This is a genomic window from Kitasatospora sp. NBC_01302 (assembly GCF_035976515.1).
In the GTDB taxonomy this organism is placed as follows: Bacteria; Actinomycetota; Actinomycetes; order Streptomycetales; family Streptomycetaceae; genus Kitasatospora.
In genome coordinates this window covers 735,021-850,363 of sequence record NZ_CP108404.1, presented here as the reverse complement: position 1 = coordinate 850,363, position 115,343 = coordinate 735,021, and the positions used below count along the sequence as shown (strand labels likewise).

Annotated in this window: 91 protein-coding genes and 1 pseudogene (2 of these 92 cut by a window edge); 54 read left to right on the top strand and 38 right to left on the bottom strand. The window is 73.5% G+C overall.

The features are described from left to right. Together OG294_RS03950 and OG294_RS03945 are read right to left on the bottom strand one after the other, a co-directional pair. Nucleotides 1–1,197, bottom strand: the 5' portion of a protein-coding gene (locus tag OG294_RS03950) for an arsenic transporter (RefSeq protein ID WP_327071441.1). 60 nt of this gene lie to the left of the window's left edge; only the first 1,197 of its 1,257 coding nucleotides appear in the window; it begins with the start codon at nucleotides 1,195–1,197; its stop codon lies off the left edge, out of view. A 123-nt stretch (nucleotides 1,198–1,320) separates the two neighbouring features. Continuing rightward, the gene (locus OG294_RS03945; protein WP_327064966.1) at nucleotides 1,321–1,929 is read right to left on the bottom strand and encodes a cation transporter; all 609 of its coding nucleotides are present in this window, start codon (nucleotides 1,927–1,929) and stop codon (nucleotides 1,321–1,323) included. A gap of 161 nt (nucleotides 1,930–2,090) precedes the next feature. On the opposite strand from OG294_RS03945, the gene OG294_RS03940 reads away from it, so the two are divergent. Both OG294_RS03940 and OG294_RS03935 read left to right on the top strand, forming a co-directional pair. After that, nucleotides 2,091–4,091: a heavy metal translocating P-type ATPase gene (locus OG294_RS03940; protein WP_327064965.1), complete on the top strand. Its 2,001-nt coding sequence runs from the start codon at nucleotides 2,091–2,093 to the stop codon at nucleotides 4,089–4,091. A 177-nt stretch (nucleotides 4,092–4,268) separates the two neighbouring features. Then, a complete protein-coding gene (locus OG294_RS03935) occupies nucleotides 4,269–5,558 on the top strand; it encodes a SulP family inorganic anion transporter (RefSeq protein WP_327064964.1) in 1,290 nt (429 codons plus the stop codon). A gap of 59 nt (nucleotides 5,559–5,617) precedes the next feature. Here the strand turns inward: OG294_RS03935 and OG294_RS03930 are convergent, their stop codons facing one another. Then, nucleotides 5,618–6,409 carry a DUF3050 domain-containing protein gene (locus tag OG294_RS03930; RefSeq protein ID WP_327064963.1) on the bottom strand — a complete coding sequence of 264 codons (792 nt, stop codon included), beginning with the start codon at nucleotides 6,407–6,409 and terminating at the stop codon, nucleotides 5,618–5,620. Nucleotides 6,410–6,743: 334 nt separating this feature from the next. Next, nucleotides 6,744–7,442: an SDR family NAD(P)-dependent oxidoreductase gene (locus OG294_RS03925; RefSeq protein ID WP_327064962.1), complete on the bottom strand. Its 699-nt coding sequence runs from the start codon at nucleotides 7,440–7,442 to the stop codon at nucleotides 6,744–6,746. Between the two features lie 93 nt (nucleotides 7,443–7,535). Here OG294_RS03925 and OG294_RS03920 point away from each other — a divergent pair, with 93 nt between their 5' ends. After that, a complete protein-coding gene (locus OG294_RS03920; protein ID WP_327064961.1) occupies nucleotides 7,536–8,168 on the top strand; it encodes a TetR/AcrR family transcriptional regulator in 633 nt (210 codons plus the stop codon). Here OG294_RS03920 and OG294_RS03915 read toward each other — a convergent pair. The 3 genes from OG294_RS03915 to OG294_RS03905 all read right to left on the bottom strand — a co-directional run bounded on the left by OG294_RS03915 (nucleotide 8,116) and on the right by OG294_RS03905 (nucleotide 10,840). Then, on the bottom strand, nucleotides 8,116–8,613 hold the full coding sequence (locus OG294_RS03915) for a hypothetical protein (protein WP_327064960.1): 498 nt from the start codon (nucleotides 8,611–8,613) through the stop codon (nucleotides 8,116–8,118). The genes OG294_RS03920 and OG294_RS03915 overlap by 53 nt on opposite strands. A gap of 119 nt (nucleotides 8,614–8,732) precedes the next feature. Then, nucleotides 8,733–9,755, bottom strand: a complete 1,023-nt coding sequence (locus tag OG294_RS03910) for a FecCD family ABC transporter permease (protein WP_442789104.1) — start codon at nucleotides 9,753–9,755, stop codon at nucleotides 8,733–8,735. Next, entirely contained in the window at nucleotides 9,752–10,840 is a 1,089-nt protein-coding gene (locus tag OG294_RS03905; RefSeq protein WP_442789103.1) for a FecCD family ABC transporter permease, read from the bottom strand. The genes OG294_RS03910 and OG294_RS03905 overlap by 4 nt, the downstream gene beginning before the upstream one ends. Nucleotides 10,841–11,031: 191 nt before the next feature. Between OG294_RS03905 and OG294_RS03900 the strand changes: the two genes are divergently transcribed. The 3 genes from OG294_RS03900 (at nucleotide 11,032) to OG294_RS03890 (ending at nucleotide 14,116) form a co-directional block, all read left to right on the top strand. Next, nucleotides 11,032–12,078, top strand: coding sequence for an ABC transporter substrate-binding protein (locus OG294_RS03900; protein ID WP_327064958.1), 1,047 nt, complete (start codon nucleotides 11,032–11,034; stop codon nucleotides 12,076–12,078). 50 nt (nucleotides 12,079–12,128) lie between these two features. Continuing rightward, entirely contained in the window at nucleotides 12,129–13,037 is a 909-nt protein-coding gene (locus OG294_RS03895) for a siderophore-interacting protein (protein ID WP_442789307.1), read from the top strand. Nucleotides 13,038–13,120: 83 nt separating this feature from the next. Next, complete coding sequence (locus tag OG294_RS03890; protein ID WP_327064957.1) at nucleotides 13,121–14,116, top strand: aldo/keto reductase; 996 nt, start codon at nucleotides 13,121–13,123, stop codon at nucleotides 14,114–14,116. 17 nt (nucleotides 14,117–14,133) lie between these two features. Here the strand turns inward: OG294_RS03890 and OG294_RS03885 are convergent, their stop codons facing one another. Beyond that, the gene (locus OG294_RS03885; RefSeq protein ID WP_327064956.1) at nucleotides 14,134–14,703 is read right to left on the bottom strand and encodes a hypothetical protein; all 570 of its coding nucleotides are present in this window, start codon (nucleotides 14,701–14,703) and stop codon (nucleotides 14,134–14,136) included. 174 nt (nucleotides 14,704–14,877) lie between these two features. Here OG294_RS03885 and OG294_RS03880 point away from each other — a divergent pair, with 174 nt between their 5' ends. Continuing rightward, on the top strand, nucleotides 14,878–15,303 hold the full coding sequence (locus OG294_RS03880) for a VOC family protein (RefSeq protein WP_327064954.1): 426 nt from the start codon (nucleotides 14,878–14,880) through the stop codon (nucleotides 15,301–15,303). Here OG294_RS03880 and helR read toward each other — a convergent pair. Then, on the bottom strand, nucleotides 15,290–17,470 hold the full coding sequence (helR, locus tag OG294_RS03875; RefSeq protein ID WP_327064953.1) for an RNA polymerase recycling motor ATPase HelR: 2,181 nt from the start codon (nucleotides 17,468–17,470) through the stop codon (nucleotides 15,290–15,292). The two genes, OG294_RS03880 and helR, sit on opposite strands and share 14 nt — an antisense overlap. A gap of 253 nt (nucleotides 17,471–17,723) precedes the next feature. Between helR and OG294_RS03870 the strand changes: the two genes are divergently transcribed. The 8 genes and pseudogenes from OG294_RS03870 (at nucleotide 17,724) to OG294_RS03835 (ending at nucleotide 26,159) form a co-directional block, all read left to right on the top strand. Further along, nucleotides 17,724–18,335 (top strand): TetR/AcrR family transcriptional regulator, encoded by a 612-nt coding sequence (locus tag OG294_RS03870; RefSeq protein ID WP_327064952.1) that lies wholly within the window; start codon nucleotides 17,724–17,726, stop codon nucleotides 18,333–18,335. Nucleotides 18,336–18,548: 213 nt separating this feature from the next. Beyond that, nucleotides 18,549–19,151, top strand: coding sequence for a methanogen output domain 1-containing protein (locus tag OG294_RS03865; protein WP_327064951.1), 603 nt, complete (start codon nucleotides 18,549–18,551; stop codon nucleotides 19,149–19,151). After that, the gene (locus OG294_RS03860) at nucleotides 19,148–21,856 is read left to right on the top strand and encodes a SpoIIE family protein phosphatase (RefSeq protein ID WP_327064950.1); all 2,709 of its coding nucleotides are present in this window, start codon (nucleotides 19,148–19,150) and stop codon (nucleotides 21,854–21,856) included. Before OG294_RS03865 ends, OG294_RS03860 begins: the two co-directional genes overlap by 4 nt. After that, nucleotides 21,853–22,800 (top strand): sensor histidine kinase, encoded by a 948-nt coding sequence (locus tag OG294_RS03855; RefSeq protein WP_327064949.1) that lies wholly within the window; start codon nucleotides 21,853–21,855, stop codon nucleotides 22,798–22,800. The genes OG294_RS03860 and OG294_RS03855 overlap by 4 nt, the downstream gene beginning before the upstream one ends. A gap of 130 nt (nucleotides 22,801–22,930) precedes the next feature. Beyond that, nucleotides 22,931–23,245: a YbhB/YbcL family Raf kinase inhibitor-like protein gene (locus OG294_RS03850; RefSeq protein ID WP_442789102.1), complete on the top strand. Its 315-nt coding sequence runs from the start codon at nucleotides 22,931–22,933 to the stop codon at nucleotides 23,243–23,245. Between the two features lie 28 nt (nucleotides 23,246–23,273). Continuing rightward, nucleotides 23,274–24,167 (top strand): acyl-CoA thioester hydrolase/BAAT C-terminal domain-containing protein, encoded by an 894-nt coding sequence (locus tag OG294_RS03845; RefSeq protein WP_327064947.1) that lies wholly within the window; start codon nucleotides 23,274–23,276, stop codon nucleotides 24,165–24,167. Between the two features lie 322 nt (nucleotides 24,168–24,489). Then, nucleotides 24,490–25,095, top strand: a pseudogene (locus OG294_RS03840) (BTAD domain-containing putative transcriptional regulator); the annotation flags it as partial. After that, nucleotides 25,044–26,159 carry an ATP-grasp domain-containing protein gene (locus tag OG294_RS03835; protein WP_327064946.1) on the top strand — a complete coding sequence of 372 codons (1,116 nt, stop codon included), beginning with the start codon at nucleotides 25,044–25,046 and terminating at the stop codon, nucleotides 26,157–26,159. The pseudogene OG294_RS03840 and the gene OG294_RS03835, both read left to right, overlap by 52 nt. Here OG294_RS03835 and OG294_RS03830 read toward each other — a convergent pair. The 4 genes from OG294_RS03830 to OG294_RS03815 all read right to left on the bottom strand — a co-directional run bounded on the left by OG294_RS03830 (nucleotide 26,072) and on the right by OG294_RS03815 (nucleotide 30,070). Continuing rightward, nucleotides 26,072–26,680, bottom strand: coding sequence for a hypothetical protein (locus tag OG294_RS03830; protein WP_327064945.1), 609 nt, complete (start codon nucleotides 26,678–26,680; stop codon nucleotides 26,072–26,074). The two genes, OG294_RS03835 and OG294_RS03830, sit on opposite strands and share 88 nt — an antisense overlap. Nucleotides 26,681–27,051: 371 nt before the next feature. After that, nucleotides 27,052–27,504: a hypothetical protein gene (locus tag OG294_RS03825; protein WP_327064944.1), complete on the bottom strand. Its 453-nt coding sequence runs from the start codon at nucleotides 27,502–27,504 to the stop codon at nucleotides 27,052–27,054. Between the two features lie 30 nt (nucleotides 27,505–27,534). Beyond that, entirely contained in the window at nucleotides 27,535–28,902 is a 1,368-nt protein-coding gene (locus OG294_RS03820; RefSeq protein ID WP_327071438.1) for an AAA family ATPase, read from the bottom strand. Nucleotides 28,903–28,909: 7 nt separating this feature from the next. Continuing rightward, on the bottom strand, nucleotides 28,910–30,070 hold the full coding sequence (locus tag OG294_RS03815) for a hypothetical protein (protein WP_327064943.1): 1,161 nt from the start codon (nucleotides 30,068–30,070) through the stop codon (nucleotides 28,910–28,912). 282 nt (nucleotides 30,071–30,352) lie between these two features. On the opposite strand from OG294_RS03815, the gene OG294_RS03810 reads away from it, so the two are divergent. The 3 genes from OG294_RS03810 (at nucleotide 30,353) to OG294_RS03800 (ending at nucleotide 42,823) form a co-directional block, all read left to right on the top strand. Continuing rightward, nucleotides 30,353–30,901: a hypothetical protein gene (locus OG294_RS03810; RefSeq protein ID WP_327064942.1), complete on the top strand. Its 549-nt coding sequence runs from the start codon at nucleotides 30,353–30,355 to the stop codon at nucleotides 30,899–30,901. Between the two features lie 205 nt (nucleotides 30,902–31,106). Further along, the gene (locus tag OG294_RS03805; protein ID WP_327064941.1) at nucleotides 31,107–42,134 is read left to right on the top strand and encodes a LamG-like jellyroll fold domain-containing protein; all 11,028 of its coding nucleotides are present in this window, start codon (nucleotides 31,107–31,109) and stop codon (nucleotides 42,132–42,134) included. Beyond that, a complete protein-coding gene (locus OG294_RS03800) occupies nucleotides 42,098–42,823 on the top strand; it encodes a hypothetical protein (protein ID WP_327064940.1) in 726 nt (241 codons plus the stop codon). Before OG294_RS03805 ends, OG294_RS03800 begins: the two co-directional genes overlap by 37 nt. A gap of 134 nt (nucleotides 42,824–42,957) precedes the next feature. Here OG294_RS03800 and OG294_RS03795 read toward each other — a convergent pair whose 3' ends face one another. Beyond that, nucleotides 42,958–43,911: a sensor histidine kinase gene (locus tag OG294_RS03795; RefSeq protein ID WP_327064939.1), complete on the bottom strand. Its 954-nt coding sequence runs from the start codon at nucleotides 43,909–43,911 to the stop codon at nucleotides 42,958–42,960. Between the two features lie 419 nt (nucleotides 43,912–44,330). Here OG294_RS03795 and OG294_RS03790 point away from each other — a divergent pair, with 419 nt between their 5' ends. Then, nucleotides 44,331–45,239 (top strand): SigB/SigF/SigG family RNA polymerase sigma factor, encoded by a 909-nt coding sequence (locus OG294_RS03790; protein ID WP_327064938.1) that lies wholly within the window; start codon nucleotides 44,331–44,333, stop codon nucleotides 45,237–45,239. 104 nt (nucleotides 45,240–45,343) lie between these two features. Beyond that, on the top strand, nucleotides 45,344–47,770 hold the full coding sequence (locus OG294_RS03785; RefSeq protein ID WP_327064937.1) for a SpoIIE family protein phosphatase: 2,427 nt from the start codon (nucleotides 45,344–45,346) through the stop codon (nucleotides 47,768–47,770). 29 nt (nucleotides 47,771–47,799) lie between these two features. Here OG294_RS03785 and OG294_RS03780 read toward each other — a convergent pair whose 3' ends face one another. Continuing rightward, the gene (locus OG294_RS03780) at nucleotides 47,800–50,097 is read right to left on the bottom strand and encodes a SpoIIE family protein phosphatase (RefSeq protein ID WP_327064936.1); all 2,298 of its coding nucleotides are present in this window, start codon (nucleotides 50,095–50,097) and stop codon (nucleotides 47,800–47,802) included. Between the two features lie 303 nt (nucleotides 50,098–50,400). On the opposite strand from OG294_RS03780, the gene OG294_RS03775 reads away from it, so the two are divergent. From OG294_RS03775 to OG294_RS03765, 3 genes are all read left to right on the top strand, one after another. Beyond that, nucleotides 50,401–51,459 (top strand): iron-containing redox enzyme family protein, encoded by a 1,059-nt coding sequence (locus OG294_RS03775; protein WP_327064935.1) that lies wholly within the window; start codon nucleotides 50,401–50,403, stop codon nucleotides 51,457–51,459. A gap of 122 nt (nucleotides 51,460–51,581) precedes the next feature. Continuing rightward, nucleotides 51,582–52,235: a HemK2/MTQ2 family protein methyltransferase gene (locus OG294_RS03770; RefSeq protein ID WP_327064934.1), complete on the top strand. Its 654-nt coding sequence runs from the start codon at nucleotides 51,582–51,584 to the stop codon at nucleotides 52,233–52,235. Then, nucleotides 52,219–52,488 carry a CDGSH iron-sulfur domain-containing protein gene (locus OG294_RS03765; protein WP_327064933.1) on the top strand — a complete coding sequence of 90 codons (270 nt, stop codon included), beginning with the start codon at nucleotides 52,219–52,221 and terminating at the stop codon, nucleotides 52,486–52,488. The genes OG294_RS03770 and OG294_RS03765 overlap by 17 nt, the downstream gene beginning before the upstream one ends. A gap of 45 nt (nucleotides 52,489–52,533) precedes the next feature. Here OG294_RS03765 and OG294_RS03760 read toward each other — a convergent pair whose 3' ends face one another. Together OG294_RS03760 and OG294_RS03755 are read right to left on the bottom strand one after the other, a co-directional pair. Then, entirely contained in the window at nucleotides 52,534–52,857 is a 324-nt protein-coding gene (locus OG294_RS03760; protein WP_327064932.1) for a plasmid stabilization protein, read from the bottom strand. A gap of 72 nt (nucleotides 52,858–52,929) precedes the next feature. Then, entirely contained in the window at nucleotides 52,930–53,097 is a 168-nt protein-coding gene (locus OG294_RS03755; protein WP_327064931.1) for a hydrophobic protein, read from the bottom strand. Nucleotides 53,098–53,299: 202 nt separating this feature from the next. Between OG294_RS03755 and OG294_RS03750 the strand changes: the two genes are divergently transcribed. Beyond that, nucleotides 53,300–54,244: a YihY/virulence factor BrkB family protein gene (locus tag OG294_RS03750; protein ID WP_327064930.1), complete on the top strand. Its 945-nt coding sequence runs from the start codon at nucleotides 53,300–53,302 to the stop codon at nucleotides 54,242–54,244. 49 nt (nucleotides 54,245–54,293) lie between these two features. Here the strand turns inward: OG294_RS03750 and OG294_RS03745 are convergent, their stop codons facing one another. The 3 genes from OG294_RS03745 to OG294_RS03735 all read right to left on the bottom strand — a co-directional run bounded on the left by OG294_RS03745 (nucleotide 54,294) and on the right by OG294_RS03735 (nucleotide 57,036). Further along, entirely contained in the window at nucleotides 54,294–55,004 is a 711-nt protein-coding gene (locus tag OG294_RS03745) for a TetR/AcrR family transcriptional regulator (protein WP_327064929.1), read from the bottom strand. 185 nt (nucleotides 55,005–55,189) lie between these two features. Further along, a complete protein-coding gene (locus OG294_RS03740) occupies nucleotides 55,190–55,873 on the bottom strand; it encodes a response regulator transcription factor (RefSeq protein ID WP_327064928.1) in 684 nt (227 codons plus the stop codon). Then, entirely contained in the window at nucleotides 55,870–57,036 is a 1,167-nt protein-coding gene (locus OG294_RS03735) for a sensor histidine kinase (protein WP_327071437.1), read from the bottom strand. The genes OG294_RS03740 and OG294_RS03735 overlap by 4 nt, the downstream gene beginning before the upstream one ends. A gap of 181 nt (nucleotides 57,037–57,217) precedes the next feature. On the opposite strand from OG294_RS03735, the gene OG294_RS03730 reads away from it, so the two are divergent. From OG294_RS03730 to OG294_RS03700, 7 genes are all read left to right on the top strand, one after another. Continuing rightward, nucleotides 57,218–57,964 (top strand): ABC transporter ATP-binding protein, encoded by a 747-nt coding sequence (locus OG294_RS03730; RefSeq protein ID WP_327064927.1) that lies wholly within the window; start codon nucleotides 57,218–57,220, stop codon nucleotides 57,962–57,964. 145 nt (nucleotides 57,965–58,109) lie between these two features. Beyond that, nucleotides 58,110–60,455, top strand: a complete 2,346-nt coding sequence (locus OG294_RS03725) for an FtsX-like permease family protein (RefSeq protein WP_327064926.1) — start codon at nucleotides 58,110–58,112, stop codon at nucleotides 60,453–60,455. Between the two features lie 152 nt (nucleotides 60,456–60,607). Continuing rightward, nucleotides 60,608–64,894: a hybrid sensor histidine kinase/response regulator gene (locus OG294_RS03720; RefSeq protein ID WP_327064925.1), complete on the top strand. Its 4,287-nt coding sequence runs from the start codon at nucleotides 60,608–60,610 to the stop codon at nucleotides 64,892–64,894. A 51-nt stretch (nucleotides 64,895–64,945) separates the two neighbouring features. Continuing rightward, nucleotides 64,946–67,441: a SpoIIE family protein phosphatase gene (locus OG294_RS03715; protein WP_327064923.1), complete on the top strand. Its 2,496-nt coding sequence runs from the start codon at nucleotides 64,946–64,948 to the stop codon at nucleotides 67,439–67,441. A gap of 114 nt (nucleotides 67,442–67,555) precedes the next feature. Next, entirely contained in the window at nucleotides 67,556–67,960 is a 405-nt protein-coding gene (locus OG294_RS03710) for an STAS domain-containing protein (RefSeq protein WP_327064922.1), read from the top strand. A 96-nt stretch (nucleotides 67,961–68,056) separates the two neighbouring features. After that, entirely contained in the window at nucleotides 68,057–68,509 is a 453-nt protein-coding gene (locus tag OG294_RS03705) for an ATP-binding protein (RefSeq protein WP_327064921.1), read from the top strand. A gap of 724 nt (nucleotides 68,510–69,233) precedes the next feature. Further along, the gene (locus OG294_RS03700; protein ID WP_327064920.1) at nucleotides 69,234–69,617 is read left to right on the top strand and encodes a hypothetical protein; all 384 of its coding nucleotides are present in this window, start codon (nucleotides 69,234–69,236) and stop codon (nucleotides 69,615–69,617) included. A gap of 59 nt (nucleotides 69,618–69,676) precedes the next feature. Here OG294_RS03700 and OG294_RS03695 read toward each other — a convergent pair whose 3' ends face one another. Next, nucleotides 69,677–69,910, bottom strand: coding sequence for a hypothetical protein (locus OG294_RS03695; RefSeq protein WP_327064919.1), 234 nt, complete (start codon nucleotides 69,908–69,910; stop codon nucleotides 69,677–69,679). Between the two features lie 237 nt (nucleotides 69,911–70,147). On the opposite strand from OG294_RS03695, the gene OG294_RS03690 reads away from it, so the two are divergent. After that, nucleotides 70,148–71,077 (top strand): Rieske (2Fe-2S) protein, encoded by a 930-nt coding sequence (locus OG294_RS03690; RefSeq protein ID WP_327064918.1) that lies wholly within the window; start codon nucleotides 70,148–70,150, stop codon nucleotides 71,075–71,077. Between the two features lie 97 nt (nucleotides 71,078–71,174). Beyond that, nucleotides 71,175–72,353 carry a PP2C family protein-serine/threonine phosphatase gene (locus OG294_RS03685; RefSeq protein ID WP_327064917.1) on the top strand — a complete coding sequence of 393 codons (1,179 nt, stop codon included), beginning with the start codon at nucleotides 71,175–71,177 and terminating at the stop codon, nucleotides 72,351–72,353. A 3-nt stretch (nucleotides 72,354–72,356) separates the two neighbouring features. Here OG294_RS03685 and OG294_RS03680 read toward each other — a convergent pair whose 3' ends face one another. Next, the gene (locus tag OG294_RS03680; protein WP_327064916.1) at nucleotides 72,357–72,887 is read right to left on the bottom strand and encodes a general stress protein; all 531 of its coding nucleotides are present in this window, start codon (nucleotides 72,885–72,887) and stop codon (nucleotides 72,357–72,359) included. A 234-nt stretch (nucleotides 72,888–73,121) separates the two neighbouring features. Here OG294_RS03680 and OG294_RS03675 point away from each other — a divergent pair, with 234 nt between their 5' ends. Together OG294_RS03675 and OG294_RS03670 are read left to right on the top strand one after the other, a co-directional pair. Then, complete coding sequence (locus OG294_RS03675; protein ID WP_327064915.1) at nucleotides 73,122–74,303, top strand: FAD-dependent oxidoreductase; 1,182 nt, start codon at nucleotides 73,122–73,124, stop codon at nucleotides 74,301–74,303. Between the two features lie 93 nt (nucleotides 74,304–74,396). After that, nucleotides 74,397–75,632, top strand: coding sequence for an agmatine deiminase family protein (locus OG294_RS03670; protein WP_327064914.1), 1,236 nt, complete (start codon nucleotides 74,397–74,399; stop codon nucleotides 75,630–75,632). 48 nt (nucleotides 75,633–75,680) lie between these two features. Here OG294_RS03670 and OG294_RS03665 read toward each other — a convergent pair whose 3' ends face one another. The 6 genes from OG294_RS03665 to OG294_RS03640 all read right to left on the bottom strand — a co-directional run bounded on the left by OG294_RS03665 (nucleotide 75,681) and on the right by OG294_RS03640 (nucleotide 82,051). Continuing rightward, the gene (locus tag OG294_RS03665) at nucleotides 75,681–77,390 is read right to left on the bottom strand and encodes an urease subunit alpha (RefSeq protein ID WP_327064913.1); all 1,710 of its coding nucleotides are present in this window, start codon (nucleotides 77,388–77,390) and stop codon (nucleotides 75,681–75,683) included. Further along, entirely contained in the window at nucleotides 77,387–78,136 is a 750-nt protein-coding gene (ureA, locus tag OG294_RS03660; protein WP_327064912.1) for an urease subunit gamma, read from the bottom strand. Before ureA ends, OG294_RS03665 begins: the two co-directional genes overlap by 4 nt. Nucleotides 78,137–78,140: 4 nt before the next feature. Continuing rightward, nucleotides 78,141–79,307 (bottom strand): agmatine deiminase family protein, encoded by a 1,167-nt coding sequence (locus OG294_RS03655; protein ID WP_327071436.1) that lies wholly within the window; start codon nucleotides 79,305–79,307, stop codon nucleotides 78,141–78,143. 77 nt (nucleotides 79,308–79,384) lie between these two features. Then, the gene (locus tag OG294_RS03650; protein WP_327064911.1) at nucleotides 79,385–80,551 is read right to left on the bottom strand and encodes an agmatine deiminase family protein; all 1,167 of its coding nucleotides are present in this window, start codon (nucleotides 80,549–80,551) and stop codon (nucleotides 79,385–79,387) included. A gap of 287 nt (nucleotides 80,552–80,838) precedes the next feature. Next, nucleotides 80,839–81,417, bottom strand: a complete 579-nt coding sequence (locus OG294_RS03645; RefSeq protein WP_327064910.1) for a TetR/AcrR family transcriptional regulator — start codon at nucleotides 81,415–81,417, stop codon at nucleotides 80,839–80,841. Nucleotides 81,418–81,478: 61 nt separating this feature from the next. Next, nucleotides 81,479–82,051: a TetR/AcrR family transcriptional regulator gene (locus OG294_RS03640; RefSeq protein WP_327064909.1), complete on the bottom strand. Its 573-nt coding sequence runs from the start codon at nucleotides 82,049–82,051 to the stop codon at nucleotides 81,479–81,481. A gap of 234 nt (nucleotides 82,052–82,285) precedes the next feature. On the opposite strand from OG294_RS03640, the gene OG294_RS03635 reads away from it, so the two are divergent. From OG294_RS03635 to OG294_RS03610, 6 genes are all read left to right on the top strand, one after another. Next, entirely contained in the window at nucleotides 82,286–83,296 is a 1,011-nt protein-coding gene (locus OG294_RS03635; protein WP_327064908.1) for an agmatine deiminase family protein, read from the top strand. A gap of 121 nt (nucleotides 83,297–83,417) precedes the next feature. Continuing rightward, complete coding sequence (locus tag OG294_RS03630; RefSeq protein WP_327064907.1) at nucleotides 83,418–85,088, top strand: ABC transporter substrate-binding protein; 1,671 nt, start codon at nucleotides 83,418–83,420, stop codon at nucleotides 85,086–85,088. Beyond that, nucleotides 85,085–86,044, top strand: a complete 960-nt coding sequence (locus OG294_RS03625) for an ABC transporter permease (protein WP_327064906.1) — start codon at nucleotides 85,085–85,087, stop codon at nucleotides 86,042–86,044. Before OG294_RS03630 ends, OG294_RS03625 begins: the two co-directional genes overlap by 4 nt. Next, complete coding sequence (locus tag OG294_RS03620; protein ID WP_327064905.1) at nucleotides 86,041–86,895, top strand: ABC transporter permease; 855 nt, start codon at nucleotides 86,041–86,043, stop codon at nucleotides 86,893–86,895. Before OG294_RS03625 ends, OG294_RS03620 begins: the two co-directional genes overlap by 4 nt. Before the next feature lie 142 nt (nucleotides 86,896–87,037). Next, entirely contained in the window at nucleotides 87,038–87,907 is an 870-nt protein-coding gene (locus OG294_RS03615) for an ABC transporter ATP-binding protein (protein ID WP_327064904.1), read from the top strand. Beyond that, nucleotides 87,900–88,700 (top strand): ABC transporter ATP-binding protein, encoded by an 801-nt coding sequence (locus OG294_RS03610; RefSeq protein ID WP_327064903.1) that lies wholly within the window; start codon nucleotides 87,900–87,902, stop codon nucleotides 88,698–88,700. The genes OG294_RS03615 and OG294_RS03610 overlap by 8 nt, the downstream gene beginning before the upstream one ends. Before the next feature lie 12 nt (nucleotides 88,701–88,712). Here the strand turns inward: OG294_RS03610 and OG294_RS03605 are convergent, their stop codons facing one another. Next, nucleotides 88,713–89,378 (bottom strand): TetR/AcrR family transcriptional regulator, encoded by a 666-nt coding sequence (locus OG294_RS03605; protein ID WP_327064902.1) that lies wholly within the window; start codon nucleotides 89,376–89,378, stop codon nucleotides 88,713–88,715. A gap of 151 nt (nucleotides 89,379–89,529) precedes the next feature. On the opposite strand from OG294_RS03605, the gene OG294_RS03600 reads away from it, so the two are divergent. Further along, nucleotides 89,530–90,714, top strand: a complete 1,185-nt coding sequence (locus OG294_RS03600; RefSeq protein ID WP_327064901.1) for an agmatine deiminase family protein — start codon at nucleotides 89,530–89,532, stop codon at nucleotides 90,712–90,714. A gap of 206 nt (nucleotides 90,715–90,920) precedes the next feature. After that, a complete protein-coding gene (locus OG294_RS03595; RefSeq protein WP_327064900.1) occupies nucleotides 90,921–91,163 on the top strand; it encodes a hypothetical protein in 243 nt (80 codons plus the stop codon). Nucleotides 91,164–91,202: 39 nt separating this feature from the next. Here OG294_RS03595 and OG294_RS03590 read toward each other — a convergent pair whose 3' ends face one another. After that, a complete protein-coding gene (locus OG294_RS03590) occupies nucleotides 91,203–92,417 on the bottom strand; it encodes a serine hydrolase domain-containing protein (RefSeq protein WP_327064899.1) in 1,215 nt (404 codons plus the stop codon). A gap of 249 nt (nucleotides 92,418–92,666) precedes the next feature. On the opposite strand from OG294_RS03590, the gene OG294_RS03585 reads away from it, so the two are divergent. The 3 genes from OG294_RS03585 to OG294_RS03575 all read left to right on the top strand — a co-directional run bounded on the left by OG294_RS03585 (nucleotide 92,667) and on the right by OG294_RS03575 (nucleotide 95,155). Continuing rightward, nucleotides 92,667–93,596, top strand: a complete 930-nt coding sequence (locus tag OG294_RS03585) for a DUF6891 domain-containing protein (RefSeq protein WP_327064898.1) — start codon at nucleotides 92,667–92,669, stop codon at nucleotides 93,594–93,596. Nucleotides 93,597–93,758: 162 nt separating this feature from the next. Beyond that, a complete protein-coding gene (locus OG294_RS03580; protein WP_327064897.1) occupies nucleotides 93,759–94,913 on the top strand; it encodes an inorganic phosphate transporter in 1,155 nt (384 codons plus the stop codon). Then, complete coding sequence (locus OG294_RS03575; protein WP_327064896.1) at nucleotides 94,910–95,155, top strand: hypothetical protein; 246 nt, start codon at nucleotides 94,910–94,912, stop codon at nucleotides 95,153–95,155. Before OG294_RS03580 ends, OG294_RS03575 begins: the two co-directional genes overlap by 4 nt. On the opposite strand, the gene OG294_RS03570 is transcribed toward OG294_RS03575, so the two are convergent. Further along, nucleotides 95,142–96,053 (bottom strand): LysR family transcriptional regulator, encoded by a 912-nt coding sequence (locus tag OG294_RS03570; protein ID WP_327064895.1) that lies wholly within the window; start codon nucleotides 96,051–96,053, stop codon nucleotides 95,142–95,144. The two genes, OG294_RS03575 and OG294_RS03570, sit on opposite strands and share 14 nt — an antisense overlap. Nucleotides 96,054–96,137: 84 nt before the next feature. Between OG294_RS03570 and OG294_RS03565 the strand changes: the two genes are divergently transcribed. Then, entirely contained in the window at nucleotides 96,138–97,154 is a 1,017-nt protein-coding gene (locus OG294_RS03565; protein ID WP_327064894.1) for an EamA family transporter, read from the top strand. A gap of 4 nt (nucleotides 97,155–97,158) precedes the next feature. Here OG294_RS03565 and OG294_RS03560 read toward each other — a convergent pair whose 3' ends face one another. Continuing rightward, nucleotides 97,159–97,890 (bottom strand): SDR family oxidoreductase, encoded by a 732-nt coding sequence (locus tag OG294_RS03560; protein WP_327071435.1) that lies wholly within the window; start codon nucleotides 97,888–97,890, stop codon nucleotides 97,159–97,161. A 177-nt stretch (nucleotides 97,891–98,067) separates the two neighbouring features. On the opposite strand from OG294_RS03560, the gene OG294_RS03555 reads away from it, so the two are divergent. The 3 genes from OG294_RS03555 (at nucleotide 98,068) to OG294_RS03545 (ending at nucleotide 102,440) form a co-directional block, all read left to right on the top strand. Then, entirely contained in the window at nucleotides 98,068–98,658 is a 591-nt protein-coding gene (locus OG294_RS03555; protein WP_327071434.1) for a TetR/AcrR family transcriptional regulator, read from the top strand. Between the two features lie 215 nt (nucleotides 98,659–98,873). Continuing rightward, entirely contained in the window at nucleotides 98,874–100,643 is a 1,770-nt protein-coding gene (locus OG294_RS03550) for a flavin monoamine oxidase family protein (protein WP_442789306.1), read from the top strand. Nucleotides 100,644–100,811: 168 nt separating this feature from the next. Beyond that, complete coding sequence (locus OG294_RS03545; protein WP_327064892.1) at nucleotides 100,812–102,440, top strand: FAD-dependent monooxygenase; 1,629 nt, start codon at nucleotides 100,812–100,814, stop codon at nucleotides 102,438–102,440. A 39-nt stretch (nucleotides 102,441–102,479) separates the two neighbouring features. On the opposite strand, the gene prpB is transcribed toward OG294_RS03545, so the two are convergent. From prpB to OG294_RS03530, 3 genes are all read right to left on the bottom strand, one after another. Further along, nucleotides 102,480–103,385, bottom strand: coding sequence for a methylisocitrate lyase (gene prpB / locus OG294_RS03540; RefSeq protein ID WP_327071433.1), 906 nt, complete (start codon nucleotides 103,383–103,385; stop codon nucleotides 102,480–102,482). Between the two features lie 42 nt (nucleotides 103,386–103,427). Then, a complete protein-coding gene (locus OG294_RS03535) occupies nucleotides 103,428–106,832 on the bottom strand; it encodes a WD40 repeat domain-containing serine/threonine protein kinase (RefSeq protein ID WP_327064891.1) in 3,405 nt (1,134 codons plus the stop codon). An 81-nt stretch (nucleotides 106,833–106,913) separates the two neighbouring features. Then, entirely contained in the window at nucleotides 106,914–107,411 is a 498-nt protein-coding gene (locus tag OG294_RS03530) for an ATP-binding protein (protein WP_327064890.1), read from the bottom strand. 267 nt (nucleotides 107,412–107,678) lie between these two features. Here OG294_RS03530 and OG294_RS03525 point away from each other — a divergent pair, with 267 nt between their 5' ends. From OG294_RS03525 to OG294_RS03510, 4 genes are all read left to right on the top strand, one after another. Continuing rightward, entirely contained in the window at nucleotides 107,679–108,041 is a 363-nt protein-coding gene (locus OG294_RS03525; protein WP_327064889.1) for an STAS domain-containing protein, read from the top strand. A gap of 233 nt (nucleotides 108,042–108,274) precedes the next feature. After that, nucleotides 108,275–109,390: a CAP domain-containing protein gene (locus tag OG294_RS03520; protein WP_327064888.1), complete on the top strand. Its 1,116-nt coding sequence runs from the start codon at nucleotides 108,275–108,277 to the stop codon at nucleotides 109,388–109,390. A gap of 201 nt (nucleotides 109,391–109,591) precedes the next feature. Next, a complete protein-coding gene (locus OG294_RS03515; RefSeq protein ID WP_327064887.1) occupies nucleotides 109,592–110,602 on the top strand; it encodes an Acg family FMN-binding oxidoreductase in 1,011 nt (336 codons plus the stop codon). Between the two features lie 103 nt (nucleotides 110,603–110,705). Then, entirely contained in the window at nucleotides 110,706–111,497 is a 792-nt protein-coding gene (locus tag OG294_RS03510) for an NAD-dependent epimerase/dehydratase family protein (protein ID WP_327071432.1), read from the top strand. A gap of 92 nt (nucleotides 111,498–111,589) precedes the next feature. Here the strand turns inward: OG294_RS03510 and OG294_RS03505 are convergent, their stop codons facing one another. From OG294_RS03505 to OG294_RS03495, 3 genes are all read right to left on the bottom strand, one after another. Then, nucleotides 111,590–113,272, bottom strand: coding sequence for an RICIN domain-containing protein (locus OG294_RS03505; protein ID WP_327064886.1), 1,683 nt, complete (start codon nucleotides 113,270–113,272; stop codon nucleotides 111,590–111,592). 383 nt (nucleotides 113,273–113,655) lie between these two features. Then, on the bottom strand, nucleotides 113,656–115,065 hold the full coding sequence (locus tag OG294_RS03500; protein ID WP_327064885.1) for a sensor histidine kinase: 1,410 nt from the start codon (nucleotides 115,063–115,065) through the stop codon (nucleotides 113,656–113,658). Beyond that, nucleotides 115,062–115,343, bottom strand: the final stretch of a protein-coding gene (locus OG294_RS03495) for a response regulator transcription factor (protein ID WP_327064884.1). It continues 447 nt past the right edge of the window; 282 of the gene's 729 nt are visible here — the last part of the coding sequence; its start codon lies off the right edge, out of view; it ends in the stop codon at nucleotides 115,062–115,064. The genes OG294_RS03500 and OG294_RS03495 overlap by 4 nt, the downstream gene beginning before the upstream one ends.

Sequence of the window (115,343 nt, the reverse complement as noted above, 5' to 3'; positions counted from 1 at the left end):
GGGCACGACGAGCAGACCCAGCCGGCTGAACTCGCCCAGGTTCACCTCGGTGTCGTGCTCGCGCACGATGCGCCGCCACAACAGGGTGGCCAGTGAGCCGGCGTAGGTGAGGTTCGGACCGATGTTCACCCCGAGCAGGACCGCCAGCACCGCACCGGGGCCCGACGCGGCGGCCAGCGGCAGCAGCACCAGGGTGGCGGGCAGGTTGTTGATGACGTTCGCCAGCACGGCCGACAGGACGGCGGTGCCCAGCAGCGCGGGCAGCGCGGTGCCGTGCGGCACGAGGTGCGCGAGCGCGCCGGCCAGCCCGTTGTCGACCACCGCCCGCACCACGATGCCGAGCGCCAGCACGAACGCCAGGAACGGCACGGCCGCGGAGCGGACGATCGCGCGCGGCGTGGTGCGGCGCTGGGCCAGGGCGCGGGCGGCGAGCACCAGGGCGCCGGCCAGCGCGGCCCAGGCGGGGTCGATGCCGAGCGCGGAGGTCAGCACGAAGCCGGCCAGCGTGCCGGCCACCGTGACCAGGGCGAACAGCGGCATCTGCGGTGCCGCGCCGGCGGTCGGGGCCTGGGCGCCGGCGTCGAGATCGGTGGCGAAGAACCGGCGCAGCACCACGTACTCGACCCCGATGGCGACCAGCCACGGCAGCACCATCAGCGCGGCGAAGCGGGTGAAGCTCAGCCCGCTGGCGGTGAAGGCGAGCAGGTTGGTGAGGTTGGAGACCGGCAGCAGCAGCGAGGCGGTGTTCGACAGGTGGGTGCAGGCGTAGACGTGCGGCTTGGGGCGGGCACCGAGCCGGGCGGCCGTGGCGAAGACCACCGGGGTCAGCAGCACCACGGTGGCGTCCAGGCTCAGCACCGCCGTGATCACCGAGGCGACCACGAACACTTGTACGAGCAGGCTGCGGGGCTGCCCCGCCGCGGTCCGGGCCATCCAGGCCCCGCAGGCCTGGAACAGCCCCTCGTCGTCGCAGAGCTGGGCCAGCACCAGGACGGCCGCCAGGAAACCGATCACCGGACCGAGCCGGGCGGCCTCGCTCGCCGCGTGCGCCGGGGAGATTGCGCCGGTCGCGACGACGATGCCCGCGGCGGGCACCGCGACCACCGCCTCCGGCAGGCCCCACGGGCGGATCACCGCAGCGGCCAGCAGCAGCGCCAGCAGGCCGACCGACAGGGCTTCGGCGAGCGACGTGTTCAGGATTTCCTCGTTTCCGGTGGATCGGACGTGCGGTGGACTGGACGTGCGGTGGACTGGACGTGCGGTGGGTCGGGCGTTGCGGTCGATCGGACGTGCGGTGGATCGGGCCCGGGCGTGGAGCGGTCAGTGCTCGCCGAGGAAGATCTCGTGTACCTCGCGGACCGCGTAGTACACCAGCACGTAGCCGGCCGCCGGGTCGGCCCACCACCAGCCCAGCGCACTGTTGAGGACCAGACCGAGCAGCACGGCCGCGGCCAGCAGGCCGTCGACCAGGGTGACCCTGCCCTCGGTCCGCAGCACCGGGTTGTCCAGCGCGCGGCCGGTCCGGGCCTTGCCCGCGGCCAGCGCGAACATCACGGCGGCGGTCACCGCGGTCCAGGCGATGCCGAGCGAGGAGTGGCGCGGGTGGAAGCCGGTGACCAGGACCAGCGTCGACTGCACCGTCAGGTAGAGCGCGAGCAGGCCGAAACCGGCGCCGATCAGCCGCAGCGCCCGCTTCTGGCGCGCCGCGCTGCTGCCCGACAGCTCCCAGACCACCACGGCGGAGGCGCCGATCTCGATCAGCGAGTCCAGGCCGAAACCGGCCAGCGCCACCGAGCGTGCGCCGATCGCCGCGACGGCGAGCACCACGATGCCGATCACGTTCCAGCTCAGGGTGGCCCATTCCAGCGCGAAGCCCCGGCGCACCAGCCGTGCGGTGTCCAGGGGCGCCGGGGGCGAGGTCGTGGTCATGCGCAGGATTCTTCCAGGGCCGGCCGACGGTCCGCGGGGGCGGGGCCGTGCGGCGGCCCGCGGGCGAGGCCCTTCCGTATGCATGCTTGAAGGAGTGTTCATATGTTCCTGTATGGTGAATGGGCCGCTCTGCCCTGCCCGCGCGAAGGAACACCACTGCCATGTCCTCCACCCTGATCGAGCGCCGCGCCCCCGAGCTGGGCGTCGCAGCCGCGAGTGCCGCCCCCCGGCGGCGCACTCGGGTGTTCGCGCTGCCCGAGGCGCGCTGGGCGGCCGCGGCCACCGTGCTCTTCCTGGCCGCGCTGCCGCTCCAGCTGACCGGCGCCCCCACCTGGGCCTGGGGCCCGCTGTACGCGCTGGCCTACGCCACCGGCGGCTGGGAGCCGGCCTGGGCCGGGCTGCAGGCGCTGAAGGAGAAGACGCTCGACGTCGACCTGCTGATGATCGTCGCGGCGATCGGCGCCGCCTCGATCGGCCAGCTGATGGACGGCGCGCTGCTGATCGTCATCTTCGCCACCTCCGGCGCGCTGGAGGCGCTGGCCACCGCCCGCACCGCCGACTCGGTGCGCGGGCTGCTCGACCTGGCCCCCGCAACGGCCACCCGGCTGTCGGCCGACGGCGGCGAGGAGAGCGTGGCCACCGCGGACCTCGCGGTCGGCGACACCATCCTGATCCGCCCGGGGGAGCGGGTCGGCGCCGACGGCCGGGTGCTGGAGGGGGGCAGTGAGGTCGACCAGGCCACCATCACCGGCGAGCCGCTGCCGGTGGCCAAGGAGCCCGGTGACGAGGTGTTCGCCGGCACCCTGAACGGCACCGGCGCCCTGCGGGTCCGGGTCGAGCGCGACGCCGCGGACTCGGTGATCGCCCGGATCGTGCGGCTGGTCGAGGAGGCCTCCGAGACCAAGGCCCCCACCCAGCTGTTCATCGAGAAGGTCGAGCAGCGCTACTCGCTCGGCATGGTCGCCGCCACCCTCGCCGTCTTCGCCGTCCCGCTGGCCCTCGGCGCGACCATGACCAGCGCCCTGCTGCGGGCGATGACCTTCATGATCGTCGCCTCGCCGTGCGCCGTGGTGCTGGCCACCATGCCGCCGCTGCTCTCCGCGATCGCCAACGCGGGGCGGCACGGCGTGCTGGTGAAGTCCGCGGTGGTGATGGAGCGCCTGGGGCAGGTCGACGCCGTCGCGCTCGACAAGACCGGCACGCTCACCGAGGGCACTCCGCGGGTGACCGCCGTGCGCCCGCTGGCCGGCTCGGGTCTGGCCGAGGCGGAGCTGCTGGCCCTGGCCGCCGCAGCCGAGCACCCGAGCGAGCACCCGCTCGCCCGCGCCGTGGTCGAGGCGGCCCGCGCCGGAGCCCCGGCGCTCGCCGCCGCCGAGGAGTTCAGCTCCACCCCCGGCGTCGGCGTGCGGGCGGTCGTCGGCGGCCGGGCGGTCGCGGTCGGCGCCCCCGCCCGGCTGCTGGCGGACGCCGCCCGACCGCTCGGTGGCGCCGCCGCCTCGGCCGCCGGGATCGCGGCGGAGCTGGAGGAGGGCGGATCGACCGCGGTGCTGGTGACGGTGGACGGCGTGCCGGTCGGGGTGCTGGGCATCGCCGACCGCCTGCGTCCGGACGCCGCCGCCACCGTCGGCGCGCTGACGGTCCTGACCGGGGCCGTGCCGATGCTGGTCACCGGCGACAACCCGCGGGCCGCCGCCCGGCTGGCGGCCGAGGTGGGCATCACCGACGTCCGGTCCGGGCTGCTGCCGCAGGACAAGGTCGCCGCCGTCCAGGAGCGGGAGCGGGCCGGCCGCCGGGTGCTGGTGATCGGCGACGGCGTCAACGACGCACCGGCGCTGGCCGCCGCCCACACCGGCATCGCGATGGGCCGGGCCGGCTCGGACCTCGCGCTGGAGACCGCCGACGCGGTGATCGTGCGCGACGAACTCGCCACCGTCCCCACCGTCGTCGCGCTCTCCCGACGAGCCCGCGCGCTCGTCGTGCAGAACCTGGTGATCGCCTCGGTCTTCATCACCGGCCTGGTCGTCTGGGACCTCGCGGGCCGACTGCCGCTGCCGCTCGGCGTCCTCGGCCACGAGGGCTCGACCGTCATCGTCGGTCTCAACGGCCTGCGCCTGCTGCGCGAGGCCGCCTGGACCAAGGCCCGCGCGCAGGGGCACGGGTAGCGCCGACCGGCGCAGCCGTACGGCATGCCGCTCGACGACACGCCGGGAACGCGGACGGTTCCACCCGGATGACCGACCTCCGGGTGCCGCCTGCGTGCTTCCCACCCCGGTCGGCCGTCACGCTGGCCTCCGGCCGCCGACCGCAGGGGCGCCGGACAGCACAGCTGGAGGTGCGCAGTGGAGCAGGGCGAACCGGAAGCCGAGCCGGAGCAGGACACCACCCGACCGGCTCCCCGCGACCTGCTGGCGGGCGGAATCACCGCGCTGTTCAGCGTGCCGGAGGGGATGGCGTACGCGGCGATCGCCGGGCTGGCTCCCGGCAGCGGGCTGAGCAGCGGTGTGCTGCCGGCCATGATGGGCTCGCTGCTGGGCCGCACCCCGCTGATGATCACCACCCTGACCAGCGCCATCGCCCTCACCTCGGGCAACGCGCTGCGCCGCGCGCACCTGGACCCGACGCTGCCCGCGAACGTGGCCGCACTCACGCTGCTGGTCGCCGCCGCGATGGCCCTGTTCGCGCTGCTGGGGCTCGGTGCGGTGCTGCGGGGGATCTCGCTCGGGGCGGTGACCGGGTTCTCACTGGGAACCGCGGTCCAGATCATCGCGGGTGCGCTGCGCGAGGCGACCGGCTACCGGGCCCGGCACCACAACCGCCTGCTGCGGCTGGCCTCCTGGCTCGCGCACCCGGGGGCCTGGTCGCACCGCATGACGGCGGTGGCGGTGGCCACCGTGCTGGTCTGGTCCCTGGCCCACGCCGTCAGCCGGCTGCGCGCACTGGCCGTGCTGGTGGCCCTGGTGGTCACCGGGGTGCTGGTGCACGTCGCGGGGATCACGGTCCCGCTGGCCGCCTCGCTGGGCACGGTGCCCGGCGGGCTCCCGCAGCTGACCGTGCCGAACTGGTGGGTGATGCCCCACCTGGTCGGCGGCGCCTGCTCGGTGGCGGCCGTGGCACTGGCCCAGGCCGCCGCGATCGCGCCCGGGAGCCCGGCGGGCGGTCCGGCGGCTGGCGAGCCGGTGGGCCGCCGGGCCGGGCGCCGGGACGTGCTCGCCCAGGCCGCCGCGAACGCGGTCGGAGCCTTCTGCCACGCCCTGCCGGTCGGCGGCTCGCCCTCGCGCACCGCGGTCGCGGTCGCCGCCGGGGCGCGCAGCCGCTGGGCCGGGGTCGCCTCCGGCGTGGTGCTGGCCCTGCTGCTCTGCTTCTTCGGCCGGGTGACCGGGTTCATCCCGCTGGCAGTGGTCGGCGCCCTGCTGATCCTGATCGGCGTCAAGCTGGTGCTCGCGCGCCTGCCCGAGATCGCGCTGGCCTGGCGGCGGGGCTGGCGCGAACGCTCGCTGCTGGTGGTGACCTTCCTGGCGGCCACCCAACTGCCGCTCCAGTACGCCCTGCTGCTCGGCGCACTGCTCTCGGGCGCGGCCCATGCGGTGGGGCTGCTGGTGGGCCACCGCAGGGTGGCGGCCACGGGGTGACCGCCACCGGCCGGTTCGTCGGCCCGCCGTCGGGCCGCCGTCCGCCCGCCGTCGGTCCGTCAGCCGCCGCAGTCGGCGAGGATCCCGTCCCACAGCGCGACCCGCGCCGAGAGCGCCCGGCGGACGGTCTCGGCGCACTGCGTCCAGCGTTCCGTGTCGTCGCCGCAGAGGTCGATCAGCATCTGCATCGCCATCGGGGTGTGCTGCTCGCCGTCCACCTCGATGTGGCGCGCGAGGTAGTCCTTGAAGACGGTCAGCCGGCCGTCCGCGTCCTCGATCCGGATCACCTGCTCGAACATCTCCGGGATCAGGTCCTCGCGGCCGAAGGCGAAGGCCGCGGCCTGACAGTGCACCGGTGTGCTCTGGATGATGTCCCAGGTGACCGCCACGAAGTCGGCGGCCGGGGACGGGATCCCGGCCGACTTCGCCGCCTCCGGCACGCCGGTCCCGGTGCCGATCAGCCGCAGGAAGCCGTCGATCGGCCGGGTGTCGGCCCCGCACCTGGCCATCCCCTCCAGGTAGAGCTCGAAGTGGCTGATGTAGCCGTCGCCGCGTTCGTCGCTCTCCTCGACCAGCACGATCTCGTTGATCAGCCGCCGGCTCGCGGTCGGCCCGCTCGGCACCCACGGGACCTGAACACAGGTCAGCCGCTGCTGCAGGCACTTGAGCAGCGACATGAAGTCCCAGACCGCGAAGACATGGCGCTCCTGGAACGTGCGGACCCGCTCCAGGGAGTCCAGCCTCCGGTAGAGCGGATGGCTGACCACTTCCTGGCGCACCGGCTCGATCGCCTCGCGCAGCGAGGTCAGGCCCGGGTGCGAGCGGTCCCAGTGATAGCGGTCGGAACTCATGGCGGCTCCTGAAGGGTGAGCGGCTCCGTGCGGACTGCCTGCCCGGCACGGAGGTTACGTGTCCGAACTTGCGCTCCAGGCTAAAGGACCACGCCTCGCGAATCCGGCACCACGGACTCCGGCATTCCGCGAAGTCGCCAACCGGGCTTGGTGGAAACGGCGTTGTCGCCGACGGGGGAATCGGCGATCCGCCATGTCCTGTCACTGTAAGTCGTTCATATGATCGACCCAATGACGCCGCGTCAGGCTCGAACTCCGTTGCCCTGAAAGCGCGGTGGCGCCCAGGCGCGGTGCCGCGGGATCATGCGCACCGCGCCGCGGGTGGGAGTGATTGCTACCACGGAACGGCCTCGCCGTGGCGGTCCAGGAACTGCAGCCCCGGGGCGCCGGCCTGGGCTTCGAGGACGTCGACGACGGCTGGGATGCTCTCCTCGGGGGCGAGCGGCGCGTCGGGTCCGCCGAGCTCGGTGCGGTTGTGGCCGGGGTCGATGAGCAGCTTGGTGTGTCCGTCGTCGGCGTGGCGGACGGCATAGCTGCGCATCAGCTGGTTGAGCGCGGACTTGCTGGCCCGGTAGAGCTCGTAGCCTCCCTCGGTGTTGAGCGAGATGCTGCCCTGCTCGGAGGACATCACCGCGACGGTTCCGCCGGGTGCGACGAGCGGGCGCAGGATCTCCAGGGCGCGCAGCGGGCTCAGCGCGTTGGTGACCATCACCTCGCTGAACATCTCGGTCGGGACCTCGGCGATCGGCAGGTCGCCCTGGTTGATCGCGGCGTTGACGAAGAGCAGGTCGATCCGGCGGCCCGCCAGGCGCTCGCGCAGGGCCGCCAGTTCCTCGGGGCTGGTCATCTCCAGTGGTTCGAGGCCCAGTCGGCCGTTCGAGGCGTCGGCCTGCGCCTGCAGCTCGCCGCCGGCCTGACGGGTGGTGGCGACGACCTGCCAGCCGCGCCGGGCGAGTTCGGTGACCAGGACGAGGCCTAATCCGCGTGAGGCGCCGATGACGAGGGCTTGGCGATGGGAGGACGGGGTGGACATGGGTGCTGCTCCTTCGCTGTGGTGTGACCCACAAACTAGACGCAACGTTGCGTCTAGGCAAACCTCGCAGGCCACGGCCGGTAGGGTGTCCGCATGCCTGCCGCCAGCTCCCCGTCACCCAGGCCGCGTTCCGGCAACCGGCGCGACGAGGCCGCCCGCCTGGCGGTGCTGCACGCCGCGGACGACCTGCTCGCCGAGCACGGTTTCGCGGCCCTGACCATCGAGGCGATCGCGCGGGAGGCCGGCGTCGCCAAGCAGACGATCTACCGCTGGTGGCCCTCGAAGGTCGAGATCCTGCTCGACACGCTCATCGCGGACAGCGACAAACTCCTGCCCGTGCCGACCGGGGTCCCGACGGCACAGACCGTCCGCGGCTACCTGGGCGACTTCGCCGACTTCCTCACCGGCGACGCCGCCGGCAAGGTGCTGCTCGCGCTCATCGCCCAGGCGCAGCACGACCCCGCGACGGCCAGGAGCTTCCACGAGCGCTACCTCGCGCCACGCCGCGGCCAGGAGCGCGAGCTGCTCGCACGCGGGATCGAGGCCGGCGAGTTCTCACCCGTGCTCGGGCCCGACGACCTGCTGGACGCGCTGCTCGGCCCGCTCGTCCACCGCGCCCTGATGGGATCGCGTGTCCCCCGCGATCTGGTGGACACCCTGGTCGAGGAGCTGCTCAGGCCCCGCGGCGACCGCCGGGCGGGTGGAGCAGCCCGATCACCCCGCTGAGCAGGCCGGCCAGCCCGAGCGCGATGGCCAGGGCCGGGAGTGCCCCGGCCACCCAGTGCAGCTGACTGGGGAACAGCACGTGCCCCGGGCGGCTGGTGTCGACCAGCACGAACTCCTGCTCGCCCGGCGAGAGGCGAGCGGGGGCGGTGATCGGGTCGTCGACCGTGTCGGTGACGTCCTGGCCGGCGACGAGCTGGTCGACGGTGATCCGGGTGGCGTTCTCCGCCCGCTTGGTGTAGTCGACGGAGTCGATGACGACGGCCACCCGCGGGGCGTTGTGGAAATGGGCCCAGGCGGCGGCGTACTCCCAGCCGTACCAGCCCCCGAGCGCGAGGAGGGCCAGGCCGACCAGGGCCCGTACCGCCTTCCCGGCCTGGTGCCTGCTCACCGGCGGCACGTGGTCGTCGTTCCACAGTTCCGCCGGCTCCGCGTCCCCCGCTGACACCGTGCCCTCCCTCGCCGTCGCCGCAGGCCGCCGCCGGTGGATCAGCCTCCGGCGGCGGTCCGGGTGAGACTACTCCTGCGGGTCGTGGGCGCCCTGACCAGGGGGGATGTGGGGCGCCGTCAGATCCGGCCCGCCCGGCGTTCGGCGGCCAGCAGCCAGACCAGGTAGCCGCCGCCGAGGACGCCGGTCACCACGCCGACCGGCAGCTGGTGGTCGGTGATCAGCTGCTGCGCCGTCCAGTCGGCGGTGACCAGCAGTGCGGCGCCGGTGCACATCGAGGCGAGCAGGTTGGGGCCCGGGGCCCGGGTCGTCCGCCGGGCCAGCTGGGGGGCGGTCAGTGCGACGAAGGAGACCGGCCCGGCGGCGGCCGCGGCCAGTGAGCAGAGCAGCACCGCGGCGGCCAGCAGCATCAGCCGCAGCGACTGGACCCGCACGCCGAGCGCGGCGGCCAGGTCGTCGCCCAGTTCGAGCAGCCGCAGCGCCCGGGCGCAGCCCACCAGGACCAGCGGGGCGAGGAGAGCGAGCGTGACCGCGAGCGGCAGCGCGTCGCCCCAGCCGCGGCCGTCCAGACTGCCGGTCAGCCAGAGCACCGCGCGGGCGGCGTCGGTCAGCCGGGTGCGGGTCAGCAGGTAGCCGTTGACCCCGGTGAGGATCGCGGCGGCGCCGATCCCGACCATCACCAGCTGGCCGCTGCGCAGGCCGCCGCGCCAGGAGAGCGCGCAGACGGCCGCGCCGGCCGCCACCCCGCCGGCCACTGCACCGCCGGCCAGCGCGAGGCTGCTGCCGCCGGCCACCACGACGAGCAGCGCCCCGGTCGCCGCGCCCTGGGTGACGCCCAGCACGTCGGGGCTGCCGAGGGGGTTGCGCACCAGGGACTGGAAGAGCGCGCCCGACAGCGCGAGCGCGGCGCCGACCAGCAGGGCGGTCACCACCCGGGGCAGCCGCAGCTCGTTGACGATGAAGTCCTCGGCGGGGGAGCCGCCGCCGGTCAGCGCGCGCAGCACCTCGGCCGGGCCGATGGGGTAGTCGCCGCTGCCCAGGCTGAGCACGCTCATCAGCAGGGCCAGCAGGGCCGAGGCCCCACCGGCGACCAGAGCGCGCGGCCAGTGGCGCGGGGTGCGCCCGGAACGGATGGTCGTCACAGCCGGGCCACCTTTGCGCGCCGTGCGTGGAAGAGGAAGAACGGGCCGCCCAGCACGGCGGTCACCACACCGACCTGCACCTCGCCGGGCCGGCCGAGGACGCGGCCCAGCACGTCCGCGCCGAGCAGCAGCACCGGCGCGAGCACCGCGCAGTACGGCAGTTGCCAGCGCAGGTCGGGTCCGGTCAGGGCCCGTACGAGGTGCGGGACCAGCAGGCCGACGAAGACGATCGGGCCGCAGGCCGCGGTGGCGGCGCCGCAGAGCAGGGTGATCGCGACCATGGCCGCTCCGCGCACCGTGCCGGGCCGGGCGCCGAGTGCGCGGGCGCTCTGGTCGCCGAGCGCCAGCGCGTTCAGCGGCCGGGCCAGCGCCAGCGCCAGCAGGGTGCCGAGGCCGACGAACGGCAGCACCGCGACCACGGTGTCGGGTCGGGCGCCGGCGAGCGACCCGACCGTCCAGAACCGCATCCTCTCCAGCGAGTTGGTGTCCAGCAGCATCACCGCGCTGACGAAGGAGTAGAGCGTGGCGTTGAGCGCCGCCCCGGCCAGCGCCAGCCGGCCGGGAGTCGCGCCGCGCCCGCCGCCGACGGCGTAGACCAGCACCGAGACGAGCGCGGCGCCGGCCAGCGCGAACCAGACGTAGCCGTCGAAGGTGGCCACGCCCAGCAGCGAGATGGCGCTGACCACGGCGGCGGAGGCGCCCGCGTTGATCCCGAGCAGGCCCGGGTCGGCCAGCGGATTGCGGGTCAGGGCCTGCATGACGCCGCCGGCCAGGCCGAGCGCGCTGCCGGCCACCAGGCCGAGCAGGGTGCGCGGCAGGCGCATCTGGTGCACCACCGGGTAGTCGGGCGACGTGTGGTCGAGCAGGCCGTGCCAGACCTCACCCACCGACAGGGCGCGGGCGCCGACGCCGATGCTCAGGCCCAGCACGGCCAGCAGGAGCAGCACCGCGGCCAGCAGTCCGCCGGCCCGCAGGGCGGTGCGGGCGGGCGCCCCGGTCGTGCCCGGCACCGGCCCGGCCGCCCCGGACGGCGGCCGGACACCGGGTGAAGGGCCTTGGGGCGCAAGGGATTTGCCGACCGACATGAGTGGACTCCGGGGCTGGTGGGAGGGGCGGTGTGCTCCTCTGGACGTGAACTTAGGTTAGGTTAACCTAAGTCAGTCGGGGTGATCTTCCCGGCCGTCCCCACGCCGTCCCCACGCGTGCCCCGACGTCCCCACCGCCCCGCCCCAGAAGTCCCCCACCGTCCCGTCAAGTCCCCGAGAAGAGAACCCACATGCACTCCAGCCCCGCCCGCCGGCTCTCCCGTCGCGGCCTGCTCGCCGCCGGTGGTGCCACCGCCCTCGGTGCCCTGCTGACCGCCTGCAACAGCGGTGGCACCACGAAGGGCGGATCCGCCCCGGCCTCCGGGACGGCGAAGCAGGGCCCCTGGTCCTTCACCGACGACCAGCCCAAGCAGCTCGGCGCGCCCAGCGCCCCCACCCGCATCGTCGCCTTCACCGGCGCCGCCGCCGCGCTGGTCGACTTCGGGCTCGACCGGCAGATCACCGGGGTCTTCGGCGAGACCAGGGCGGCCGACGGCAAGGCCGACCCGCAGGCCGGCGACCTGGACATCGACAAGGTCACGATCGTCGGCAACGCCTACGGCGAGTTCGACCTGGAGAAGTACGCGGCGCTGCGCCCCGACCTGCTGGTGACCCACATGTACGACCCGGGCGCCTTCTGGTACGTCCCGGACGAGAGCAAGGCCAAGATCCTGCAGATCAACCCGGACGTCGCGGCGATCACGGTGGCCCGGGTGCCGATCACCCAGCCGATCGAGCGCTACGCCGCGCTGGCCGCGTCGCTGGGCGCGGACCTGGGCGCGAAGAAGGTCACCGACGCCAAGGCCCGCTTCGAGGCCGCCTCCGAGAGCGTGCGGCAAGCCGCCAAGGCGGCCGGCGGCATCAAGGTGCTGGCCGCCTCCGGCAGTCCGGACCTCTTCTACGCCTCCAACCCGCAGATCGCCACCGACCTGATGTACTTCGCCCAGCTCGGCGTGGACCTCGTGGTGCCGAACGAGCTCGGCACCGGTGGCTACTTCGAGGGCCTGAGCTGGGAGAACGCCGGAAAGTACCCGGCCGACCTGATCCTGCTGGACGACCGCAGCCTCGCGCTCCAGCCCAAGGACCTGAGCAGCAGGCCGACCTGGAACCAGCTGCCGGCCGTCAAGGCGGGCCAGGTCACCCCGTGGAGCTCGGTGCCACGCTTCTCCTACGCCGGCGCCGCGCCGCTGCTGGAGCGGCTGGCCAAGGCCGTCCAGAGCGCCAAGAAGGTCAGTTGACCGCCACGGGGGCCGCCGGACCGGACGCGCTGCCTGTGCGGCCGGACGCGCTGCCCGCCGCGCCGGACACGCTGTACGGCGGCCAGTACCGCTTCGTCGAGGCCCAGGTGGTGCGCAGCCGCCGGCTCGGGCCCACGCTGACCCGGATCACCTTCGGCGGTGAGCAGTTGGCGCGGCTGGCCGCCGGCGGCCGGGACCAGAGCTTCTCGCTCTTCCTGCCGCACCCCGGCCAGTCGGCCCCGGTGCTGCCCGTCGCGGCGGGCGAGGACTGGTTCGCCCGGTGGCGCGCGCTGGACCCCGCCGTCCGGGCCGTCATGCGCGCCTACACCATCCGCGCCCACCGGCCCGAACCCGCCGAGGTGGACGTGGACTTCGCCCTGCACGGGACCGCGCCCGGCGACCCGCCCGAGGCGGCAGGGCCGGCCTCGCGCTGGGCGGCCGCGGCCCGCCCCGGCGACCGGGTGGTCCTGCTGGGCCCGGCGCTGGCGGACAACCGCAGCGTGGGCTTCCGGCCGCCACCGGACGCCGAGCGGGTGCTGATCGTGGCGGACGAGACGGCGCTGCCCGCGGTCGGCGGCATCCTCGAGTGGCTGCCGGCCACCGCGCGGGTGACGGCCTTCATCGAGGTCCCGCACCCGCAGGACGTCCAGCACCTCGCCTGCGCGGGCGAGGCGGAGATCAGCTGGCTGGTCCGCGACACCACTGAGGGGTCACCGGTCGGCGGGTCACTGGTCGCCGGGTCACTGCTTTCGGCCGTGCGCGCCGCGCGGCTGCCCGAGGGCGCGCCGTACGCGTGGATCGCGGGCGAGGCCGGCATGGTCAGAGCGGTGCGCCGACACCTGGTGCGCGAGCGCGGGATCGACCGCAGCTCCGTCTTCTTCTCCGGTTACTGGCGCCGCGGCGCCTCGGAGGAGCAACTGCGCGCGGAGCGCCCGGCGGGCGAGGACAGCACCGGGTGAACCGGTGGGACGGGTGCGACGGATAGGGTTCCGGGTGCCGGTGGGGCCGCCCACCAGCGGAAACGACCGAAGGGACGCCCAGCATGCCGACCGCACCCGCCGCCGAAGGCTCCGTCAGCTCGCCGATCACACGGTTCGGCCTGGGGACGGCCGCGGTCGGGCGCCCCGGCTACATCACCCTCGGCCGGGACCTCGACCTGCCCGCCGAGCGCAGTGTGGCGGCGCTGCGCGAGCGCACCCACGCACTGCTGGACGCCGCGCACGCCGCCGGGGTGCGGTACTTCGACACCGCCCGGTCCTACGGCCGGGCCGAGGAGTTCGTGGCCGAGTGGCTGGCGGCCCGGCCCGAGGCGGCCGCCGACAGTGTCGTGGGCAGCAAGTGGGGCTACACCTACACCGCCGACTGGCAGGCCTCGGGGGTGCCGGTGCACGAGGTCAAGGAGCACTCGGCGGCGGTGTTCGACCGTCAGGTCCAGGAGACCCGGGCGCTGCTGGGTGGCCACCTGGATGTCTACCTGGTGCACTCGGTCACTCCGGACAGCCCGGCGCTGACCGACCCGGTGCTGCACGCCCGGCTGGCGGCGCTGGCCGGGCAGGGGGTCCGGGTCGGCCTGTCGACCAGCGGCCCGGCCCAGGCCCGGACCATCCGTGCGGCGCTGGCGGTGACGGTGGAGGGGCGGCCGCTGTTCAGCGCCGTCCAGGCCACCTGGAACCTGCTGGAGACCTCCGCCGCCCCCGCGCTGGCCGAGGCCCACGCGGCGGGCTGGCTGGTGGTGGTGAAGGAGGGCATGGCCAACGGCCGCCTCGCCGACCGCAACGCCACCGGCCCCGACACCGCCGCACTGCGCTCGCTGGCCGCCCGCACCGGCGCCTCCTGCGACGCGCTCGCGCTGGCGGTGGCCGCCGCCCAGCCGTGGGCCGGCATCGTGCTCTCCGGCGCGGCGACCCTGGAGCACCTGGCCTCCAACCTGGGCGCCGCGGGGCTCGCGCTCGACCCCGGCGAGCTGGCCGGACTCGCCGCCCTCGCCGAGCCCGCCGAGGCCTACTGGCGCACCCGCAGCGCGCTGCCCTGGGCGTAGGGTCCCCGGACCCGGCGTCAGAGCAGCAGGCCGACGACGAGCATCACCAGCGCGCCCGCCAGGCTCGCCGCGATCAGGCCCCAGGCCGTCCATTCGAGCCTGCGCATGGCCGGGGAGAGCGGGTGGAGCGTGCCCCGGCGGGTGGCGAGCGGCGGGCGCTGGGCCCGCTGCCGGTCGGTGGGGTGGCGCCGGGAGACGGCGGAGAGTGCCTGCAGGCCCACACCGACGCCCGCCAGCGAGCCGAGCACCGCGCTCAGGGTCAGGGCGGCGGAGCCCCAGCCCACCGGATCGAGGGTCAGCGAGCTCTCCCGCTGGCGGCGCAGCACCTTGCCCACCGGGTAGACGCCGTTGTCGCCGTAGTACTCGTCCACCACGGTGCCGTCGTCCGAGGCGAAGGAGCCGGCGCACTGGGTGCGGCGGCCCTTGCCCTCGCCGGTGGTCTCGCAGGAGGTGATGGTCAGCTTTCCCGGCTTGCCGGCCCAGCCGAGTTCGAACGGCACGCTGCTGCCGAACAGGAGCATCCCGATCAGCCCGGCCGCCACCACCACCCAGGCCCGGGCCAGCCACCCGGCACGGCTTCTGGGCACGCGTGACAGGATCATGTTCCTCAGTTCCCCGTTGCCGATCAACCGGATGTCGATCAACCGGCTCGGTACCGTACCGCGCCACTCCGACGGCTGGTCGGCGGCCCCCGGGGCAGGCCGCGGGAGGTGCCCTTCGCCTGTTGACGTCCGGACACGAGGCGGATCAAGGTGGTGGCCATGACCACTCCCGCGTTCCATCTCGCCATCCCGGTCGACGACCTGACGACGGCCCGCGCCTTCTACGGCGGCCTGCTCGGCCTGACCGAGGGCCGCTCGACCGACGGCTGGGTCGACTGGGACCTGCACGGCCACCAGCTGGTCACCCACCTGGTGCCCGGCCTCCGCCAGCAGCCCGCCGGGCACGGCACGGTGGACGGCCACCGCGTCCCGGTGCCGCACTTCGGGCTGGTGCTGGGCGGGCCGGCCTTCCAGGAGCTGGCCGGGCGCCTGACGGCGGCCGGGACCGAGTTCGTCATGGCGCCGTCGCTGCGCTACGCCGGGCTGCCGGCCGAGCAGTGGACCATGTTCCTGCTCGACCCGGCCGGCAACGCCCTGGAGTTCAAGGCACTGAGCGACCCGACCCAGCTCTTCAGCCGCTGGTGAGGACGACGAGCTGGCGGGTCGCCCGGGTCATCGCGACGTAGCGGTCGACCGCGCCCTCGATGCCCTGGCCGAAGCTCTCCGGGTCGATCAGGACGACCAGGTCGAACTCCAGCCCCTTGGACAGCTCCGGCGTCAGCAGCCGGACCCGTGCGTTCTCCCGGAACGCCGAGCGGAACGTCTCCTGGAGGGACGGATCGACGATGACGCAGGCCGTCCCCTCGGCGTGCTCGGCGAGCCAGGCCGCCAGGATCGGGTCCAGCTCCGCCACCGCCGCGTGCACGACGGGGATGCCGCTGCTGCGGATGGAGGTCGGCACGTTGGCGTCCGGGAGCACGGCGCGGATCACCGGCTCGGCCTGCGCCATCACCTCCTCCGGCGTGCGGTAGTTGACGCTCAGCGAGGTCACCTCGACCCGGTCGAGCCCGATCCGCGCCAGGCGCTGCTGCCACGACTCGGTGAAGCCGTGCCGGGCCTGCGCGCGGTCCCCGACGATGGTGAAGCTGCGGGAGGGGCAGCGCAGCAGCAGCATCTGCCATTCGGCGTCGGTCAGTTCCTGCGCCTCGTCGACGATGATGTGCGCGAACGGGCCGGCCAGTGCGTCCCGTTCGGCGCCGGGCAGTGCGCCCTCGTCGATCAGGCTGTCCTGCAGGTCCCGCCCGCGCAGCATGGTCACCGCGCCCTCGCCGTCGTCGTCGGCCAACAGGATGTCGTCGATGACGCCGGCCATCCGCTCGCGCTCGGCGGCGATGGCGGCGTCGTGGCGGCGCTTGCGCCGGGCCGCCTGCGGGTCGCCGAGGCGCTGGCGGGCCGCGTCCAGCAGCGGCAGGTCGCTGACCGTCCAGGCCTGCGCGTCGGCCTTGGCGCGCCGCAGCGCGCGCACCTCGTCCGGGCCCAGCCAGGGCGCGCACATCCGCAGGTAGGCGGGCACCGTCCAGAGGTCCCCGACCAGGTCGGCCGCCTCGATCAGCGGCCAGGCCCGGTGGAGGGCGGTGACCAGGTCCTGGTCCCGCTGCAGCCCGCGCAGCAGCAGTTCGGGCGTGACGGCCTCGTCGTCGAGCCGGTCCAGCAGGATCGAGACCAGCTCCTCCCAGACCTGCTCGCGCGCCTCGTTGTGCGGGGTGCCCGGCCCCGGCGCGTCGAACGCCTCGGCCCAGTCCTCGGCGCTCACCCGCAGGTCGGCCCAGTAGGTGCTGACCGTCAGCGCCTCGGTGGGCGGCTCCTCGTAGAACCGGACGGCCTTCTCGATCGCCTTGACCATGCCGGCGGACGACTTCAGCCGCGCCACCTCCGGGTCGGCCTCGACCGCCGCCTGCGCACCCTCGGCGACGAGGTCGCGCAGGGTGCAGGTCCGCACCCCCTCCTCGCCGAGGCTGGGCAGCACGTCGGCGACGTAGGCCAGGTAGGGCTGGTGCGGCCCGACGAACAGTACGCCGCCGCGGCGCTGCCCCAGGCGCGGGTCGGAGTAGAGCAGGTAGGCGGAGCGGTGCAGGGCGACCACGGTCTTGCCAGTGCCCGGTCCGCCGTCGACGACCAGGGCGCCTCGTGAGCCCGCCCGGATGATGGCGTCCTGGTCGGCCTGGATGGTGGCGAGCACGTCGCGCATCCGGGGCGAGCGGGTGCTGCCGAGGCTCGCGATGAAGGCGGACTGGTCGTCGAGCGCGGCGTGCCCTTCGAGGCGGTCGGCGGTGAACACCTCGTCCCAGTAGTCGTTGATCCGCCCGCGGGTCCAGCGGTAGCGGCGACGGCTGACCAGGCCCATCGGGTCGGCGTGGGTCGCGGCGAAGAACGGCTCGGCCGCGGGGGAGCGCCAGTCGAGCAGCAGGCGGCGGCCCGTGCTGTCGGTGAGGCCGAGCCGGCCGACGTAGACCGGCTCGGGGTGGTCCGCGCTGACGATGTGTCCCAGGCACAGGTCCAGCCCGAAGCGGCGCAGGGCGCTGAGCCGGCCGGTCAGCCGGTGGATCTCCAGGTCCCGGTCCATCGCCTCGCGGCCCTTGCCGCCGGGCGCCCTGCGCTCGGCGTCGAGCCGGTCGGAGAGCTCGGCGATCGCCTGCCCGAGGCTCTCCGCGATGGCGGCGAAGTGCTGCTCGTCGCCGGCGATCAGCGCCGGGTCGGCCTTGGGGGAGAGGTGGTCGGGAAGATCGAACGCGCTGGTGATCAAGGGGTTCATGGTGGGGATCTCCCGTTTCCGCAGGTGCTGGCCTCGGCCAGCGATTCTGCGCCCCCAGGGGGGCCTTGCCGCAAGGCCCCCTGTGCGTTATAAGTTGAGAGTGGCAAGAGGTGGGTTTCTCCCTCTTGCCGTTGCTGTTTTCCGCGGGGGTTCCGCCGGCCCGGGCTGCCGCTCTCGACCTCTTTGTGAGAGTGCGGTCGCGTGAGCGTAGTAGACTCGCAGGATCAGCGATCCAGCGGAGGAGGGCGCACCGGTGACAGCACAACCGACGGCAGGCCGCGTCAACCAGAAGCTCCGCACCCGCGGCGCGATCGTCCGGGCCGCGGCCGAACTGAGCACCACCGGGCGCGAGGTGACGATGCCCGAGATCGCCAGGGTCGCGCTGGTCTCGGAGGCCACGGCCTACCGGTACTTCCCCGACCTCGCCAGCCTGTTGGGCGAGGCCATCGCCGACCAGCTGCCCAGTGCGGAGGAAGCGCTCCGGCCGGTCGCCGACTCCGACGACCCGGTGGTCCGCATCGCCGCCGTCACCGAGTTCCTGCTGCGCCACGTGCAGAGCCGGCAGGGCGTGGTGCGGGCGCTGATCGCGGCGACCATCACCAGGCCGGGCCGGCCCAACGCCCGCCCCGGCCTGCGCTTCGGCCTGATCGACAGTGCCCTCGCCCCCCTCGACGTCTCGCTCGGCGCCACCGATCCCGCCGCCCTCGCCCAGCTCAAGCGCGACCTGGCGGTCGTGGTGAGCGCCGAGGCCCTGTTCAGCCTCACCGACCTGCACGGCCTCGACCCCGAGGCGGCCGTCGTCAGCATCGTGCACACGGCCGTCACCCTCACCCGCGCCGCGTCCGAGGCCGCCTCCCAGGGCTGAACCGGCGTCAGCCCTCGGCCTGGTCGACGGCCCCGCCCTCAGTCTTCGACGGCCCCGCCACCAGTCGGAGTCGTGGCGGGCGCTGCCGACTTCGCTCGACGCCGGCAGCCGTGGCCAGCGTCACCCCCGAGCCGTCCACGCTTGAAACCCGCGTATGCGGGCAGGCGGTCCACGCGCAGGCGGTGATCGCCGAACAACGACGTGCGTCCCTCGGTGACGTTGCGCAACCGCTGTGACCGGACGCGACAGGAGCCAGAGATGACGCATGCGGCTGATGCCGACATTCCCCTCGACCGAGATATCTTCCTGCGAACACTGGTGCGAGAACTGGCCGCCTCACTCGAGTCGGTCGTCGGCCTGCAGGAGGCGTCCGGCTACATCAGCCTGGTGGGGCAGACCGTCGGTACCCACATCGACGACATGTACACCCGCGCTCTCGCGGTCGAGCGGCTCTCCCGTGAGCAGGTGGCAGACGTGTTGGTGGACCTGAAGCAACGCATCCACGGGGACTTCTACATCATCGAGCAGGACGACCGGAGGATCGTGCTCGGAACCCGCAGCTGCCCCTTCGCGGAGAAGGTGATCGGACGCGAGTCGATCTGCATGATGACCTCCAACGTCTTCGGCACCATCGCCGCCCGCAGCCTCGGCTACGCGCAGGTCGAACTCGTGGAGACGATCGCGCGCGGTGCTGCGGGCTGCCGCGTCGTCGTGCACCTGGTTCCCGGGGCGGGCGCGGCACAGGACCTGGGGCGGGAGTACTTCGGTGACGTGCCCCCGGTACCTGCCGCGGCCGCGGGGCGGGTGGTCGAATGAGTCTGGGCCTGTTCCAGGCCATCGCCAAGCTGCTGCCCAACCCGGTCCTCCTGTGTACGGCGGACGGGCAGATCCTTGCCGCGAATCCGGCCGCCACCCGCTTCGTCATCCATCTGCGCGCCGGCGCCGACCTGTTCGGCCTGGCCGCGGAGGACTCCGATCTCCTGCGCCTGCACATGAACCACTGGCTGCGCAGCGGCGACCCGCTGCCCGGTTCCCTGACCGTCAAGGATCCCGGCGGTCAGCTGGTGCGCTTTCGCTGCCACGGCGCCCGCGCCATCTGGTGGGACGGCCCGCAGCCGGCCGTGCAGTTGCACATGACGCGGCTGGACCATACCGACCAGTTCGTGGCCCTGAGCCAGCAAGTGATAGCCCTCAACCGCGAGGTGGCCTACCGCCGCGCGGCAGAAGCCGAACGCGAGCGCCTGCTCGCCGCGGAGAAGAGCGGACGTGCCCGACTTCAGCACCTGTACCAGCTGACCGCCGCCCTCGCCTCGGCCGCCACCCTGGCCCAGGTCGCCCAAGCGGTCCACCAGACCGCGCCCGGGGCGCTCAACGCGACAGGAGTGGACCTGCAACTGCACTCGCGGCGACTGATCCCCTCGCTGGAGCCGGACGACACGCTGTTCGCCCTGGCCGGAAACACCTGGACCGACCTCGACCGGCGGAGCCCCCGCACGCCTGATCGGGCGAACTCCGTCGGGGTGGCGGGGGACCACGGCGCGACCACGGCCCACGCCCTGCTCCAGGCGGACGGCGTGGAACTGGGCGGCCTCCTCGTGCACCACAGACCCGACGACGGGCCCGCGCCCGAACACCTCACCGCCGTCGCCCAGCAGATCGCCCAGGCGGTGCGCCGCGCCGGCCTCTACGAGCACGAGCACCGCGTCGCCGAGCGACTGCAGCTGAGCCTGCTGCCGCGCCTTCCGCCCGTCACCGGCCTCGACCTGGCCGGCTGCTACGCGGCGGGGACCAACCAGGTCAAGGTCGGCGGCGACTGGTACGACGTCCACCTTCTCGACGAGGAGCACATCGGGCTCACCATCGGGGACGTCGCAGGACACGGCCTGGCCGAGGCCGCCGCCATGGCCCAGATCAGCGCGGCCCTGCGCAGCATCGCCATGCGCTGTGGCCACCGCCCTGCCGACGTCCTGCACGAGCTCAACGACTTCGTCGGTCGCTACCACCCCGACCTCATGGCCACCGCCTGCTACCTGGTCCTCAACCGCCGTACCCATACTCTTCGTTACGCCAGGGCCGGCCACCCACCGCCCCTCCTGATCACCGTCGACGGCAAGAGTCGCTACCTCGACCAGGCCCTGGCGCCCCCGGTGGGTCCGGTACCGGAAGCGCGCTACTGCGAAGCAGAGGTCGCCATGGAGTGCGGCGACACCGTCCTGCTCTACACCGACGGGCTGATCGAACGGCGCGGGGAGAGCCTGGACGTCGGTCTCGACCGCCTGACCGCTCTCGCCGAAGCCACCGTCGGCCTCAGCGCTGCACACCTGTGCGACCTGTTCCTGAACCACCAGCCTGGCGCCGAGTTCCCCGACGACCGCGCCCTGCTCGCCGTCAGCGTGCCCGCTGCCACGCTGCCCGCACCCCGGCAGGCCGAACGGCCACAGCGGACGGCTCCGAGTGCGCCCGCACCTCGGTCGGTCAGCAAGGCGCCGACGGCACTCGCACCTGCCTCGCGCGTACACCGCCGCGCGCCGGCGACCAGCCTGGCTCTTGCAGGTTTGTCAGGACCCGGCCGGACCGGCCGGCCGACGGCCCTCGCCACCGTGGAGCCGCAGGTGTCCCCAGCCCACCCCGGACTGACCAACCCGCCCCGAGGCGACCACGCATGCTGCGTCTACAGCGATGATCAACAGTGGTCGGAGGCCGTGACCGCCTTCGTCGGCGCGGGGCTGGCCAAGGGGGAGCGGGTGCTCTACTTCACCGACGGTACGCAGGCCCGTACCGTGGTGGACGCGCTCGGGACGGCGGGCCTGGACGTGGACGCGGCGCTCGCGAGCGGCCAACTGGCGGTTCAGGGTGCCTCGCAGTCCTACCTCCAACAGCTGCCCTTCGATCCGGACATGGTGATCGCCGGGATGCAGCGGGCCTGCGAAGACGCTCTGGCGGCGGGCTACCCGGGCCTGCGGATCGGCGGTGAGATGGACTGGTGCACCAGGAGCGTGCCGGGGGCGGAGCGACTGCTGGAGTACGAACTGCGCCTGGAATCAGAGGTGTTCGCGGAACTTCCGCTGACGGGGCTGTGCCTGTTCGATCGCCGCGTGGACATCGCCGGTACGGCGGCCCTGCCGATCGCCGCCCACCGCACGCACGTGGTCCCCGGCCACCTCGGCGAGGATTCCCGCGTCCTGAAGCCGATTGCGTCGCTGCCCGTGTCACCTCCGCTCCACGTGCGCCCTCTGCGCGAGGGGGCCGGGGCACAACTGGTCGGTCATGCGGATCCGGACTCGCGCGCGTACCTGACGGCGGCTCTGGGCGCACTGGTCCGCCTTCCCGCTGCCGTTGTGCACCTCGACCTGAGCGGGACCGACTTCCTCGACGTCGAGGCACTCGCCCAACTGGTGCACACGGCCGGCGCTCTGAGAAGTGAGGGTCGACGGCTGGTCCTGCACCGACCTCCACTGTCGCTGCTGCGGGCAGCGCAGATGTTCCCCGACGAGTGCAGCGTCCTGGAGATGGCGGCATGACCAACACCGTGACCACGCTCCCGGACGCCGGGGCCTTCGTGCATCCCGCGCTGTTCTACCGGACCCTGGAGGAGTACGTCAGCGGGGTGGGCGGCTTCGTGCGCGCCGCCCTCACCGCGGACGAGCCGACGTTCGTGGCCGTGCCCGGCGCCCAACTCGACGCATTGCGCGAGTGGCTGGGGCCCCAGGCCGACGGTGTCGACTTCGCGGACATGACGGTGCTGGGCCGCAATCCCGGCCGGATCCTGGCGGCCCTGCAGGGCTTCGCCGACCGGCACCCCGGCCGGCCCGCCCGGATCGTCGGAGAGCCGATCTGGGCCAGCCGCTCGCGCGCGGAGACGCTGGAGGCCACCCGGCACGAGGCGCTCATCAACACTGCCTTCGCCGGCCGCGCCGCCACGATCCTGTGCCCCTACGACGTCACCGCGCTGCCCGAATCGGTGGTCGCCGACGCCCGGCGCACCCACCCCACCCTCATCGAGGACGGCCGCGCCGAGGCCAGCCCGGGCTACGCCGACCCCGCCGTCGTCTGCGCGGACTGCGACGAACCCCTGCCCGAACCCGTCCACGCCCTGACCCATCCCTATGCCGCGGGTCAGCTCGCCCAACTGCGTCAACACGCTCATGACTGGCTGTCGGGCACGTCCCTGGATCGAGCTCGCAGAGGCGACCTCGTGCTCGCGATCAGTGAGGCGACCGCCAACTCCGCCGCCCATGGCGGCGGAGCCGGCATCCTGCGGCTGTGGACCACCGAGCAGGGAGCCGCCGTCGCCGAGATCCGCGACAACGGCCACCTGCGCAACCCGCTCGCCGGACGCCGCCGCCCCGCCCTCAGCTCCGGCAATGGCGGCCGTGGCCTGTGGATGATCCACCAGCTGTGCGACCTCGTCGAGATCCGCGCCACCGACACCGGCCTCACCCTGCGCCTTCACCTGGCCCCGTGAGGCACAGGCGGTCGGGTGCCCGGTCGAGGCACAGGTGGTCGGGTGCCCGGTCGAGGCACAGGCGGTCGGGTGCCCGGTCACCCGTGGCAGGCGCGGAGCACCGGCGGGGACCCGCAGCTACGCCGTGACCATGCTCGACCCCGACGCACCCACCGGCGCGGGCTTCTGGCACTGGGTCACCCGGGACAACCCCGCCGCCGCCACCGGCCTGGGCAGCACCCCGCCGCCCGGGACGGTCTCCGGCACCAACTCCGCCGGGGCGACCGGCTACCTCGGCCCCTGCCCGGGCAGCGGCGACATCACCCACCACTACCGGATCACCGTCTACGCGCTGGACACTCCCACCCTGGGCCTGCCCGCGACCACGCCGGCCGGCGTCACCACCTTCACCATGAGCGGTCACATCCTCGGCTACGCCCGGATCACCGCGGACGCCCGGCGCTGACGTACGCTCTCCCGGGGGAGGGGTGGCGATGGACATCGTCGAACAGCAGGTGCGCGAGGGCTGGGAGGGCGTGCTCGTCGAACCTGTTGCGGGCAGCACGGTCGGGGTCCTGGTCCTGGCCGGGTCCAGCGGACGCATCGAGTACCAGCGGGCCCGGCTGTTCGCCCGCCACGGCGTGACGGCGCTCTCGATCCGCTGGTGGGGCGGCGCCGGCCGGCCGCCCGGCATCTGCGAGATCCCGCTGGAGACCTTCACCGCGGCGATCGACCTGCTGCGGGCCAGGGGCGCCGAGCGGGTCGGGATCCTCGGCGTCTCCAAGGGCGCCGAGGCGGCCCTGCTCACGGCGGTGCGCGACCCGCGGGTGGCCGTCGTCGTCGCGGTCTCCCCGACGTCGCTGGTGTGGGCGAACCTCGGCCGGGGACACGACGGCGAGCAGCGGCCCTACCGCTCCTCGTGGACCTGGCGGGGCCGACCGCTGCCGTTCGTCCCCTACGACGACACGTGGGAGGGGTTCGGGCCGGACGACGACGGGCCGGTAGCCGTTCGCGGCTCGTACGAACTCAGCGAACGGACCTTCGCCCACCGGACGGCCGCCGCGGAGATCCCCGTCGAGCGGATCGGCGCGGACCTGCTGCTGCTCGCCGGCGGCGACGACGAGATGTGGCCCTCGCTGCCCTTCGCCGAGCGGCTGGCCGCCCGGCGCCGGGCGGCGGGCGCCACCGCGCGCGTCTTCCGCCACGACGGCGCCGGGCACCGCCCGTTCTTCCCGGGGGAGCAGCCGTTGCCTCCGTCGCCGCACTACCGGTACGGCGGCTCCGCCCAGGCCGACGCCGCGCTGGGTGCCGAGGCCTGGCCGCACATCCTGGACGCGCTCTTCGACCGCGGCATGCCCGGGACATCATCGCCGGACCCGGCGCCCTGAGCAGCCGTCAAGCGCCCTGAGCGCCCTGAGCAGCCGTCAGGCGACTGATCCGGTGGCCGTCAGTACGGGAGCGGGCGGCCCGAGGGCGTCCGCAGGTCGAGCGGCGGACGCGGGCGCTGCGGAGTGGAGCGCTTGATCTCTTTGATCCGAACCATGTCTGTCGCCTCCTCGGTCACTGTGGACTCAGGCTGACGTCTGCCCACATCGGTGGCGTTTCATGCCAGTTGTCCCGGAGTCCACGCACAGGCCACCCGAGACCGGGCGGCCCGGTCCGACACCCCGGCCTGGTAGCGGCGGTCGCGGGCTTGGCTACGCTGACCGGGTGACCATCGACCTGACCCTGCTGACGCGTGTCGCCCATCGCGGACAGGAGGTCACCGCGCCGCGGGTGCGGGCGTTGCTCGCGTTGCTGGCGGGTGAGTTGCGGCTGGGGTGCAGTGCTGACCGGCTGGTGGCCGGGATGTGGCCGCAGGAGGTGCCGGAGCGGCCGGGGAAGGCGCTGCAGGTGGTGGTGTCCAGGGCGCGGGGGCAGCTGGGGGCCGAGGTCATCGCCAGCACGCCGACGGGGTACCGGCTCGCGCTCGGCGAGGAGCAGGTCGACAGCTCCGCGCTGCTGGTGCACGCCGCCGCGAGTGCGGAGCGGGCCAGGGCGGGGGACCACCCGGGGGCGCTGGCGGCGGCCGAGGCCGGGCTCGCGCTGTGGCAGGGGGCCGGGGAGGCGGCGGCCGACGCCGACGACCCGGTGGCCGCGTTGCGGGCCGAGCGCGCCCCGGTCCGGGAGGGGCTCGTCCGTGCACGGGCGCTCGCGCTGGCCCGGCTGGGGCGGCACGCGGAGGCGGCCGGGCCGCTGGCCGTGGCCGCCGCGAGTGCGCCGAGGTGCTCGGGGTCCGCCTGTCCCACACCTCGCTGCGCGACGCGCTCGTCCGGGCGGCGCACCAGGAGATCGGCCTGGACCACCTGCTCGCCTTCAGCGAGCACCTCCTGCTGCCCGGCGCCCGGCTGCGCGAGCACCTGGGCATCCCCGGGCCGTCCACCGCCCGGTTGCTGCCCTTCCGTGACAAGTCGGCGATGAAGCGCACGGCGGCCCGGGGCGGCGTACCGGTCTGCGCCTGGCAGCCCGTCGAGCGGGCCGCCGACGCCGCCGACCTCCTGGCCCGCCACCGACGGATCGTGCTCAAGCCCCGATTCGGCAGCGGCTCCGCCGGCATCCACCTCGTCGACTCACCGGCCGCCCTGACCGCGCTGGCCGACCACGACCTGCGCGAACACCAGGCCGAGGAACACGTCGACGGCGAGATGCTGCACGTGGACGTCGCCGTGCACCAGGGCCGGCTGCTGGCCTGCGTGGTCTTCCGCTACCTCACCAGCACGCTCTCCCACGTGGACAACCGCCCGATGCTCTCCGTCACCGTCGACGACCCCCAGCTGGTCGAGCGCGCAACGGAGTTCACCCGCCAGGTGGTCGACGCCTTCCAGGTCACCGACGCCGTGCTCCACCTCGAAGTCTTCGAACGCCCGGACGGCACACTCCTGTTCAACGAGGTCGCCGCCCGCAACGGCGGCGCCGGCGTCGTCCCGGTCGTCCAGGCCCTCACCGGTGTCAACCTCCACGAGTCCATGGTCCGCCTCGCCCTCGGCGAGCACCCCACCACCGACTACCCGCGCACCCACCAGGCGGGCGGCGAATTCGTCTGGTACAGCAGGCCGGGACGCCTGGCCGCCATCGACGACACGGCGATCCCACCCCACTGGCTGATCAACCGCCGCACCACCGCCGGGCCCGGCGACCGACTCAAGGCCTCCGGCTTCTCCGGTGCCGGCCTGGTCACCTACGCCGTCGGCGGACGCGACGAGGCCGAGGTGCGCGCCCGGCTCGACTTCATCCGCACGCACACCTCAATCCGCTACTCGGACGACGTCGACGAGCGCGCCGATCGCCAGCCGTCGAACTCCGCCACCGTCCGCACCCCGTCGTCCAGGACCGACCGGTAGACGTCCCAACTCCGCACGCTGCGGCCGTACTCCGGCCGCTCGGCCCACGCTTCCTTGATCCGCAGGATCGCCTCCCGGGTCTCGGCGGTCAGCCGCTCCGGCAGCGTCCGCACGTGCGCCAGATCCGGCTGGCGCTCCGGCTCGTCCACGAACCAGATGTCCAACGACCACCTGCGCCCCTGCGGCGACCGGTACCCCACCCCGAGGTACAACCCGTCCGGGTACCCGGGATCGGTGTTCCACGCCCCCGTGTCATTCCGGAACCGCACCTGCCACACCCGCTCGTGCAACGCCAACCGCGCCCCGACCGCCACCACCGCCTCCCGCTCCGCACCCCCGAGACGCGGACACACCACCGTGATGTCCAGATCCCGCTTCACCATCAACCCCAACGCCGCACTCCCCACCCGCACCGGATCCCCGAGCCGCCCCAACGCCTCGTCCAACCCCAGGTCCTCGTTCACCGTGCTCGCTTCGGCCTGGAGCTCGTCCTGCTGCCGCAACAGCTCATTCGTCGTCACCACCCCAGTCTCCCAGCAGTGATCACCACCGTCCACGAAATCTCGGCAACCGCACGGCTCGCTCTCTGCTGGAGCCGACTGCGGGGTGGGGGCTCTGATGACTGAGCAGGCAAACGGATTCGTGACCGAGATCGAGCGGTGGCGTGGCGATCCGGTCCGCGTACTGGAGCTGAGTCGGACCCGCCTGCTGACGGCCATGCCCTGGGGGCACTGGCGCGTATCGCTCCTGACCCCCGCAAGGCGGCGGGAGGCCAAGTACTGGGAGGGCACGGCCGCCAAGCTGACCGCAACTGCGGAGGAGGAGGCGAGTGCGGCGGCGCGGTCGTTCCCGACCCCGGAGGGGCACCCGGCGACGCCGCCTCTCGTGCCGCTCATCGGCGGGGTGCTCTCCCCGGGCGCCACGCCTGGCGGGGGACCGGCTGGGCGACGGCGTCGACGGGCTGGTCTGCGTGAGGTTCGGCGTGGGCGTGGCCGGCAGGGGCTGCGATGTGCTCGACGATGTGGGCGTCGAGGGTGGTGGCGATGCGGGACTCGATGGTGCGGGCGGCCGTGGGGTCGACGGTGTGGGTGAGGACCTGGATGCGGACGCGGGCCTGGTGCTTGTAGAGGGTGACCGCGACCGGCACGGGGGTCGAGCCGTGCCCGGAGCCCTGCGGGTGGGGGACGGCGAGGTGGAAGAGGGTGACGCTGCCGGTGTCGCTGACGCGCTCGACCTCGCCGGTCGCTGCCAGGGTGGCGAGGCGTTGGTGGAGGTGGTCGACGGTCCGGGCGGTGATGGCGCCGGCCAGGAGGGTGAGTGCGGCGAAGCAGAAGACGCAGGGCATGGGGGAGCTTCTCGGCCTTCGGACGGGGGGTCAGCAGGGTGCGCAGGTGCGGGGGAGGGCGGCCAGGGCCGAGAGCAGGTCGGCCTGCGCGACCACCGGCGTCGCCCCGTCGTGTCGGACCAGGGCGTGCAGCGCCGCCTGTTGCAGGAGGCCGGCGAGGTCCGCACCGGAGTGGTGGGCGGTGGCGTCCGCCAGGGCGGCCAGGTCCACGTCCGGGGCGAGCGGGACGTCGCGGCCGTGGAGGGCGAGCAGTTGCAGGCGCGCGGCGCGGTCGGGCAGCGGCAGGCGCAGGGTGCGGGAGAGCCGCCCGCCCCGGACGAGAGCCGGATCGAGGGCCTCGGGCCGGTTGGTGGCGGCCAGGACGAAGACCGGGCGGGTGGTGGTGGCGATGCCGTCGAGCTCGGCGAGCAGTTGGGTGAGCAGGCGGTCCCCGAGGAAGCCGCCCAGGGAGTCGCGGTCTGCGGCGATCGCGTCGATCTCGTCGATGAACACGACGGACGGGGCAGCGGCGCGGGCCCGCTCGAAGAGCTGGGCGAGGTGTTGCTCGGCCTGGCCGACCCAAGGGCTCGTCAGGTCGGCGGTGGACAGCGGGTAGAACGACACGCGCGCCTGGGCGGCCAGGGTGCGGGCGACGCTGGTCTTGCCGGTGCCGGGCGGGCCGGCGAGCAGCAGGCCGGACAGCGGGCGCACTCCGTAGCGGGTGGCCAGGTCCGGGCGTTCGATCAGCTTCTGGACCGCGCGGAGTTCCGCCAGCACCGCCGGTGGCAGCACGAGGTCCTCCCAGCGGTGGTCTCCGAGGTACGGCCGGTCCTGGCCGGCGTTCGCGGTCAGGGCGGCGGTCAGGTGCCGGTCGTCGATGAGCACCGGTGGCACACTCTCCGCGGGGTTGCGGGTTGCTGCGGCCTCGGTGTGCTCGGCGAAGGCGGCGCCGGCGGCGGTGTCGACCAGTGCGGTCAGGTCGGCGGCGGTGCGCCCGGCGGTGCGCTCGGCGATCGTCGCGAGGTCGATGGCCGGGCTGACGGGGCGTCCGGCGAGGGCGGTGGCCAGGATCGCGCGCCGGGTCGGGGCGTCCGGCAGGTCGATGCGGATCGTCCGGTCGAACCGGCCCGGCCGGGTGACGGCGGGGTCGAGCCGGGTCAGGTCGTTGGTCGCGGCGATGACGACGACATGGTCGCTCGCGTGGTGCTGCTCCAGCGCCGTGAGCAACTGATTGACGACGCGGCGGTGTTCGGCGTCCGGCTCGCTGTCGCGGCGCGAGGCGAGCGAGTCGAACTCGTCGAAGAACAGGACGCACGGGGCGTTCGCCACGGCGGCGGCGAAGGCCTCGTCGATGGCGCGCGCGGACTCGCCGGCATACTTGGAGATCACCGAACCGGCCGTCACCGGAAGGAAGTTCAGGCCGAACTCACCGGCGATGGCCTTGGCCAGCAGGGTCTTGCCGGTGGCCGGGCCGGCCGTGCAGCAGGATCCCGTTGAAGCGGATGCCGTACGCGCGGGCCGCGCTCCCGTGGGCGAGGGTGCTGCCGAGGTTCTGCCGGAGTTCCGCCTTGACCTCCTCCAGGCCGCCGACCTGCGCGAACGAGGGCAGGGAGGCGGGGGAGTGGACCGGCCAGGGCCCTCGGGACGCCGTCACAGAGGCCACGGACCCAGCAGGCGGACCAGGCAGCGGAACAGTCGGCGGACCAGACAGGGGAACAGTCGGCGGAACAGGCGCGGACGCCTGGACCGGCGGAGCCGGTCGGACCAGATACCGCCCGCCCAGACAGCCGAAGAGCAGCGTGGCGCTGAGGAACCCCGCGACCGTCAGCGCGACCGGGTCGGGGGTCGCGAGCGCGTCGATGTCCACCACGACGAGGGCGAAGCCCGTCCACAGGAGCACGGTGAGCAGCGTCAGTTGGGCCTTGCGGGCCCGGGTGCGCCCGGGCAGCAGCCAGAGCGCGAGCACCCCGACGCCACTCGTGGTCAGGACGGCATCGGCCCAACGCCCTGCCCACCACGGGCTCGTCGCCGCAGCGGGCTCCCGGCGCCGGTGGTAGCGCAGCGAGACGACACCGATCAGGGCGAGGGTGGCGCCGGCGAAGACCAGCTCGGCCGGGGAGCGGACCACCGCGACCCACGGCCAGGCGCCGCCCGCCCGCAGGATCCGGTCGCCGGTGACCGGGGTCAGCCGGTCGGCCGTCAGCAGCACGACGCCGGTGACGTCACCGTCGCTGTCCTGGCCGTAACAGGCGAGGTACGCCGACCCGTCCACCGTGCCGCTGACGATCCTGAGCCGGACGGCGTCGCCGGAGGGGGCCAGGTCGTCGGGCCGGGAGCGGCAGGCCTGGGTGACGCGGGCCGTCTCGGCGGAAGCGGCGGAAGCGGCGGAAGCGGCGGGAGCGGTGGGAGCGGTGGGAGCGGTGGGTTCGGCGGCACCGGCGGGCGACAGCGGCTGCGCGGTGTAGGACAGCGGCCCGTGGTCGGCCCAACCACGGTTGCTCCAGGCGGCGGTGGCGGTGACGACGTAGCCGACGAAGAGCAGGACCAGGCCCGCCACGAAGAGCCGGCGTCGCTTCTCCGGTGTCACAGCTCGCTCCTGTCCAAAGAGAGGCTTCTCCCCGTCCGAAGGGGCTTCGAGGGAAGGGTGTGACCCGGCGCCGGCCCTGGTCGGATCGGCGGCCGCGCGGGCGGGGCCGGTTGACGATAGCTCGTCGATCGGGGCTCTGACCAGCGGAGACCGGCCGCGGCCGGACAGCGCGGCCTTCGCGGGGCCGCGCTGCGGCATCGCCCCGAGGTGCGCCTATGCTGCCACGGCTGATGACCGGCGCGGATCGCCGCCGGCGTGAACTCGGGTGAAAGAGGATGCGACATGCGTCGATTCGGACGGCGTCTCTGGTGGGCGGGAGCGGCCGTGCTCGCTCTGGTGGTGGCGGCCGGCGCCGTGGCCCTCTGGCAGCCCCGGCACAAGTCCGCGGCGCCACAGCCCGTCAGGGCGCAGGTGTACAAGCCGAGCCAGGCGTGCCTGCTCACACCGTCGCAGGGGCTCGCGGATCCGCGGTCGGCGCAGGCCTGGGCGGGGCTCGAGGACGCGTCGGGCCGCACGCACGTCCAGGTGCGCTACCTCTCGGTGGCCGGCCAGGACACGGCGGGCAACGCCGCGCCGTACCTGGCCTCGCTCGCGGTGGGCGGCTGCCAGGTCGTGGTGGTGAGCGGCGACGCCGAGGTGCAGTCCGCGGTGCAGGATGCCCAGAAGTTCCCGAAGGTCCAGTTCCTGCTCCTCGACAGCGGCCAGAGCACCGGCAGCGCACAAGCCACCCCTGCCGCCGCCCCCGCCAACACGAAGGCCCTGCCCGTGGCGACCCCCGCCGACGCCCGCACCCAGGTGGCCGCCGAACTGGCACATCTCGTGGCGAACTGACGCCTTTTCACTGCTTTGCCCGATTTTGCAAGCATGTTTGACCACAATAAAAAGAACGTGATCAACTCCGCATGATTTTTTTCTAAGAGTTGGCCAATGGCCGAGACTTTGGGGTTGTTTCATGCGTACGCGGGTCGCGGCACGTCGTCTCTCCCTGCCCAGGAAGAGACGACGATTCCGCCCTCTGGTCAGACTGCTGACAGTCATGCTGGTCGTGACACTCGCCACCAATGGCGGCATAGCCACCGCCGGAGCCGCCGAACGCGGCTTCCCGGCTCTGAGCCTGCCCAGTTGGGCCGATATGATGGGCTGGTTCGACGGCCCGCCGCAGGAGCACTGGGGGCCCACACCCCGGCAGATCGGCGGCTCGGCCGCCGGCCGTGACCACCGCGCGGACGCCGGTTCGACCCGCGCGCCTGGCGGGGCGGGCCACGCGCCGGGCAAGGCCCCGGACCAGCTCGACGACTACGCGCCCTACCAGCACCGGACCGCGCAGGGCGCCAGCGCCACCCGGACCGGGTACAACGCGCAGACCAGCAAGCGGGACGCGGCCAAGTCCTCCCGGACCACGGACGCCTTCGACAACGCCGACGGTTCCGTCACCCGCGACATCTCCCAGAGCCCGATCAACTACCAGGACGCCAACGGCACTTGGCAGAAGATCGACACCAGCCTGGACGGCGCGGCCGGTGACGGCCGCTACCACGAGAAGGCCAACTCCCTCGCGGTGGACTTCGCCGCCAAGGCGGCCGACTCCTCCCTCGCCTCCTTCAAGGTCGCCGGCGGCCACGCGCTGAGCTACGGGCTCCAGGGCGCGGCCCCGGTCGCGGGCACCGCGGACGGCTCGGACGTCAGCTACCCGGAGATCCTGCCCGGCACCGACCTGACGCTGACCACGACGCCGACCGGCCTCAAGGAGTCGATCGTGCTGCGCTCGGCGCAGGCGGGCAACTCCTGGACCTTCCCGCTGACGCTGGACGGCCTGACGCCGCACCAGCAGGCGGACGGCTCCATCGCGCTGACGGATGCCGGCGGCAAGACCGTCGAGCAGATCCCGCAGGCCTACGCCTGGGACTCCAAGGTCGACCCGCGCTCGGGCGATGCGGCGAGCACCAACGCCGTGCGCTACCAGCTGGTCAGCACCGCCGGCGGCCCCGCGCTGCAGGTGACCCTCGACGCGAACTGGCTGCACAGCCCGGACCGTCAGTTCCCGGTCACCGTCGACCCGACCGTCACCGACGGCTGGACCACCGCCTACGCGGAGGACGGCAACACCGGCGACCACTCGTACGAGCAGTTCCTGAAGATCGGCTCCTACGACTCCGGCACCACCAAGGCCAACGCCTTCATCAACCACTGGGACCAGAGCTGGGACGGCTCGGGCGTCACGGTCACCTCGGCCACGCTGAACCTGTTCGACACCTGGTCCTCCTACTGCGGCGCTCCCGCGCGGCTCGACGTCGCGCAGGTGACCCAGGCCTGGACGCCGAGCCAGGTGTCCGCCTACCCCGGCCCCAGCTTCGGCGCCTCGATCGGCAACGCCGCGCCGACGCTCCACAACGCCTGCACCAACACCTCGGCGAACCCCGCCGTCGGTGACTGGGTGCAGGTCCCGCTCTCCACCTCGGCGCTGCAGGGCTGGATGAACGGGACCACCCCGGACTTCGGCCTGGCGGTCTACGCCGCCACCAACGACGCGCTGCACTGGAAGAAGTTCGGCTCCTTCATGGACCCGAACAAGGGCCCGTACATGCAGGTCACCTACACCGGCAACGCCGGCCCGCAGGTGTACGAGCAGTACCCCAACAACAACGCGGCCGCCTACACCACCACCCCCGAGCTCACCGCCTGGTCGGCCGGTGCGAACTCGACCGGTGCCAGCAGCACGCTGAAGTACGACTTCACGGTCTACGACAACACCAACGCCACGGTCGCCGACTCGGGCCAGATCTCCACCGGTGACTGGGTCGTCCCGGCGGGCAAGCTGTCCTGGGGCAAGACCTACTACTGGCAGGTGCGGTCCTACGACGCCTCCACCTGGTCGCCGTCGAACGGCCTGTACGCGCTGAACATCCAGGTGCCGCAGCCGCTGATCACCTCCAGCCTGTCGCAGAACAGCAGTGAGCACGGCTTCGACGCGTCGATCGGCAACTACACCACCTCCGACACCGACGCCGACGTCTCCACCGCGGGCCCGCCGCTGGAGGTGGTGCGCGACTACAACTCCCGTGACCCGCGCTACACCGGTGCCTTCGGCGCCGGCTGGTCGAGCGTCTTCGACTCCCGCGCCACCGAGCAGTACAACACCTCGGGCGCGCTGACCGGCGTCGTCGTCACCTACCCCGACGGCTCGCAGGTCGGCTTCGGCAGGAACGGCGACGGGAGCTTCAGCCCGCCCGCCGGCCGCTTCGCCACCCTCAAGTCGGTGACCGGCGGCTACACGCTCACCGACAAGAACGACACCGTCTACACCTACACCCAGTCGCTGGGCTCCGGCGGCTACGGCGTGTCGTCCATCGCCGACGCCAACAACCGGGCCATCACGTACACCTGGTCCGGCAGCCAGGTCACCACCATGACCTCCCAGGTCTCCGGGCGTGCCCTGCACCTGACCTGGGCGACCCCGAGCGGTGCGAACGCCGCCCACGTGGCCACCGTCGCCACCGACCCGCTCGGCAGCTCGGGTGCGCTGACCTGGACGTACACCTACACCGGCGACCAGCTCACCTCGCTGTGCCGGCCCACCGACGCGGTGCACTGCGCCAGCTACGGCTACGGCTCCGGCTCGCAGTACCAGAACGCCACGATGGACCTGGGCGCACAGAACTACTGGCCGCTGTCGGAGGCCTCCGGCAGCACGGCCACTGACGCCGTCCTGGCCAACGAGGGCAACAGCAACGCCACGTACAGCAACGTGACGCTCGGCCAGACGGGCGGCCCGCTGGCCGGCTCCACCGCGACGGTGGCCGGCTTCAACGGCAGCTCCTCCTCCGTGGCACTGCCCAACAACACCGGCAACGCCACCAACTCCGGTGCGCTGTCGCTGTGGTTCAAGACCTCGGCCGGCCCCGGCGTGCTGTACTCCTACACCTCCACGCCGATCTCCGCGGGCAGCACCTCCGGCTACTACACGCCGTCGATCTACGTCGGCGCGGACGGCAAGCTGAACGCCGAGTTCTGGTACAGCGGCGGCGTCGCCCCGCTGACCAGCAGCGCGGCGGTCACCGACGGCAAGTGGCACCACATCGTGATGTCGGCCGCCGGCAACGCGCAGACCCTGTTCCTGGACAACAACCGGGTCGGGACGCTGTCGGGCACCGTCTCCATCCAGAGCGCGGTGGCCTTCGGCGCCAACCAGCCCTACAACTACATCGGCGCCGGCTACCTCGGCGGCAGCTGGCCGGACCAGCCCAACACCGGCAACGCCACGGTCAGCTACTTCAACGGCTCGATCGCCGACGTGGCCTGGTACAACCGCCCGTTGGTGTCGGCCGACGTCAACTCGCTCTACCAGTACGGCACCCACCCGGCCAGCCTGCTGAGCAGCGTCACCCGTCCGTCCGGCAAGGCGCTCGTCGGCGTCGGCTACGACCCGGCGACCACCGCGGTCACCCAGGTGACGGACGAGAACGGTGGCGTCTGGAAGGTCGGCGCCCCGACGGTGGCCGGCTCCTCCCGGACCTACCGCGGCGCGGTGCTGGGCAACGCCCCGAAGGACTACTGGCGCCTCGGCGACCCGGCCGGCTCGGCCTCGGCCACCGACGAGGTGCGCGGCGGCACGGCCACGTACAGCGGTGTCACCCTCGGCGCCGCCGGGCCGTTCTCGGACAACACCGCGGCCTCGTTCAACGGCAGCTCCTCCTTCGTCCAACTGCCCGCCACCGACCGGGTGAGCACCTCGCCCGGCTCGGTCGAGATGTGGTTCGACATGCCCGCGGGCAACACCGCCGGCGGTGTGCTGTACGACCAGATGGGCCAGACGCTGACCGGTGGCAACCCCACCGGCGGCAACTGGACGCCCGCCCTGTACGTCGGCACCGACGGCAAGCTGTACGGCAAGTTCTGGGACACCAACGGCACCGGCGGCGAGATGAACTCGCCGAGCGGCGTCAACGACGGCAAGTGGCACCACGTGCTGCTCGCCGCGCAGGCCACCGGCGGCCAGGCGCTGTACCTGGACGGGACGAAGGTCGGCAGCACCACCGCCAACCTGCTCGGCGACGCCACCAACTACACCTACATCGGTGCCGGTGAGAGCGGCGGCGGCTGGCCGAACCACCCGACCAACACCCTGGGCTACTTCCCCGGCTCCATCGCCGAGGTCGCCTTCCACACCACCGCGCTGTCCGCACAGGACGACGCGAACCACTTCGCGGCCGGCAAGAACTCGACCGGTCTGCTGCCGGTGAAGACGGTCGTGGTCACCGACCCGAAGAACACCACGGAGACCACCCGGTTCGACGTGGTCAACGGGAACCGGGCGCTGTCCCAGACCGACGGCCTGGGGAACACCGTCAGCTACGGCTACGACTCCGGCGGCTTCCAGAGCACGGTCACCGACCCGAACGGCGTGATGAGCCGTACCGGTCACGACCCGCGCGGCAACGCCGTCTCCGTCACCAGCTGCCAGAACCAGCAGACCAATACCTGCGCGACCCAGTACTTCACCTACTACCCGGACGACACCACCGCACAGCTGACCACGGCGGACCCGCGCAACGACATCATGCTGACCTCGCGGGACGGCCGTTCGGCCTCCGCGACGGACAACACCTACCTGACGTCGTTCAGCTATGACGGGTCCGGCAACGAGCTGGGCGTCACCACCCCGGCGGTGCCCGGCTTCCCGAGCGGTCGCACCACCAGCACGGTGTACGCGGACGGCACCGCCACCTACCCGGCGGCGGACAGCGGCAACGTGCCCAAGGGCCTGCCGATGTCGACCACTTCGCCCGGCGGCGCGGTCAACCAGGTCTCCTACTTCCACAACGGCGACGTGGCCTCCACCACGAACCCGAACGGCCTGGTCACCAAGTACACCTACGACGCGCTGGGCCGGGTGCTGACCAAGTCCGTGGTCTCGGACACCTACCCGAACGGCTTGCAGACCTCGTACGTCTACGACGGCGACGGCCAGGTGACGCAGGAGGCCAACCCCGCGCTCACCGACCGGGTCACCGGAGCGGTGCACACCTCCCAGGTCAGCACGGTCTTCGACTACGACGGCGACGTCACTTCGCAGACCGTCGCGGACACCACCGGTGGTGACGCCCCGCGCACCGAGACCAGCGTGTACGACGCGTACGACCACGTGCAGTCGCGCACCGACGCGAACGGCAACGTCTCCGGTGCCACCAACGGCGGCACCACGACGTACGCGTACGACGCGATGGGCGAGAAGGTCAAGGAGGTCGGCCCGACCAACGTCACCACCACCTACCAGTACGACTCGAACGGCCACCTGCTGACGCAGACCCTGAACGGGTACACCGGTGACCCGGTCAACCCCTCGGCCGCGACCAACCTGGTGGAGTCCTCCCGCGCCTACGACCCGGCGGGCCGCCTGGCCTCGATCACGGACTCGATGGGCAACACCACCTCCTACACCTACACCGACAACGGCCTGCTGGCCACGACCACCAAGACGGACTCGACCGGCAAGAACTCCTTCCAGCTGGAGTCCAACACCTACGACGCCGTGGGCAACCTGACCCAGAAGACGTCCAACAACGGCGCCACGGTGACGCAGTACCAGGTGGACGCCGCCTCCCGGGTGACGAGCACCACCATGGATCCGACCGGGGCCGACCGGGTCACCCAGGTCTCCTACACCCCGGACGACCTGGTGGCCACCTCGCGGCAGACCGACTCCTCGGGCTACGACCGCACCACCAGCAGCACCTACGACCCGATGGGCAACCCGACGTCGCAGACGCTCTACGGTGACTCCTCCGGTCACCCCGCGGGCTGGTGGCCGCTGAACCAGACCTCGGGCAGCACGGTGACCGACGCCTCCGGCAACGGCTACTCCGCCGCGGCCTCGGGCAAGGTCACCTGGTCCGGCGGAGCCGCCAACTTCGACGGCAGCGGTGGCACCATCTCCACCAACGGTCCGGTGCTCAACACCGCGTCGTCGTACACCGTTTCCGCGTGGGTGAACCTCGCCGACAACACCGCCTACCACTCCTTCGTCACCCAGGCGGGCACCAACGTCCCGTCGTTCTACCTCCAGTACTCCAAGGCGTTCGGCGGCTGGGCGTTCATCGCGAACAGCTCGGACGCGACGAGCCCCAGCGCGTACTACTCGGCGCACACGTCCTCGGCCGCGCTGAACACGTGGACGCACCTGGTCGGCACCTTCGACTCGTCGACCGGCACGATGAGCCTGTACGTCAACGGCTCGCTGGCCGCGACCGGGAACAACCCGAGTCCGTGGAGCGGTACCGGCGGGCTGACCATCGGCGCCTCCAAGACGCCGAACAACGGCACGTTCGACATCGCCAACGGCCAGGTCTCGAACGTCCAGGTCTACCAGCGAGCGGTCAGTGCCACCGAGGCCCAGACGCTCTACACCAACGGCCGCAACGGCGGCACTGTCGGGTCGTCCAACACCCAGACCACGAACTGGACCTACGACAAGCGCGGCATGCCGGCCTCGGTCACCGACCCGAACGGCAACACCACGCAGTACACCTACGACGAGGCGGGCAACCTCGCGGTCACCACGGCCCCGGCCGTGCCCGTGGAGGCGGTCGGCGGCACCTCGGTGACCGCCCACCCGGTGACCACCAGCGGCTTCAACACCTTCGGTGAGGCCGTGGAGGAGCTCGACCCGAACGGGAACGAGACCACCACCGCCTACGACGCCGACGGCCAGAAGGTCTCCCAGACCCTGCCGAACTACACGCCGCCGGGTGCGACCAGCCCGGTGGGCGGGCAGAGCAGCTGGACGTACGACGCCGAAGGCAACGTGCTGTCCACCACCCGCCCCGGCGGGGAGACCACGCAGGTCCAGTACACCCAGCTCGGCGACGTGGCCCAGGTCACGGCGGCGGACAACAGCACGGTGCACAGCGTCTACGACACCAATGGCGAGAAGCTGTCGGTGACCGACGGGACCGGCGCGGTCACCCAGGCCACCTACGACTGGCTGGGCCGTACCGTCACCGGCACACAGCTGGAGCGGTACCCGTCCACCCAGACGCTCACCAGCACCCAGTCCTACGCGGTGACGCCCGGCAATCCGTACGGCGCCTTCCTCTCCTCGCAGACCAGTGCCACCGGGGTGAGCACCTCCTACGGCTACAACCGGCTCGGCGAGCAGACCAGCGTCACCGACGCCGCGAACAACACCACCACGTCCGCCTACGACTTCGAGGGTCGCCCCTACAAGACGACGGCGGCCGACGGAACGTACGGCTGGACCGACTACACGGCGGCCGGCCTGCCGGCCGACCACAAGCAGTTCGACGCCAACAACAACCTGCTGACGCAGACCTCCGCGGTCTACGACGGCAACGGCAACGCGACCGCGGTCACGGACGCCAACGGCCACACCTCGCAGCTGACCTACGACGCGAGCAACATGGTGACGCAGGAGGTCCAGCCGGTCTCGGCGACCTCGTCGATCACCACGTCGTTCGGCTATGACGCGGCGGGCCAGCGCACCCGGTACACCGACGGGCGCAACAACTCGTGGCTGTACACGTACACGCCGCGGGGGCAGCTGGCCTCGGAGCAGGAGCCGGCCACGGCCGTCTACACCGCGGCCTCGGACTCCACCACGACCTACGCCTACGACGCGGACGGGCGGGCGACCTCCCAGACGCTGCCGGGCGGAGTGTCGCTGTCCTTCGGCTACGACAAGCTCGACCAGCTGCTCTCGGCATCGGGCACCGGCGCGGAGGCGGCGACGGCGTCGCGCTCGTTCACCTACGACAACGCGGGCCGGGTGCTGACCGCCGGCACGGCTGTCGCCGGCACCATGGGCAACCCGGACTACCAGACGGCGACGAACGAGGCGTTCACCTACAACGACCGCGGCTCGCTGCTGACGGCCTCGGGTTCGGCCGGGGCGTCCTCCTTCGCCTACAACGGCGCGGGGCAGCTGACCTCCCGGACGGACGCGGCCGGGACCACCGGCTACGGCTACGACTCGGCCGGGCGTCTGCAGTCGGTCAACGACCCGGCGACGGGCACCCAACTCACCTACGGCTACAACAACCTGAACCAGGTCTCGTCGATCTCCTACGGCACGCTCGGCGACGTGCGGACCTACGGCTACGACAACCTGCACCGCCTGTCCTCGGACACCCTGGCGAAGGGGACGACGACCCTCGCCTCCATCGCCTACGGCTACGACAACAACAACAACCTGACCTCGAAGAACACCGCCGGGGTCGCGGGAGCCGCCAACAACACCTACACCTACGACTGGGCCAACCGGCTCACCTCGTGGAACAACGGCACCACCAACACGCCGTACGCGTACGACGCTTCGGGCAACCGGATCCAGTCCGGCTCCAACGTCTTCACGTACGACGCACGTGACCAGCTGACCTCCGACGGTGTGCACACGTACACCTACGCGGCGCGCGGCACGATGACCCACGACATCACCGCCGCGGGCAGCACCGCGATGTCGTCGGACGCCTATGGCCAGCAGGTGGTGGCGGGTACGCAGTCGTACACCCACGACGCGACCGGCCGGAACATCACCGACACGACCCTCGGTGGCGGCGCGACCCGTACCTTCCAGTACTCGGGTGTGGGCAACGTCATCGCATCGGACGGTGACTACACCTACACGTACGACGACGGGGACTCGCTCGTCGGGATGAACAACGCCGGGGCCACGTCGACCTCGACCGGCCAACTGGCGATGCTCGACCAGCACAACGACGTGGTGGGCACCTTCGCGCCGACCGCGACCACCCTGGCCACCTCCGCCACCTACGACCCGCTGGGCAGCGTGGTGAGCGGCAGCAACCTCGCCGGCCACCTGGGCTTCCAGTCCGGCTGGACGGAGAACTCGACCAACCTGGTCGGCACCGCATCGCGCTGGTACAACCCGCGCACGGGCGAGTTCCTGAACAAGGACACCGTCTCGCTCAACGCGGTACCGAACTCGGCGGCGGCGAACCCGTTCGCGTACGTCGCCGACAACCCGCTGTCCGCGGGCGACCCGTCCGGGAACTGCTGGGGACCGGCCGTGCTCTGCAAGGTCGGCCACGCGATCGCGCATGACGTGTCGAGCGGGTACCACGAGGCCGCCTCCGCGGTCTCCAGCGGGTACCACGCGGTCAGCTCGGCGGTCTCCAGCGGCTACCACGCCGTCAGCTCCGGGGTGTCGTACGTGGCGCATGCCACGGCCAGCGCCGCCAGGTCGGCGTACCACCACGTCAGCGACGCCTACCATCGCGCCTACCACTACGTCCAACAGGTCCACCGCTATGCCGTACGGACCGTCAGACGCGTCTACCACGCGGCCGTCCATGTGGTGAAACAGGCGTACCACGTGGTCAAGCAGGCCGCGAAGCGGGTCGTGCACGCTGCCAGCAAGGCGGTGGGCGTGGCCTACCGGGCCACCCGGACCGCATACCACGCGACGGTCTCCGCCGCCAAGACGGCAGCGAAGTTCGTCAAGCACCACGCTGCTGCGATCACCTCGTTCGTGGTCTCGACCGCGGTCTTCGCCGGCTGCGAGGCCGTGACCGCGGGCGTCGGCACCATCGGCTGCGCCGCGGCCGCGGGTGCGGCCGGGAACCTGGTCAACCAGGGCTTCAAGTGCGCCCAGAAGGGCGGCTCGGCCTGCAGCGTCAGCGCGTTCGGCAAGACCGCGGTCGAGGGCGCGGTCGAGGGCGCCGCGGGTGGCGCGCTCGGTGAGCTCGGTGGCGCGGTGCTCGGCAAGGTCGCGCCCAAGGCGATGGAAGCCGTGGGCGGACTGTTCGGCAAGGGAGCAACCTCGGCCGCGGACAGCGCGACCGAGGACGTGACCGCACAGGCGGCCCACGAGGCCGAGGCCCAGGGCGCCAAGTCCGCCGCGGACAGCTGCCTCACGCACAGCTTCACCGGCGCCACACCGGTGCTGATGGCCAACGGCACGACCAAGCGGATCGACCAGATCAAGATCGGTGACCAGATCACCAACGGTGTTCCGGGCAAGGACGGGACGCAGAGCCACACCGTCACCAACGTCATCGTCACCACCACCGACCACGACTTCGCCGACGTCACGGTCACCCCGCTCCACCCCGGCACGACCACCAAGGAGACGGCCACCCCGACCCACACCACCGAGGCCGCCCCGGCCAAGCAGGACAACGGCTCGCTGAGCACCAAGCTGCGGCACCGCGCCGGCCTCACCCTGGCCGCGTCCATCGCCGCCGCCACCAGCCTGCTCGGCCTCAACCCCCAGCCCGCCACCGCGGCCACCCCGGCCGCCCAGACCGTCTCGTCGGCCCCGACGAGCAGCACCACCGAGAGCACGGACACCACCGACCCGGCGATCGCCGCCGGCGGCGGAACCCTGCACACCACCTTCCACCACCCCTTCTACGACGAGACCCGCTCGGCCTTCGTCGACGCCCAGGACCTGCACGCCGGAGACGTCCTCCAGACGCCCACCGGCACCGCCCAGGTCACCGACGTCCACCTGTTCCACGCCAACACCACGACGTACGACCTCACCATCGGTGACCTTCACACGTACTATGTGCAGGCGGGATCGACGCCGGTCCTTGTCCACAACTGCGATCTGGAGGAAACCGCAGCAAGGGCCAAGAAGTTGGCCGATGACATCCACATGCAGATCCCGAGTGCGTTTGCGCGTGATGTGTTCAGGACGACGGCGGTGACAACTGCCCGCCGAGCTGACGGTTCACTGGTGCACGTGGTCACCGGCGCTGGCCGCGGGCTTGAAAAGGCGCAGCTGAACTACATCGAATCACTGGGACGTAAGGACATCGAGGTCGCAGCCAACATGGAAGGAGCACACGCGGAGGCGACAGCCGTCCACTACATGGCGTCGAACGATCTGACCCCAGTGGCTGGTGGCGTATCGCGCAATGCCTGTGCACCGGACGGTTGCGAAGACTTCCTCAGTCAAGTGGGTGGAGAAATGGTGGGGCCGATCACAAGCGGCACCAAGGCGAAGATACCTGGGCAGTCCATGTATGTCTGGAGAAACCACGAGGCATGGACCAATTTCTTGGCGACGATGGGCTACCGGTGAGTGAAATGACGGGTCAGTTGGACTGGCGGGAAGACGGAGCCTTGTCGGCTCAGATCAGTGCTATGAGCCGACGCCAGCGTTATCAGGCTGCGTACCTCGCCCTGCGCAGGCTGCAGGCGCCTCTGCTCACAATCGAAATGCCCTTGGAATGGGGCGTGGAGACCTCGCTGCTCGGGTCGCTGTTCCGTGCAGGGGCTGCGCAACTGGATGGTGAGGTCAACGAGAACATCGACCATGCGGTCGCTGAGCTCGTGAGTGCGCCGTTGTTCGAGTCTCAGATTGAGCCGGAATTCTCTGAGAGCTTCCAGCTGGAGGCCATCAACGGCTGGCTCATGCTCAGTGAATCACTGGGAGAAATGAGTGAGGAGCAAACTGACAGGCTCGTTGGCCTGGCGCGGGAGATGGCCTTCTATCTCGACTCGCAGCTGGAAGGCTCATTGACCGTGGTTGCTGGAGAGGCGCACCGCGAGAGCTATCTCGCCGGCGTCGATGACCGTTTTCGCGCGTATCGGCTGGGCTACTTCGGCACCAGAAACCTTGAGATCGAAGGTGCGTGCCACGAGTCCGTTCTTGTTGATTCGCTGGGTGATGATCTGCTCGGTTCGGACGCTGGTCGTCGGCTGGCTGCTGCCTGCGATGAATACAGCGGCGAGCTCTCGTCAGCACTTCAGGCCTTCGCCATCGGCTGAAGCCCGGGCTGAGCCCATCGCTGTGGTCTGACCTGTTGTGACGAGTAGGGGCCCCACCGCCTGGTGGGGCCCCTACTCGTTGTTCCTGGCCGTCAGCTCTGTCCAGGGCCACTGAACGCGGCGGTCAGGGGGGATCAGGCGCAGACGTGCAGGCGCAGGGTTAGGCCGGTCGGCGTGGCGCGGATCTCGACGAGGTCGCAGAGCTGGTGGATCATCCACAGGCCCCGGCCGCCGTTGCCGGAGGTGAGCGAGGGGCGGCTGCGGCCGGCCAGTGGGTCGCTCAGCTGCCCGGCGTCGTGGATCTCGGCCACGGCGGCGCCGTCGCCACGGGTCCACAGGCGCAGCACTCCGCTCCCGCCGCCGTGGGCGACCGAGTTGGCGACGGCCTCGCCGATCGCGAGCACGAGGTCGTCCCGGCGCGCGGGCCGCAGCGCCGTGCTCCGGGCCCAGCTGTCGGCCCGGTGGCGCACGGCGGCCAACTCGCCACCGCTGTAGGCCACTCGCATCACCCCGGCGGGCTCCGGTTCGGGCAGCGGCTGGTCGCAGTCGGCACAGACCACGGCCGGGTCGGTGTAGTGCAGGCTCGGGAGGTCCGTGCCGTCCTCGATGACGGTCGGGTGGGTGCGGCGGGCGTCGCCGACGACGGCCGCATGCAGCGCGGTGAGGTCGTAGGGGCACAGGATGGTCGCGCCGCGCCGGGCGAAGGCGGTGTTGATCAGGGCTTCGTGCCGGGTGGCCTCGAGGATCTCCGCGCGGCTGCGGCCCGCCCAGATCGGCTCGCCGACGATCCGCACCGGCCGGTCGGGGTGGCGGTCGGCGAAGCCCTGCAGCGCGGCCAGGATCCGTCCGGGATTGCGCCCCAGGACGGTCATGTCGGCGAACTCGACCTCCGCGGCAACGTCGCCCAGAGCCGAGCGCAGCGCCGCCACCCGTAGGCCGGGGACGGCGATGAAGCAGGGCTCCGCGGCTTCCAGGGCGCGGCGCGCGAAGTCGCCGACAGCGCGGAGGTAGCCCTCGGTGGTCCGGTAGAACAGGGCCGGATGCACAAAGGGTCCGGTGGCCGGCCGGGCGGCCACGCTCTCGTTCACGCCGTCATCTCCACGACCCTGTGCTCATGACCTTGATCCTACAAGAGGCCTGGTACGGGGACTGGTTGACGGCGCCGGTGCCGCGCCGGGCGCGCTCACCGGTGCGACCGGCCCTGCCTCGTCGCGACAGCGGTACCACTCCAGCCCGGCCCTGCGCATCGCACCCTCCCGTTTCGGCGCACGTCTGCCCGCGCCCCGCGCCGCCACACCCGCGGTCCGGCGAGGAGATGTGCGGGTGCGGTGACGGGGTGATCGCCCCAGGGTTCAAGCCCGGTCACCCGGGTAGGGGTTCCAAGACGGCGCGGCACGTCCGCGGCGTCTCCCATCGCCTGAAGCAGCCGGGCGGAGGTTCCCGTCCCCCCGGGTCATGGTCGTCGTCGACCGGCCCACCGGGGGAGCGACTCCGTCACGCCCAGGAGATGAGGACCGTGCCGGTCCAGGCACCGCTCCATTCCCGCACCACGCCCAGCACGCCCACCGTGTCGACGGCGAGCAGCGATCACGCCGCGGGCGAATCGCCGCTGCCCATCCGCCCCACCCGCCGGGAGCTGCGGGCGATGGGCAAGACCGAGGCCCGCGGGCTGAGCGATTCCCTCTTCCGCCGGCTGGCGGCGCTCACGCCGGGGACGGCCGACTACAGCTACGTGCGCGGCACGGTCATCGAACTGAACATGCCGCTGGTCCGCTTCGTCGCCACGAGGTTCCGGCACCGCTGCGAGGAGTTCCAGGACCTCGTCCAGGTCGGCACCGTCGGTCTGATCAAGGCGGTGGACGGCTACGACCTCGACCGTGGCGTCGAGTTCCCGACCTATGCGATCCCCACCATCTCCGGCGAGATGAAGCGCTACTTCCGGGACACCTCCTGGCCGGTGCGGGTGCCGCGCAGTGTGCAGGAGCTCTACCTGGCGGTGATCCGCGGCTCGGACCAGCTGGAGCAGCGGTTGGGCCGTGCGCCGCGGGTCGAGGAGATCGCCGAGTCGCTGGGCCTCGACGAGTGCGAGGTCCTGGCCGGCCAGGCAGCCGCCCTGGTGAGCCGGACGGACTCGCTGGACGCGCTGCACGAGGGCGACGACGACCCCTTCGGCAGCTCGCTGCTCGACCGGATCGGCGTCCTGGACCAACGCCTGGACCTGGTCGAGTTCCGGATCGCGGTCCGCCCGCTGCTGGCCCGTCTGCCGCAGCGCGAGCGCACCATCCTGCTGCTCCGCTTCTGGGGCGACTGCACGCAGAGCGAGATCGCCCAGCGGCTGGGCATCTCCCAGATGCACGTCTCCCGCCTGCTCGCCGCCACCCTGGGCGGCCTGCGCGAGCAGCTCACGCAGGGGTAGCGGAGTTCCACGCGGGCCTTCCTGCTGGACCACGCTCGGCAGGATCCGCCGGGCCCACCCGTCCTACGCTGAGACCTGTCGAAACCCGATCGGTGGAGGCGGCGATGGACCGGGCCGAAGCGGAACTGCGCGAGGTCGTCGACCGTCTGCGGCAGGAGGTGACCGGGCTGCGCCGGGCGATGCGGACCCGGGCGGTCATCGAGCAGGCCAAGGGCCTGCTGGTGGAGCGGCTCGGCGTCTCGCCGCAGGAGGCCTTCGACTGGCTCTCCGACCACTCGCAGCAGAGCAATCGCAAGGTGGCGGAGCTGGCCGCCGAGCTGCTCGGCCAGGCCGCCCCGGGCCCGCCCACCGGGCCGCAGCCAGTCGGGCCGCAGCCAGTCGAGCCGCAGTCGACCGGGCACCGACCGCCCGCGGACCCACCGGCCGGGCCCCCACCGGCAGGCTCCCCACTGCCTGCGGACCCACCGCCCGCGGGCCCATCGGCGCGGCCGCCCGCCCCCGCACCGGCCCGCCGACGGCAGCTGGACGCCACCGGCGCGACCCGCTACCACCTGGCGGCCGCGGCCCTCGCCGCCGCCACCGACGAGCGGCAGCTGGCCCGCGCGGTCGGCGAGGTGGCGGTCGCACCGCTGGGGGCGAGCGCGGTGGTGCTGGCGGTGACCGAGCCGGACGGCGCGCTGCGCCTGGTGGCCGGGCACGGCCTGACCTCGCGGCGGGCCGGCCAGTGGCGCCGGATTCCGCCGGCCACCACGGTGCCGATGGCCCGGGCCCTGCGCGAGCCCGGCCCGGTGTGGGCCGGGCCCGGCGACGACCCGGTGATCCCGGGGGCCTCGGTCTGCGCGCTGGCGCTGCGTGCCGGCGACCGGGCGATCGGTGTGCTCGGCATCGGCTGGCCGGAGCACTTCCGGTCCGGGCCCGACACCGAGCGGTACCTGCGCGCCGTCGCCCAGCTCTGCGCCGACGAGCTGGCGCGGTGCGCCGCGGGCCGCCCCGCGGACGTCGCCGGCCCGGGGGAGCGGTGGTCACGGACGGTGCTCGACTCCCTCACCGCACCGGCCCTGCTCCTGACGCCGCTGCGGGCGGCGGACGGGCGGGTGGTCGACTTCGGGGTGGCCCATGCCAACCCGGCCACCGTGGACCTGGCCGGTCGCACGGCGGCCGAGCTGGCCGGGGGCCGGCTCACCGAGCTGTACCCCGGCCTGATCACCAGCGGCGCGCTGGCCGGGCTGCTGCGGGCCCACAGCAGGGGCGAACCGTACGAGCAGGAGCTCGACCCCCTGGTCGAGGTGGTCGACGGCACGCCGCACGCCAGCAGCCTGACCCTGCGGGCGATGCCGCTGCCGAACGGGCTGCTGCTCACCTGGCGCTCGTACGACGCCCAGCGCCGGGCGGAGCGGCAGCTGGCGCAGGCCTGGGAGTTCGCGCGGCTGGGCACCTGGCACTGGCACGCCGGTGACACCGCGCTGGCCTGCTCCGCAGGCTTCGCGGACGCAGTGCTCGGCCGGCCCGGCGGCACACCCCTGAAGGCGTCCGAGATCGAGGAGGCGGTGCTGGAGGGCGACCGGCCGGCCCTGCGGCAGGCGGCGCGGCGACTGCTCGACAGGTGCGGCAAGGCCGAGCTGGACCTGCGGATCCGCCGACCGGACGGCGGGCTGCGCGAACTGCGGGTGGCGGCGGAGAGCAACGGGGGCGGCGCGGCCCCGGTCACCGAGGTGCACGGCGTGGCCCAGGACGTCACCGCCCAGCGGGCGGCCGAGCGGGACTCGGCCGCGGACCGCACGGAACTGGCCGAGCGGCGCCGCCGGTCGGTGGCCGAGCACCGGGTGATCCGCGCCCTGCAGCACGTCCTGCTCGCGGCGCCGCGCGCCCCGGCCGTGCCGGGCCTGGAGTACGCGGCCCGCTACCTGCCGGCCGAGCAGGAGACCAAGGTGGGCGGCGACTGGTACGACCTGTTCGCGCTCCCGGACGGCAGCGCACTGGTGGTGGTCGGGGACGTCTCGGGACACGGCCTGCCCGCCGCCGCGGGGATGGGTCAGCTGCGTTACGCACTGCGCGGGCTGGCCTGCACCGGCGCGGCGCCCGGGGCCCTGCTCGCGCTGCTCAACCGGATGATGCTGCAGCAGCGCTTCGACTACGTCGCCACCGCCGTCTGCGGCCGGCTCGACCCGGCGGCCCGCACCTTCACCTGGGCCCGGGCCGGCCACCCGCCGCCGCTGCTGCTGGCCGGCGACGGCAGCGCGCGGTTCGACGCGGCGCCCACCGGGCTGCTGCTGGGCGCGGTGCCCGAGGCCGAGTACGGCGCGACGACGCTGGAACTGCCCCCGGGTGCCACCCTGTTGCTCTACACCGACGGCCTGGTGGAGCGGCCCGACCGGCACCCCGGCAGCGGCGCCGCGCGACTGCGCGAGGCGGCGTCGGAGTACCCGGGAACCTCCCTCGACGGCTGCCTCGACCACATCCTGCGCCGCTTGGAGGCGCCCAACCCGCGCGACGACAGCTGCCTGCTCGGGGTGCGGCTGACCACCGGCTGACCACCGGCCGACCTGGAGCCCCGCCCGCCTCACCGGATCCGCAGCGCGATCAGGCTGGTGTCGTCCTCGGTGTCTCCGGTGGCCTGGGCGAGCAGCCGGTCGGCCAGGTCGCCGAGCTCGTTCCCGGCGAGGTCCTGTGCGGCCCGGCCCAGCAGGGCGAGGCTCTGCCGCAGGTCGGCGCCCCGCCGCTCGACCAGCCCGTCGGTGTAGAGCACGAGCGTGTCCTGGGCGCGCAGCGTGGTGCTGGTCTCGCGGTAGGCGACGTCCGCGGCGGCACCGAGCAGCACGTTGCGGTCCGACTCCAGCAGCCGGGCCCGGCCCTCGCGCAGCAGCAGCGGTGGCAGGTGGCCGGCGCTCGACCAGGTCAGCCGCCGGGTGCCGGGCTCGAAGATCGCGCAGAGCGCGGTCGCGGTGAGGTGTCCGCCGGTGCGCAGGGTCAGCTCGTTGAGCCAGTGCAGCAGGCGCGCGGGCGACTCGCCGGTCACCGCCAGCCCGCGCAGCGCGTTGCGCAGCGCGACCATGCCGGTGGCCGCCTCGATACCGTGGCCCGCGAGGTCCCCGACCGCGACCATCACCCGGTCCCCGGGCAGCGGCAGCACGTCGTACCAGTCGCCGCCCACCCGGTACTCCTGGGCGGCGGGCCGGTAGCGGGCGGCCACCTCCAGTCCGGGCAGCCGCTGCGGCTCCGGCATCTCCGGCACGATCGCCTGCTGCATTTGCAGCGCGAGCCGGTGGCGGGTGTCGGCCTGTTCCTGGACGTCGGTGAGCCGGTCGAAGGTCGCCGCCAGTGCCGCCTCGGTGTGGTACTGGCCGGTCACGTCCTGGAAGATCCCGGTGATCCCGGTCAGCGTGCCGTGGGTGAGCAGCGGCTCCGCCACGATCTGCACCCGGCGCACGCCGCCCTGCGCCCGCCGGGCGCGGACCACCAGCTTCACCTCGTCCTGGCGGCGGATCAACCGGGTGATCGCCGTGGTCAGTTCGTCCGCGTCGGCCGGATCCACGAGCCGCGCGAGTCCGCTCAGCGGGACCGGGTCGGCGTCCTCGGGCAGGCCGAAGAAGGTGAACGCGTGCTCGCTCCACCGGCTCGTCCCGGTGGTCAGGTCGTCCTCGAAGGCGCCCAGGCCGCCCAGGCCGCCCGCCACCCGCAGCACCGAGAAGCTGTGCTCCAGGGTGCCGGAGTGCCACAGGACGGCGGCGTGCTCCGGGCCCACCGGCAGCACCCGCACGTTGACCAGGGTGCCCGGCTCGCCGGGGTGGTGCTCGGCCGGCACCTGGGGCGCGGTCTGCGGGGTCTGGTTCTCCAGTGCGCGCTCCAGCAGCTCGGAGAGCGGCACGTGGGCGTAGGGCAGCGCCTGCTCCAGCGCGCTGGGGGCACAACCGGAGCAGATCCGCCGGGCGGTGCGGTTCGCGTGCTCCACCACCGGGCCCGCGCCCGCGGCGGGCCGGTGCAGCAGGATCGCCGGGTGGGCCAGCAGGTCGAGCAGCGAGGTCAGCACCGGGCGGGGCAGTTGCGCGCTGGTGCGGAACTCCGCCCGGCGCTCCCGGGCGGCGAGCACGTGGGCGGCGACCTCGACCAGCGAGGCGAGCTGCCCCCGCACCTCCCCGTCCAGCCTGGTCGGCCCCGGCCAGCAGACCGCGGCGACGCCCACCGGCAGCCCCTGCTCGCCGTGCAGCGGCAGCACCGCCCGGGCGGCGTGCCGGTCCGGGCCGGGCAGGCGCTGGCCGGCGGCGGGGCCGTCGGCCAGCCACAGCGCGGTGCCGGTGGCGAACGCCCGTCGCAGCGGCCCGTCCCACAGCGGGGACACCAGCTGCCAGTGCGCCCGCTCCAGCCGGCTGTGCCCGGCACCGCCCACCAGCTCCAGACAGTCCGACGCCACCTGGCGCCAGACCAGCACCCCACAGGCACCCAGCGGTGCCAGACCGTCGCGCAGCAGGGCCTCGGCCAGCTCGTCCAGGTCCTCCCCGGCAACTGCGTCCGCTGCGGCCTCCGACCCCTCCCGGGCGTCCGGGCCGTCCCCGGCGTCGGCCTCCTCGGCAGCCTGCGGCAGCGCGGGCTCCCGGGCCGCGGCGGCGCCGACCGGGGGGCTGTCCGAGCCGTGCAGCAGGTCGGCGGCCACCTCCTCGGGCCGCTGCCCGGTGGCCTCGGCGACCGCCGCCAGCTGCTCCAGCGCCTCCGCCGGAGCCAGGCCCAGCCGGGCCATCAGCAGACCGGTGGCGAGGTCGAGCTGCTGCTGCCGGGTCCTGCGCTCCCGCGGGCCCCGCAGCTCGTCGGTGGGGCGGGTGACCGGGCCGGCCGGCTCCGCGCCGTCCTCCGGTTCGCTCGTCATCGCTCTCCTGACGTCGGGGCCGAAAGCTGGGGGACATCCGTCCCGGACGCCGTGGACGCGGCCGCTCCGCTCCCGCACCCTCCCGTCCGAGCCTCGCTCCCGTCAAGGGCCACGGCAACGCAGCGGGCGCGAGGCCCGGGCGGGTTTCGGCGACGCCCGGGTGGGCAGCCGCCCCTGAGCGTCGGCGTACGGGCGGCGTCGGTCCAGCAGGCGACATGACCACCGCACCGGTGCGTACCGCGCGTCGGCGGCAGTACCTGCTCTGCACCCCGGAACTCCGTCCCCGAGGCAGGTGACCGGCCCATGTCCACCACCCTCAGCGCCTTCACCGCTGCGCCCGCGCTGCCCACAGCCCGCGGTCCGCTCGGTGCGGCGCTGCTCGACACGCTGCGCCGGCCGCCGCGCACCGACAGCGTCCCGGCCGCCCCCGCGGGCCTCGACCCGTGGGGCGAGGACCTGCAGCTCGCCCTCTACACCTGCTACGAGCTGCACTACCTCGGTTTCGCCGGCGTGCATGCCGCCTGGGAGTGGCACCCGGCGCTGCTGGCCCTGCGCGCCCAGCTCGAACACGCGTTCCTCGGTGCGCTGTGCGAGGCCGTCGGCGAGCCGCCACCGCTGGACCGGGCGCTGTCCGACCTGCTGGTCGAGCCGGCGGGGGCGGACGGGCCCTCGTACCGGCTGCTGGCCGACGGACAGCGCTGGCAGGCGCGCGAATTCCTGGTCCACCGCTCGCTCTACCACCTGAAGGAGGCCGACCCGCAGCTGTGGGTGGTGCCCCGGCTGCCGCACCCCGTCAAGGGCGCGCTGATGACGATCCAGTTCGACGAGTACGGCGCCGGGCGTCCCGAGCGGGCGCACGCCGTGCTGTTCGCCGAGATGATGGCGGACTTCGGCCTGGATCCGGCCTACGGACACTACCTGGACGCGGTCCCGGCGCCCGGCCTGGCGGCGGTCAACCTCCAGTCGATGTTCGGCCTGCACCGATCGCTGCGGGCCGCCCTGATCGGCCAGTTCGCCACTCTGGAGATCACCTCCTCACCGGGCGCGGCCCGGCTCGCCCAGGCCTTCGCCCAGCTCGGAGCCTCGCCCGCCGGGACGCTCTTCTACCGCGAGCACATCACCGCCGACGCGGTGCACGAACAGTTGGTCCGGCACACCGTGATCGCCCCGCTCGTCGCCGCGGAGCCCGAACTGGCGGCGGGGATCGCCTTCGGGATCGCCGCCACGGGGGCCGTCGAGGAGCGCCTGGGCGGGCACCTGCTCGGCTGCTGGAACGGGCGGCGCAGCTCCCTGCGCGTCCCGCTGGACGACGCGCCCGGCGCCACCGCCGGGGTCGATGGGGTCGACGGGGTGGCACGGTGACGGTCCGAGGATCCTCCGTCCTGCTGCGGGTATGCCGACCGCTGTTCCCACCGGCAGGCGCGGCCGTCGAATCCGCGCCGGATCCGACGGGTCGGCCTGCCGGATGTGGGCAGGCGCACGGCATGCTGCTGCTCACACCACCCGGTGTCTATCCGGCGCAAGGCGACACCGAGCTGCTGATCGAAACCCTGTGGCGACACCACCCGCCGGCCGGTTGCCGACTGCTGGACCTCGGCACCGGGAGCGGCGCGGTGGCGCTCGCGGCGGCCACGCTGGGTGCGGAGGTCACCGCGGTGGACCTCTCCCGGCTGGCGCTGGCCACGGCCTGGGCGAACGCCCGGCTGAACGGGCTGCGCATCCGGGTGCGCCGCGGTGACCTGGTCCGTCCGGTCGCCCGCGCCCGCTTCGACCTGATCGTCGCCAATCCCCCCTACGTACCCGCCCCGGAGCCGGCCGCCCCCAGGCGCGGCATCGCCCGCAGCTGGGACGCCGGGCCGGACGGCCGGCTGGTGCTGGACCGGATCTGCCGGCTGGCCCCGCGGCTGCTCGCCCCCGGCGGGATGCTGCTCGTCGTGCAGTCCTCGCTGGCCCGCCCCGACCGGACGCTGGCCGCTCTGCGGCGGGCCGGGCTCGACACGGCGGTGGTGGCCACCCGGCGACAGGCCTTCGGCCCGGTGATGACCGCCCGCGCCCGCTGGTTCGAGGCGAGCGGCGTGATCGGTGCGGATGAGCGGGAGGAGCTTCTGGTGGTGATCCGCGGTGTCCGCCCCGCGTGAGCGCGAGTCGCGCCTGGTGCGGCTGCCGGCCGGACGCGGGCCGATCCTGCTGGAGGGCCCGGTGGAGATCGTGCTGCCCGACGGACAGGCGGTGCGCTGCGACCGGCCGGTGGTCGCGCTCTGCACCTGCCACCGCAGCCGGTGCTACCCGCTCTGCGACACCAGCCACCGCCGGCACGGGAGAGCCGCGCCGGCGGTGACCGAGGAGTCGGCGGCCGAGCCGCCCCCGCGCCGGACGCGCGGGGACACCTAGGTGTTCTGTCCCGCCGGCCGCGTCCAACCTCACGGGACAGAACACCTAGCGGCCGAGCGCGTGGGCGAGTTCGCCCTTGCTCATCTTCGAGCGGCCCTTGATGTTCCGTTGCCTGGCCTCGTTGTAGAGCTGGTCCTTGGTCGGCCCCTGCGCGCCCGCGTGCGAGCGCAGGCCGCCGCGGCGGCCGGAGGAGATGTCGTGCAGCGAGGACCGGCTCGCCGTCCTCGACTCGCCGTGCCGGGCCCGCTCCTTGTTCACGGTGCGGGCCGCGATCTCCTCCGCGCGCGCGGTGCTCTCACCGCGGTCCAGCGCGCTCTCCTTGATGTGCTCGTACTGCCGTTCGCGCTTCGGGCTCGATCCGCGTGGCATGTCGGCCTCCTGTTCTGCCGTGTCCGCCGGCAGTGCGGGTTGTTCGAGGGGTGGGGCGGTCGGGACGCGGTCTCACCATCGGTACCAGCGCCCGCGGCTGCCGGAGCTGGTCGGGCTGCGGAAGACGAAGCCGAGCAGCCAGAGCACCAGGACCACGAGGGCGATCCACCACAGCACATGGACGGCGAACCCGAGGCCGCCGAGGACGAGGGCCAGGAGCAGAACGATCAGGAGAATCATGGGGTGTCACCTCCTCGGGAACGCGTCTGCCCAGGTCGCGCCGGGCTAACCCGACCGCGTGGCCCGAGCGGCCGATCCCGGCCGGCCGCTCGGCGCCCGGGGCGTTCACGCGCCGGTGTCGCGCCGGGCGGGATGAAGCGCCGGACAGCGGGTAACCGTTCGCCATGCGCATCAGGCATCCGGGTGGGCGACGATGAACGCTGTGGCACGAGTCCTGCACCGGGTCGACCGCCTGCAACGGCGGCACCGGGCGAGCGCGTTCGCCGTGGCGCTGGTCCGCAAGTTCGGTGACGACCGCGGCGGCCTGCTCAGCGCGCTGATCGCCTACTACGCGTTCACCGCCGTCTTCCCGCTGCTGCTGCTCTTCACCACCGGCCTGGGCTATGCGCTGCACGACAATCCCGGGGCGCAGCGGGCGGTCCTGAACTCCGCGCTGGGCGATTTCCCGATCATCGGCACCCAACTGCACCAGAACATCCACTCGCTGAGCGGCAGCGGGCTCGGCCTGGCGATCGGCCTGCTCGGGCTGTCGTACGGCGCGCTCGGTGTCGCGCAGGTGCTCCAGTTCGCGATGGCGCAGGTGTGGGCGGTGCCAGGGGTGCGGCGCCCGGGCTTCCTGCCCCGGCTGGGCCGCGGGGTGCTGCTGTTCGTCGTGCTGGCGGTCGGACTGCTGCTCAGCACCGGCGCCGCGGCGGTGCTGGGCGAGGTGACCGGCGGCTGGGCCGGCCGGGTGCTGGGCGTGCTGGCGTCGGTCGCCCTGAACATCGGCCTCTACCTGGGCTGCTTCCGGATCCTGACCCCGCGGGAGATCCCGCGGCGCTCGCTGCTCCCGGGGGCGCTGGCCGCCGGGCCGCTGTGGACCGCGCTCCAGCTGAGCGGCGGTCTGCTGGTGGCCCACCAACTGCGGCACACGACCGCGGTGTACGGCCTGTTCGGGACGGTGCTCGGCCTGCTCGCCTGGCTCTACCTGGGAGCCTGGATCACCATGTACGCCGCCGAGCTGAACGTGGTGCTGGCCCGGCGCCTGTGGCCGCGCAGCCTCTACCCGCCGCCGCTGACCGGCGCCGACCGCGCCGTCCTGGCGGCCATCGCCGAACAGGAGGAACGGCACCCGGAGCAACGGGTCCGCAGCTGGTTCCGCCGGTAGACCGCCTCGGCCGGAGAAGGGCTCAGCCTCCCGGCCGGAGAAGCAGAGCTCAGCCGCGTGCCAGGCCGTCGAGCATCAGCCCGATGGTGAAGTCGAAGCGTTCGTGGCCGGCCCCCGAGGTGAGTTCGGCGGCGTAGCGCTTGGTCTGCGGGAAGCTGTCGGGCAGGTCGGCGAACCGGTCGAGCAGGTCGGCCCGGCTGTCGGCCCACGCGCTGCCGGAGCGGCTGAGCAGCGAGATCTCCAGCGTGTAGGCGTTGATGTAGAGCGTCAGGGAATCGATGCCCCAGGCGGCGGTCTGCGGCGCGATGCCGCCCGCGAGCAGGATGGCGAGCATGCCCTCGGCCAGCCGCAGCGTGTCCTGGTTGGTGGGGACGGCGGCGAGCGCGGCGCGGGAGATGCCGGGGTAGCGCAGGTACTGGTCGCGGATCTGGGTGCACACGCCGGTGATCTGCTCCCGCCAGGCGGCGGGGTCCGGCTCGGGCAGGACGATCTCGGCGCACAGGCGGCCGATGAGCAGCTCGTCCAGGTCCTCCTTGTTGACCACGTGCGCGTACAGCGAGGCCGGCCCGGTCTCCAGGGCGGTGGCCACCCGCCGCATGGTCAGGGCCTCGTAGCCCTCCCGCGCCACGATGTCGAGCGCGGCCCCGACGACGGCGTCCACCGTGATCGGCGTCGTGCGCCGTCCCCGCGCCGGCGCCTTCGCCTCGGGGACGGGCTGGTGGTGCCGCGCCGCGCGGCGCTGCTGGGGAGTCGATACCATGCGCCGAGCATATCGCCTCGAACGAACCCTGTTCCGTGCCGACGAATCCCGCTCGCATCGGCGCGATCGCCGTTCCCCTGTCGAATGATCTTCGTGACTGTAGAACAGCGTTCGTTCGCTCGTGCCACCCCCACCGAGCTGCCGCTGTGCTCCGCGTGGTCGGCGATCGTTCTTCTCACCCTGCCCTACCGCCTGCCCGGCGTGAGTCCGTTCTCGAAGGCGATGATCGCCAGGTGGACGCGGTCCCGGGCCTCGAGCTTGGCGAACAGCCGCGCGACATGCGTCTTCGCCGTCGCCGCGCTGATCACCAACCGCTCGGCTATCTCACCGTTCGACAGTCCCTGTCCGACCAGTGCCAGCACCTCGCGCTCCCGGTCGGTGATCCCGGCGATGAGACATGAGTCCGCGGCGGGCTCGGTGTCCGGTGCGGGGGCCGCGGGGCCGGACGTTCCGGCGAAGTCCGCGATCAGCCGTCGGGTCACGCTCGGCGCGATCAACGCGTCGCCGGCCGCCACCACGCGGATCGCGTCCAGGATCGCGTCCAGGGCCATGCTCTTGAGCAGGAATCCGCTGGCGCCGGCGCGCAGAGCGCCGTAGACGTACTCGTCGTCGTCGAAGGTCGTCAGCACCAGCACCTTGGGCGGGTCCGGCTCGGCGGTCGCCTGCCGGGTCGCCTCGATCCCGTCCATGTCCGGCATCCGGATGTCCATCACCACGACGTCCGGCCGCAGCTCATGGACCAGGCGCACCGCCTCGCGGCCGTCGCCGGCCTCGCCGACCACCTCCAGGTCGGTGGTGCTGCCGAGCAGGATCCCGAGCCCGACCAGCATCAGCGGCTGGTCGTCGACCAGCAGTACCCGCACGCTCATGCCGGGAGCCTCGCCGTCACCTGGAATCCGCCCTCCGGACGCCGGCCCGCGCTGAACTGGCCGGACAGCAGCGACACCCGCTCGCGCATGCCGAGCAGGCCGAAGCCGCTCCCGCCGGCCGCCGCCGAGGGCCTGGGACGGCCGGGCCCGCCGGGACCGTCGTCCCCGTCGTCCACCACCTCGATCGTCACTCCTGTCGGCTCGTATCCGACCGCGACCCGGCACGTGCGCGCCCCGGAGTGCCGCACCACGTTCGTCACCGACTCCTGGACGATCCGGAACGCCGACAGCTCGATCTCCGGCGGCAGCGGACGCCGCTCGCCCCGCCAGGCCACGTGGACCCGCACCCCGGCGTCGGCCGTGCTTTCGGCGAGCCGCGGGATATCGGCCAGGCTGCCGGCCGGCGCCAGCGGAGCGGCCCCCGGCATGGCGTCGTCGGGCTCGGCGCGGCGCAGCGCCCCGAGCATGCGCTGCAGCTCGAGCAGCGTCTGGCGGCTGGTGGTCTCGATGCCGGTCAGCGCCTGCCGCGTCTGCTCGGGCTTGGTGTCCACGACCCGCGCCGCCGCTCCCGACAGCACCGTGATGATCCCGATGCTGTGCGCGACGCTGTCGTGCAGTTCGCGGGCGATCCGCAGCCGTTCGGCCATGACGGCACGGGCCGCGGTCTGCTCGTGCAAGGCTCCGAGGTATTCACGGCGTTTGCGATACACCCCTCCGAAGACCCACGCGACCGCGAACAGGAACGCGAACTGCCCGGCCCACTGGGCCGCGTCGCCGAGGGTCTCCCCGGGGTAGACGTGGATGTTCTCGACGAACGCTGCCGCGACGGCCGCGACGGAGCCGACGGCGGCAGCCTTCGGCCGCCGGACGGCGAGGTGCCCACCCAGGACCGGGAGCAGGACGAACACGATCCAGGGCCGCACGCCGAAGAGGTCGCCGAGGATCGATTCGCCCAGGATCGCCGCGAAGACAGTCGCCGGCAGACGGCGCATCAGCAGAACCGGAAGGGCGAGCACGACGCACAGACCGATCAGCTGGAAGGGCCCGGGGTCGAAAAACCGGAACAGGCCGTCGTGGTCCGGATGAGCGATCGACAAGCAGAGCATCAGCGCGTAGAAGCAGGCGGTGGCCAGCACCACGGCCTGGTCAGTCAGCCAGGTCATGCGCTCCGATGTCGAGAGACGCTGGAGAAGCTCTTCCATGCGGAGATCGTATTCAGCGGCGTCGGCTCCGTGCGTCGCCCCGGGGATGTACGCGGGGTACACCCCCGGGCCGACGGCCTGGGGAACGGTGACACCCGCCGGCCGACGCGACGGATCACGCTCTGTTCGTAGGTTCGTGGCCATGACGAATGCGCCGATGATCGACGTCCGCGAGGCGACGAAGAAATACGATGACGGCCCGCCCGCGCTGGCCGGTGTGACCTTGTCCGTGGCGTCCGGTGATTGTGTGGCGATCCTCGGCCATTCCGGCAGTGGGAAGTCCACGCTGCTGAACCTGATCGCCGGTTTGGACAAGCCCTCCAGCGGCAGTGTCACCGTCGACGGCACGCGCGTCGACCAGCTCGGTGAGGCCGGATCGGCGAAGTACCGCCGGGCCTCGATCGGCATGATCTTCCAGTTCTTCCATCTGCTCGACGATCTGACCGTGTTGGACAACGTCATGGTTCCGGCGCAGCTGGCCGGGATGGGCAGGGGTGAGGCGAAGCGCCGGGCCGTCGAGCTGCTCGGCTCGCTGGGTATCGAGCGGCATGTCAAGGCCTGTCCACAGCGGCTGTCCGGCGGTCAGCGGCAGCGGGTGGCGGTGGCCAGGGCCCTGATGAACAAGCCGCCGTTGTTGCTGGCCGACGAGCCCACCGGCGCGCTGGACTCGAGCTCGGCCGAGGACGTGCGCCGGCTGCTGCTGGACCTGAACGCCGAGGGCCAGACCATCGTGCTGGTGACCCACGACGTGCAACTGGCCGCCACCACCGCGCACCGCACCATCGAGTTGGTGGACGGTGCGGTCGCGCGGGACGTCGTCAACAGCGGCAGCGGTGCCGGCCCGGCCGCCCACGCGCGGCTGACCCGTCCGGCGGGAGCGGTCGGATGACGCTGCGCAGGCCGCCGATGCCCCGGCGCCTCCTCGAGGCCGGATTCCACGCCATGGCCCGCATGCTGCCGGCGGTGAGCCGGTGAGCGCCCTTGGCAAGGTCGTACGCTCCGGCGTGGGCCGGCGTCGGGTCCAGTCCCTCGTCATGGCTCTGACGACGTTCACCGCGGTGATGTCATCAGTACTCTCCCTCGGCCTGCTGACCGCCGTTCAGGCCCCGTTCGAGCACGCGTTCACCACCCGGAACGGAGCGCACCTGGCGGTCCAGTTCGACAGCTCGAAGGTCACGGTCGCGCAGACCACCGCCACCGCGCACGCCGCCGGTGTCACCGAGGCGGCCGGGCCGTACCCGATCGCCGCCGCGTTGGACACGACCGTCGGCACCGACTGCCCCAGGACCGATTGGGCCGGTCACGACAACCATCCGATCACCGTCACCACCCGGCCCGACCTCGGTAGCACCTCCGGGATGGACCAACTGGTGCTGACCCAGGGGCGCTGGCCGACCGGCCCGGGCGAGATCGCCCTCCCGGCGAACAACTATGCCGACGCCTGCTTCGGCTCTTCGGTGGTGTTCTCCTCCCTAGCGGGCAAGCCGTCGTTCAAGGTTGTCGGCTTCGCCGACTCGGTGACCAACAGCGCGACCGGCTTCGCCACCGCCGACGGTTTCGCGCGGCTGGCCGCGGCCGGGGCCAAAACCGACGAGCAGATGCTCTACCGGTTCGCCAAGGCCGGGACCGATGCCGACATCGCCACCGACAAACAGGCGGTGGCCGCCGCCGTGCCGGCCGGCGCGGTCGAGGACGGACAGTCGTACCTGACCGCGGAACAGCAGGCGACCGGCAACGCCAAGGCCTTCGTGCCGTTCCTGATCGCCTTCGGGATCCTCGGCCTGGTCCTGTCAGTCCTGATCATCGCGATCGTGGTCAGCGGCGCGGTGGCCTCGGGAATCCGGCGCATCGGGATTCTGAAGTCGTTGGGCTTCACCCCTTCGCAGGTGGCCCGCGCCTACACCGCGCAAGCCATGATCCCGGCGACACTCGGCGTGGTCCTCGGCACGATCTTCGGCAATCTCCTGGCCGTGCCGGTCCTGGGCCAGGCCGGCAAGCAGCTCGGCGCGGCCAGCGCCGCGATTCCGTTGTGGGTCAGCGCCGTGGTGTCGCTGGGCACCTTGCTCGTCGTCGGCGTCACGGCTTCGATCCCGGCGTTGCGGGCCGGCCGGATGCCGGCGGTGCAGGCTCTGGTGGTCGGCCGCGCCCCGAAGGCCGAGCGCGGTCGGACTGCGCAGCGTCTGGCCTCGCGGCTGCCGCTGCCCCGGGCCATGTCGCTGGGGCTGGCCCAGCCCTTCGCCCGGCCGGCCCGGGCCGTACTGGTCGGCGCGGCGGTGCTGCTCGGCACGGTCAGCGTCACCTTCGCGGTGGGGTTGGGGACCGCGTTCAGCAAGTACCAGGCCACGACCATGAGTTCGGGCTTCAACGTCGCGTCGAAGCTCGTGATCCCGACAGCCGACGTGGGCGCGCCCTGGGATCTCTACGGCCCCGACGACCCGCGCCACCCCTACCTGGATGCCGCCAGGGTGGCCGCCGCGCTCGCCAAGGTCCCGGGCACGAAGGCCGCGTTCGGCTGGGGCGACAGCGGCGCGACCATGGTCGGCGCGCCGATCGGCGGCGAACCGCCGGTCGTGTACTCGGTCAGCGGCGACTTCTCCTGGACGAACATGGAGCTGCTGTCCGGCCGCTGGTACTCGGCGCCCGGCGAGGCCGTGGTCGGCGACAAGCTGGCCGCGGCGGTGGGGATCCGCGTCGGTGACAACCTCACCGTGGTGCAGCAGAACAGGCAACTGTCACTGAAGGTCGTCGGCATCAACTTCGACACCAACGCGGGCGACTACACGGCCATGACGGATGCGGCCACCTTCACCGCCGCAGGACTGACCGCGCACATCGACCAGTTCAACGTCGAGCTGGCCCCGGACGTCAACGGAACGGACTGGTCCACCTCGGCCGCCGCCGCGCTGACCCCGCTGAACGCCTCGGTCCAGCCGAACTCGTCCAGCGTGAACCTCGTAGTGATCACCATGGGCGCCCTGGTGGCCACCCTCACGCTGCTGCTGACCGCGGTCGCCGCGCTCGGGGTGCTGAGCACGGTGGTGCAGGACACCCGCGAGCGGGTCCACGATCTGGGGATCTTCAAGGCCCTCGGGATGACACCCAAGCAGACCATCGCGATGGTCCTGACCTCGGTGACACTCACCGGCCTGATCGCCGGACTCATCGGGGTCCCGCTCGGGGTCGCGGTGGAGAAGGCGACACTGACCCCGATGGGGAACGCGATCGGCCGGCACCTGCCACCGAGCGTGACCCACGTCTACACCGCCGGGCTGCTCCTTCCGCTGCTGGCCGCCGGGGTCGTGATCGCCCTGCTCGGGGCACTGCTGCCGGCCGGCTGGGCGGCACGGTCCCGGACCGCCACCGCGCTGCGGACCGAGTAGGACCGAGCAGACTGCTGCGCGTGCCGCTGCTGCCCAGGGCCTCCCGGCCCGCCCAGCACTGGTCCCGGCTCGGGCCCATCGGCGCCCGCTTCGGGCAAGGACTGCGATAGCCTCCCTGGCGGTACGTTCGCGGTCTCTGGAGGCGATGTTCGATGGCCGGCCCAACCCCGTCCACTGGTCCACGTGAGGACGGCGCCCAACCGGCGGCGGGCAACATCGGCGAGGCGGAACTGCGGCTGCTGCTCGCGGGGTTGACCGCGGTGCGGGACGGCGACTTCGGCACCAGGCTGCCCGCGGGCGCGGACGGGCTGCTCGGCGAGATCGCCGGCGTCTTCAACGGGATGGTCGACCAACTCTCGGTGTTCACCTCCGAGGTGACCCGGGTGGCGCGCGAAGTCGGCACCGAGGGGCGCCTGGGCGGCCAGGCCCGGGTGCCCGGCGTCTCGGGGACGTGGGAGGACCTCACCGACTCGGTCAACGCGATGGCCGGCAACCTCACCACCCAGGTGCGCGACATCGCCCAGGTGGCCACCGCGGTCGCCAAGGGCGACCTGTCGCAGAAGATCACCGTCGATGCCCGCGGCGAGATCCTGGAGCTGAAGAACACCGTCAACACGATGGTGGACCAGCTCAGTTCGTTCGCCGGCGAGGTGACCCGGATGGCCCGCGAAGTGGGCACCGAGGGCATCCTCGGCGGGCAGGCGGACGTCAAGGGCGTCTCGGGCACCTGGCGCGACCTCACCGACTCGGTGAACTTCATGGCGGGCAACCTGACCAGCCAGGTGCGGGCGATCGCCCAGGTGGCGACCGCGGTGGCCGAGGGCGACCTGTCGCAGAAGATCACGGTCGCGGCCCGCGGCGAGATCCTGGAGCTCAAGGACACCATCAACACCATGGTGGACCAGCTCAGTTCGTTCGCCGGCGAGGTGACGAGGGTGGCCCGCGAGGTGGGCACCGAGGGGCGCCTGGGCGGCCAGGCCGACGTCCGCGACGTCTCGGGGACCTGGCGCGACCTGACCGAGTCGGTCAACGTCATGGCGGACAACCTGACCGCGCAGGTCCGTTCGATCGCCGAGGTCACCACCGCGGTGGCCCAGGGCGACCTGACGCAGAAGATCCGGGTGGACGCGCGCGGCGAGATCCTGGAGCTGAAGGAGACCATCAACACGATGGTCGACCAACTCTCCGCCTTCGCCGACGAGGTGACGAGGGTGGCCCGCGAGGTCGGCACCGCCGGGAACCTGGGCGGCCAGGCCACCGTCCGCGGGGTCTCCGGCACGTGGAAGGACCTGACCGACAACGTCAACGTGATGGCCTCCAACCTCACCGGCCAGGTGCGGTCCATCGCCCAGGTGGCCACCGCCGTGGCCCGCGGCGACCTCTCCCAGAAGATCACCGTGGAGGCCAAGGGTGAAGTCGCCGCGCTGGCCGGGGTGATCAACACCATGGTGGACACCCTGTCGGCGTTCGCGGACGAGGTGACGAGGGTGGCCCGCGAGGTGGGCACCGAGGGCATCCTGGGCGGCCAGGCCCGGGTGCCCAACGTCGCTGGGACCTGGAAGGACCTCACCGACAACGTCAACTTCATGGCGCACAACCTGACCAGCCAGGTGCGCAACATCGCCCAGGTCACCACCTCGGTGGCCCGCGGCGACCTGACCCGCAAGATCGACGTGGATGCGCGCGGCGAGATCCTGGAGCTGAAGACCACCATCAACACCATGGTGGACCAGCTCAGTTCGTTCGCCGCCGAGGTCACCCGGGTGGCCCGCGAGGTCGGCAGCGAGGGCCGCCTGGGCGGTCAGGCCGAGGTCGAGGGCGTCTCCGGCACCTGGAAGCGGCTGACCGAGAACGTCAACGAGCTGGCCGGCAACCTCACCCGGCAGGTGCGCGCGATCGCCGAGGTGACCAGCGCGGTGGCGGCCGGGGACCTGACCCGCTCGATCACCGTGGACGCCTCCGGCGAGGTCGCCGACCTCAAGGACAACATCAACTTCATGGTGGAGTCGCTGCGCGAGACCACCCGCGCCAACGAGGACCAGGACTGGCTGAAGACCAACCTGGCCCGGCTCTCGGCGCTGATGCAGGGCCGCCGGGACCTCGCGGCCGTCGCCGAGGCGGTGATGGACGAGCTGACCCCGCTGGTCGCCGCCCAGTGCGGCGCCTTCTACCTCGCGGGGGAGAGCGGCGCAGGAGCCGTCCTGCAGCTCGTCGGCTCCTACGCCTACCCCGACGGATCGCGGCCGAGCAGCTTCCGCTTCGGCGAGTCCTTCGTCGGGCAGGCCGCCCGCAGCCGGCGGACCATCGCCGTGGACACCCTGCCGCCCGGCTACCTCGCCGCCTCCTCCGGCCTCGGCCGCACCGAGGCACTGTCGCTGGTCGTGCTGCCGATCATGGCCGAGGACCAGGTGCTGGGCGTCATCGAGCTGGCCTCGGTGCGGCCCTTCACTCCCGTGCATCGGGACTTCCTCGACCAGCTCATGGAGACGATCGGGGTGAACGTCAACACGATCATCGCCAACGCCCGCACCGACGAGCTGCTCGGCGAGTCCCAGCGACTGACCGCCGAACTCCAGGCCCGCTCGCAGGAGTTGCAGGCCCGCCAGGAGGAGTTGCAGGCCTCCAACGCCGAGTTGGAGGACAAGGCGGAGCTGCTGGCGGCGCAGAACCGGGACATCGAGACCAAGAACCTGGAGATCGAGCAGGCCCGCCAGGAGCTGGAGGACCGCGCCCACCAGCTGTCGGTCGCCTCCACCTACAAGTCGGAGTTCCTGGCCAACATGAGCCACGAGCTGCGCACCCCGCTCAACAGCCTGCTCATCCTGGCCCAGTTGCTCGCGCAGAACCCCACCCGGAACCTGACGGCCAAGCAGGTGGAGTACGCCGGCATCATCCACTCCGCCGGCTCCGACCTGCTCCAGCTGATCAACGACATCCTCGACCTGTCCAAGGTCGAGGCGGGCAAGATGGACCTCAACCTGGAGGCCGTCTCGCTGCGCCAGCTGCTCGACTACGCCGAGGCCACCTTCCGCCCGATGACCGGTCAGAAGAGCCTGGCCTTCGAGGTGCACACCGCCCAGGGCGTGCCCACCGAGCTGCTGACCGACGAGTACCGGCTGCGCCAGGTGCTGCGCAACCTGCTCTCCAACGCGGTCAAGTTCACCGAGAAGGGCCGGGTCGAGCTGCACATCGAGCTCGCCGACGGGGCGCGGGTGCCCGAGAGCGTGCGGCGCGGCGGCCAGGTGCTGGCCTTCCGGGTGGTGGACACCGGCATCGGCATCGCGCCGCAGCACCTGGAGACGGTGTTCGGCGCCTTCCAGCAGGCGGACGGCACCACCAGCCGCAAGTACGGCGGCACCGGCCTCGGCCTGTCGATCAGCCGGGAGATCGCCTACCTGCTCGGCGGCGCGATCGTGGCGGAGAGCACCCTGGGCAAGGGCAGCACCTTCACGCTCTTCCTGCCCACCGTCCGCCCGGCGGTTGTGCCCGCGCCCGACGAGAGCGGCGCGGGCGCACCCGCACCGCTCCCGGCCGCCGCCGGCGACGCGCCCGACCGGGCAGGCCGGCCGGCGCAGGCCACCGCCCTCGCCGCGCCCGCGCAGCCGCGCCGCCTGCTGGTCGTCGAGGCCCGGGCCAACGGCCTGCTGACCCTGGTGGCCGAGAACGCCCTCGCGGACCTGTCGCGCTCCGCGGAGCCGGGCGTGGAGATCATCACCACCGTCGGTGCCCAGGAAGCAGCCGCGACCCTGGCCACCAACCCGTGCCACTGCGTGGTCCTGGACCTCGACCTGCCCGACGGCGCCGCCCTCACGCTGCTCGGAGAGATGGACCGCGACCCGGCCCTGCACGCGGTGCCGGTCCTCGCGCACCGCAGCCGCGGGATCGCCGCGGACGACGAGCTGCTCGCCGGCGGCCCCGGCGGCCCCCGCCCGCTGGAGGTCCTCGCCAGCCTCGACGAGCTGCGCGAACGCGTCGCGCTGCACATGAGCGCCGATCGCCCCGGCGACCTCCTGCCGCTGGTGCGCCGTTCCGGGCCGGCCTGGCAGGCGGACACCGAGCCGGGCCTGGCCGACCGCACCGCCCTCGTGGTGGACGACGACGAGCGCAACCTCTACGCGATCACCGGGATCCTGGAGCTGTGCGGGATGCGGGTCCTGCAGGCCGAGAACGGCCGCGCCGCGCTGGAGGCGCTGGCCGCCCACCGCGAGATCGACGTGATCCTGATGGACGTGATGATGCCCGAGATGGACGGCTACACCGCGACCGCCGCGATCCGGGCCATGCCCGACCACGCGCACCTGCCGATCATCGCGGTCACCGCCAAGGCCATGCTCGGCGACCGGGAGAAGAGCCTGGCCTCCGGCGCCAGCGACTACATCACCAAGCCGGTCGACGCCGCCGAGCTGATCGCCCGGATCAAGGACCAGCTCGCGTCCTAGGCCCCGCTCCTGGACCAGCCGACCGTGGACCCCCCCCCAAGGGAGAACGCCGTGCACCAGCCCCCCGACCCGGCCGCGGACAGCGGCGCGGCCCGCGTGTCCGGCGTCTCCGGCATCCCGAGGGTCGGGACGCAGCGGCACGGCGCCGCCTGCCAGGCGCGGGTCGCCGGCTCCGGCCCCGACCACGGGCCGGACGCCGGCGCGGTGAGCCGACTGGCCGTCACGGTGGAGCACCTGCGCCGGGAACTGGACCGGGCCCACGCCGGTGCCGCCGGCCGCTCGCTCGTCGAGGTCGCGGCCGGCGTGCTGATCGAGCGGCTGCGCTGCGGGCCCACCGAGGCGGTGGCGCAGCTGACCTCGCTGGCCGCCCAGGCGGGCGTCCCGCTGCTGGAGTTCGCGGCCGACCTGGTCAACCAGGCTTCCGCGGACCGGATCTCGGCGATCGCCCGCGACTTCGTCACCACCACCGCGGAGCGGGCCGATCCGGCGGCACTGCGGCTGCGCAGCGCCGAGGCCCGCACCCTGGCCGGGGCGGACACCGAGGCCGCGGCCCGTTCGATGCTGGAGCACGCGCTGCGCCCGCTCGGGGCGGTGGCCGTCGCCGTGTGGGCCGCCAACCCGGACCAGTCGCTCACCCTGGCGGGCAGCGCGGGCTTCGGCGAGGCGGAGGCGCACCGCTGGCGGCACGTGCCGCCGGGCGTCGCCACCCTGGCCCGGCGCGCGCTCGACGAGCGGGCCGCGGTCCAGTACGCCACGCCCGCCGAGGCGGTGCCGCCCTCGATCGGGCAGCACGAGCTGACCGGCGGGCGCCTGGCGGTGCCCGCGGGGATCGGCGGGCGCCTGATCGGCGTGCTGGAGATCTGCTGGTCGGGCCCGCTGCCGGCGCGCTCCCAGTCGCTGCAGCGCCAGTTCGAGGCGCTCGCGGGGCTCTGCGCCGCCACCTTGGAGACCTGGCCCGCCGACGAGGCATCGGCCGACGAGCCGGACCCGCACCTGGCGGACCTGCGGCGGCTGACCGACGGCGTCCTCGACCCCTGCCTGATCCTCCAACTGGCGCCGGGCGGCGGGGAGGGCCTCGAATTCCTCATCCGGCACGTCAATCCGGCCTTCGTCGACTTCGCAGGGCGGCCCGCCGGCGCGGTCGCCGGCGCGCGCCTGCTGGAGGCCTACCCGCTCGCGGCCGAACCCGGCGGACTGGCCGAGAAGATCGAGCACGTCTTCGCCACCGGCGAGCCGTTCCGCACCAGGAGCATGCGGCTGGCCGCCACCGTCGACGGCGTCGCGCTGCACGCCCAGGCCCAGGTCAGCATCGGGCGCCACGGCAGCCAGGTGCTGGTCGTCTGGCGGCTGGACGAGGGCACGCCGCGGGTGGCCCGGCTGCTCCAGCACGCCCAGCGGCTCGGCCGGATCGGCGGCTTCGAGGAGAACCTGCGCACCCGTCAGATCGTCTGGAACGAGGCCGTCTTCGACCTGCACGGCCTGCCCCCGAGCGCCGCGCCGATCGCCGTGGAGCAGCTCGCCGACCACGCGCACCCCGACGACCGGCCCGCCATCGACCGCTTCCTGCGCACCCTGCTGCACCACCGGCGGCCCGCCTCCACCGCCTTCCGGCTGCACCGCCCCGACGGGGTCGCCCGGCACATCCGGGTGGTCGCCGAGCCCGTGCACGCCCCCGGAACCGGCCTGACCACCGTGCGCGGCGCCTACCAGGACATCTCCGCCCAGCACTGGACCGAGGTCGCCCTGGCCGCCACCCGCGACCAACTCGCCCAGAGCGAGCAGCAGTCCGCCGAACGCAGCCGGCTCGCCCTCCAGCTCCAGCACGCCATCATGCCGCCGGCCCGCGGCCCGTTGACCCTGCACGACCTGCTGGTGGCCGTGCGCTACCGCCCCGCGGAGAAGGGCCACCTGGTCGGCGGCGACTGGTACGACGCCCTGGCGCTGCCGACCGGCGAGATCCTGCTCTGCGTGGGCGACGTGGCCGGCCACGGCATCGAGGCCGCCACCGGCATGGTCGCGCTGCGCAACGCCCTGCGCGGGCTGGCCGCCACCGGCGCCGGTCCCGCCCAGCTGCTCACCTGGCTCAACAGCGTCACCCACCACCTGACCGACAACGTCACCGCGACCGCGGTCTGCGGCCTCTACGACCCGCTCACCCGCCGGCTGCGCTGGGCGCGGGCGGGCCACCTGCCCCCGGTGCTGCTGCGCGACGGGCACGCCCGGACGCTGCCCCAGCCGGGCGGGATCCTGCTCGGGGTCCTCGACCACGCGGACTACGCGGAGAACGAGCTGCGCCTGCAGGTGGGCGACACCCTGGTGATGTTCACCGACGGCCTGATCGAACGCCGCGACGAGTCCGTCCAGGCCTCGCTGACCAGCCTGCTCGCCGTGACCGAGAAGGCCGGCGCCCCCGGCGGCGAGGGGCCCGGGGATCTCGAGGCGCACCTGGACCACCTGCTGCGCTACAGCGGCTCGGACACCGACGACGACACCTGCCTGGTGGGGGTGACGGTGCGCGAGGCGGCGCCGCTGCGCGAGGCGGCCTGAACGGGCAGGCATGAGATGCCCCGCAGCGGGTAGCGGAGAGCGGACCGGCCGCGGGCCGGTCATGTCGCACGGTGCGCAGGACCGTCAGGAAGTTCCGTGGAGGGGGCGACCACCATGCCAGGCCCGAACGATCCCATCACCACGCTGCTCGGCGGCACGGGTCAGGAGACCGGCGTGACCGTGGAGATCCGGCACCCGGACCCCACGGCGGCCGTCTGTGCCCTGGCGGGCGAACTCGACATCGAGTCGCTGGCCCCCGCGGTACGGGCACTCGACCGGTTGGTCGCGCAGTGCCCGCGCGTCCTGGTGGTCGACCTCGCGGGGGTGGGCTTCTGCGACTCCTCCGGTCTGAACCTGCTGCTGAAGGTCCGGATGGCCGCGGTGGCGGCGGGCACCGACTTCCGGCTCGCGGCGCCCTCCCCGACGGTGACGCGCCTGCTGGAACTGACCGGCGCCGACACCGTCTTCTCGCTCCACCCCACCGTCCGGGCCGCCCTCGCGGCCACCGCGCCGTGCTGACCGGGCGCCCGTCCGGCGGACGGCACGCATGATCCGGCGCCGGCCGGGCAGCCGTCCAGGCGAACCGAGCGCCGAGACCGAGAGGGATGCCCGCACATGACGACGAGCCGGGATGTCCTGCCGCGTGACCTGGTCCACCCGGGCCCCGTGCTGCCGCTCGGCGGCCAGCGCCGCAGCCTGCGACTGGCGGGCCTGCCGGGCCCGGCCGCCCGGGCCCGGGCGTTCACCGGCACGGCCCTCGCCGAGTGGTCGTGGCCCGCGCCCTACCTGGGCCAGGACATCGTCCTGCTGGTCACCGAACTCGTCGCCAACGCCGCCCGGCACGCCGGCGGCCCGCTGGAGATCGCGCTGGAGGCCAGTGAGACCCGCCTGCGGATCGAGGTCAGCGACGGCTCGAGGGCGCTGCCCGCCCTCCAGTACCCGCACCGCCCTGGGCTGCCCGGCGGCCACGGCCTGTTCATCGTCCAGCAGACCGCCGACCGCTGGGGCGTCGAGCGCCACGGCGCGGGCAAGACGGTCTGGGCCGAGATCGCCTCGCAGACGGTGTGACGGACGCCGGGGCGGGCGGGTGGCGTCACCCGGCGCCCGCGGCGGATCACGCCCTGGACAGCTGCTCGCGCAGCACCGTGCCGACGGCGGTGGGGGCACGGCCGAGCAGGGTGGCAGTGTCGGGTCGACGGTGGCGAACTCGCCGGCACGGGCGGCGGCGAAGATGCCGAGCAACTGGTCCGCCGTCCCCGCGGGACGCCCTGGCCCACCAACTGCTCCCGGAAGCGGTCGTCGGGGAGGGTGGTCCGGGTGACGGTGCGGCCGGTGAGCTTGCCGGCGACGGCGGCGAGCTCGTCGAAGGTGAGCGCCTGCGCCCCCGTGAGCGGCGGGGTGGGGCCCTCGAAGCGGCCCTCGTCGGCCAGGACGGCGGCGGCCGCCTCGGCGAGGTCGGCGTGCGCGGTCCAGGCGACCGGCCCGTCCGCGGGGAGCGCGAACCGGCCCGAGCGCGCCGCGTCGCCGAGGAAGTGCGCCGCGCTGGTGGCGTAGAAGCCGTTGCGCAGCGAGGTGAACGGCACCCCGCAGGTGCGCAGGGCCTCCTCGGTGGCGGCATGGTCGCGGCAGGCCTGGAAGCGCGAGGTCGCGCTCGCTCCCATCTGACGGCTTCGCCACGTTCCTCGCCGGCAAGCACATCGACCCCGAGCCCCGGGACCCCATCGAGGACCTGAGGGGCGGCTGGGACGTCGCGGTCGAATTCGGCCTGGCCAACCCCGCGCTGTACACGCTGATGTACACCGAACCCAGCAGGACCGCCTCGGCCGCCTTCAAGGCCGGCATGGAGGTCCTGCTGGGCCGCATCCGGCGCCTGGCCGCCGGCGGCTGGCTCCGGGTCGACGAGGAGCTCGCGGCCCAGATCATCCACGCCACGGCGCGCGGCGCGGTGCTCACCTGGCTCTCGCTGCCCCAGGACCGGCGCTACCCGGCCCTGCTGACCACGCTCCGCGAGTGCATGGTCGCCGCGGTCACCAACCAGCAGCCGGCCGTGCGGGACTCGGGCCCGGCCGGCGCCGCCCGCGCCCTGCGCGCCGCACTGCCCGAGCAGACCAGCCTCAGCCGCGCCGAGCGGCAGCTGCTGGGGGAGTGGCTCAACCGTCTTGCCGCCGAGGGTTGAGCCCCGCGGGGCGCCGGAACCCGCCGGCGCCAGGAGGCCGTTGCCGGGGCGGCCGGGTCTCAGGCCGCCGGTTCGACCGGCCGGTCCTGCTGCTGCGGCAGTCCCCGGGGCAGTCCCCGGGGCAGCGCGCCCGGGCCGGCCGGCTCCGCGGTGCCGGCCTTCGCCGAACCGCTGAGCAGGCGCAGCCGGGGCCGCACCGGAGGGGGCGAGCCCAGCACCCGTTCCTCGAAGCGGCCGAGCAGGAGCACTCCGAGCAGGAGGGCCGGGGGGACGAGCAGTGCGCAGACGATCATGAGGTCTCCTCGACGGGCCGTCTGGTCGGGCTCCGGCTACCCCGTGCGGGCCGCGGCATCCGCCCGGCTTCCGGTGCCGAACGGGCTCGGTGCCCGCCACGGTCCTTCCCACGGCGTGCTCCTCCGCCCGCGCCAGGGCCTCCGCGTGCGGGCGGCCGACAGGTCCGCGGGGCCCGGCTGCTCCGGCCGGCCCACACCGGCGCGCACCGCGGGCCGCGGCCACCCAGGCTGGTGCCCATGACGAGGAGCCTCTTCGACCGCGTGACGGACACCGTCACCGCCGCCGCCGACGAGCCGGGAGCCGCCGCCGAGCGGCTCCTGAAGGCGCTCGACGCGCTGGCCGACGCCCACCAGCTCGACGTCCTCACCGGACCGCTCCAGCGCTTCGTGCGGGCCCTGCCGCTGGGCCGGCTGCGTGCCGTCCTGCACGGACGTCCGCTCGGCCATCCGATGCACCCGATGCTGGTGCAGATCCCGATCGGCGCCTGGTCCTCGGCCGCCGTCCTGGACCTGGTGCCCGGTGCCCGCCGCCACGCCCACCTCATGGTGGCCCTCGGGACGGTCGCCGCCGTGCCGGCGGCGTGGGCCGGCTGGGTGGACTGGGCCGAGCAGCACGAGCAGCAGATGCGCACCGGGCTGGTGCACGCGGTCGGCATGGGTGCGGCGATCGGCCTGTACGGCGGGTCGTGGGCCGCCCGCGGCCGGGGCCGTCACGGCTGGGGCCGGGTCCTCGGCTTCACCGGCCTGACGGTGGCCAGTGCCGGCGGGTTCCTGGGCGGACACCTGGCCTACCGGCAGAGCGCGGGGGCGAACAAGACCGAACCGGTGGCGCACCTGGTCGAACCGGGCTGGCACGCGCTCGGCCCGGTCGACGCCTTCCCGGTCGGCGAGGCGTGCCGGCGCGTCGTCGGCGAGGTGCCGGTGCTGGTGGTGCGCGAATCGGAGCACGCGGTGCACGTCCTGGCCGCCCGGTGCAGCCACTTCTCCGGCCCGCTGCCGGAGGGCGAGCTGGTCGACGGCCGCATCCGGTGCCCCTGGCACGGCAGCGTGTTCCGGGTGGCGGACGGCTGGAACGTGGACGGTCCGGCCACCGCCCCGCAGCCCCGGTTCGACACCCGCACCGACGGCGACGGCACCCTGCACGTGCGGCTGCCCGGCGCCGGCTGACCGGCCGCGGGCACCGGGCACCGGGCTTCAGGCACCGGGCAGTGGGCGCCGCGCCGCACGGTTGGCGGTCGGCGGGGCGGCGACGGAGGGTGGAGCCGTGGACGACAGCGGCTTCTGCGCGCTCATCGCGGACCTCCTGGAGCGATCGCACCGGGTGGCGGCCGAGGAGCTGGTCGGCCTGGTCGCCGAAGCGGCCCGTGCCATGGGCCTGACCGGTGCCGACATCTACCTCGCCGACGTCCAGCAGGAGCACCTCGTCCCGCTCGCGGGCCACGGCCCCGCGCTGAGCGTGGAGCGCACCCTGGCCGGACTGGCCTACCGCTCCCAGAACGCCCAGATCGGCAACGAGCCCGGCACCAGCCTGTGGCTGCCGCTGAGCGACGGCATCGAACGCATCGGCGTGCTGCACCTCGAAGCCACCGGCCCGGTCGGCCAGGACCTCGGGCAGTGCCGGACGCTCGCCGGCCTGGTGGCCCTGCTCATCGTCTCCAAGGGCAGCTACAGCGACACCCTGCAGCAGCTGGTCCGGAGCAGGCCGATGCGCCGGCAGGCCGAACTCGCCTGGGCGTTCATGCCGCCCCGCACCATCGGCACCCGGGCGGTGACCTCCAGCGCGGTCCTGGAGCCCGCCTACGAGATCGGCGGCGACGCCTTCGACCACGCGCTCGGCGAGACCCTGCACCTGACCGTGGTGGACGCGATGGGCCACGACACCGCCTCCGGGCTCTGCGCCGCGCTCGCCGTGGCGGGCTGCCGGGCCGCCCGCCGCCGCGGCCTGGGGACGAGCGAGATCGCCGCCGAGGTGGACCAGGCGCTCGCCCGCTGGGTGCCCGACCGGCTGCTCACCGCGGTCTTCGCCGAACTCGACTTCCGGACGGGGCACTTCAGCTGGGTCAACTGCGGCCACCCCGCGCCGTTGCTGATCAGGCACCAGAACGTCGTCGCCGGTGCCCTCACCCGCCGCGCCAACCTGCCGCTGGGCCTGGGACCCGGCTACCCGGCGCCGGACCCGGCGCTGCACCAGGTCCAGCTCGAACCCGGCGACCGGATCCTCGTCTACACCGACGGGGTCACCGAGTCCCGCTCGGAGGACGGCGAACTCTTCGGCGAGGCCCGCCTCGTGGACACCGTCATCCGCGCCACCGCGGCCGGTCAGCACGCCTCCGAGGCGCTGCGCCGCCTGATCCACGCGATCCTCGGCCACCGCAACGGACGCCTCACCGACGACGCCACCATCCTCCTCGCGGAGTGGCACCCGGCGCCGGACCAGCCCTGAACCTCAGGCGCGGCCGGTCGGTGCGCCGTGGGCCAGCAGGTCCTGGTGGTGCTCGACCTCGGTGGCCGGAGTGTCCTGGAACACCGAGGCCCCCCGGGCCGCGTCCGGTCCGTGCCGGACGACCAGGTAGCTGCCGGCTTCGAGATGCCCGCGGAACTTGGGGATGTGGCGCTTGGCGATGAAGTGGCCCAGCAGCGCCCCCAGTCCGCCGCCGGTGACCGCGCCCTCGGCCGCCGCCACAGCGCCGGCGGCCAGCGGGCCGAGGACGAGCAGCGGTCCTACGCCCGGCACCAGCAGCAGGGCGGTGCCGGAGAGCACCCCGAACAGCCCGCCGGTCCAAGCACCGGCGGTCGCACCCGATTTCGCGACATCGCCGGTGGTGACGAAGCCGTGGATCTGGGTCTGACTCCGCAGGTCCTGGCCGATCACCGACAGCTCCGAGGCCGGTACCCCCTGGGCGAGCAGGATGCGCACCGCCTCCTCGGCGTAGTGCATGGACTTGTACACCCCGACGGTCGCGTTGACTTCGGCCATGGAAAGGCTCCCTCCATCTGTGCCTTGGCACCGTCGCGTCGCCGCGCCGGTGCACTGCCGCACCCCGCCTACCCGCCCGCCCGGGAGCCACTCCCACGACGCCACGGGCCCGCCGCATCCGCCGGGATGTGACAGCTGTCATCGCGCATCGGTGACGGCCCGCCCTGTCGCCGGGGCCCGCCGGGGCGGCAGGCTGATGGCGGATCAGGATCGTCGAGGGCGGGGAGCAGTGACATGCGGGTGATGGTGGCGGGTGCGGGGATCGGTGGGCTCTGTCTGGCGCAGGGGCTGCTCCGGGCCGGCGTCGACGTACGGGTCTACGAACGGGAGGCGGCAGCGGACAGCCGCTACCAGGGGTTCCGGGTCGGCCTGGGCCCGGTGGGGCTGGCTGCGCTGCGGGAGTGCCTGCCCGACCGGATGTACGGTCTGCTGGAGGCGGTCCTGGGGTCGATCTCCGGCGAGCGCCGGGTGGTCGACCAGCACCTCGGGCTGGTGCGCGAACTCCCGCGGGCCGACGGGGGAGCGGCGGCCGACCGGCAGGTGCTGCGGCTGCTGTTGCTGGCCGGGCTGGGCGACCGGGTCGAGTTCGGCCGGGCGGTGGTCGGGTACACCGAGCGGGCGGACGGAACGGTCGAGGCCCGTTTCGCCGACGGCGGCAGCGCGGTGGGCGACCTGCTCGTCGGCGCGGACGGCGTGGGCTCGCCGGTGCGCCGCCAACTGCTGCCGGACGCCGAGGTGGTCACCGTCCCGGGCAACGCGCTGCTCGGCCGCACCCCGCTGACCGAGCGGTTCGCCGCCCTGGTGCCGGGCTTCGGCACGATCGTGCAGGGACCCGGGGCGAGCATGCTGCTGGGCCGGATGGAGTTCCCGCGCTCGCCGAGGCTCGCGGCGGCCGAGCTGGCACCGGAGGTCGACCTGCCGGACATCGACAGCTACCTGCGCTGGGCGGTCATGCTGCCCGCTCCGCTCGCCGCCGGGTCCGGCGAGTGCGCCGATTCCGCCGGGTCCGGCGGGGCCGGGGCGCCGCTGCCGGGTGACTGGGCGAGCGCCCGGGACGGGCTGCTCGCGCTGGTCGACGGCTGGCACCCGGATCTCGTCGACCTCGTCCGCCACTCCGACGTCCTCAACAGCTCCCCGCTGACGGTCCGTTACGCACGGGCGGTGCCGCACTGGGGTACCCGTCGGGTCACCCTGCTGGGCGACGCGATCCACGTCATGCCGCCCAGCGGCGGCCAGGGGGCCAACACGGCGTTCCGGGACGCCGCCCTGCTCTGCCGTTCGCTCGCCGCGGTGCACCGCGGTGAGGCCGAGCTGCGCGCCGCCGTCGAGGCCTACGAGCTGCAGATGCTCGACTACGGCTTCACGGCGGTCCGCGAGAGCCTGGAGCAGCTGCCGCAGTTCACCCCGGTGGCCTGACGCGGCGCGGCGGATCCTGACTTTTGCGTCAGTATCGTGAGGAGGTCGCCGAACGTGACGGAAGCCGGCTGCCGCGCAGCCAGGAGAGCCGAGGTGCCCGTGGAGATCCGCCATCCCTCCCGACGGTCGTTGCTGCGTTCCGGCGCGGCCCTCGCGGCCCTGACGCTGGTCGAGGGGTGCACGTCGGGTTCGGGTGACGATGCGGGCTCGCCCGGCGCCACACCGGGCGGCACCGCCGCGGCGGGCGGCACGTCCACAGCAGGTGCCACGGCGACGCCGAGCGCGGCCGCCGCCGTGGAGTCGATGCCGGCCGAGTGGCTCCCGCACCTGCGCACGTTCATGGCCTGGCCGGCGCTGGAGGAGGTGTGGGGCAGTCAGCTCCCGGCGGTGCGCCAGGACATCGCGAACGTGGCGATGGCGGTCGCCGGGTTCGAGCCCGTGGTGATGATGGCACGATCCGACCAGGCCGATCAGGCGCGGCAGATGTGCGGCTCCTCGGTCGAGGTGATCGAGCTGACGGTGGACGACCTGTGGGCCCGGGACACCGGCCCGACCTTCGTGACGGGGCCGCAGGGGCTCGCCGGTGTGGACTTCAACTTCAACGGCTGGGGCGGGAAGCAGACCCACGACAACGACAGCCAGGTCGCGAAGAACCTCCTCGCCACGTACGGGATCCGGCGCATCCAGGCGCCGGTCACCGGTGAGGGCGGGGCCATCGAGGTCGACGGCCAGGGCACGCTGATGGCCACCGAGAGCTCCTGGGTCAACGCCGACCGGAACCCGGGAAAGACCCGCGACCAGATCGAGGCGGCGCTGAAGGAGCTGCTGGGCGTCACCAAGGTCCTCTGGTTCCAGGGGGTGGCCGGCCAGGACATCACCGACTGCCACGTCGACGCCCTGGCCAGGTTCGCCGAGCCGGGCGTGGTCGTCCTGCACCGGCCGGCGGCGGGCAGCCCGCCGGACGTCTGGTCCCAGGCGTCCGACCAGGCGCTCCAGGTGCTCGACTCGGCGACCGACGCGAAGGGGCGCAAGCTGCGGGTCGTCGAGCTGACCGAGCCGGACCCGGACAAGATCGAGGGCGAGGGCAAGGACTTCCTCGCGACCTACATCAACTACTACGTGGTCAACGGCGGTGTGATCGCACCGAAGTTCGGCGACCAGAGCGCGGACGACCAGGCGGCGGGGATCCTGGCCGACCTCCACCCCGGGCGCAAGGTCGTGCAGGTGTCGATCAACGCGGTCGCCGCCGGGGGCGGCGGGATCCACTGCTCGACGCAGCAGCAGCCGGCCGCCCCCGGCTCCCCGGGCGCGTCGCCGTCGCCGTCGTGACGATCGGCGCCGGGCGGCGGAGCGAGGTCCGTCGACACGCGGCGGGTGTCAGAGGAAGTACAGGCGGCTGAGCGGCACCTCCTGCGCGGGCTCGGAGCGCACCGGTGCGCCGTCGAGCGTCACCAGGCCGTCGCGGGGGTCGACCAGGACCTCGCCCAGGCGGCCGTTGCGGACCATGTCGGCCGGGCCGATGCCCCGGCAGCCCCGGACCGCGACCCGGCGGCGCCGGGTGGCCATCGCGTCGTACGGTCGCCCGAAGGAGCCGGACTCGGCCGCGGCGCGGCTGACGAAGGCGACCGACAGGTCGGCGGCCGTCGCGCCGTGCGCGCCGAACAGCGGTCCGAGGACGAGCGGTTCGCAGGCCTCGGTGGCCGCGTTCGGGTCGCCCGTCACGCCGTAGGCGGGGAACCCGGCCTTGAGGACCATCTGCGGCTTCGCGCCGAAGAACGCGGGCCGCCAGAGCACCACGTCGGCGAGCTTGCCGACCTCGATCGAGCCGACCTCGTGCGAAAGGCCGTGCGCGATGGCCGGGTTGATGGTGAGCTTGGCGATGTAGCGCAGCACCCGGGCGTTGTCGTCCGCGGGCCCGTCGCCCTCCATCGGCCCGAGGTCGGCCTTCATCTTGGCCGCCACGGCGAAGGTGCGCCGGACGGTCTCGCCGGCCCGGCCCATGCCCTGGGCATCGGAGGAGGTGATGCCGATGACCCCGAGGTCGTGCAGCACGTCCTCGGCGCCCATGGTCCCGGCACGGATGCGGTCGCGGGCCATCGCCGCGTCGCCCGGCAGATCGGTCTTCAGGGCGTGCACGGAGACGATCATGCCGTAGTGCTCCGCCACCGCGTCCCGGCCGAACGGCAGGGTGGGGTTGGTGGAGGAGCCGATGATGTTCGAAACCCCGGCCATCTTCAGCACGTTGGGCACGTGTCCGCCGCCGCAGCCCTCGATGTGGAAGGCGTGGATGGTGCGGCCCTCCAGCACGGCGACGGTGTCCTCGACCGAGAGGCACTCGTTCAACCCGTCGGTGTGCAAAGCCACTTGGACGTCGTGCTGCTCGGCCACCCGCAGTGCGGTGTCCAGTGCGCGGGTGTGCGCGCCCATGTCCTCGTGCACCTTGAAGCCGCAGGCGCCGCCCTCGGCCAGCGCCTCCACCAGCGGGCCCTGCTCCGAGGACGAACCGCGCCCCAGGAAGCCGATGTTGACCGGCCAGGCATCGAAGGCGTTGAAGGCGTGCCGCAGTGCCCAGGGGGAGTTGACGCCCACGCCCCAGGCGGGGCCGATCTCCTGGCCGATGATCGTCGTGACGCCGGAGGCGAGCGAGGCCTCCATGATGCGCGGCGACATCAGGTGCACATGGGTGTCGATGGCGCCGGCGGTGGCGATCAGGCCCTCGCCGGAGACGATCGTGGTGCCGGTGCCGACCACCACCTCGACCCCGTCCAGGGTGTCCGGGTTGCCGGCCCGGCCGATCGCGGCGATCCGGCCCTCGCGGATGCCGATCGAGGTCTTGCGGATGCCCTGGACCGCGTCGATCACCAGCACGTTGCTGATCACCACGTCGCAGGTCTCGCGGACGGTGGCGGCCTTCAGGTGCAGGCCGTCGCGGGCGGTCTTGCCGAAGCCGACCAGGAACTCCTCGCCCGGCAGCTGCGAGTCGGACTCGACCCGCACCACCAGGCCGGAGTCGCCCAGGCGCACCCGGTCCCCGGCGCGCGGGCCGTGCACGGCCGCGTACTCGTGCGGTTCGATCGTGGAGCTCACCGTTGGTCCTCCAGCTCGTCGCCAAGAGGGGCCTCGGCCAGGGCCCCGAGATAGCCGCACGCGGCGGCCCGGCACAGCGCCTGCTGCTTGGCGCCCGGGGCGTCGAGCGGGCCGTCGACCAGCCCGGCGAAGCCGATCGCGACGCGGGCGCCGCCGATCGGCACCAGCGCCACCTCGACCGTGGCGCCCGGGTCGAAGCGGGTGGAGGCCCCAGCGGGGGTGGCCAGCCGCATGCCGTAGGCGGCGGCGCGGTCGAAGTCGAGGCGGGGGTTGGCCTCGAAGAAGTGGAAGTGCGAGGTCACGCTGACCGGCACGTCGGCCGTGTTGCGGACCGTCAGGCCGCGGACCGGCTGCGGCACGTACGCGGTGTCGGGGCCGGAGGTGCCGGAAGCGTCGAAGGTGCCGGAGGTGACGGCCCCGGGCGCCGCCTCGCCCAGGCTGCCGCCGCCGAACGGGTCGGCGACCACCGCCAGCCGGGTGCCGTCGGCGAACACCGCCTCGACGTTGACCTCGGTGACCAGGTCCGGCACGCCCGGCAGGACGTCCTGCGGGCCGAGGACCTGGCGCCCGCGCTCGATCGCCTCGGCCAGTCGCAGGCCGTCGCGGGCCGCCTCGCAGACGGTGTCCGCGATCAGCGCGGTGGCCTCGGGCACGTTGAGCCGCACGCCGCGGGCGCGGCGGGCGCGGGCGAGTTCGGCGGCGGTGAAGATCAGCAGCCGGTCGCGCTCGGTCGGAGTCAGCTGCACGGCGTCACCCGGCCGGCTGGTCGTGGGTGGAGCAGTGGATGCCGCCGCCACCGGAGGCGATGGTGTCGATCCGGACCGGGACGATCTCGCGGTTCGGGACGTGGTCCTTCATGATCTGCTGCGCCTGGTCGTCGGCCTGCTGGTCGCCGAAGAGCGGCAGGTAGACGCCCTTGTTGCCGACGTAGAAGTTCATGTACGAGGAGACGAAGGCGTCGCCGCGGCCGGTGATCCGGTCGGGGTCCGGCTGTGGGATCTCGATGACCTTGAGCTTCTTGCCGGTCGCGTCGGTGGCGTCCGCCAGGACGGCGCGGGCCTGGTCGGCCGAGCGCGACCAGACGTCCGCCGGCATGCCGGGGAAGGCCTGGTCCAGGAAGACCACGCCGGGGGCGGCGAACCGGGCCAGGCAGTCCACGTGCGCGTCGGTGATGTCCTTGCCCCGCACGCCGGCCAGCCAGATCACCTTGGTGACCCCGAGCGCCTTCTTGAGCTCGGCCTCGACCTGGTCGCGGCTCCTGCCGGGGTTGCGGTTGTTGTTGACGACCGAGCTCTCGGTGATCAGCAGGGTGCCCTGGCCGTCGGTCTCGAAGGAGCCGCCCTCGGCGACGATCGGGGTCTGCATCCGCTCGATGCCGTACTTGGCCAGCACCGCGCGGGCGATGCCGGCATCGTTCGCGTGCTGCTGCTTGCCGCCCCAGCCGCTGAAGTTGAAGTCGACGCCCTTGACCTTGCCGCCCTCCTCGACGAAGACCGGCACGGTGTCGCGCGCCCACAGGTCGTCGACCGGGGTCGAGAAGACCTCGACGTTCGAGCCGCAGGCGTTCTTCGCCCCGCTCTCCTGGCCGGGCCGCACCAGCAGGACCACCGGCTCGCGGCTGCCGATCGCCCGCGCCACGCCCGCGATGTCCTTGCGGACGGCGTCGAGCTGCTCGCCCCAGACGTCCTGCGAGGCGGGCCAGGCCATGAACGTGCGCGCGTGCTTCTCCCACTCGGCCCCGAGCCGGCGACCGGGTGCCGCGCCGCTCGCCCCGCCCGGCTGGGGTGAGCCGGAGGGCCGCCCGGCATCGGCGGTGTCGTCCAGGTCGTCGGGTCCGGTGCAGGCAGCCGCGCCGAGCGCGACGACGCCGGCTCCGGCGAGGGACCGCAGCATCGTGCGGCGGGAAAGGGCGGACAGGGCCACGTGGTTCTCCGGGGGTGCGGTGGAGCTGGTACGGGGGAGGCGCGCCGGAGCGCGGAGTCGTCGGACAGGCCCTACGGGAGCGGTTCCTGCATCGTCGAGCAGTGGATGCCGCCACCGCCCGCCATCAGGCGGTCGACGTCGAGCTGGACGACCTCGCGGCCGGGGAAGGCCGCCTCCAGGGTCCGCTTGGCTGCCGCGTCCTTGTAGCCGTCGCCGAACTGGGCCGCGATGACAGCGCCGTTGACGAGGTGGAAGTTGAGGTAGGAGTCGACGAAGTCGGCGCGCTTGGAGCGCACGGTGTCCGGTCCCTCGACGACGATGACCTGCAGGCGGCGCCCGCGCGCGTCGGTCGCGGTGTTCAGGATGGCGAACTGCTCGCGCGCGTCCCGCGCCCAGACGTCCTTGCGCCCCTCCGGCGGCAGTTGGACCAGCACCAGGCCCGGGCGCACGAAGCGGGAGGTGACGTCGATGTGGTCGTCGGTGATGTCCTGGCCCTTGATGCCGGGCACCCAGATCATCTTCTCCGCGCCGTAGGCGTCGAGCACGGCCGCCTCGACGTCGTCGCGGCTCCAGCCGCGGTTGCGGTTCTTGTTGACCAGGCTGCTCTCGGTCGCCAACACCGTGCCGTCGCCGTCGGTCTCGATCCCGCCGCCCTCACCGACGAACTCGGCGCGGACGAAGGGCAGGCGGCTCAGGCGGGCGAGGTTCTCGGCGACGTGGGCGTCGTCGGTGTGGACCTGCTTCCTGCCCCAGCCGTTGAAGTTCAGCCCGACGGCCTGCAGCCCGCCGTAGCCGTCCCGCCGGAACACCGGGGCGATGTCGCGCATCCACAGGTCGTCCGTCGGGATCGAGTCGATCACGTGGACGCCGGGGCCGCAGGCGTGCTGGGCCTCCTCGACCGAGTAGTCGTCCGGCGCGCACATGACCACGGGCTCGTAGCGCGCGATCGTGCGGGCGATCAGCGCGATGTCCTCCTGCACGCCGCGCAGCCGGCGGCCCCAGACCGACGTGCGGGACGGCCAGGACATCCAGGTCCGGGCGTGCGGGACGTCGTCCATCGGCACCCGGGGGCGCGGGGCGCCGCCGCCGTCGGCGAACGCTGGGGAGGCGCCGAGGACCTGCGAGCCCAGGGCGAGCCCGGCGGCGCCCAGGCCGGCGGTGCCGAGCAGGGTGCGGCGGGACGGGGCGGCGCCGAAGAGGCGCTCACCGAGCGAGGGGCGCGAGTACGGGTCGGTCATGGGGGTCTCCAGGTCAAGTGTGGCTCGGGCCAGGGGCACCGACGACCGCCCGGATCGGCGGGGGAGCGGTCGGCGGTATGCGCTTGAAGCGGCTACGCCTAGCTGGCGGGCCGGGAGGTGCACTCGAACCTGCCCGGGTCTGGCGATGGGCCCACTGTCGCACTGACTGAAAAGTCAGTCAAGTTCTGAGCTGCGAGGATGCCGGCGGGCGGTACCGGCCGGGCGCATGCCGAGGCCCCGGGCGGATGCCCGGGGCCGGGGGGATGCCAGGAGGGGGCCGGGACGGCCTACGGGCGCAGGCGCGCCACCTCGGCGTCGACGGCGGCGGACATCAGGCTGCGCGCGTGCTCCAGCGGCAGCCCGCCGCTGAGCCAGCGCACGCTGAGCCCCTCCAGCAGGGCGGTCAGCCGCTCGGCCGCGCCGGCCAGCGCCACCGCCGACCCCAGGGGCTGGACGCGCCCGAGGATCGCGGCGATCTCCTGGACCCAGACGAGGGTGGCCCTGGCCAGGTCCTCGCGCAGCTCCGGCTCGAAGACGGCGCTGGCGCGCAGTTCGCCCCAGGCGGTGCTGTTCTCCCGCACCTCGGGGGTGTCCTGCAGCTCCAGCAGCAGGGCCTGCTCCAACTCCTCACGGGCGCTGAGCGGTTGGCCGCCCTCCAGCTGCTGCCTGGTGTAGCGCTCGGCGCGGTCGCTGATGAACTCCAGCGTCTGGCGCAGGATCCCCGTGCGGTCCTTGAAGTGGTAGTAGATCAGCGCGGTGGACACGCCGGCCTCCGCCGCGAGCTCCTCCACGCGAAGACCGCGGACCCCCCGCCGCGCGATCACCCGCGCGGCGGCCTCCATGATGACTGTTCGACGACCTGCCATGGCTCGATACCCTACGCGACCTGCGGGCCTCCTCCTGACCGGAATGCCAGGCGGCACGAGGTCAGCAGGCGCCCAGCTCGGTGTCGATGGCGCCTTCGAGCAGCTGCCGGGCGTGGTCCAGCGACAGGGAGCCGCTGAGCCAGCGCACGCTGAGCCCCTCGGTGAGGGCCGTCAGGCGCTCGGCGGCGGCCGCGTGCGCCGGGGCGGTGCCCAGCGGGTCGGCGCGGGCGAGCAGGTCGGCGATCTCGTGGACCCAGGTGTGGGTGGACCGCGCCAGGTCCTCGCGCAGGTCCGGTTCGAAGACGGCGCTGGCGCGCAGTTCGCCCCAGGCGGTGCTGTTCTCCCGCACCTCGGGGGCGTCCTGCAGCTCCAGGAGGAGGACCTGCGCCAGGTCGGCCCGCGGGTCGTCGGGGTCCGCGCCGGGGATCGGCTGTGCCGTGTACCGGTCGGCGCGGTCGGTGATGAATTCGAGCGTCTGGCGCAGCATCCCGGCGCGGTCGGTGAAGTGGTAGTAGATCAGCGAGGTCGAGACCCCCGCCTCCTGCGCCAGTTCGCCCACGCGAAGTCCGCGCACGCCGCGCCGCGCGATCACGCGGGTGGCTGCCTTGAGTATCTCTGTCCGGCGGTCCGACATGGGCTTACTCTAGCCGAAAGGCTTGACTGAATTTTCAGTTCAATGAAGGATGCGGGGCACACCCCAGCCCCCGTTCCCCATCCGGGAGTTCCGACGGCCCGGCCGGTGAGCCTCCCAGCCCCGGCTCCGGCCCCACCCTCCGCCGGCCCCGGGCCGCCGTCGGGTCGCCACCGGTCGGCTCCACCCGGCCGAGCGCCGCAGGCCCGTACCAGACCCGTCCAGGAAGAGGTTGCCGTGACTTTCCGTATGCCCGCCGAGTGGACCGAGCACGAGCGCTGCCTGATGGCCTGGCCGGTCCGCCCCGACCTGTGGGGCGCCACCCTGGAGGAGGTCAAGCACGAGTACGCGGCGGTGGCCCGCGCCATCGCGCAGTTCGAACCGGTCACCATGGCGGCGCCGCCCGGGTACGGCGCGGAGGCCCGCGAGCGGTGCGGCGAGGGCGTCACCGTCGTGGAGCTGGCGATGGACGACTCCTGGTTCCGCGACTCCGCGCCGATCTTCGTCCTCGACGAGCAGGGCCACCGCGCCGGTGTGGACTTCCGGTTCAACGCCTGGGGCCGCAAGCACCACCCGTGGGACGCCGACGACCGGGTGAGCGCACTGCTCCTGGCGCACCTCGGGGTGCCGGCGATCCGCTCCGAGATGATCCTGGAGGGCGGTGCGATCACCGTCGACGGCGAGGGCACGCTGATCACCACCGAACAGTGCCTGCTGCACCCCAACCGCAACCCGGGGATGGGCCGCGAGGAGATCGAGGCCGAGCTCAAGGCCCGGCTCGGCGTCAGCAAGGTCGTCTGGCTGCCGTACGGCGGACTGCTGGACACCGAGACGGACGGGCACGTGGACGGCGTCTGCGCCTTCGCCGCCCCCGGCCGGGTCGTCGTCCAGCTGCCCGCCGACCCCGAGCACCCCGACTACGCGCGGATGCGCGCCAACCGCGCCGTCCTGGAGCACTCGACCGACGCCCAGGGCCGTCCGTTCGAGATCGTCGACCTCCCGCAGAGCGCCTGGGTCGAGGTCGACGGCAAGCGGACCGAGGTCGGCTACCTCAACTACTACCTCGCCAACGGCGGTGTCGTGGTGCCCGTCGCGGACCACCCCGAGGACGAGGGCGCGCTGGCCGCGCTGGCCCGCGCCTACCCGGGGCGCAAGGTCGTCGGGGTGCGTGCCCGGGTCATCGCGTACGGCGGCGGCGGCATCCACTGCATCACCCAGCAGGTCCCGGCCGCCGACGCGACGGCCTGACCCGCCCGCCGGACACCCCCACCGGCCGCACCCGCCGGACACCTTCCCTCGCGGACACCTTCCCTCGCGGACACCCTCGCTCGCGGACACCCTCCATCGGACACGGAAAGAGGAAGCGCCGATGCCCCCCACCCCACCGCGCCCGGCCAGACGCGGGAGGCACGCCAGCGCGATCAGCGCGATCACCCTGGCAGCCTCGGCCCTGAGCGCCTTCGTCCTGGTCGCCGCCTGCGCCGGTCCGCCACGGGCGGGCGGCACCGCCGGCCAGGGCGCCTACGCGCTCTCGGCCGGCACCCCGGCCGCCAAGGGCGAGATCGACTCCTTCAGCTGGGCCCTGTACGCCGAGCCGCCGACGCTGGACTACCTCCAGGCCTTCGACTACCCGCAGAACACCATCCTCTCCAACGTGTGCGAGAGCCTGATGCGCTGGACGCCCCAGCTCAAGGAGGAACCCGGCCTCGCTTCGAGCGCCACCAACCCCGACCCCACCACCTGGGTCTTCGACCTGCGCTCCGGCGTGAAGTTCCAGGACGGCGGCGTGATGACCGCCGACGACGTGGTCTTCAGCCTCAGCCGGCAGATGAACCCGGACAACGGCGGCGCGTGGGCGAACGTCTTCCAGAACGTCGACGGCATCACCAGAACGGGACCGCTGCAGGTCACCGTCAAGCTCAAGACCCCCGACTCGCAGTTCCCGCAGTACATGGCCACCGCCGCCGGCGTGGTCGCCAGTGCCCAGGGCGTGCAGGCGGCCGGCAAGGACTACGGCACCAGCGGCAGCCTCGACTGCACCGGCCCCTACCGGCTCGGCAGCTGGACCAAGGGCCAGTCGGTCGAGCTGGACCGCTTCGACGACTACTGGGGCACGAAGGCCAAGTCGAAGAAGGTCGTCTTCGAGTTCCTCACCGACCCCTCCGCCCGCACCAACGCGCTGCTCACCGGCGAGGCCGACGGCGGCTACCTCATCCCCACCGAGAGCTACGCCCGCCTGAAGACCAGCAGCGCCGGCACCCTCTACTTCGGCGAGGGCCTGAGCACCGTCAACGTCAACATCACCAACATGCAGGGACCACTCGGCGACGCCCGGGTCCGCAAGGCGCTCTCGCTGGCGATCGACCGCACCGGATTCGTCAGCACCGGCCTGGGCGGCAACGGCACCCCGACCACCTCGCTGACCGCCAAGGCGGTCTGGTCCACCGCGGACCGGGCGACCCGGCAGACGGCGCTCGACGGCCTGCAGCCGACCGCGCCGGACATCGCGCAGGCCACCCAGCTGGTCAAGGAGGCCGGCGCGAGCGGCAAGACCCTCACCATGGCCACCAGCTCGATCGGCCAGGACGTCTCCCTGCTGGCCGCGGCCGTGCAGTCGGCGGCCACCAGGATCGGGCTGAACATCCAGCTGAAGACGATCGCCCCGGACGCCTTCACCGCGCTGTTCACCGACCCCAAGGCGCGCCAGGGCATCGACATGTTCCCCGAGACGTACTACCTGTCCATCACCGACCCGATGGACCTGCTCACCAACTTCCAGACCGGCTCCTACCAGAACTACGCCGGTTACAGCGACAAGGGCTACGACGACCTGGTCGAGAAGGCCGTCGGCAGCTACGACCCGGCCCAGCGCCTGGCCATCGAGGCCCAGCTCAACAAGCAGGCCTCCGACCAGGACCTGTGGATCCCGGTCGCCGAGTGGCCGACCTCGCTCTTCATGAACAAGCGGATCACCGGCGCCCCGACCACGATCTCCTACATGTACTACCCGTGGGCCGCCGACGTGGGGGCGGCCCGGTGAGCTTCGCACGATTCGCCCTGCGGCGGCTGCTGGAGATGGCCGCCACCCTGCTCGGCGCCTCCTTCGTGATCTTCGGTGCGATGTACCTGGCGCCCGGCGATCCGGCGAGTTTCCTGCTCTCCGGGCGCTCGGCCTCGCCGGCCGCACTGGCGGCGATCAACCACCAGTACCACCTGGACGACCCGTTCGTCGTGCGCTACCTGCGCTGGCTCGGCCAGGTGCTGCAGGGCGACTTCGGGCGCTCGATCGAGTACCGCACCGACGTCTCCAAGCTGCTGGCCGACCGGCTGCCCAGCACCCTGCTGCTGGTCGCGATGGCGCTGGTCCTGGTGGTGGTGGCCGGCCTGGCGCTCGGCTGGATCGGCGCCGTGCGCGGCGGGGCCACCGACTCGACGATCCTGGTCAGCACCACCATCGCGGTCGGCACGCCGTCCTTCGTGGCCGCCATCCTGCTCCAGGGGCTCTTCTCCGTCCGGCTCGGCTGGTTCCCCACCGGCGCAACCGGCCACGGCTTCGGGGACATGGTCCGGCACCTCACGCTGCCGGCCATCGCCCTGGCCCTCTACCTGATCGGGATGCTCGCCCGGGTCACCCGCGCGGCCATGCTCGAGCAACTGGGCAGCGAGCACGTGGCCGTGGCCCGCAGCCGCGGTGTGCCCGAGCGGCAGGTGATCTGGCGTCACGTGTTCCGCAACGCGCTCGGCACCGTGCTCACCACCGGCGGCCTGATCGTCTCGACCCTGATCATCTGCACCGTCCTGGTGGAGTCCGCGTTCAGCATCGGCGGCATCGGCCAGCTGCTCGAACTGGCCACCACCACCAAGGACTTCCCCACCGTCCAGGCCATCTCGCTGCTCATCGTCGGGCTGTTCATGACCGTGAACCTCCTCGTCGACCTCGTCTTCCCGCTGGTCGACCCCACGGTCGCCCTCGGCGCCCGGAGGTCCACCGCATGACCACCGCCCTCACCCGCCGCCCCGGCCTCGCCCGCCTGCGGGCCGCCCGGCAACCGCTCTACCTGGCCTGCGCCGGCTTCGTCCTGCTGGTCGTCCTCGCGGCGGTGCTCGCACCCTGGATCGCCCCCGGCGACCCGAACACGGTCGACCTCGGCAACGTGCTCGCCGGGCCGTCCGCCGACCACCTGCTCGGCGTCGACGCCGCCGGGCGCGACACCCTCTCCCGGCTGCTGCTCGGCGCCCGCACCTCGTTGATCGGCCCGCTCGGCGTGGTCGTCTTCTCCACCCTCGCCGGCGTCGCGGTCGGCGTCACGGCGGGCTGGCGCGGCGGCTGGCTGGACTCGCTGCTCTCGCGCGCCACCGAACTCGTCTTCGCCTTCCCCGGGATGCTGCTCGCGATCCTCATCGTCACGGTCTACGGCGAGGGCCTGCTCGCCCCCGTCCTCGCCCTGGCGATCGCCTACCTGCCCTACGTCTCCCGGCTGACCCGCTCCCTCGTCCTCGCCGAGCGGGAACGCCCCTACGTCGCGGCCTACCAGGTCCAGGGCCACTCCGCCGTGCAGATCTGCCTGCGGCACGTGATCCCCAACATCGCGCCCGTGGTGCTGGCCCAGTCCACCATCAACTTCGGCTACGCCCTGATCGACCTCGCGGGCCTGTCCTACCTCGGACTCGGCGTGCCCGCGCTGACCCCCGACTGGGGCCGGATGGTCTTCGACGGGCAGACCGCCGTCCAACGCGGCTACCCGCTCTCCGCGATCCTGCCCTGCCTGGCGATCGTGCTGACCGTCGTCGCCTTCAACGTCGTCGGCGAACGCTGGGCCGACCAGGTCGCCAGGAGGGACCGATGACCCGCACTCTCGACACCCGGGACGCCCCCGACGCGCCCGACACCCTCGCCATCAGGGACCTGCGGCTGCACGTGCCCGGCACCGCCGGCCCGTCCTCGACGGCGTCGACCTGCACGTCGCGGCCGGTGAAACCGTCGCCCTGGTGGGGGAGTCCGGCTCCGGCAAGACCCTGACCTCGCGCACCGTGCTCCGGCTGCTGCCCAAGGGCGCCCGGGCCGAGGGCGAGGTCGAGGTCGGCGGCGAGAACGTCCTCGCGCTGGATGCGCGGCAGTTGCGCACGCTGCGCACCGGCCGGGTCGCGATGATCTTCCAGGACCCGCGGGCCGCCATCAACCCGCTGCGCCGGGTCGGCGACTTCCTCACCGAGAGCGTCCGTCTGGCCGGGACCACGACCGCGGAGGACGCCGCCCGCCGGGCCGCCGAACTCCTGGCCGCCGTCGGCCTCGACGACTCCGTGCTGCGCCGCTATCCCGGCCAGCTGTCCGGCGGCATGCTGCAACGCGTCATGATCGCAGCCGCCCTGATGGGCGATCCCGTGCTGCTCCTGGCCGACGAGCCCACCGCCGCCCTCGACGTCACCAGCCAGGCGGAAGTCATCGCGCTGATCGGTGAGTTGAAGGAGCGGTTCGCCACCGCGCTGCTCTTCGTCACCCACGACCTCGGCCTGGCCGCCGCCATCAGCGACCGGGTCTATGTGATGTACGCCGGGCGGATCGTGGAGACCGGTCCGGCCGAGACCCTGTTCGCCGGCCCCCGCCACCCCTACACCCTCGCGCTGCTCGCCGCCACCCCGCAGCTGACCGCCCCCGGCACCCGGCTCGCCGCCATCGACGGCCAACCGCCGGACCTGCGTCAGGAGTTGACCGGATGCCCGTTCGCTCCGCGGTGCCGCTTCGCGACCGAGGTGTGCACCACCGAGGCGCCGCAGCCGCGGGCCGCCTCCGGTGCACCCGGCCACCTGGCCGCGTGCCACCACAGCGACCGCCTCGCAGAGAGTGCCGCCGATGCCTGACGCCGTCCTCGAAGTCACCGTCCTGCAGCGGTCGTTCGGCGGTGTCCGAGCGGTCGATGACGTCTCCTTCAGCCTCCCCGCGGGGGGCTCGCTCGGGATCGTCGGCGAGTCGGGCTCCGGCAAGACCACCACCGCGCGGATTATCGTCGGCCTGGAGCGGGCCGACGCCGGGCGGGTGCTGCTGCAGGGACGCGACCGCACCGAGCACGCCCGGGGCAGGGCCGGGCGCCTGGCACGGGCCCGGCAGATCCAGATGGTCTTCCAGGACCCCTACCTCTCCCTCGACCCGCGTACCAGCGTCGAGGCGGCGCTGCGCGAAGCCCTGCGCCTGCACTTCCCCGGGGCCGACCACGGCCGCCGGATCGCCGAACTGCTCGACCAGGTCGGCCTCGGCACCCGCGCCGCGAGCGCGCTGCCCCGCCAGCTCTCCGGCGGCCAGCGCCAGCGCGTCGCCATCGCCCGCGCGCTGGCCCTCGAACCCGCGGTCATGGTCCTGGACGAGGCCGTCGCGGCGCTGGACGTCTCCGTGCAGGCCCAGGTGCTCAACCTGCTCGCCGACATCCGCGAACAGACCGGCATCGGCTACCTGTTCATCACCCACGACCTCGGCGTGGTGCGCTGCGTCACCGACGACGTGATCGTCATGCGGCGCGGCAGGATCGTCGAGTCGGGGCCCACCGCGCAGGTGCTGGCCGCGCCGGAACACCCCTACACCCGGCTGCTGCTGGACTCCGTGCCCCGACCGGGCTGGGACCCCCGGCGGATCGCCGCGGCCCGGCGGGCACTCCCCTGAGGCCAGGGGGGCTCAGGACCTCTGCGGCCCGCTCGCGGCCAGCGCGCCGACCAGGCCGCGCAGGACGCGGGCGGTGTCCAGCCGCGGGTCCAGGGACTGGATGGCCGCCAGCCCGTCGACCGCCCCGGCGACGGCCTCGCCCAGTGGGCGCGGGTCGATGCCGCCGCCGCGCTCCTGGGCCAGCACCTCGAAGAGCCTGACGAAGCAGGACCGCCAGCGGCGGTACTCCGCGTCCAGGGCGACCCGCACGCGCTCGTCGTGGAGGGCGAACCAGTGCAGCGCGGAGTGCAGCCGGGCCAGGTCGGTGGCCTCGGGCTGGGTGAGCAGCGCCAGCACTCGCTCGGCGCGCTCGGCGAACGTGCCGGGGGCGTCGACGGCGGCCGCCAGTGGGGCGATCCACTCCGGCCGGATGTCCTGGACCACCGCCACGATCAGATCGGTCCGGTCCGCGAAGTGGTAGTGGCACATGCCGTGCGAAATCCCGCACGCCGCCGCCACGTTGCGGGTCGTGAACCGCTCACCGCCCGCGCCCGCCAGCAGGGTCCGCGCGGCGGCGATCAGGCGTGCCCGGGTCTGCTCGCCCTTGGCCGAGGCCCGCGCCCGGCCGGGCGGCGCCGGCGGGAGGGCGGGGCCGTTCCCGGGAGTTGCAGGGCTGACGTCCTTCGCGCGCGCGACCATGCGGCAACTCTAACGAGTCCGCGTCAGCACGCCAGGGCGAGTTGCCGCTCATCGCGGGGAGTTGCTGTGAGAACTCTTGACCGAGCGCTTGGTCAGTTTTATGTTCCCGGTCAACCGTGGTGAATCCACGGGCAGTTGACTGGAGGACGAGATGAACGAGCACCAGGAGCCCCGGCCGCGCGCCGGGCTCGGCAGACGCGGATTCCTGACCGCCGCGGGCCTCACCGCGGCCGGCGCCGCACTCACCGCCGCGACCGGCGGCCGGGCGGTGGCCGGCCCGCGCCGCACCCGGGCGGTGGCGGGCGCAGCCCGGGCAGCGGCCACGACCGGCTCCTACGTACCGCTGGACAGCCTGCCGCACACCCGGACCTGGATGGCCTGGCCGGACAGCACCAGCATCTGGCGCAACCAACTCAGCGGCGTCCAGTCCAACATCGCGCTCGTCGCCCGGACCATCGCCGGGTACGAGCCGGTCATCATGGTCGCCAACTCGGCGAGCGTCGCCAAGGCCCGCTCGCTGTGCGGCTCGGGCGTCACGGTGATCGGCTCGATCCCGGTCGACGACTGCTGGATGCGCGACACCGGCCCGATCTTCCGCACCGACGGAGCCGGCGGACTCGACGCCGTCGGCCTCAACTTCAACGGCTGGGGCGGCAAGCAGAACCCGCACCAGAACGACGCCCTGGTCGCCCAGCGGATCGCCGCCTACCTCGGCATCCCCTTCACCGCCGCCGGGCTCGTCTGCGAGGGCGGTGCCATCGAGACCGACGCCGCCGGCACCCTGATGGCCACCCGCAGCAGCATCATCAACGCCAACCGCAACCCCGACCTGTCACAGACCCAGATCGAGGCCGCCATGTGCGCGGCCTACGGCGCCTCCACGGTGATCTGGTTCCCCGGCATCAAGGGCCAGGACATCACCGACGACCACGTCGACGCCACCTCCCGCTTCCTCGGCGCCGGCCAGGCCGCCGTCCAGATCCCGCAGCCGCGCGACACCGACATCTGGTCCAACGACGAGCGCCAGCAGGACGAGATCCTCTCCGCCGCCACCGACGCCGACGGGGACCCGATGGCGGTCAGCCAGATCCAGGGCCCGAACTACAACCTCATCCGCTCCACCAACCCCGACTTCGTCGGCTCCTACGCCAACTACTACCTCTGCAACGGCGCCGTGATCTCCGCCCAGTTCGGCGACACCCGCGCCGACGCCGAGGCCAGGTCCACCCTGGCCGACCTCTTCCCGGACCGGACCGTCGAACAGCTCGACATCGACTACATCGGCGCGGGCGGCGGCGGCATCCACTGCGTCACCCAGCAGCAGCCGCAGGTGTAGGAGGGTGCGGGGCCGGGGGTTCCTGACGCGCCCGGCCCCGCAGCGACGGCGGTTCACGTCTCCACTGTCACGCTCCCCGCCCGCCGGTCAGGGGCGGCCGAGGGCGTGGACGGTCCAGCCGCCCGCGCGCCAGCGGTCGGTGTCGAGGGTGCCGCGGGCGTCGATGACCTGGGGGAGCGCGATGTGCCGCCGCCACGGCGCCCGGGGTGTTCACCCGCTCGGTCGGCATGCGCCTCGCGATCGTGGGGACCGCTCACCTCCAGGACCGCGACCTCGACCACGGGCTCCAACTCGGCCACCAGGCCGTCGACATCCTCGCCCGCGTCCAGTCCAGCCGGGCCCTGGACTACGTCCGCGAGTTCAACACCGCCCTCGCCCCCTGGCGCCGCGAGCCCCGCGTTGCCGAGTTCCTCCACCGGACCCGCAAGGAACTCGCAGTCGCGGCGTGAGGCGACCCGCGGTGCCCGTCGACCGCCCGGCGGCGGCTGTCAGGCATGCAGCATCGCGCAGACGGCCGCGTCGACCACGGCGTGGTCGGCTGCTGCGGCCGGGGGTTGGGCGATGCCGAAGACGGTGGTGGTGAAGACGGAGACGGTGCGGTGGCCGGTGGGGTCGGTGTACTCCTCGGAGGAGTAGCCGGGGACCTGGCCGTCGTGGCCCCAGACCGTGCCGCACGGGGTGACCACCTGCTCAAGACCCAGGCCGTAGCGGTTCGCGGTGTCCGGGCCTTCGGAGACGGTGGTCTCCATCTCCTTCAACTGCGCCGACGGTAGCAGCTTTCCGCTCAGCAGGGCCCGGTCGAAGCGGGCCCAGTCGCCGGCGGTGGAGACCATGCCGCCGGCCGCCCACTCGGTGCTGAGTGCCGTCGCGGTGGTGTCCACATAGCCGTCGGGGCGCTCCGGACCCGCGAACGCCGAGCCGGGCGGCGTGCCCGGCGGGAGGACCGGGGCGAGGTGGGCGGCGTCCGGCTCGTAGCCGTGCGCCAGGTTCGGCGACCCCGGGGTGCTGGTGCCGCCTCCCGTGTCCAGGTGGGTGTGCGTCAGGTGGAGCGGCTGGGTGATGCGTTGCCGGATCAGGTCCGCGATGCCCTGGCCGCTGGCCTGTTCGGCGACCAGGCCGAGGGCGACGTAGTTGGTGTTGCTGTAGGAGTACCGGGTGCCGGGGGCGAACAGTGCAGGGTGCTGCACCGCGGCGGCGATCAGCTGGCGGGGGCTCCAGGAGCGGGTGTCCTGGCCGGTGAAACTGCGCAGCACGGCCGGGTCGTTGGCGTAGTTGAACAGGCCGCTGGTGTGGTCGAGCAGCATCCGCACGGTGATCTGCTCGCCGTCCGGGATCAGACCGGGCAGCCACCTGCTGACCGGATCCGTGAGGCTGATCCGGCGCTCGGCGACCAGTTGCAGCACGACGGTGGCGACCATCGTCTTGGTGTTGGAGCCCATCTTGAACTCGTCGTCGGCGCCCAGCCGGTGGTCCGCCCGTGACCAGGGTGCCTGCTGCGCGATGTCGAGGACCTGGCCGCCGCCCTCGTCGACCCGGACGGCGACACCGGGAGCCCCGGCGGCCACGTCCTGGCGGACCAGCTCGGCCAGCCGCACCCGCCAGGCGGCGGAGGCGGACGACGGCGCCGGGCCGGCCGCCGTCGCGGAGGCGGTGGTGCAGAGGGCGAGCGGACCGGCGAGCGCGGTGACCAGGGCCAGCGGCACGAGGATTCGGCGATGAGCGGGCAGTGTTCGGTGTTGCACAACGACCCCCAAGCGGGCGGCGGCGCCAGGCAGAGCAAGTGGGGCCGCCCGAGGACTGACGGTTGATCGGACCCTCTCAGCCTGGCGCCGGCGGAGCGACGATCCCACCCGGCCTGCCCCCGTCCCCGGGATGGGGCTTTCCCCACCGTCCATCCGTTCGCAACGGACGCCGGGCGGCCTGCTGTCAGGGGAGTGTGCCAGAGTCTGCGCATGCTTGAGATCGTGGTGGAGACGGAGAACGGCGAGCGGCACGTCCGGGTGTCCGCCGAGGAGTTGGCCGGGTTGGTCCGGCGGATCGGCAACGAGGGTGACCGGTTCCTGGTGCTGCGACGGCACCCGGACCAGCCCGACGTCTTCGCCCAGGTCTGGCACGAGTCCGGCGGGCCGTACACGCTGGAGCACCGCGACGGCGCCGCCGACCGGCACCTCCAGGCGACGCTCGACGGCCCCGATGCCGTGGTCGCGGCGGTCAGCGGTTGGGCCCGCCAGCAGGCGGGTTGGGACACCGGTCCGGCGTGGTCGCCGCTGGACCTCGGTCCCGCCCGCGAGGTGCTGCCACCAGGAGAGGCGATGGACCTCGACGAGGACGAGCGCGCGGAGTTGGCGCAGCGCGTCCGCGAGGTGCTGGTCGGCGGCTACGCCGACCGCGAGGAGCTGGCGGAGCTCGCCGAGGACTACCTGGTCACCGCGGACCGCCGGCCCGTGTCGCCCGAGCAGGCGCAGGCGCTGGTCGAGCGGATGTGGCAGGAGCGCCTCGCGGAGCAGGCCGGCTGGCCGGCGGAGACCGACCCCGATCGGCTCACCCGCGCGTTCGACGCCCTGGAGGAGGCCGGGATCACCGCCCGCGAGAACTTCACCTGCTGCCACAGCTGCGGCCAGTCCGAGATCGGCGGCGAGAGCGAGCCCGACGCCCGCGGCTTCGTCTACTTCCACACCCAGAGCACGGACGCCGCCGCGGCCGGCCAGGGACTGACGCTGCACTACGGCGGCTTCGACGGCTCGTCCCGGACCACCACGGCCGTCGGCCAGGAGGTGGTGGCCGCCCTCGAAGCCGCCGGCCTCCCCACCGACTGGGACGGCGACCCCGGCCGTGCCATCACCGTCACCCCGCTGGACTGGCGCCGCCGCCTGGTCGGCTAGGACCGGACAGGCCCTGGGGCCTCCTGGCCGGGCGTCACCTCCAAGGCCTCGCCGACGGGCGACGCCCGCCAGTGGTCCGATCGGATGGCGGTCCCGGCCCGTCCGGCGCGCCGGGTCGCGGCGGCCGGTGGCATCGTGGGCCGAGAGGCTAGGTTCGACCGCGTGACCGGCAACGATGCGGTCCTGGCGCTGGTGGTTCTCACCGCGCTGGGGTTCGATTTCACCAATGGATTCCATGACACCGGCAACGCCATGGCGACCTCGATCGTCACCGGCGCGCTGCCGCCGCGCGTGGCGGTCGCCGTCTCGGCGGTGCTGAACCTGGCGGGGGCGTTCCTGTCGACCGAGGTGGCGGCGACCATCGCCAGCGGCCTGGTCAACAGTCACGTCGTGACGCTGACGGTGGTCTTCGCGGGCCTGACCGGCGCCATCCTGTGGAACCTGGCCACCTGGTTCCTCGGGATCCCGTCCAGTTCCTCGCACGCGCTGATCGGTGGCGTCATCGGGGCGACCATGGCGGCGGCGGGCGGGTCGGCCGTCAAGTGGCAGGGCGTGGTCTCCAAGGTGATCGTGCCCGCCGCGCTGTCGCCCTTCATCGCGGGCGCGATCGCCGCCCTCGGCACCTGGCTGGTCTACCGCCTGACCCGGCAGGTGGCCGAGCGTCCGCGCGCGCACGGCTTCCGGATCGGGCAGGTCGGCTCGGCCTCGATGGTGTCGCTGGCCCACGGCACCAACGACGCGCAGAAGACGATGGGCATCATCACGCTGGCGCTGATCGCCAACGGGACGCTGCACAGCGGTGCGAAGTCGCCGGACTGGGTGATCGCCTCCTGCGCGGTGGCGATCGCCCTGGGGACGTACATCGGCGGCTGGCGGGTCATCCGGGCGCTGGGCAAGGGGCTGGTGGAGATCGAGCCGGCGCAGGGGCTGGCCAGCGAGTCGGCCTCGGCGGCGGTGATCCTCGCCTCCACCGACTTCGGCTACTCGCTCTCCACCACCCACGTGGCGACCGGCTCGATCCTGGGCGCCGGGGTCGGCAAGAAGGGCGCGGAGGTGCGCTGGCACATCGCGCGCCGGATGGTCATGGCCTGGCTGCTGACCCTGCCGGCGGCGGCGCTGGTCGGTGCCGTGGCCTACTGGGCCGCGCACGGGATCGGCGGTACCGCAGGCGTCGTGGTGATCTTCATCGTGCTGGTGCTCGCCTCGATCGCCTTCTTCGTGGCCTCGCGCCACCCGGCGGTCACGCCGGAGAATGTCAACGCCGCATGGACCGGCACGGTCGTCCCGGCGCCCACCACCGACGAGGCGGCCTCGTGAACTCCTGGATCAACCTGAACGCGCTGTGGAAGATCGTCGTGGTCGGCCTGCTCACCGGGGCCGGACTGCCGGCGCTGTTCGCGATCGGCCTGCGCCTGCTCAGCCCGCCGGCCCCGTCCGGCGGGGCGGCGGCGGGGCGGTCCGCCGCCGGGCCGGTGGGCTACGCCCTGGCCGGGCTGTGCTTCGCCGTGGTGCTCGCGGCGATCGGCTGGGGCATCTCCGTGATCGTCAATCACAGTTGACGCGGGCCCGGTGCGCGGCGGCGCTGAGCAGGCCGGTCACCAGGGCGAGCGGCGGCCAGTCGAGGCGGCCGTGCCGGGCCACCGCGTAGGCCCGCAGCTCGACGTCGGGGGCGGCCAGCGGGACGAGCCGCACGCCGGGCAGGGTCGGGAAGTCCACCGGTAGCAGCGCCACGCCCAGGCCCGCCACGATCATCTCCTGCACCAGGTCGAGGCTGTCGGCCTGGTGGGTGACCCGGGGGTGGAACCCCGCCATCGAGGCGAGCGTGCGGATGACCTTCTCGTCCGCCGTGTTGCGGGAGTTGACGATCCAGTCGTGGGTCCGGAAACGGGCGAAGACGTCCAGCGTCGTGCTCCCTGCACCGGGCTCGGCGTCGGCCGGCACGCCGAGCCCCCACCGGGCGGTCCACAGCGGGGTCGCGCTGACGGTGGGGTCCTCGGCGGCCGGGGCGAGGTTGTAGTCGTAGGTGAGCGCGAGGTCCACCTGGTCGGTGGCCAGCAGCTCCAGCGACTCGGCGGGTTCGTGTTCGCGGATCAGCAGGTGGACCTGGGGACTGGTCGCGGCGAGGTCGACCACGACGGGCAGCAGGTAGCCGCGGATCGCGGTGGCGAAGCCGGCGACCCGCAGCGTGCCGTTGGGCTCGGCGCCCGGGCCGAGGTCACGGTGCGCGCTCTCCACCGCGGCGAGGATCGTCACCGCGTGCTCGGCCAGCCGCCGGCCCGCCGGCGTGAGGCGGACCAGCCGTCCGGCGGGCTCGATCAGCGCGGTGCCCATGTCCCGGGACAGGGTGGCGACCTGCTGGGAGACCGTCGAGGTGGTGATGCCGAGCACATCCGCGACCGCGCGCATCGAGCCCAGCCGGGACAACTCCGCCAGGATCTGCAGTCGCCGTGTGTCCATCCGGCCATTGTTCATGATTCCCGAACGGATTGTCCATGATCGGCATGTGGACGGAAACAGTACGCACGTCATCTACTGATGCCCATGAGCCCGCTGGAAACCGCCGCCCGTCCCCTTGCCGCCCGCCCGCGCCTGCACACCGCCCAGGGCGGAGCCCTGATGGCCATGGGGTCGATGTCCTCGGTCCAGCTCGGGCTGGCCCTGTCGGTGCCGCTCTTCGCGCAGCTCGGCGCCCTGGGCACGGCCGGACTGCGACTGGCCTGGGCCGGGCTGCTGGTCCTGCTGCTGATACGCCCGCGCCCGCGCGACTTCGCCCGCCGGGACCTGCTGGCGAGCGTGCTGCTGGGCCTGGTCACCGCCGGCATGGTGGTGCTCTTCATGCTCGCCGCCGCGCGCATCCCGCTGGGCACCGCGAGCGCGCTGGAGTTCCTCGGCCCGCTCGCGGTCTCCCTGCTGCGCTCCGGCGGACGCAAGCACTGGGCGGTGCTGGCCGGCTTCGGCGTCGTCCTGCTGACCGAGCCGTGGCAGGGCGGGATCGACCCGGCAGGGCTCGGTTTCGCACTCGGCGCGGCAGCCTGCTGGGGTGCCTACATCCTGCTGACCCAGCGCGTCGGTGACCAGGTCACGGGGCTCAAGGGGCTGGCGGTCTCGCTGCCGGTGGCCGGTGTGGTCGCCACGCTGGTCGCCGCCCCCTCGGGGTTCGGCCGGCTGACCTGGCCGCTGCTGCTCGTCATGCTGGGGCTGGCCGTGCTGAGCACCGTGGTGCCCTACACGCTCGAATTCCTCGCGCTGCGCCGCCTCTCCGCCGGCGCCTTCGGCACCCTGATGAGCCTGGAGCCGGCGATCGCGCTGGTGATGGGCCTGCTGGTGCTCGGTCAGGTGCCCGGCGCGGCGCCGGCCGTCGGCGTGGTCCTGGTGGTGATCGCGGGCGCCGGCGCGACCCGCACCGGCGCCCGCGAGGCGGAGCCGGTGCAGGACACGCAGCCGGTGCAGGGCGTGGTGCCGGTGCGGGACGTTGAGCCGCGCCAGGATGTGGAGCCGGTGCGGGAGGGCGAGGCGTCGGTGGAGGCCGAGGACCGGGAGCCCGCGCTCTGCGCGTGAAGCCTCAGCCCTGGGCGGTCGGGCGGACCACGATGTCACCGACGTCGACCCCGTCCGGCTGCTCGATGGCGAAGGCGATGGCCCGAGCCACGGCCTCCGGCGGGAGCGCGATCTTCATCAGCTCGTCGATCCCGGGCTTGACCGCCGGGTCCATCCGCTCCGCGAAGTCCGTCCGGACGGCGCCGGGCGACACGACCGTCACCCGCAGGCTGTCGCCGGCCTCCTGGCGCAGGCCCTCGGAGAGGGTGCGCACGGCGTTCTTCGTGGCGGCGTACACGGACTGCAGCGGCACGACGCGCAGGCCGGCCGTGGAGACGGTGTTGACGAAGTGCCCGAAGCCCTGCTCGCGGAAGACCGGCAGGGCCGCGGCGATCCCGTACAGGACCCCCTTGAGGTTGACGTCGACCATCTCCTCCCAGTCCTCGACCCGCAGGTCGTCCAGGCGGGAGATCAGCCCGACCCCGGCATTGCCGACCAGGACGTCGAGCCTGCCGTAGCGCTCGCGCGCCAGCTCGACGAGGGCGGCGAGGTCCTCGCGTCGCGTCACGTCCGTGCGGGCCCAGGCGACGGTTCCGCCGGCCTGCTCGATGCGGGCGGCCAGGGCTTCGAGCCGCTCCGGGCGGCGCGCCCCGAGCACGATCTTCGCGCCGCGCCCGGCCAGCAGCAGTGCGGTCGCCTCGCCGATGCCGCTACTGGCGCCGGTGATCGCCACGACCTTGCCTTCGATGCCTTCGATACCTTCGATTCGCGCTTCGGACATGCTCGACAGCCTTTGCAGAGGGGGTGGGGGCAGGCCAGGCCGTGCCCTAGAGTGAAAGTGGAGGCGCCGCCACTTCATCCAGGCTAACTGGCGGCGCCTCCACTTAGCAATGGAGCGAAGAGGAGAGGGCCACCGATGACCCCAGACGTGCCGATGACCCCGGGCGCGGGACGCCCGCTGCGGGCCGACGCGCAGCGCAACCGGGAGAAGATCCTGGCCGCCGCGGTGCGGGTGTTCACCGAGGAGGGCCTCGACGCCCACTTCGAACGCATCGCCAGGGAGGCGGGCGTGGGCACCGGCACCCTCTACCGCAACTTCCCGACCCGGGAGGCCCTGATCGAGGCGGCCTACCGCAACGAGGTGGCCCGGCTGTGCGACGCCGTCCCCGAGCTCCTCGCGGCGATGCCGCCGGCCCAGGCCCTGCGGGTGTGGACCCGTCGCTTCATCGACTACGCCACCGCCAAGCTCGGCATGGCCGAGGCCCTGCGGGCCGTCGTCGCCTCGGGCGGCAACCCCTATGCCGACAGCCACGAGCTGATCCAGAGCGCCCTCGCCGCGCTGATGGACGCCGCCATCGCGGCCGGTGCGATCCGGTCCGACATCGGTGCGACCGACATGTTCGCCGCCCTCGCCGGCATCGCCCTCACCTCCGCCGGGCCCGGGCAGCGGGAGCAGGCCGAACGTCTTCTCGACCTCACGTTGGACGGGCTGAAGGCCGGGCCGCGGGCGTTGCCCGAGGACTGACGACCCGAAACACAGCGGCATCGGTTGTGCACGTCCGGGTGAACGGCTTCGACTTCTCGTGTCCTTGATCCGCCGAATGAGTTGCGTCGGGTGTTGGTGTCCCCGACTCAGGAGTTCCTGTGGATCAGCCTTTCAACGGACAGCAGTTGCCCGCCGACGAGCGCACCGGGGTCTCCCGGCGCGCCCTGGTCGGTTCGGCGGCCGGTGTCGCCGCGATGGCCGGTGTGACCGGTCTCGCCCACCGCGCGGTCGCCGCCGCCGCCCCGGCCGCCGCGCCCGCCGCCACCCCGGCCGCCCCCGTGCCGGGTGCCGGCAGCGGGGGCGGCGCCGACGAGGCGCAGAGCCGGGATCTGGCCCGGAAGATGCTGTTGGTCAGCGACGACGAACAGGAGGACCTCAAGCTCTCCTACCTGCGGATCCTGATCGACGAGAAGCTGCCGCCCCGCGCACCGCGCAAGAAGGTGCTGATCGTGGGCGCGGGCGTGGCCGGTATGACGGCCGCCCACCTGCTCAAGCAGGCCGGGCACGAGGTGGTGGTCATCGAGGCGAACGGCAGCCGGGTGGGCGGCCGGGTCAAGACCTTCCGCGGGATCTTCGCCGACCCGAACCTGCATGCCGAGGCCGGAGCGATGCGGCTGCCCGACTTCCACCCCCTGGTCCTGGCGCTGGCCGACAAGCTCGGCCTCAAGCGCCGGCTCTTCTACAACACCGACGTGGCGCCGGGCGCCGAGCCCACCGGAGCGGTGCCACCGGTGGTGTACCGCTCGTTCACCGGCGAGACCTGGAGCAACGGCCAGGACGACGGCTCGTTCCGCCCGCCGGCCGCCACCCTGCGCACCGGGATCGCCGTCAACGGCACCCAGACCTCGCGCGCCTCCTACGCGCAGTCGCCCCGCAGGGTCAACGCCACCTTCGGCACCGCCCTCGACAGCACCACCACCGACGCGGTCACCAAGGCGTTCGCGGACGTCACCGTGCCCGACGGCCCGATCGGCGACCAACTCGACGGCTGGGCCCGCGTCTTCCAGCGCTACGACGGCTACTCCACGCACCGCTACCTGGTCGAGCAGGCCGGCCTGGACCTCGCCACGATCCAGGCCGTCGGCACGCTGGAGAACATGACCTCGCGGCTGCACTACTCGCTGATCCCCACCCTGATCGACCACGCCGTGATCAGCCCCACCAACCGCTACTGGGAGCTGGAGGGCGGCACCGACGTGCTGACCGAGGCGCTGGCGAGCGGGCTGCGCAACGAGCTGCGGCTGGGGCGCCGGATGACCCGGCTGGTGCAGACCGCGGCCGGGGTGCGGATCGAGACCACCGCCGAGAGCGGCACCGAGGAGTCCTGCGACGGTGCGCCGACCACGCCGACGGAGACCTTCGAGGGCGACTACGCGATCGTCACCGTCCCGTTCAGCGCCCTGCGGTTCTGCTCGGTCGAGCCGCTGATGTCGTACCAGAAGCGCCGCGCCGTCAACGAGTTGCACTACGACTCGGCGACCAAGGTGCTGCTGGAGTTCAAGACCCGCTTCTGGGAGGAGGGGCCGACCGGCGCCACCGGCGGCGGCTGCGTCTCGGACAGCGCGAGCCGCTTCACCTACTTCCCCTCGCACTCCCCGGCCGGTTCGCGCGGCGGGGTCGTGCTGGCGGCCTACACCTGGTCCGACGACGCCATGCGCTGGGACTCGCTCACCCCCGGCGAGCGGTACGCGTTCGCCCTCAACGACATGGAGAAGCTCTACGGGCCCAAGGTCCGCACCGAGTTCACCGGGGTCGGCGCCACGCAGTCGTGGGCCCGGGCCCGCTACGCGCTGGGCGAGGCCGTCATCTTCACCCCCGGCCAGCTGCACGAGCTGCACCCCGCCTCGCGCACCGTCGAGGGCCGGGTCCACTTCGCCGGCGAGCACACCAGCCTCAAGCCCGCCTGGATCGAGGGCGCCCTGGAGTCCGCGGTCCGCGCCTTCCTGGAGGTGCACCCGCGCTGACCGGGCCCTGAGGTGAGAGGCCTGCCCGGTCCACCGCCGGCGTCGGCACGAGGACGTGCGCAGTGGCGGTGGGCGCGGGAGGCTGGAAGGAGCGGTGGTCCCCGGCCGCTCCCTCCGGCCGCCCGCCCTGCCAGGCGCGCAGTGCGACCCAGCCGAGGAGACCGGATCATGACCGATGTCGATGTCCTGGTCGTGGGGGCCGGACCGGTCGGACTGACCATGGCCGCGGAGTTACGGCGGCACGGCGTCGAATGCCGGATCGTCGACAGGCTGGCCGCGCCACAGCGGTTCGCCAAGGCGGTCGGTGTGCAGCCCCGCACCCTGGAGCTGTGGGACGCGATGGGGCTGGTCCGCGAGGCGCTGGACGAGGCGCTGCCGCTGCGCGGCCAGCTGCAGTTCGCCGACGGGCACCCGGGCCCGCGGCTGGACCTCGTGCTGCCGCCGGAGGTCCCGTACGGCTTCGCCGCGCTGCCCCAGTACACGACCGAGTGGCTGCTGACCCGGCACCTGGCGCGGTTCGGCACCATGGTGGAGCGCGGTACCGAGCTGCGGGCCCTCGCGCAGGAGGCCGACCTGGTCCGGGCCGAGCTGAGCACCGCGCAGGGTACCGAGCAGCTCCGGGCCCGCCACGTGGTGGGCTGCGACGGCGCCCACAGCCTGGTCCGGCGCGCCGCCGCACTGAGCTTCGAGGGCGACGCCTTCCCCGAGCAGTACATGCTCGGGGACGTCGAGGTGGACTGGGACCTGCCCACCGGATACACCGTGCGCGCCGTCCACCACGACGGCGACGGCGCCGTGGACGACCTGCTGGTGTGCATCCCGCTCCCGGGCGAGCGCCGGTACCGGATGTCGATGATGGTTCCGCCGGAACTGGCCCACGGCCCGGGGAACGACGGGGACGGCGTGGTGCACGGTCTGGAGCGCGGTCGCGAACCGGAGCTGCGGCACATCCAGGCCGTCCTCGACCGGCTCGCCCCGCAGCCCACCACCGCCTCGGCGCTGCGCTGGTCCTCGACCTTCCGGATCAGCCACCGGCTGGTCGACCGCTACCGCGCCGGGCGCCTGTTCGTGGCGGGGGACGCCGCCCACATCCACCCGCCCACCGGCGCCCAGGGGATGAACACCGGGGTGCAGGACGCCGTCAACCTGGCGTGGAAGCTGGCCCTGGACGTGCGCGGCATCGCGGCCGAGGACCTGCTCGACAGCTACCACGCCGAGCGCCACCCGGTGGGCGAGGAGGTCGTCGGGCGGACGGTGCGGCACGCCCGGGCGGGCATCGAGTCCGACCCGCAGGACCGCGCCACGCTGCTGCTGCGCGAGGCCCAGCTCCTGGTCGGCTACCCCGACAGTCCGCTGACCGAGCCCGCCGCCGCGGGCGCGCAGCACCCCGGCGGACCGGCCCCGGGCGACCGCGCGCCCGACTGCGCCGGCCTGCTGCGCGACCTCGCGGCCTATCCGCACCGCCTCTTCGACCTGCTGCGCGGCCCGTGCCACACCCTGCTGCTGTACGCCGGGCCCGACACCTCCGCCGAACTCCTGCACGCCTGCGCCGCCGCGGCCGACCGGGCGGCGCACGGCCTGCTGGACAGCTACGTGATCCACGCGCCCGACACCCGGCCCGCGGGACTGCGCCTGCCGCGCGCGGCGGACGGCGCCGGTGCGTTCCGGGCCGGCTACGCCCCGCGCGCGGGCGAGGCGTTCGTCGTCCGTCCCGACGGCTACCTCGGCGCACGCTTGGGCCCCGCCACCCCGCAGCTCCTCGCCGCGCACCTGCGCCGGACCTTCGCCCCGGCCTGAGACGGCCCTGGCGGGAGCCCGGGCGCCGGCCGCGGTGTGTCAGGTGCCGGGCGGGAGGGTGAAGTCGAAGACGGAGGTGTCGAACGCGGTGTACTCCTGGTAGCCGAGGAGGTCGTAGAGGCGGGATCGGGTCTGCATGCGGGGCAGCAGGGAGGCCTGGGTGCCTTCGGCGGCGAGGGTGCGCAGTCCGTCCTCGACGGCGCCCATGGCCAGGCGCAGCAGGGTGACCGGGTAGAGGGCGATGTCGTAGCCGAGGTCCTGCAGGGTGCGGGCGTCGAGCAGGGGGCCTTTGCCGAACTCGGTCATGTTGGCGAGCAGCGGGACGTCGACGGCTTTGCGGAAGGCGGCGAACTCGGCCTCGTCGGCGAGGGCTTCGGGGAAGACGGCATCGGCGCCGGCGTCGACGTAGGCCTTGGCGCGGTCGATGGCGGCGGGCAGGCCCTCGACCGCGCGGGCGTCGGTGCGGGCCATCAGCAGGAAGTCGGGGTCGCGGCGGGCCTCGACGGCGGCGCGCAGGCGGCGGGTCATCTCTTCGCGGGGGACGACCGCCTTGCCGTCGAGGTGGCCGCAGCGCTTGGGGTTGACCTGGTCCTCCAGGTGCAGCCCGGCCAGGCCGGCGTCCTCCATGAGTTGGACGGTGCGGGCGGCGTTCATCGGCTCGCCGAAGCCGGTGTCGGCGTCGATGAGGACGGGCAGGTCGGTGGCCCGGGTGGTCTGCTGGGCACGGGCGGCGACCTCGGTGGCGGTGGTCAGGCCGATGTCGGGCAGGCCCAGATCGGCGGCCATGGCGGCGCCGGAGAGGTAGGCGGCCTCGAAACCGGTGTCCTGGATGAGCCGGGCCGACAACGGGTTGATGGCACCGGGCATCGCCAACAGGCGCCCGGTGGCCAGGCGTTCACGCAGCGCCCGGCGGCGCTCGGCGGGCGTGGTGCGGGTGTGCAGGATCACGGGGCTCCTCGGTGCTGGTTCGGTGGAGATGACGCAGGGTCAGGAGGTGGCGGAGAGTTCCCAGTCGAGCTCCCACAGACGCATCGTGCCATCGGCGCTGCCGGACAGCACGAACCGCGCGTCCGGGGTCAGCGCCAGGCTCCACACCTCGCGGCCGTGGCCTTCGAGGACCTGCAGGCAGCGGCCGGTGCGGGTGTCCCAGATCCGGACGGCGTTGTCGTGGCCGCCGGAGACCGCGAAGCTGCCGTCGGCGGTGAGGCGGACGACCATCGACTCGGCGGGCTGCTCCTCGAACGCCCGCAGGAACTCCCCGGTGGCGGCGTCCCACAGGCGCAGCGTGCGGTCCCCGTACCGCCCGCTGGAGAGCAGGTACCGGCCGTCGGCGCTCAGGCAGACCGAGCCCACCGTGCCGACCGGGCCGACCACCGGGTGGGTCAGGCGCAGCGGCTCGGCGTCGGTCCGTCGCCAGAGCAGGATCTCGCCACCGCTCCCGCCGCAGACGGCCCGCTTTCCGTCGGGGCTGAGCTGGACCGACCTCGGGTGTGCGGGGTGCCCGGTCAGCACCCGCAGGCAACGGCCGCTGTCCAGGTTCCACAGGCGCAGCGCGTGGTCGCGGCTGACGGCCAGGGCGAGCCGGCCGTCGGCGCTGTAGCTCACCGACGCCGGGGAGCCGGACGCGCCGGTGCTCGACCTGGGGTCACGCCCGAAGGTGTCGGTCCAGCTCAGCTGCCGACCGCCGGCCACCTCCCAGACCTGGAAGCTGCCACCGCCGCCGGCGATCGCCCGCCGGCCGTCGGCGCTCAGGGCGACGGCGTTCACCAGGCTCATGGGCAGATCCGGCAGACGGGTGCCGGCGGTGAGGTCCCACAGCCGCACCGGGCCGGCGCCGCTGCCGGACACCCCGAGCCCGCCGTCCGCGGAGATTGCCACCGAGTACACGTGCGGGGCGCTCTGCCCGGCGAGCACGCGCACCTGCCAGGCGCCCCGCAGACCGACACGGGGCGTGGCGCGGCCCAGCTCCCGCCAGGCGGCGAGCACCGCCGGCGCCCGTTCGAAGCCGGGGACGATCCGGGCCCGGGTGAGCAGGTCGAGCGCGGCGCCGTAGCGGCGTTCGGCGCTCGCCTGCTGCGCCTGGGCCAGCAGGGCCCGCACCTCGCCGTCGTGCCGGTCCAGTTCGGCGTGCCGGCGCGGGCGGCTGACCTGCATCGGGGCGCGGTGGCGCAGGGCGGGGGTCAGCTGCCACCAGCGGGCCGTGTCGTCCTCGCCCGCGGACAGCGCCGTGCGGGCGTCGGCAGCGATGTGGACGGCCGCGACCTGCTTCCCGTGCCCCTGGAAGGTCCGCAGGCAGCGGTGGAGCGCGAGGTCCCACAGGCGAACGGTGCCGTCCTCGCCGCCCGTGACCGCGTACCGCCCCTCGCCGCTGAGCGACAGTGACCTGACCGCGGCGACAGGCGCGGTGACCGTGCGGACGCACCGGCCCTCGCGCAGGTCCCACAGCTGGATCGTCAGCCCGGTGGTGGCGGTGGCGGCGGTGCGTCCGTCCGGGCTCAGCCAGATCGCGGTCGGGTAGCCCTCGACCGGCAGGTCGAGCCGGAGGCGACCGCGGTGCAGGTCCCACAGCTGCGTGGTGCCGCGCTCACGGTTGCTGACCAGCGCCAGGCCGCCGTCCGCGCTCAGTTCGAGCAGGCGGAAGTCGCCGGAGCGGTGGTCCGGGGCCGGGCCGAGCTGCCACCTGGGTCTCCCGCTGGGGAACTCCCAGACGCAGAGCCGGCCTTCGACGATCGCCGCCGCCGTCCGCGCGCCGGGGTCCAGCCGCAGCGATTGCACGTGGTGGAACCGCTGGGTGCCCGGCGGCGTGAAGCTCCGCAGGCACTGGCCGGTGGTCAGGTCCCAGAACCGGACGTCGTTGTCGGGGCCGACCGAGACCGCGAAGCGTCCGTCCGCGCTGATGTCGAGGCTGTTCACCCACGAGCCGAGGCCCTCCAGGCTGCGCAGCATGCGGCCGGTCCGCAGGTCCCAGAGCCGGACGGCCTCACCCGGGCTGCCGGGGCCGCTGTACGCGGTCACCGCGTACCGGTCGTCGGGGGTCAGCCGGATCTCCAGCCGGAGCGTGGAGGGCGAATCCCAGCCGACGGTGCGCACGTCCAGGGCGCGGTTGTCCGGTGCTTCACCCGAGCGGAGCGCCTCGCGGGCCGCCCGGATCTCCGGCTCGCCGGGGCGCTCGGCCTCGATGCCGTCGAGCAGTGAACGGGCGCCGTCGCGATCGCCGCGCTCCATGTGGACCTGGCAGAGCAGGTACCGGGCCTGCCAGGGGTCGCCGGTGCCGGCCCGCAGCGCGTCCAGGTCGGTGAGCAGGTCGTCGTCGGTGATCTCACCGCGCCGCCACCGGAACAGGCCCCGGTTGTAGGTGGCGTTCAGGTGGCGCGGGTCGGCCGCCAGCGCGGCGGCGAAGGCCTGCTCGGCTTCGGCGGACCGCCCGAGGTCCAGCAGCGACAGCGCCCGGTTGTTGAGCTCGTCGGCGCGCAGGTCGGCGGCGACCGGGGCGGGCCGGGGGTACCGGTCGCCCGTCACCCGCTCGTATTCCAGGGCCAGTTCGGCCGCCACCTCGGCCGCGGAGCGCGGGCGCCGGGCCGGCTCGTGGTCCAGGCAGCGCGCCAGCAGGTCGGCCAGACCGGGGGGCATGGCCGGCAGCCCCTCGGGGCGCGGGCGGCTGCGGTACAGCTCCAGCGCCGCGCCCGCGACGGGGCCGACGTACCAGCTCACCTCGCCGGTGAACATCTCCAGCACCGAGACGGCGAAGCTGTAGAGGTCGGTGCGCCGGCCCAGTCCAGCACCCGCGAACTGCTCCGGCGAGGCGTAGGCCGGCGTCATTCCGCCGGAGGTCACCGGCAGGCTGGCGCCGGGCCCGCCCGAGCTGCCGAAGCCGTCCGGGGCGAGCGGCCGGGCCCGGGCCAGGCCGAAGTCGGTGATCTTCGCCGTCCCCTGCCGGTCGAGCAGCACGTTGGCCGGCTTCACGTCCTGGTGCACCAGGCCCTGCTCGTGGGCGTGCTGCAGTCCCCGGGCGAGCTGGATCGCCAGGTCCAGGATGCGTGCCTGCGCCTGCTGCGGGGTGCCCCGGTACAAGCGCCGGTCGCGGATGTGCTCGCGCAGGCTGCCGCCGTCGAGGTACTCGGCGAACACCCGGGGGACCCCGTCGATCTCGCGCACGTAGTGGCAGCCGCACACGTGCGGGTGCAGGCCCAGCGACACCCAGGTCTGCGCCTCGGCGGTGAACTGCTCCCGGTCCCGCGCGGAGCGCAGGAGTTCGGGGCGGGGCGACTTCACCGCCAGGTCCGATCCCCAGAGCAGGTGCCGGACCCGGTGCACCAGCCCCATCCCGCCGGACTCGTGCACGGCGACGACCTCGTACCGGCCGTCGATCACCTCACCGATCTGCCACGTCATGGTCGCCCCCCGAACCGCTCCGCCCACTGTCGTCGACGAGGAGGACGCTCGGCGACCGGAGGTCGGTTCACCCGCTGTGCGTCACTGCCCGCGGGCCGGTCCGCCTGGTTCCGGCTGCCGCGGGCCGGGGGCCGCGATCTCGGCCCACACCCGCTTGCCCGCCGTGGTCGGCAGGCTGCCCCAGTGCTGGGCCACCACGCCGACGATGCGCAGGCCGTGTCCGCCCGGCCGGCCCGTGCGTCCGGTGAGCCGGGGCACCGGGCGGCGCGAGCTGGGGTCGGCGACCTCGATCCGCACCTCTCCGCCCGGCCGGCGGGACAGGGCGAGCTCGGTGGGGCCGACCGTGTGCAGGCAGGCGTTGGCGACCAGCTCGGAGACCACCAGCAGCACGTCATCGGCCGCCGCCTGCCCGTCCTCGTCGAAGGCCGGCAACCAGCCCCACGCGACCAGCGCCTCCCAGGCGAAGGCTCGGCAGCGGCGCACCGTCCCGGGCTGCGCGTCGCCGAGGCCGAGCCGCCGGTCCGCCCCAGGTGGCCGCGAGGCGCCGCCGCCCCGCCTCGCCACCGGTCCGTCCCGCATGGAACTCGCTCCGACCTGTCCGGTCCACGGGCAGCCGCCCGCTCCGCCGCCGCGCCTGCCCGTCGACCTGCCGCGCAAACACCACGGCGCCGCCGGCAGGAGCCGCATCCGCCGACGCGCTGTGTCAGAGTGAAAAAGAAGCGGGGGCGACCGATGCCGGAACCCGACAGCGGCGCCGCCGCGCCGATCCAGGCGATGCCCCGGTACGCCGCCCGGCCGCCGGGCCTCCCGGCGACCGGGCGCGACTCGATGACACGGAGGCCGGCGGTGACTGACGACGACGGTGGGGACCGGCTGACCGTGGCCCTCGAGGCGCGCGCCGGCAGCCGGGTCCTCGTGCTGACGGGCGAGCTGGAGCACGACAGTGCGCAGGTGCTGCGCGAGGCGCTGGACGGCTGTGTCCGGGAGGGGCCGTCCCGGATCCTGATCGACTTCGCGGGCGTGGTGTTCTGCGACTCCACCGGGCTCAACGTGCTGCTGCGGGCCCGGCAGGAGGCGCTCGCCGCGGACCGGCGCCTGGAGCTGTGCGCGCTCGGTGCCCAGGTGGCCAGGCTCTTCGAGATGACCGGTGCGGCCGACGTCTTCCCGGTCCACCCCAGCGTGGCGGGGGCGCTGGCCGCGCAGGGGTGAGGAGGGGCGCGGGTCGGCGCGTCCCTCGGTCTGCGGTCCGGGCCGGCGAAAGCCTGGGTGAGCGCTTCCTTAAGGCTCCTTATGGAAGCCCGGTATGCGGCATTCGTGCGTTTCAGGCTGTCTAGGATCCGGTAGCGCAGGCCCGGGCTCGAAAGTCCGTTCCAGGTTTTCCGTTATCCGTCGCCCTCCCGCGGGTCTCCTGTCACGGAAGGCCCTCGACAGCAGGAGAGCAGATGACCAGCTACGCCACCGACACCGACCCGGCCGTGCAGCCCTGGGACTGGGACGGCGACCGACCGGCGAACCGGCAGGACGCGGGTGCGCCGGCCCGCCGCGCCGGTGGTGGGGCCCACCGCCGAGGCGGCAAGGGCAAGAGCAACGACAACGGCAACGGCCGGCACCGGGCCAGGCGGGCGCTACCCGGCGCCAAACCCCTGCTCGCCGCGGTCGCCCTGGCGGCAACGGCGACGACGGTGGTGATCGGCGGCAATGCGGTGTCGACCGGCCCGCAGAACGGCAGGACGCTCGCGGATCCGGAGCCGCCGGCCGCGGCCGACGCCCTGACGGACACCGCGTCCGGTTCGCCGGCCGCGCCCTCGGCCGCCCCGACCGCCTCGGCCGCCCCGAGCGCCACCACGGCCCCGAGCGCGTCGAGCCCCGGACCGACCCGGCTGCCCGGGGCCGGCATCAGCACCACGCCGGTCGCCTCGCCGACCGTCGGAGCACCGTCGAGCGCGCCCACCCCCGCCGGCGCACGGACCAGCGCCGCCCCACAGGCCCCGGCGGTGCCGAGCACCGTCCCCCTCCTCGCGCCGAGCCCGGCCGCCGCGCCGAGCCGCACCACCGCGCCGAGCCCCAGCACCGCCGCCCCCACCGCCGCGGCGCCGAACGGCATCACCGCGACCGACGCCGCCGGTGCCGACCTGAACGCAGCGGCCAACCAGGTGCTGGCCGTCATCAACCAGGCGCGGGCCGCCCAGGGCGTCGCGCCGCTGCAGATGCTCGCGGGCCTGCAGACCAGCGCGAACGCCCACAACCACACCATGGCCGGGGGGTGCGGGCTGGAGCACCAGTGCCCGGGTGAGCCCGCCTTCGGCGACCGCGAGAACGCCGCCGGCGTCCAGTGGGGGACGGCCGGTGAGAACATCGGCGACGGTGGCCCGGTGGCCGACACCACGGCCGCGATAGCCGACATGGCCGTCGGACTGACCAACAGCATGCTCGCCGAGCAGCCGCCGAACGACGGCCACCGCCGCAACATCCTCAACCCGGCGTTCAAGCACATCGGGATCGAACTGCTGCGCGACTCCTCGGGGACGGTGTGGATGACCCAGGACTTCTCCGACTGATCCGGGGCCGTCGGCGAGCGGAGCGCAGCCGGCCGGACCCTCGGACGGGTCCGGCCGGCGGTGATGCGGCGCTGGTGATGCGGTGGCAGTGACGCGGTGGCGGTGATGCGGTGGTGATGCCCAGCCCAGGCCCGGTCGGGGCCGGGGGTGGACCATGGCTATGGAGGCATCCGCCCCGCCCACCGGCCCGGGAGGCCCGCCATGATCGCCGCGGTCCTTGACGCCGCCACCCTGGAGAAACTGATCTCCGCTGCCGTGGCCGCTCCGTCCATCCACAACAGCCAGCCCTGGCACTTCACGCTGGTGCCGCGGACCGCCACCCTGGAGGTCCGCGCGGCCCCCGAGCGCGCGCTGCCCGCCATCGACCCGGAAGGCCGCGCGCTGTACATCTCGGTCGGCGCCGCCGTCCTCAACCTGCGCCTCGCCGCACAGGACCTGGGCTGGGCGCCGGAGGTGACGCTGCTGCCCGACCCCGGCGACCCCGACCTGCTGGCCGCGGTCGTGCTGGCGCAGCCCGCCGGGGCCGCCCCCGCGGTGCCCGCGAGGCTGCGGGAGGCGATCGGGCAGCGCCACTCGCAGCGCGAGCCCTTCACCGACCAGGCCGTGCCGACGGCCGTGCTGACCGAGCTGGCCGAGGCCGCCCGGGCGGAGGACGCCTGGCTGTACTTCCCCGACAGCGGCGAGCGCCGCCGGCTGCTGGAGCTGACCGCCGAGGCCGAGCGCCGCAGCGTCACCGACCCGGCTCGCAGCGCCGAGAGCCGCTCCTGGATCCGGGGCCCGGGCGCGGCCCCCTACGGCATCCCGCCCGAGGCGCTGGGCCCGCAGGATGCAGCCGGCCGCATCCCGATGCGCGACTACGCCGGGCTGCGCCCCGCCGAGCACCGGGCGCCCGCCGAGTTCGAGACCGACCCGTGCCTGGCGGTGCTCGCCACCCGCGGCGACCACCCGCAGGACTGGCTGCGGGCCGGGCTGGCGCTGGAGGCCGTGCTGCTGCACGCCACCGTGCACGGGGTGCGCGCCACGATGCTGCACCAGGCGCTGGAGTGGTCGGCGCTGCGCTGGGAGGCGCGCGATCCCGAGCGCGGACCGGGAGTCGTGCACATGCTGCTGCGCCTCGGCTACGGGCCCGAGGGTGCGCACACGCCCCGGCTGGGCGTGTCCGAGGTGCTGGACGACGGGGGACTCGCGGACGGCGGGCAGGGCGGTGCATGACCCGGCGCATGACCCACCCGGCGGTGGGGCAGCGTTCACTCCAGGGCCGGGCACCTGCCCGTCCGACCCGTGACCGTGAAGGCAGGTCCGCATGACTGATGTCCTGGGTGCCCGTCGTACCGTGCTGCTCACCGGGGCGGCCGGCGGGGTCGGTACCTTCCTGCGCGCGAGCCTGCCCGGCTACGGGTACGCGCTGCGGCTCTTCGACAAGGCACCGATCCCGGGCGAGCCCGCGGCCGTCGTGGCCGACCTCGCCGACACCGAGGCACTGGCCGCCGCCATGGCCGGTGTCGACGCCGTGGTGCACCTGGCCGGCATCGCGTCGGAGGCGCCGTTCCCGGACGTGCTGACCGCCAACATCGAGGGCACCTACCGCGTGTACGAGGCCGCGCGGGCCGCCGGAGTGCGCCGCGTGGTCTACGCGAGCAGCAACCACGCGGTCGGCTACACCGGACGTCCGGCCGACGGCAGCCTCGTCGGGGCCGACGTCCCGCACCGGCCGGACACCTACTACGGCCTGTCCAAGTGCTTCGGCGAGGACCTGGCCGCGCTCTACGCCGACAAGCACGGGATCTCGACCGTCTCGCTGCGGATCGGCTCGTGCTTCGCCGAGCCGCGCACGGTGCGCATGCTCGCCACCTGGCTCAGCCCCGCCGACTGCGGCCGCCTGGTCCACGCCGCGATCGGTGCCGAACTCTCCGGCCACCACGTGGTGTTCGGCATCTCCGCCAACACCCGTCGCTGGTGGGACCTGGAGCCGGGGCGGCGGCTGCTCGGCTACGAGCCGCAGGACGACGCCGAGCCGTACGCCGCGAAGCTGCTCGCCGAGCACGGTGAACTCACGTCGGACGATCCGGAGTTCGGCTACGTCGGCGGTGCGTTCACCATCATGTGAGAGCGGCCCGGCGCCGCTGCCCGGCCACCGGCTCGGCCCGTGGCCCGACCGGTGGCCCGACCGGTGGCCCAGCCGGTGGCTCAGCCGATGGCTCAGCCCATGGTGAAGTCGAAGCTCGCGGAGTGGTAGTAGTCGGGCAGCTGGACCAGCGGGGAGCCGATCCTCGGCAGGTCGCCCGGGGCCCAGTTCTGCGGGCCGAGCAGATGGGCGGGGTAGGCGCTGGCCGGCACCGCGGGCAGGAACCAGAGGCGGAACGAGCCGGGAGCCGCGTCCGAGGTGAACCGCCACAGCTGTTCGCTGCGGCCGGGGTCGGAGCGGCAGGCCTGCAGGGTGACGGTGACGGTGTCCCCGCCCTCGGTGGTGCCGTCCAGGCACTGGCCGGTGCCGGTGTTGCGCAGCTGGAAGGTGCCCTGATCGGCCGTCAGCTGCTGCCAGCTCTGCGACGCGTCGCCGGTGCACTGCTGGAGCTGCACCGCGAGCAGCCCGTCGCCGGTGAGGCCCACGCAGAGCCCGGAGCTGCTGTTGACCAGGCGGAAGCCGACCGCGTCGGCGGACGGCGAGGGGCTCGGGGACGGGCTGGGGGAGGCGCTCGGCGAGGGCGCCGCGCTGGCGGCCGAGGGGCTGGGGGACGGGCTGGGGGAGGGGCTGAGCGACACCGACGGGGACGCGGAGGCCGAGACCGAGGCGCTGACCTGGAGCGAGGGCGTGGCGGTGGCGGGCGGCGGGCTCGCGGACCCGCCGCCGGGCGTCGGCGAGGGCGTGAGCGAGGCCGGTATCAGGATGCTGCCGGCCAGTGGCGCATGCGTGCCGGCCGCGTCCACGGCCGTCACGATCACCCCCGCCACCACCAGGGCCGCCAGCCCCCCGGCGCCCACCACGACGGTGAACACCAGCAGCCGCCGCCCGTCCAGCCGCGGCTCGCCGCCGTGCGGCCGGCGGGCCCGGGCCCGGGAGAAGACGGAGGGCGCGGGCGCGGCCGGGGGCGCGGCCGCCTCGCCGGTCCACAGCAGCAGGGCGCGCCGCAGCACGGGCCGCTCCCAGGCGTGGATGGCGGTGAGGTCCGCGTGGGCGTGCCGGCAGGCGGCGCAGCGGGCGAGGTGGCGGTCGAGCTCCCGGGCCTCCTGGGTGGGGCCGCGCCGGACGGTCCTGCCGAGCGCGCCCAGCAGGTGGCGGCAGGAGCGGCGGGGTGCGCGCGGGAGGTAGGCCTGCAGGTAGGCGTCGTGCAGGCTCTGCCGGGTCACCGTGTCGGGGATGGCGGGCGGGGTCGGGGGCTCAAGCAGGGTGCCGTCGGCCGACGGCTGCTCCAGGTGGTGCCACAGGTCGCTCTGGCGCGAGGGCGGCAGGCTCAGGAAGGCCTGCAGCAGGGTCGAGGCCGACTCGGCGGCGACCGACGCCCGGACCGCGGACCAGCCCCGGCCGGTGGCCGGCCGGGGCAGGGCGTCCAGCCAGGTGGTGAACTCGGCGGACAACTCGGCACGGCGCGCGGTGTCGGCCCAGATGGTGGCGGTGCGCCGCACCTCGGTGAGCAGCCACGGGCGCCAGCCGCGGCCTGGCCCGGTGCGGGTCCGGACGGCCGCCAGGGTCCGCGCGATGGCCTCGTCGGCGAGCTCCTGCGCGCTCTCGTCCTGCGCGCAGCACAGTCGCGCGTAGGCGACCACGGCGGGCCGGTGACGGCGGGCGAGCTCGTCGGCAGCCGGGTGGCCCGGACCGTCACCGGCCCGGATGCGGCGCGCGAGTTCGGCATCCGTGGTCGCGGCGGTCACCGGATCTGACATCTCATCTCCTCCGCGCAATCCCTGGGGAGGTACGCAGTCGAACGGGCGGTGCCCAGCGCGGGAACACGCACGGCGCCGGGCCGGTCGACGAATGACGGCGCCGGACGCGGGAGTTCCGTGCTGGACCGCAATTCCTCGACCGGTCGTGCCGGTCGGGCAGCCGCCGACTGCCCGCACTGCGTTGTCGGGCCCGGATCCGGGCCGCTGGTGATCGGTTCCTACCCGCTGGTAGCAGGATGGTGGCCGCAGGGGTCTTCCCAAGTCAAGTTTCCGCTGGTCGGGGACCGATGAATATTCGAGTTGTGAGACTTTTTGTCACTATCGATTGCCGAACGGTCCATCAGAAGAACTGCGGAGAAAAGGCGGCGGCTGTCGGACGGAATTCACCGGCCGGTGGACTCCGCGGCTCTTCGCCGCCGATGGCGCCAGGCCCGGCCCAGGGTCCGCCGCGAGTCGGCGGCCAGGCCGAGCGCCACCTCCACCCGGGCGCCGCCCAACTCGCTGCGCTGGATGCGCAGCTGCCCGCGGGTGGACTGCGCCGCACTGAGTGCGATGTCCAGGCCCAGTCCGGTGGAGCCCCCGTTGCTCACTCCGCGGGAGAGCGCGCTGTCCGGGTCCTCGATGCCGCCACCGCCGTCCTCGACCACCAGCAGGACGCTCTGCGCGGTGCGGTGGACGCTCACCGCGAAGCCGGTTCCCTCGGGGGTGTGCCGGAAGACGTTGCCCACCAGGGCGTCCACCGCGGCGCCCAGGTGGTCGTCCGGCAGGCGCACCGGCGTCGGCTCGTCGGTCGCCTCGAAACTGCAGGTGCGGCCCTGCTGTTCGGCCAGCACCGACCAGAAGCCGACCCGGTGCCGGGCCAGTTCGGCCACCTGGCAGGTCTCGCCGGCGCGCTGCTCCGGGCGGGCCGGCGCGGCGCCGCGCGGGGCAGCGCCCCGGTCCACCCCCAACGGCCGGGTGGCCAGCGGGGTTCGGGCCGCGACGATGATCTCGTCCAGCTCGGACTCCAGGTGGTGGATGGCCGAGCTCAGCCGGGGCGCGCCCGGCACCGGCCCGATCCGCTCGGCCGCCAGCGACAGCGCGGTCAGCGGGGTGCGCAGCCGGTGCGACAGGTCGGCGACCAGTTCGCGCTCGGTGGCCAGCAGTTGCGCCACCCGGTCGGCCATGGTGTTGAACGCCTGCCCGGCCGCTCGGAGTTCGGGCGGCCCGGTCGGCTCCACCCGGACCGCCAGATCGCCGCCGCCCAGCGCCGTCGAGGCCGCCGACAGGCGGCGCGAGGCCCGCACCACCCGGGCCCCCAGCCGGTCGGCCAGCAGCACCGACCCGGCCACCAGGGCCACCGCCAGCACCGCCATCACCGCCCAGGCCCGGGCCACCCCGCGGTTCAGCTCGGCCTGCGGGACGAACTCCTCCACCACCGCCACCTGGTCACGGTCCATCAGCACGGGCTGCAGGTAGTCCCAGCCGCCGGGAACGGCCCGGGCCAGCGCACTTCGGCTGCGCACGACCTCGGCGAGCAGCGGCGGCGCGGCGTGCGCGGCCCCGACCGCCTGCCCGCCGGGCAGGTGCACGCAGAGCCGGCCCGCGCTGTCCAGCTCGGCCACCGTGCGGGCCAGGTCGGCCGGTTGGAGCGAGAGTGCCAGCGCGGGCACCACCGCCACCGCCCGCTGCTCGGCGGCGAGGGTGGCCTGGGTGCGCACCTGGGTGCGCAGCAGCAGTGCGAGCGGGACCAGGAAGGACAGGGCGACCATCGAGGTCACCACCAGGGTGACGGTGGCGAGCGTGGTCCTCACAGGGGGGACACCAGTTTCACGCCCACGCCCCGGACGGTGTGCAGGTACCGTGGCCGCGAGGCGCGTTCGCCCAGCTTGCGGCGCAGGCAGGACAGGTGGACGTCGACGGTCTGCTCGTCCACGTACGGCTGGCGCCACACCTCGGCCAGGATCTTGCGGCGGGAGACGACCCGGCCGGCGTTGCGGGCCAGGAACGCCAGCAGGTCGAACTCGCGGCGGGTCAGGCCGACCTCGCGGCCGGCCAGGTGGACCGTGCGCGCCAGCGCGTCGATCCGCAA

Bases quoted from the DNA above. Each gene is read 5' to 3' on its own strand.
- OG294_RS03945 (WP_327064966.1), bottom strand. From the start codon at position 1,929: ATGACCACGACCTCGCCCCCGGCGCCCCTGGACACCGCACGGCTGGTG.
- OG294_RS03940 (WP_327064965.1), top strand. From the start codon at position 2,091: ATGTCCTCCACCCTGATCGAGCGCCGCGCCCCCGAGCTGGGCGTCGCA.
- OG294_RS03930 (WP_327064963.1), bottom strand. From the start codon at position 6,409: ATGAGTTCCGACCGCTATCACTGGGACCGCTCGCACCCGGGCCTGACC.
- OG294_RS03925 (WP_327064962.1), bottom strand. From the start codon at position 7,442: ATGTCCACCCCGTCCTCCCATCGCCAAGCCCTCGTCATCGGCGCCTCA.
- OG294_RS03920 (WP_327064961.1), top strand. From the start codon at position 7,536: ATGCCTGCCGCCAGCTCCCCGTCACCCAGGCCGCGTTCCGGCAACCGG.
- OG294_RS03905 (WP_442789103.1), bottom strand. From the start codon at position 10,840: ATGTCGGTCGGCAAATCCCTTGCGCCCCAAGGCCCTTCACCCGGTGTC.
- OG294_RS03900 (WP_327064958.1), top strand. From the start codon at position 11,032: ATGCACTCCAGCCCCGCCCGCCGGCTCTCCCGTCGCGGCCTGCTCGCC.
- OG294_RS03890 (WP_327064957.1), top strand. From the start codon at position 13,121: ATGCCGACCGCACCCGCCGCCGAAGGCTCCGTCAGCTCGCCGATCACA.
- OG294_RS03880 (WP_327064954.1), top strand. From the start codon at position 14,878: ATGACCACTCCCGCGTTCCATCTCGCCATCCCGGTCGACGACCTGACG.
- helR (WP_327064953.1), bottom strand. From the start codon at position 17,470: ATGAACCCCTTGATCACCAGCGCGTTCGATCTTCCCGACCACCTCTCC.
- OG294_RS03860 (WP_327064950.1), top strand. From the start codon at position 19,148: ATGAGTCTGGGCCTGTTCCAGGCCATCGCCAAGCTGCTGCCCAACCCG.
- OG294_RS03855 (WP_327064949.1), top strand. From the start codon at position 21,853: ATGACCAACACCGTGACCACGCTCCCGGACGCCGGGGCCTTCGTGCAT.
- OG294_RS03850 (WP_442789102.1), top strand. From the start codon at position 22,931: ATGCTCGACCCCGACGCACCCACCGGCGCGGGCTTCTGGCACTGGGTC.
- OG294_RS03845 (WP_327064947.1), top strand. From the start codon at position 23,274: ATGGACATCGTCGAACAGCAGGTGCGCGAGGGCTGGGAGGGCGTGCTC.
- OG294_RS03825 (WP_327064944.1), bottom strand. From the start codon at position 27,504: ATGCCCTGCGTCTTCTGCTTCGCCGCACTCACCCTCCTGGCCGGCGCC.
- OG294_RS03810 (WP_327064942.1), top strand. From the start codon at position 30,353: ATGCGTCGATTCGGACGGCGTCTCTGGTGGGCGGGAGCGGCCGTGCTC.
- OG294_RS03805 (WP_327064941.1), top strand. From the start codon at position 31,107: ATGCTGGTCGTGACACTCGCCACCAATGGCGGCATAGCCACCGCCGGA.
- OG294_RS03800 (WP_327064940.1), top strand. From the start codon at position 42,098: ATGGACCAATTTCTTGGCGACGATGGGCTACCGGTGAGTGAAATGACG.
- OG294_RS03790 (WP_327064938.1), top strand. From the start codon at position 44,331: ATGAGGACCGTGCCGGTCCAGGCACCGCTCCATTCCCGCACCACGCCC.
- OG294_RS03785 (WP_327064937.1), top strand. From the start codon at position 45,344: ATGGACCGGGCCGAAGCGGAACTGCGCGAGGTCGTCGACCGTCTGCGG.
- OG294_RS03780 (WP_327064936.1), bottom strand. From the start codon at position 50,097: ATGACGAGCGAACCGGAGGACGGCGCGGAGCCGGCCGGCCCGGTCACC.
- OG294_RS03775 (WP_327064935.1), top strand. From the start codon at position 50,401: ATGTCCACCACCCTCAGCGCCTTCACCGCTGCGCCCGCGCTGCCCACA.
- OG294_RS03770 (WP_327064934.1), top strand. From the start codon at position 51,582: ATGCTGCTGCTCACACCACCCGGTGTCTATCCGGCGCAAGGCGACACC.
- OG294_RS03760 (WP_327064932.1), bottom strand. From the start codon at position 52,857: ATGCCACGCGGATCGAGCCCGAAGCGCGAACGGCAGTACGAGCACATC.
- OG294_RS03755 (WP_327064931.1), bottom strand. From the start codon at position 53,097: ATGATTCTCCTGATCGTTCTGCTCCTGGCCCTCGTCCTCGGCGGCCTC.
- OG294_RS03745 (WP_327064929.1), bottom strand. From the start codon at position 55,004: ATGGTATCGACTCCCCAGCAGCGCCGCGCGGCGCGGCACCACCAGCCC.
- OG294_RS03740 (WP_327064928.1), bottom strand. From the start codon at position 55,873: ATGAGCGTGCGGGTACTGCTGGTCGACGACCAGCCGCTGATGCTGGTC.
- OG294_RS03735 (WP_327071437.1), bottom strand. From the start codon at position 57,036: ATGACCTGGCTGACTGACCAGGCCGTGGTGCTGGCCACCGCCTGCTTC.
- OG294_RS03730 (WP_327064927.1), top strand. From the start codon at position 57,218: ATGACGAATGCGCCGATGATCGACGTCCGCGAGGCGACGAAGAAATAC.
- OG294_RS03725 (WP_327064926.1), top strand. From the start codon at position 58,110: ATGGCTCTGACGACGTTCACCGCGGTGATGTCATCAGTACTCTCCCTC.
- OG294_RS03720 (WP_327064925.1), top strand. From the start codon at position 60,608: ATGGCCGGCCCAACCCCGTCCACTGGTCCACGTGAGGACGGCGCCCAA.
- OG294_RS03710 (WP_327064922.1), top strand. From the start codon at position 67,556: ATGCCAGGCCCGAACGATCCCATCACCACGCTGCTCGGCGGCACGGGT.
- OG294_RS03705 (WP_327064921.1), top strand. From the start codon at position 68,057: ATGACGACGAGCCGGGATGTCCTGCCGCGTGACCTGGTCCACCCGGGC.
- OG294_RS03700 (WP_327064920.1), top strand. From the start codon at position 69,234: ATGTACACCGAACCCAGCAGGACCGCCTCGGCCGCCTTCAAGGCCGGC.
- OG294_RS03695 (WP_327064919.1), bottom strand. From the start codon at position 69,910: ATGATCGTCTGCGCACTGCTCGTCCCCCCGGCCCTCCTGCTCGGAGTG.
- OG294_RS03690 (WP_327064918.1), top strand. From the start codon at position 70,148: ATGACGAGGAGCCTCTTCGACCGCGTGACGGACACCGTCACCGCCGCC.
- OG294_RS03680 (WP_327064916.1), bottom strand. From the start codon at position 72,887: ATGGCCGAAGTCAACGCGACCGTCGGGGTGTACAAGTCCATGCACTAC.
- OG294_RS03675 (WP_327064915.1), top strand. From the start codon at position 73,122: ATGCGGGTGATGGTGGCGGGTGCGGGGATCGGTGGGCTCTGTCTGGCG.
- OG294_RS03650 (WP_327064911.1), bottom strand. From the start codon at position 80,551: ATGACCGACCCGTACTCGCGCCCCTCGCTCGGTGAGCGCCTCTTCGGC.
- OG294_RS03645 (WP_327064910.1), bottom strand. From the start codon at position 81,417: ATGGCAGGTCGTCGAACAGTCATCATGGAGGCCGCCGCGCGGGTGATC.
- OG294_RS03640 (WP_327064909.1), bottom strand. From the start codon at position 82,051: ATGTCGGACCGCCGGACAGAGATACTCAAGGCAGCCACCCGCGTGATC.
- OG294_RS03630 (WP_327064907.1), top strand. From the start codon at position 83,418: ATGCCCCCCACCCCACCGCGCCCGGCCAGACGCGGGAGGCACGCCAGC.
- OG294_RS03620 (WP_327064905.1), top strand. From the start codon at position 86,041: ATGACCACCGCCCTCACCCGCCGCCCCGGCCTCGCCCGCCTGCGGGCC.
- OG294_RS03610 (WP_327064903.1), top strand. From the start codon at position 87,900: ATGCCTGACGCCGTCCTCGAAGTCACCGTCCTGCAGCGGTCGTTCGGC.
- OG294_RS03605 (WP_327064902.1), bottom strand. From the start codon at position 89,378: ATGGTCGCGCGCGCGAAGGACGTCAGCCCTGCAACTCCCGGGAACGGC.
- OG294_RS03600 (WP_327064901.1), top strand. From the start codon at position 89,530: ATGAACGAGCACCAGGAGCCCCGGCCGCGCGCCGGGCTCGGCAGACGC.
- OG294_RS03585 (WP_327064898.1), top strand. From the start codon at position 92,667: ATGCTTGAGATCGTGGTGGAGACGGAGAACGGCGAGCGGCACGTCCGG.
- OG294_RS03570 (WP_327064895.1), bottom strand. From the start codon at position 96,053: ATGGACACACGGCGACTGCAGATCCTGGCGGAGTTGTCCCGGCTGGGC.
- OG294_RS03565 (WP_327064894.1), top strand. From the start codon at position 96,138: ATGAGCCCGCTGGAAACCGCCGCCCGTCCCCTTGCCGCCCGCCCGCGC.
- OG294_RS03555 (WP_327071434.1), top strand. From the start codon at position 98,068: ATGACCCCGGGCGCGGGACGCCCGCTGCGGGCCGACGCGCAGCGCAAC.
- OG294_RS03550 (WP_442789306.1), top strand. From the start codon at position 98,874: ATGGCCGGTGTGACCGGTCTCGCCCACCGCGCGGTCGCCGCCGCCGCC.
- OG294_RS03545 (WP_327064892.1), top strand. From the start codon at position 100,812: ATGACCGATGTCGATGTCCTGGTCGTGGGGGCCGGACCGGTCGGACTG.
- OG294_RS03535 (WP_327064891.1), bottom strand. From the start codon at position 106,832: ATGACGTGGCAGATCGGTGAGGTGATCGACGGCCGGTACGAGGTCGTC.
- OG294_RS03530 (WP_327064890.1), bottom strand. From the start codon at position 107,411: ATGCGGGACGGACCGGTGGCGAGGCGGGGCGGCGGCGCCTCGCGGCCA.
- OG294_RS03520 (WP_327064888.1), top strand. From the start codon at position 108,275: ATGACCAGCTACGCCACCGACACCGACCCGGCCGTGCAGCCCTGGGAC.
- OG294_RS03515 (WP_327064887.1), top strand. From the start codon at position 109,592: ATGATCGCCGCGGTCCTTGACGCCGCCACCCTGGAGAAACTGATCTCC.
- OG294_RS03505 (WP_327064886.1), bottom strand. From the start codon at position 113,272: ATGTCAGATCCGGTGACCGCCGCGACCACGGATGCCGAACTCGCGCGC.